This window comes from Bdellovibrio sp. CKG001 (genome assembly GCF_055397465.1).
The window spans coordinates 56943-170016 of sequence record NZ_AP029173.1 but is presented as its reverse complement, the minus strand read 5'-3'; the positions used below and the strand labels follow the sequence as shown (position 1 = coordinate 170016).

Annotated in this window: 113 protein-coding genes, 4 tRNA genes and 1 other RNA gene (1 of these 118 running past the window's edge); 54 read left to right on the top strand and 64 right to left on the bottom strand. The window is 48.4% G+C overall.

The window, feature by feature from the left end; genetic code table 11:
• A protein-coding gene (locus tag ACZ50P_RS00875; protein WP_464132791.1) for a PAS domain-containing protein crosses the window boundary here: on the top strand, positions 1 to 1098 show its 3' portion. Its footprint begins 255 nt before the window's first position; 1098 of the gene's 1353 nt are visible here — the last part of the coding sequence; the start codon falls outside the window, past its left edge; its stop codon occupies positions 1096 to 1098.
• 38 nt (positions 1099 to 1136) lie between these two features.
• On the opposite strand, the gene ACZ50P_RS00870 is transcribed toward ACZ50P_RS00875, so the two are convergent.
• The 7 genes from ACZ50P_RS00870 to ACZ50P_RS00840 form a co-directional block, all read right to left on the bottom strand.
• Positions 1137 to 2459, bottom strand: a complete 1323-nt coding sequence (locus tag ACZ50P_RS00870) for an aminopeptidase P family protein (RefSeq protein WP_464132789.1) — start codon at positions 2457 to 2459, stop codon at positions 1137 to 1139.
• A gap of 10 nt (positions 2460 to 2469) precedes the next feature.
• The gene (locus ACZ50P_RS00865; protein WP_464132787.1) at positions 2470 to 3489 is read right to left on the bottom strand and encodes a patatin-like phospholipase family protein; all 1020 of its coding nucleotides are present in this window, start codon (positions 3487 to 3489) and stop codon (positions 2470 to 2472) included.
• The gene (locus tag ACZ50P_RS00860) at positions 3458 to 4234 is read right to left on the bottom strand and encodes a TlyA family RNA methyltransferase (protein ID WP_464132786.1); all 777 of its coding nucleotides are present in this window, start codon (positions 4232 to 4234) and stop codon (positions 3458 to 3460) included. The genes ACZ50P_RS00865 and ACZ50P_RS00860 overlap by 32 nt, the downstream gene beginning before the upstream one ends.
• 4 nt (positions 4235 to 4238) lie before the next feature.
• A complete protein-coding gene (locus tag ACZ50P_RS00855; protein ID WP_464119491.1) occupies positions 4239 to 5108 on the bottom strand; it encodes a polyprenyl synthetase family protein in 870 nt (289 codons plus the stop codon).
• A gap of 2 nt (positions 5109 to 5110) precedes the next feature.
• A complete protein-coding gene (locus tag ACZ50P_RS00850) occupies positions 5111 to 5335 on the bottom strand; it encodes an exodeoxyribonuclease VII small subunit (RefSeq protein WP_464119489.1) in 225 nt (74 codons plus the stop codon).
• On the bottom strand, positions 5336 to 6742 hold the full coding sequence (gene xseA / locus ACZ50P_RS00845) for an exodeoxyribonuclease VII large subunit (protein WP_464119488.1): 1407 nt from the start codon (positions 6740 to 6742) through the stop codon (positions 5336 to 5338). It abuts the gene before it with no gap.
• A 74-nt stretch (positions 6743 to 6816) separates the two neighbouring features.
• The gene (locus ACZ50P_RS00840; protein ID WP_464132783.1) at positions 6817 to 7023 is read right to left on the bottom strand and encodes a hypothetical protein; all 207 of its coding nucleotides are present in this window, start codon (positions 7021 to 7023) and stop codon (positions 6817 to 6819) included.
• 92 nt (positions 7024 to 7115) lie between these two features.
• On the opposite strand from ACZ50P_RS00840, the gene ssrS reads away from it, so the two are divergent.
• From ssrS to ACZ50P_RS00825, 3 genes are all read left to right on the top strand, one after another.
• A non-coding RNA gene (ssrS, locus tag ACZ50P_RS00835) (6S RNA) lies at positions 7116 to 7295 on the top strand.
• Between the two features lie 118 nt (positions 7296 to 7413).
• Positions 7414 to 9375, top strand: a complete 1962-nt coding sequence (locus ACZ50P_RS00830; RefSeq protein ID WP_464132782.1) for a hypothetical protein — start codon at positions 7414 to 7416, stop codon at positions 9373 to 9375.
• Positions 9357 to 9917, top strand: a complete 561-nt coding sequence (locus ACZ50P_RS00825; RefSeq protein ID WP_464132779.1) for a hypothetical protein — start codon at positions 9357 to 9359, stop codon at positions 9915 to 9917. The genes ACZ50P_RS00830 and ACZ50P_RS00825 overlap by 19 nt, the downstream gene beginning before the upstream one ends.
• A gap of 27 nt (positions 9918 to 9944) precedes the next feature.
• Here ACZ50P_RS00825 and ACZ50P_RS00820 read toward each other — a convergent pair whose 3' ends face one another.
• The 6 genes from ACZ50P_RS00820 to ACZ50P_RS00795 form a co-directional block, all read right to left on the bottom strand.
• Entirely contained in the window at positions 9945 to 10505 is a 561-nt protein-coding gene (locus ACZ50P_RS00820) for a NifU family protein (RefSeq protein ID WP_464119482.1), read from the bottom strand.
• Positions 10502 to 11731: an aminotransferase class V-fold PLP-dependent enzyme gene (locus ACZ50P_RS00815; protein WP_464132777.1), complete on the bottom strand. Its 1230-nt coding sequence runs from the start codon at positions 11729 to 11731 to the stop codon at positions 10502 to 10504. Before ACZ50P_RS00815 ends, ACZ50P_RS00820 begins: the two co-directional genes overlap by 4 nt.
• Before the next feature lie 5 nt (positions 11732 to 11736).
• On the bottom strand, positions 11737 to 12993 hold the full coding sequence (gene sufD / locus ACZ50P_RS00810; protein WP_464132776.1) for a Fe-S cluster assembly protein SufD: 1257 nt from the start codon (positions 12991 to 12993) through the stop codon (positions 11737 to 11739).
• A gap of 21 nt (positions 12994 to 13014) precedes the next feature.
• Entirely contained in the window at positions 13015 to 13767 is a 753-nt protein-coding gene (gene sufC / locus ACZ50P_RS00805) for a Fe-S cluster assembly ATPase SufC (RefSeq protein ID WP_464132773.1), read from the bottom strand.
• 71 nt (positions 13768 to 13838) lie between these two features.
• Positions 13839 to 15296, bottom strand: a complete 1458-nt coding sequence (sufB, locus tag ACZ50P_RS00800; RefSeq protein WP_464132772.1) for a Fe-S cluster assembly protein SufB — start codon at positions 15294 to 15296, stop codon at positions 13839 to 13841.
• Complete coding sequence (locus ACZ50P_RS00795) at positions 15289 to 15744, bottom strand: RrF2 family transcriptional regulator (protein ID WP_464119472.1); 456 nt, start codon at positions 15742 to 15744, stop codon at positions 15289 to 15291. Before ACZ50P_RS00795 ends, sufB begins: the two co-directional genes overlap by 8 nt.
• 173 nt (positions 15745 to 15917) lie before the next feature.
• On the opposite strand from ACZ50P_RS00795, the gene ACZ50P_RS00790 reads away from it, so the two are divergent.
• The 7 genes from ACZ50P_RS00790 to ACZ50P_RS00760 all read left to right on the top strand — a co-directional run bounded on the left by ACZ50P_RS00790 (position 15918) and on the right by ACZ50P_RS00760 (position 23225).
• Positions 15918 to 16784, top strand: coding sequence for a hypothetical protein (locus ACZ50P_RS00790; protein WP_464132769.1), 867 nt, complete (start codon positions 15918 to 15920; stop codon positions 16782 to 16784).
• Between the two features lie 72 nt (positions 16785 to 16856).
• On the top strand, positions 16857 to 17597 hold the full coding sequence (gene tolQ, locus ACZ50P_RS00785) for a protein TolQ (protein WP_464132766.1): 741 nt from the start codon (positions 16857 to 16859) through the stop codon (positions 17595 to 17597).
• Positions 17598 to 17600: 3 nt separating this feature from the next.
• Complete coding sequence (locus ACZ50P_RS00780; RefSeq protein WP_464119467.1) at positions 17601 to 18017, top strand: ExbD/TolR family protein; 417 nt, start codon at positions 17601 to 17603, stop codon at positions 18015 to 18017.
• Positions 18014 to 18865, top strand: a complete 852-nt coding sequence (tolA, locus tag ACZ50P_RS00775) for a cell envelope integrity protein TolA (RefSeq protein WP_464132763.1) — start codon at positions 18014 to 18016, stop codon at positions 18863 to 18865. Before ACZ50P_RS00780 ends, tolA begins: the two co-directional genes overlap by 4 nt.
• A 13-nt stretch (positions 18866 to 18878) precedes the next feature.
• A complete protein-coding gene (locus tag ACZ50P_RS00770) occupies positions 18879 to 20261 on the top strand; it encodes a translocation protein TolB (RefSeq protein WP_464119463.1) in 1383 nt (460 codons plus the stop codon).
• Positions 20254 to 22554 carry a [protein-PII] uridylyltransferase family protein gene (locus tag ACZ50P_RS00765; RefSeq protein WP_464132760.1) on the top strand — a complete coding sequence of 767 codons (2301 nt, stop codon included), beginning with the start codon at positions 20254 to 20256 and terminating at the stop codon, positions 22552 to 22554. The genes ACZ50P_RS00770 and ACZ50P_RS00765 overlap by 8 nt, the downstream gene beginning before the upstream one ends.
• Positions 22555 to 22589: 35 nt before the next feature.
• Positions 22590 to 23225, top strand: coding sequence for a peptidylprolyl isomerase (locus ACZ50P_RS00760; protein ID WP_464119460.1), 636 nt, complete (start codon positions 22590 to 22592; stop codon positions 23223 to 23225).
• A gap of 92 nt (positions 23226 to 23317) precedes the next feature.
• Here the strand turns inward: ACZ50P_RS00760 and ACZ50P_RS00755 are convergent, their stop codons facing one another.
• Positions 23318 to 23779, bottom strand: a complete 462-nt coding sequence (locus ACZ50P_RS00755) for a DUF4430 domain-containing protein (protein WP_464119458.1) — start codon at positions 23777 to 23779, stop codon at positions 23318 to 23320.
• Between the two features lie 83 nt (positions 23780 to 23862).
• Positions 23863 to 24213 carry a thioredoxin gene (gene trxA, locus ACZ50P_RS00750; protein WP_464119456.1) on the bottom strand — a complete coding sequence of 117 codons (351 nt, stop codon included), beginning with the start codon at positions 24211 to 24213 and terminating at the stop codon, positions 23863 to 23865.
• A 106-nt stretch (positions 24214 to 24319) separates the two neighbouring features.
• Between trxA and ACZ50P_RS00745 the strand changes: the two genes are divergently transcribed.
• The 4 genes from ACZ50P_RS00745 (at position 24320) to ACZ50P_RS00730 (ending at position 30287) form a co-directional block, all read left to right on the top strand.
• On the top strand, positions 24320 to 24799 hold the full coding sequence (locus ACZ50P_RS00745) for a DUF3015 family protein (RefSeq protein WP_464119454.1): 480 nt from the start codon (positions 24320 to 24322) through the stop codon (positions 24797 to 24799).
• Positions 24784 to 26586, top strand: coding sequence for an Lnb N-terminal periplasmic domain-containing protein (locus ACZ50P_RS00740; RefSeq protein ID WP_464132757.1), 1803 nt, complete (start codon positions 24784 to 24786; stop codon positions 26584 to 26586). The genes ACZ50P_RS00745 and ACZ50P_RS00740 overlap by 16 nt, the downstream gene beginning before the upstream one ends.
• 125 nt (positions 26587 to 26711) lie before the next feature.
• Entirely contained in the window at positions 26712 to 29468 is a 2757-nt protein-coding gene (locus ACZ50P_RS00735) for a hypothetical protein (RefSeq protein ID WP_464132755.1), read from the top strand.
• 120 nt (positions 29469 to 29588) lie between these two features.
• Positions 29589 to 30287: a hypothetical protein gene (locus ACZ50P_RS00730; RefSeq protein ID WP_464132753.1), complete on the top strand. Its 699-nt coding sequence runs from the start codon at positions 29589 to 29591 to the stop codon at positions 30285 to 30287.
• A gap of 68 nt (positions 30288 to 30355) precedes the next feature.
• On the opposite strand, the gene ACZ50P_RS00725 is transcribed toward ACZ50P_RS00730, so the two are convergent.
• Together ACZ50P_RS00725 and ACZ50P_RS00720 are read right to left on the bottom strand one after the other, a co-directional pair.
• Entirely contained in the window at positions 30356 to 31108 is a 753-nt protein-coding gene (locus ACZ50P_RS00725) for an OmpA family protein (RefSeq protein ID WP_464132751.1), read from the bottom strand.
• A 10-nt stretch (positions 31109 to 31118) separates the two neighbouring features.
• Positions 31119 to 31907, bottom strand: coding sequence for a flagellar motor protein (locus tag ACZ50P_RS00720; protein WP_464119444.1), 789 nt, complete (start codon positions 31905 to 31907; stop codon positions 31119 to 31121).
• A gap of 59 nt (positions 31908 to 31966) precedes the next feature.
• Between ACZ50P_RS00720 and ACZ50P_RS00715 the strand changes: the two genes are divergently transcribed.
• The 4 genes from ACZ50P_RS00715 to ACZ50P_RS00700 are packed head-to-tail and all read left to right on the top strand — an operon-like array spanning position 31967 to position 34782.
• Positions 31967 to 32548, top strand: a complete 582-nt coding sequence (locus ACZ50P_RS00715; protein ID WP_464132749.1) for a phosphatase PAP2 family protein — start codon at positions 31967 to 31969, stop codon at positions 32546 to 32548.
• A complete protein-coding gene (locus tag ACZ50P_RS00710; RefSeq protein WP_464119440.1) occupies positions 32545 to 33537 on the top strand; it encodes an SDR family oxidoreductase in 993 nt (330 codons plus the stop codon). Before ACZ50P_RS00715 ends, ACZ50P_RS00710 begins: the two co-directional genes overlap by 4 nt.
• 7 nt (positions 33538 to 33544) lie before the next feature.
• Positions 33545 to 34378 carry a monofunctional biosynthetic peptidoglycan transglycosylase gene (gene mtgA, locus ACZ50P_RS00705; protein ID WP_464119438.1) on the top strand — a complete coding sequence of 278 codons (834 nt, stop codon included), beginning with the start codon at positions 33545 to 33547 and terminating at the stop codon, positions 34376 to 34378.
• On the top strand, positions 34375 to 34782 hold the full coding sequence (locus tag ACZ50P_RS00700; protein ID WP_464132747.1) for a 2-thiouracil desulfurase family protein: 408 nt from the start codon (positions 34375 to 34377) through the stop codon (positions 34780 to 34782). The genes mtgA and ACZ50P_RS00700 overlap by 4 nt, the downstream gene beginning before the upstream one ends.
• Before the next feature lie 2 nt (positions 34783 to 34784).
• On the opposite strand, the gene ACZ50P_RS00695 is transcribed toward ACZ50P_RS00700, so the two are convergent.
• The 6 genes from ACZ50P_RS00695 to lysC all read right to left on the bottom strand — a co-directional run bounded on the left by ACZ50P_RS00695 (position 34785) and on the right by lysC (position 41614).
• Entirely contained in the window at positions 34785 to 35573 is a 789-nt protein-coding gene (locus tag ACZ50P_RS00695) for an ABC transporter permease (protein ID WP_464119434.1), read from the bottom strand.
• A complete protein-coding gene (locus ACZ50P_RS00690) occupies positions 35573 to 36499 on the bottom strand; it encodes an ABC transporter ATP-binding protein (protein WP_262554895.1) in 927 nt (308 codons plus the stop codon). The genes ACZ50P_RS00695 and ACZ50P_RS00690 overlap by 1 nt, the downstream gene beginning before the upstream one ends.
• Positions 36499 to 38313 carry a translational GTPase TypA gene (gene typA / locus ACZ50P_RS00685; RefSeq protein WP_464119432.1) on the bottom strand — a complete coding sequence of 605 codons (1815 nt, stop codon included), beginning with the start codon at positions 38311 to 38313 and terminating at the stop codon, positions 36499 to 36501. The genes ACZ50P_RS00690 and typA overlap by 1 nt, the downstream gene beginning before the upstream one ends.
• An 87-nt stretch (positions 38314 to 38400) precedes the next feature.
• A complete protein-coding gene (gene dusB / locus ACZ50P_RS00680) occupies positions 38401 to 39414 on the bottom strand; it encodes a tRNA dihydrouridine synthase DusB (protein WP_464132745.1) in 1014 nt (337 codons plus the stop codon).
• 169 nt (positions 39415 to 39583) lie between these two features.
• The gene (locus ACZ50P_RS00675) at positions 39584 to 40180 is read right to left on the bottom strand and encodes a nitroreductase family protein (protein WP_464132743.1); all 597 of its coding nucleotides are present in this window, start codon (positions 40178 to 40180) and stop codon (positions 39584 to 39586) included.
• Between the two features lie 51 nt (positions 40181 to 40231).
• A complete protein-coding gene (gene lysC / locus ACZ50P_RS00670; protein WP_464132741.1) occupies positions 40232 to 41614 on the bottom strand; it encodes a lysine-sensitive aspartokinase 3 in 1383 nt (460 codons plus the stop codon).
• Positions 41615 to 41698: 84 nt separating this feature from the next.
• Between lysC and ACZ50P_RS00665 the strand changes: the two genes are divergently transcribed.
• Positions 41699 to 42196, top strand: coding sequence for a hypothetical protein (locus ACZ50P_RS00665; protein WP_464132739.1), 498 nt, complete (start codon positions 41699 to 41701; stop codon positions 42194 to 42196).
• On the opposite strand, the gene mltG is transcribed toward ACZ50P_RS00665, so the two are convergent.
• Genes mltG through ACZ50P_RS00640 form a run of 5 tightly spaced genes read right to left on the bottom strand, consistent with a single transcriptional unit; the run spans position 42193 to position 48544 of the window.
• Complete coding sequence (gene mltG, locus ACZ50P_RS00660) at positions 42193 to 43275, bottom strand: endolytic transglycosylase MltG (RefSeq protein WP_464132738.1); 1083 nt, start codon at positions 43273 to 43275, stop codon at positions 42193 to 42195. The two genes, ACZ50P_RS00665 and mltG, sit on opposite strands and share 4 nt — an antisense overlap.
• Complete coding sequence (locus ACZ50P_RS00655; protein WP_464119420.1) at positions 43275 to 44792, bottom strand: succinylglutamate-semialdehyde dehydrogenase; 1518 nt, start codon at positions 44790 to 44792, stop codon at positions 43275 to 43277. Before ACZ50P_RS00655 ends, mltG begins: the two co-directional genes overlap by 1 nt.
• 3 nt (positions 44793 to 44795) lie before the next feature.
• Complete coding sequence (locus ACZ50P_RS00650) at positions 44796 to 45824, bottom strand: arginine N-succinyltransferase (RefSeq protein WP_464119418.1); 1029 nt, start codon at positions 45822 to 45824, stop codon at positions 44796 to 44798.
• On the bottom strand, positions 45821 to 47167 hold the full coding sequence (locus ACZ50P_RS00645) for a M20 family metallopeptidase (protein ID WP_464119416.1): 1347 nt from the start codon (positions 47165 to 47167) through the stop codon (positions 45821 to 45823). The genes ACZ50P_RS00650 and ACZ50P_RS00645 overlap by 4 nt, the downstream gene beginning before the upstream one ends.
• The gene (locus ACZ50P_RS00640) at positions 47168 to 48544 is read right to left on the bottom strand and encodes an aminotransferase class III-fold pyridoxal phosphate-dependent enzyme (RefSeq protein ID WP_464132735.1); all 1377 of its coding nucleotides are present in this window, start codon (positions 48542 to 48544) and stop codon (positions 47168 to 47170) included.
• 149 nt (positions 48545 to 48693) lie between these two features.
• On the opposite strand from ACZ50P_RS00640, the gene ACZ50P_RS00635 reads away from it, so the two are divergent.
• The 16 genes from ACZ50P_RS00635 to ACZ50P_RS00560 all read left to right on the top strand — a co-directional run bounded on the left by ACZ50P_RS00635 (position 48694) and on the right by ACZ50P_RS00560 (position 61828).
• Complete coding sequence (locus ACZ50P_RS00635) at positions 48694 to 49464, top strand: hypothetical protein (RefSeq protein WP_464135240.1); 771 nt, start codon at positions 48694 to 48696, stop codon at positions 49462 to 49464.
• Between the two features lie 34 nt (positions 49465 to 49498).
• Positions 49499 to 50236 carry an outer membrane protein assembly factor BamD gene (locus ACZ50P_RS00630; protein WP_464119410.1) on the top strand — a complete coding sequence of 246 codons (738 nt, stop codon included), beginning with the start codon at positions 49499 to 49501 and terminating at the stop codon, positions 50234 to 50236.
• Complete coding sequence (locus tag ACZ50P_RS00625) at positions 50236 to 50958, top strand: tetratricopeptide repeat protein (protein WP_262554921.1); 723 nt, start codon at positions 50236 to 50238, stop codon at positions 50956 to 50958. The genes ACZ50P_RS00630 and ACZ50P_RS00625 overlap by 1 nt, the downstream gene beginning before the upstream one ends.
• A gap of 9 nt (positions 50959 to 50967) precedes the next feature.
• Positions 50968 to 51486: a hypoxanthine phosphoribosyltransferase gene (hpt, locus tag ACZ50P_RS00620; RefSeq protein ID WP_464119408.1), complete on the top strand. Its 519-nt coding sequence runs from the start codon at positions 50968 to 50970 to the stop codon at positions 51484 to 51486.
• Between the two features lie 461 nt (positions 51487 to 51947).
• The gene (locus ACZ50P_RS00615) at positions 51948 to 52136 is read left to right on the top strand and encodes a Flp1 family type IVb pilin (protein ID WP_464119406.1); all 189 of its coding nucleotides are present in this window, start codon (positions 51948 to 51950) and stop codon (positions 52134 to 52136) included.
• A 46-nt stretch (positions 52137 to 52182) separates the two neighbouring features.
• A complete protein-coding gene (locus ACZ50P_RS00610; RefSeq protein WP_262554936.1) occupies positions 52183 to 52371 on the top strand; it encodes a hypothetical protein in 189 nt (62 codons plus the stop codon).
• Positions 52368 to 52622, top strand: a complete 255-nt coding sequence (locus tag ACZ50P_RS00605; protein ID WP_464119403.1) for a hypothetical protein — start codon at positions 52368 to 52370, stop codon at positions 52620 to 52622. Before ACZ50P_RS00610 ends, ACZ50P_RS00605 begins: the two co-directional genes overlap by 4 nt.
• Positions 52623 to 52640: 18 nt before the next feature.
• Positions 52641 to 53279, top strand: a complete 639-nt coding sequence (locus ACZ50P_RS00600) for a hypothetical protein (RefSeq protein WP_464119401.1) — start codon at positions 52641 to 52643, stop codon at positions 53277 to 53279.
• Positions 53273 to 53776 carry a hypothetical protein gene (locus ACZ50P_RS00595; protein ID WP_464119399.1) on the top strand — a complete coding sequence of 168 codons (504 nt, stop codon included), beginning with the start codon at positions 53273 to 53275 and terminating at the stop codon, positions 53774 to 53776. The genes ACZ50P_RS00600 and ACZ50P_RS00595 overlap by 7 nt, the downstream gene beginning before the upstream one ends.
• A 15-nt stretch (positions 53777 to 53791) precedes the next feature.
• Complete coding sequence (gene cpaB, locus ACZ50P_RS00590; protein WP_464119397.1) at positions 53792 to 54700, top strand: Flp pilus assembly protein CpaB; 909 nt, start codon at positions 53792 to 53794, stop codon at positions 54698 to 54700.
• A gap of 32 nt (positions 54701 to 54732) precedes the next feature.
• The gene (locus ACZ50P_RS00585; protein ID WP_464119395.1) at positions 54733 to 56265 is read left to right on the top strand and encodes a BON domain-containing protein; all 1533 of its coding nucleotides are present in this window, start codon (positions 54733 to 54735) and stop codon (positions 56263 to 56265) included.
• Positions 56266 to 56318: 53 nt separating this feature from the next.
• A complete protein-coding gene (locus tag ACZ50P_RS00580; protein ID WP_464132734.1) occupies positions 56319 to 58541 on the top strand; it encodes an ATPase, T2SS/T4P/T4SS family in 2223 nt (740 codons plus the stop codon).
• A 3-nt stretch (positions 58542 to 58544) separates the two neighbouring features.
• On the top strand, positions 58545 to 59420 hold the full coding sequence (locus ACZ50P_RS00575; RefSeq protein ID WP_464132732.1) for a type II secretion system F family protein: 876 nt from the start codon (positions 58545 to 58547) through the stop codon (positions 59418 to 59420).
• 30 nt (positions 59421 to 59450) lie between these two features.
• Positions 59451 to 61103: a DUF6531 domain-containing protein gene (locus ACZ50P_RS00570; protein WP_464132730.1), complete on the top strand. Its 1653-nt coding sequence runs from the start codon at positions 59451 to 59453 to the stop codon at positions 61101 to 61103.
• A gap of 15 nt (positions 61104 to 61118) precedes the next feature.
• On the top strand, positions 61119 to 61445 hold the full coding sequence (locus tag ACZ50P_RS00565; RefSeq protein ID WP_464132729.1) for a hit locus: 327 nt from the start codon (positions 61119 to 61121) through the stop codon (positions 61443 to 61445).
• 191 nt (positions 61446 to 61636) lie between these two features.
• On the top strand, positions 61637 to 61828 hold the full coding sequence (locus ACZ50P_RS00560; protein ID WP_464132727.1) for a hypothetical protein: 192 nt from the start codon (positions 61637 to 61639) through the stop codon (positions 61826 to 61828).
• An 81-nt stretch (positions 61829 to 61909) separates the two neighbouring features.
• On the opposite strand, the gene ACZ50P_RS00555 is transcribed toward ACZ50P_RS00560, so the two are convergent.
• From ACZ50P_RS00555 to ACZ50P_RS00545, 3 genes are read right to left on the bottom strand one after another with little or no spacing between them, the layout of a single operon-like run.
• The gene (locus ACZ50P_RS00555) at positions 61910 to 62170 is read right to left on the bottom strand and encodes a hypothetical protein (RefSeq protein ID WP_464132724.1); all 261 of its coding nucleotides are present in this window, start codon (positions 62168 to 62170) and stop codon (positions 61910 to 61912) included.
• Positions 62157 to 62549 carry a response regulator gene (locus ACZ50P_RS00550; protein WP_464132722.1) on the bottom strand — a complete coding sequence of 131 codons (393 nt, stop codon included), beginning with the start codon at positions 62547 to 62549 and terminating at the stop codon, positions 62157 to 62159. Before ACZ50P_RS00550 ends, ACZ50P_RS00555 begins: the two co-directional genes overlap by 14 nt.
• Before the next feature lie 42 nt (positions 62550 to 62591).
• Complete coding sequence (locus tag ACZ50P_RS00545) at positions 62592 to 63746, bottom strand: hypothetical protein (RefSeq protein WP_464132721.1); 1155 nt, start codon at positions 63744 to 63746, stop codon at positions 62592 to 62594.
• A gap of 77 nt (positions 63747 to 63823) precedes the next feature.
• Between ACZ50P_RS00545 and ACZ50P_RS00540 the strand changes: the two genes are divergently transcribed.
• Positions 63824 to 65422 (top strand): hypothetical protein, encoded by a 1599-nt coding sequence (locus ACZ50P_RS00540; RefSeq protein WP_464132718.1) that lies wholly within the window; start codon positions 63824 to 63826, stop codon positions 65420 to 65422.
• A 166-nt stretch (positions 65423 to 65588) separates the two neighbouring features.
• Here ACZ50P_RS00540 and groL read toward each other — a convergent pair whose 3' ends face one another.
• From groL to ACZ50P_RS00500, 8 genes are all read right to left on the bottom strand, one after another.
• Positions 65589 to 67229, bottom strand: a complete 1641-nt coding sequence (gene groL, locus ACZ50P_RS00535; RefSeq protein ID WP_464119386.1) for a chaperonin GroEL — start codon at positions 67227 to 67229, stop codon at positions 65589 to 65591.
• Between the two features lie 61 nt (positions 67230 to 67290).
• Entirely contained in the window at positions 67291 to 67578 is a 288-nt protein-coding gene (gene groES, locus ACZ50P_RS00530) for a co-chaperone GroES (RefSeq protein ID WP_316963679.1), read from the bottom strand.
• Positions 67579 to 67737: 159 nt separating this feature from the next.
• Entirely contained in the window at positions 67738 to 68247 is a 510-nt protein-coding gene (locus tag ACZ50P_RS00525) for a hypothetical protein (protein WP_464119384.1), read from the bottom strand.
• Between the two features lie 190 nt (positions 68248 to 68437).
• Positions 68438 to 69547 (bottom strand): hypothetical protein, encoded by a 1110-nt coding sequence (locus ACZ50P_RS00520; RefSeq protein ID WP_464132716.1) that lies wholly within the window; start codon positions 69545 to 69547, stop codon positions 68438 to 68440.
• Positions 69548 to 69738: 191 nt separating this feature from the next.
• Positions 69739 to 69814, bottom strand: a tRNA-Asn gene (locus ACZ50P_RS00515).
• 57 nt (positions 69815 to 69871) lie between these two features.
• On the bottom strand, positions 69872 to 70327 hold the full coding sequence (locus tag ACZ50P_RS00510; RefSeq protein WP_464119293.1) for a hypothetical protein: 456 nt from the start codon (positions 70325 to 70327) through the stop codon (positions 69872 to 69874).
• A gap of 51 nt (positions 70328 to 70378) precedes the next feature.
• A complete protein-coding gene (locus tag ACZ50P_RS00505) occupies positions 70379 to 70894 on the bottom strand; it encodes a helix-turn-helix transcriptional regulator (RefSeq protein WP_464119292.1) in 516 nt (171 codons plus the stop codon).
• A gap of 24 nt (positions 70895 to 70918) precedes the next feature.
• Positions 70919 to 71626: a cytochrome b/b6 domain-containing protein gene (locus ACZ50P_RS00500; RefSeq protein WP_464132715.1), complete on the bottom strand. Its 708-nt coding sequence runs from the start codon at positions 71624 to 71626 to the stop codon at positions 70919 to 70921.
• Positions 71627 to 71821: 195 nt separating this feature from the next.
• Between ACZ50P_RS00500 and ACZ50P_RS00495 the strand changes: the two genes are divergently transcribed.
• The gene (locus ACZ50P_RS00495) at positions 71822 to 72079 is read left to right on the top strand and encodes a PepSY domain-containing protein (RefSeq protein WP_464119290.1); all 258 of its coding nucleotides are present in this window, start codon (positions 71822 to 71824) and stop codon (positions 72077 to 72079) included.
• Positions 72080 to 72166: 87 nt separating this feature from the next.
• Here ACZ50P_RS00495 and ACZ50P_RS00490 read toward each other — a convergent pair.
• Positions 72167 to 72243: transfer RNA gene (locus tag ACZ50P_RS00490), tRNA-Arg, on the bottom strand.
• 143 nt (positions 72244 to 72386) lie between these two features.
• Between ACZ50P_RS00490 and ACZ50P_RS00485 the strand changes: the two genes are divergently transcribed.
• A tRNA-Ser gene (locus ACZ50P_RS00485) sits at positions 72387 to 72479 on the top strand.
• A 37-nt stretch (positions 72480 to 72516) separates the two neighbouring features.
• Here the strand turns inward: ACZ50P_RS00485 and ACZ50P_RS00480 are convergent.
• The 7 genes from ACZ50P_RS00480 to ACZ50P_RS00450 all read right to left on the bottom strand — a co-directional run bounded on the left by ACZ50P_RS00480 (position 72517) and on the right by ACZ50P_RS00450 (position 80100).
• On the bottom strand, positions 72517 to 73506 hold the full coding sequence (locus ACZ50P_RS00480) for a hypothetical protein (RefSeq protein WP_464119279.1): 990 nt from the start codon (positions 73504 to 73506) through the stop codon (positions 72517 to 72519).
• A 50-nt stretch (positions 73507 to 73556) separates the two neighbouring features.
• On the bottom strand, positions 73557 to 74069 hold the full coding sequence (gene queF / locus ACZ50P_RS00475) for a preQ(1) synthase (RefSeq protein WP_464119278.1): 513 nt from the start codon (positions 74067 to 74069) through the stop codon (positions 73557 to 73559).
• Positions 74070 to 74110: 41 nt separating this feature from the next.
• Positions 74111 to 74599 carry a hypothetical protein gene (locus ACZ50P_RS00470; protein WP_464119276.1) on the bottom strand — a complete coding sequence of 163 codons (489 nt, stop codon included), beginning with the start codon at positions 74597 to 74599 and terminating at the stop codon, positions 74111 to 74113.
• On the bottom strand, positions 74596 to 75927 hold the full coding sequence (locus tag ACZ50P_RS00465) for a hypothetical protein (RefSeq protein ID WP_464132713.1): 1332 nt from the start codon (positions 75925 to 75927) through the stop codon (positions 74596 to 74598). The genes ACZ50P_RS00470 and ACZ50P_RS00465 overlap by 4 nt, the downstream gene beginning before the upstream one ends.
• Positions 75917 to 77782 (bottom strand): hypothetical protein, encoded by a 1866-nt coding sequence (locus ACZ50P_RS00460; RefSeq protein ID WP_464132711.1) that lies wholly within the window; start codon positions 77780 to 77782, stop codon positions 75917 to 75919. Before ACZ50P_RS00460 ends, ACZ50P_RS00465 begins: the two co-directional genes overlap by 11 nt.
• A gap of 231 nt (positions 77783 to 78013) precedes the next feature.
• Complete coding sequence (locus tag ACZ50P_RS00455) at positions 78014 to 78481, bottom strand: nucleoside deaminase (RefSeq protein ID WP_464132708.1); 468 nt, start codon at positions 78479 to 78481, stop codon at positions 78014 to 78016.
• Positions 78482 to 78645: 164 nt separating this feature from the next.
• Entirely contained in the window at positions 78646 to 80100 is a 1455-nt protein-coding gene (locus ACZ50P_RS00450) for a DUF6531 domain-containing protein (protein WP_464132706.1), read from the bottom strand.
• Between the two features lie 110 nt (positions 80101 to 80210).
• On the opposite strand from ACZ50P_RS00450, the gene ACZ50P_RS00445 reads away from it, so the two are divergent.
• Genes ACZ50P_RS00445 through ACZ50P_RS00435 form a run of 3 tightly spaced genes read left to right on the top strand, consistent with a single transcriptional unit; the run spans position 80211 to position 81942 of the window.
• On the top strand, positions 80211 to 80459 hold the full coding sequence (locus ACZ50P_RS00445) for a hypothetical protein (protein ID WP_464119266.1): 249 nt from the start codon (positions 80211 to 80213) through the stop codon (positions 80457 to 80459).
• A complete protein-coding gene (locus ACZ50P_RS00440) occupies positions 80459 to 81205 on the top strand; it encodes a hypothetical protein (protein WP_464132704.1) in 747 nt (248 codons plus the stop codon). The genes ACZ50P_RS00445 and ACZ50P_RS00440 overlap by 1 nt, the downstream gene beginning before the upstream one ends.
• A complete protein-coding gene (locus ACZ50P_RS00435; protein WP_464132701.1) occupies positions 81202 to 81942 on the top strand; it encodes a hypothetical protein in 741 nt (246 codons plus the stop codon). The genes ACZ50P_RS00440 and ACZ50P_RS00435 overlap by 4 nt, the downstream gene beginning before the upstream one ends.
• A gap of 45 nt (positions 81943 to 81987) precedes the next feature.
• Here ACZ50P_RS00435 and ACZ50P_RS00430 read toward each other — a convergent pair whose 3' ends face one another.
• Positions 81988 to 82815 carry a S1 family peptidase gene (locus ACZ50P_RS00430; protein ID WP_464132700.1) on the bottom strand — a complete coding sequence of 276 codons (828 nt, stop codon included), beginning with the start codon at positions 82813 to 82815 and terminating at the stop codon, positions 81988 to 81990.
• Positions 82816 to 82830: 15 nt separating this feature from the next.
• Entirely contained in the window at positions 82831 to 83652 is an 822-nt protein-coding gene (locus tag ACZ50P_RS00425) for a S1 family peptidase (protein WP_464132698.1), read from the bottom strand.
• Positions 83653 to 83832: 180 nt separating this feature from the next.
• Between ACZ50P_RS00425 and ACZ50P_RS00420 the strand changes: the two genes are divergently transcribed.
• Positions 83833 to 85368, top strand: a complete 1536-nt coding sequence (locus ACZ50P_RS00420) for a hypothetical protein (RefSeq protein ID WP_464132696.1) — start codon at positions 83833 to 83835, stop codon at positions 85366 to 85368.
• A 5-nt stretch (positions 85369 to 85373) separates the two neighbouring features.
• Here the strand turns inward: ACZ50P_RS00420 and ACZ50P_RS00415 are convergent, their stop codons facing one another.
• From ACZ50P_RS00415 to ACZ50P_RS00405, 3 genes are read right to left on the bottom strand one after another with little or no spacing between them, the layout of a single operon-like run.
• Positions 85374 to 85685: a hypothetical protein gene (locus tag ACZ50P_RS00415; protein WP_464132694.1), complete on the bottom strand. Its 312-nt coding sequence runs from the start codon at positions 85683 to 85685 to the stop codon at positions 85374 to 85376.
• Position 85686: 1 nt separating this feature from the next.
• Positions 85687 to 86283: a hypothetical protein gene (locus tag ACZ50P_RS00410; RefSeq protein WP_464132693.1), complete on the bottom strand. Its 597-nt coding sequence runs from the start codon at positions 86281 to 86283 to the stop codon at positions 85687 to 85689.
• Positions 86284 to 86292: 9 nt separating this feature from the next.
• Complete coding sequence (locus ACZ50P_RS00405; RefSeq protein ID WP_464119253.1) at positions 86293 to 86679, bottom strand: helix-turn-helix domain-containing protein; 387 nt, start codon at positions 86677 to 86679, stop codon at positions 86293 to 86295.
• 375 nt (positions 86680 to 87054) lie between these two features.
• Here ACZ50P_RS00405 and ACZ50P_RS00400 point away from each other — a divergent pair, with 375 nt between their 5' ends.
• From ACZ50P_RS00400 to ACZ50P_RS00375, 6 genes are all read left to right on the top strand, one after another.
• Positions 87055 to 90225, top strand: a complete 3171-nt coding sequence (locus tag ACZ50P_RS00400; RefSeq protein WP_464132690.1) for a hypothetical protein — start codon at positions 87055 to 87057, stop codon at positions 90223 to 90225.
• 13 nt (positions 90226 to 90238) lie between these two features.
• Complete coding sequence (locus ACZ50P_RS00395) at positions 90239 to 90718, top strand: hypothetical protein (RefSeq protein ID WP_464132687.1); 480 nt, start codon at positions 90239 to 90241, stop codon at positions 90716 to 90718.
• A 67-nt stretch (positions 90719 to 90785) separates the two neighbouring features.
• Complete coding sequence (locus ACZ50P_RS00390) at positions 90786 to 91580, top strand: hypothetical protein (RefSeq protein WP_464132686.1); 795 nt, start codon at positions 90786 to 90788, stop codon at positions 91578 to 91580.
• 9 nt (positions 91581 to 91589) lie between these two features.
• Positions 91590 to 91919, top strand: a complete 330-nt coding sequence (locus ACZ50P_RS00385; RefSeq protein ID WP_464132684.1) for a hypothetical protein — start codon at positions 91590 to 91592, stop codon at positions 91917 to 91919.
• Positions 91920 to 92050: 131 nt separating this feature from the next.
• A complete protein-coding gene (locus ACZ50P_RS00380) occupies positions 92051 to 93472 on the top strand; it encodes a hypothetical protein (protein ID WP_464132682.1) in 1422 nt (473 codons plus the stop codon).
• Positions 93473 to 93480: 8 nt separating this feature from the next.
• The gene (locus ACZ50P_RS00375; protein WP_464132680.1) at positions 93481 to 93933 is read left to right on the top strand and encodes a hypothetical protein; all 453 of its coding nucleotides are present in this window, start codon (positions 93481 to 93483) and stop codon (positions 93931 to 93933) included.
• Positions 93934 to 94029: 96 nt separating this feature from the next.
• Here the strand turns inward: ACZ50P_RS00375 and ACZ50P_RS00370 are convergent, their stop codons facing one another.
• Together ACZ50P_RS00370 and ACZ50P_RS00365 are read right to left on the bottom strand one after the other, a co-directional pair.
• The gene (locus ACZ50P_RS00370) at positions 94030 to 95133 is read right to left on the bottom strand and encodes a C1 family peptidase (protein ID WP_464135238.1); all 1104 of its coding nucleotides are present in this window, start codon (positions 95131 to 95133) and stop codon (positions 94030 to 94032) included.
• A gap of 17 nt (positions 95134 to 95150) precedes the next feature.
• Positions 95151 to 95528 (bottom strand): DUF333 domain-containing protein, encoded by a 378-nt coding sequence (locus tag ACZ50P_RS00365; protein WP_464132678.1) that lies wholly within the window; start codon positions 95526 to 95528, stop codon positions 95151 to 95153.
• A gap of 128 nt (positions 95529 to 95656) precedes the next feature.
• Here ACZ50P_RS00365 and ACZ50P_RS00360 point away from each other — a divergent pair, with 128 nt between their 5' ends.
• Entirely contained in the window at positions 95657 to 97741 is a 2085-nt protein-coding gene (locus tag ACZ50P_RS00360) for a DUF5585 domain-containing protein (protein ID WP_464132676.1), read from the top strand.
• Positions 97725 to 99674, top strand: coding sequence for an adenylate cyclase (locus tag ACZ50P_RS00355; protein WP_464132675.1), 1950 nt, complete (start codon positions 97725 to 97727; stop codon positions 99672 to 99674). Before ACZ50P_RS00360 ends, ACZ50P_RS00355 begins: the two co-directional genes overlap by 17 nt.
• Here the strand turns inward: ACZ50P_RS00355 and ACZ50P_RS00350 are convergent.
• The 5 genes from ACZ50P_RS00350 to ACZ50P_RS00330 form a co-directional block, all read right to left on the bottom strand.
• Positions 99671 to 100306 carry a DedA family protein gene (locus ACZ50P_RS00350; RefSeq protein ID WP_464135235.1) on the bottom strand — a complete coding sequence of 212 codons (636 nt, stop codon included), beginning with the start codon at positions 100304 to 100306 and terminating at the stop codon, positions 99671 to 99673. The genes ACZ50P_RS00355 and ACZ50P_RS00350 overlap by 4 nt on opposite strands.
• A 70-nt stretch (positions 100307 to 100376) precedes the next feature.
• Positions 100377 to 100466 (bottom strand) — tRNA-Ser (locus ACZ50P_RS00345).
• Positions 100467 to 100561: 95 nt separating this feature from the next.
• Positions 100562 to 101857, bottom strand: coding sequence for a serine--tRNA ligase (gene serS, locus ACZ50P_RS00340; protein ID WP_464132672.1), 1296 nt, complete (start codon positions 101855 to 101857; stop codon positions 100562 to 100564).
• Between the two features lie 183 nt (positions 101858 to 102040).
• Positions 102041 to 102349 carry a hypothetical protein gene (locus ACZ50P_RS00335; protein ID WP_347359458.1) on the bottom strand — a complete coding sequence of 103 codons (309 nt, stop codon included), beginning with the start codon at positions 102347 to 102349 and terminating at the stop codon, positions 102041 to 102043.
• A gap of 26 nt (positions 102350 to 102375) precedes the next feature.
• A complete protein-coding gene (locus ACZ50P_RS00330) occupies positions 102376 to 105261 on the bottom strand; it encodes a tetratricopeptide repeat protein (protein ID WP_464132671.1) in 2886 nt (961 codons plus the stop codon).
• A gap of 260 nt (positions 105262 to 105521) precedes the next feature.
• Here ACZ50P_RS00330 and ACZ50P_RS00325 point away from each other — a divergent pair, with 260 nt between their 5' ends.
• The gene (locus ACZ50P_RS00325; protein WP_464119232.1) at positions 105522 to 105920 is read left to right on the top strand and encodes a hypothetical protein; all 399 of its coding nucleotides are present in this window, start codon (positions 105522 to 105524) and stop codon (positions 105918 to 105920) included.
• A gap of 208 nt (positions 105921 to 106128) precedes the next feature.
• On the opposite strand, the gene murA is transcribed toward ACZ50P_RS00325, so the two are convergent.
• The 4 genes from murA to ACZ50P_RS00305 all read right to left on the bottom strand — a co-directional run bounded on the left by murA (position 106129) and on the right by ACZ50P_RS00305 (position 109693).
• Entirely contained in the window at positions 106129 to 107382 is a 1254-nt protein-coding gene (gene murA / locus ACZ50P_RS00320) for a UDP-N-acetylglucosamine 1-carboxyvinyltransferase (protein WP_464119230.1), read from the bottom strand.
• Positions 107375 to 108256, bottom strand: coding sequence for a peptide chain release factor N(5)-glutamine methyltransferase (gene prmC / locus ACZ50P_RS00315; RefSeq protein WP_464132669.1), 882 nt, complete (start codon positions 108254 to 108256; stop codon positions 107375 to 107377). Before prmC ends, murA begins: the two co-directional genes overlap by 8 nt.
• 3 nt (positions 108257 to 108259) lie before the next feature.
• A complete protein-coding gene (prfA, locus tag ACZ50P_RS00310; protein ID WP_464132667.1) occupies positions 108260 to 109333 on the bottom strand; it encodes a peptide chain release factor 1 in 1074 nt (357 codons plus the stop codon).
• 114 nt (positions 109334 to 109447) lie between these two features.
• Positions 109448 to 109693 carry a type B 50S ribosomal protein L31 gene (locus ACZ50P_RS00305; RefSeq protein WP_063205867.1) on the bottom strand — a complete coding sequence of 82 codons (246 nt, stop codon included), beginning with the start codon at positions 109691 to 109693 and terminating at the stop codon, positions 109448 to 109450.
• 332 nt (positions 109694 to 110025) lie between these two features.
• On the opposite strand from ACZ50P_RS00305, the gene ACZ50P_RS00300 reads away from it, so the two are divergent.
• A complete protein-coding gene (locus ACZ50P_RS00300; RefSeq protein WP_464132665.1) occupies positions 110026 to 110454 on the top strand; it encodes a hypothetical protein in 429 nt (142 codons plus the stop codon).
• A gap of 74 nt (positions 110455 to 110528) precedes the next feature.
• Here ACZ50P_RS00300 and rho read toward each other — a convergent pair whose 3' ends face one another.
• On the bottom strand, positions 110529 to 112280 hold the full coding sequence (rho, locus tag ACZ50P_RS00295; protein ID WP_464132663.1) for a transcription termination factor Rho: 1752 nt from the start codon (positions 112278 to 112280) through the stop codon (positions 110529 to 110531).
• A 368-nt stretch (positions 112281 to 112648) separates the two neighbouring features.
• Here rho and ACZ50P_RS00290 point away from each other — a divergent pair, with 368 nt between their 5' ends.
• Positions 112649 to 113017 carry a PilZ domain-containing protein gene (locus ACZ50P_RS00290; RefSeq protein ID WP_464132661.1) on the top strand — a complete coding sequence of 123 codons (369 nt, stop codon included), beginning with the start codon at positions 112649 to 112651 and terminating at the stop codon, positions 113015 to 113017.
• Positions 113018 to 113074: the final 57 nt, after the last annotated feature.

Sequence of the window (113074 nt, the reverse complement as noted above, 5' to 3'; positions counted from 1 at the left end):
TTTTACTGGGTCTTTGCCATGGCCTTCCCAATGCCTGATGGCTATTTATCCATTCGCTTAAAACCCAGCACAGCCCTGATGTGCGAAATTCAGACCGTGTACGCCGATCTTCTGCACAAAGAGGAAGCCGGCGTCTCGCTTGAGCAGGCGACTGAATATCTTTTAAAGGCTTTACTGGAGAAGGGATTCTCATCCTACGAAGACTTTATGAATAAAGCCCTGCTGGCTGAGATGAAATCTCGTGATGGCCTGCTGACGCTGTCTCAGGAAAATCTCGCACCGGCAATCAACACCGACAGCGGACTTCTGGAAGGACTTCTGAGAGCATCACGAGCCTGCACAGAAACTGCTCGCAAAGCCTTCAATCTGGCCGATCAACTCAGCGAACGGACCGGCGCTCTTAAAACAAAATCCCGGGCTATCGATGAACTCTGCCGCGAGGTTCAGATGGTCACCACGAACCTCACCATCTCCGCAGCCAAATTGGGGGAAGTGGGAAAACCCCTGGGCGTGGTTTCCAACAACCTGGAAAAGCTGGCTGAAGACATCCTCAGCAACACCCTGGATTTTGAAAAAACTTTCACTTCGTTTCATCAATCAGCTGCAGAAATGTATTTGGCGATTGGCGTCTCTCGCTTTCAGATAGAAATGATGAACCATCTGCTGGAAGAAACCTTGTATCGTGAGGACGCCCAGGCTTCTATCAGCGAGGAACAAGAGCAGATGCTGATTCAAAACTGCGATCTCTTAAAGCAGTTGATTTCCTCAAACTTTGCGACTGTGCTGAACACCGCCAAAGAGCTCACCAAAGAAAACAAGTCGCTGATCCGATCAGTGTCCATGCTTTCCAAAGTGACTGCCGGGATGGATGTCATCTGCGTGGTCGGAAAAATTGAAATGTCCAGAGTGAAAGAGCTCTCTTCGTCGCTGGAAGCTCTTCTGGGGGACATGGAAGAGCTGACAGAAAGCTTTAAAAAAATTCTGCGCTCTATTGAGGGGGAAAGTAAATGGGGACTGGGTATGTCCAATGAGCTGCGTGAACAGCTGACTTTCATTTCTCAGAACTTACGCCAGGTGGATCGCGCCATCACCGCCTAAAAAAAAAGCCCTCGATCAAGAGGGCTTTTTTTACCGAACTATGCTTTGCCAACAACTTTTTCGATGTCCGCAATTTCTTTTGGCACGGAAGAAGTCATATTCTCAGAGCCTGTGGAGGTGACCCGCAAATTGTCCTCGATACGAATACCAATACCGCGGTACTTCTGAGGAGCTGATGTGTCGTCAGCTGGGATATAAATACCCGGTTCAATGGTGAAGCACATGTTGGCTTCAATCGGACGAGGCTCGCCCTTCTTGAAGTAAAGGCCGGCATCATGCACATCCATGCCCAACCAGTGACCGATGCCATGCGGGTAGTATTTTTTCTGCGCCAAGGCCTGAATAAGATCATCCTTGCGACCGGATAGAAGCCCCAGATCCAGCATCAGATCCGTCAGCAACGACGTCCCCATATCATGCAGGTCCTTAAACACAATTCCCGGCTTCACGAAATCGCAGATCTGCTTCTGAACTTTCAAAACACCTTCATACACCCGAGCCTGCTCATCCGTGAACTTTCCGTTCACAGGATACGTGCGCGTGATATCGCCCGTGTAGTAATTAAACTCGGCCCCGGCGTCGATCAAAAGAAGATCCCCATCCTGGCAGACCTGATCGTTAAAATTATAATGAAGAGTCGTCGCTGCATTGCCCGAAGCGACGATGTAATTATACCCTTCGCGCGCTGAACCGCGCATGTAGAAATTGTGCGCCAGAACCCCTTGGATCTGACGTTCGGTCACCCCCGGACGAGTAAAGCGCATCGCCGCCAAATGAGCTTGCGCAGAGATCTCGCACGCCTCACGCAGCTGAGTCAGTTCATATTCGGATTTTACCAAACGCATTTCACCCAACAGCGTATCGGCATCGAGAATCGTCAAAAGACCATTCCCCATGCGACCCTGCAAAGCCTTCACGCTTTCCAGAACATCCTGCATCTTGTGATCCATCTCAGGATTCTTGTACTGGCGATAGTAAACACGATCGACTTCTTTTAATAGTTGTGGAGCGACTTTGCTGAACTCATCAATTGGATAGGCCTTATCAACCTTGAACTCGCGCTCACAGCCCTCGGGTCCATAGCGGAAACCATCCCAAGTTTCTCTTTCGACATCACGGCGACGCACGAACATCACCGTTTCAGGCTTAAGCCCCGGACGGTAAACCAGAACAGACTCCGGCTCTTCCCAACCCGTCAGATAGAAAAGATTTGAGTCCTGTCGATAAGGGAAATGACAGTCATGGTTACGAATATATTCCGGGTGAGAAGTCACCACCAAAGCAGCCCCTGGGATCTGCTCGCCGGCTTTTTTTCTTCTTTCGGCAAAGATGTTCATGTCATACGTGGGTTTTCTGCTCATAAAAATTCTCCTAAAGACCCCATTTACGCGTCAGGCTCTTCAACTGTTTGGCTGCGGCATCCGCACCTTTGTTCATGATTTCCCGACGCTTTTCAAAATCCATAATACCATAACCGGACGTATCCAGTGAAATGACCGTATCAACTCCCGGCAAAGGCTTATTATACAGTCCCGCCACTTCACTCCATAATACGTTGTCTGTAGCCTGAGCATCCAGGGTGAACGGCTTAGATCCGCCCGGTGCCTGCAGAACATTGACGAAGACAATGTAATTCGCCCCCTTCTGGCGCAGATAATTGGCCAAAGAAGTGATGTCGCGGATGCCGGAAACGCTGTTCTGATACGGCTTAAAGAACGGCGGATACGCCATGCACAGATACATCAACTGGTCGATGCTTCCGCGGTTCATCAGGTAAACCTGATTCTTCTTCAGATTGTAAGACGGACATGCGAACGGTACTTTAAAGTCCTCGATTTTGGCGCGATTAAATGCGACCCCGACAAAGTCCTTCAACACTGTCACGTCGTTGTTTTTGTTCACCCCACCCAGCAAGGACTTCTTTAACACCTCTTCGTCCTTGAGTTTGAACATCTGCCACTCAACTTCGTTGGCAAGTTCCTTATTTGCATACAGGGCTGCCATCGGTGAGCCAAACTCGACACCGCCAATGGCGTAAACTGGAACTTTGGCTCTTTGCAACTCATGCAAGAACCCAATATGAGCGTAGGTCTTTGCGCCTCCCGCCCCCAGGATCACACCGATCTTGGGCATTGTGGGAATCACAGGAGCCGGAGGTGGCGGCGGAGTGATCTCTGTCACCTCTTCTTCATCTGTTTCCATCGGTGGGGGTGTTCCGATATTTTCACGTTCCTGAGGACGCTGCTGCTGAGGAGACACAGGACGGGTTTGTGGCATGGAGGGTGGCGTTCCCTTACGAACGTCCTCGCGAGTTCTGATGCTCTGACAACTTGCCAGGAAGAGAAACAGCACCAGCCAGCTAGATTTTTTTTGCGTAAATAAAGAACTCATTATTTCCGTCCTTTCCCTGAATCGGAGATGGGAAGTAGTCGAGAACCTTAAATCCATTTTCAGAACAAAGAGCTTTTATTCTGGTCTCGACCTCTGCATACAAAGAAACATCTTTGACTATACCCCCCTTTGAAAGGCCGTCAACGCCGACCTCAAATTGGGGCTTTACCAGACTTAAAAGACAGCCTTCAGTCTTAAGAAAGCCTGCCAGTTCCGGTACGATCAATGCGATTGAAATGAAAGAAACATCCATCACCACCAGATCAAATTTTTCTGGCGGCGTGGCCTTCAGGACTTGTTCGTCCCGGGAAAGATTTCGGGCGTTGATTCCTTCGATCACCTGCAAACGGGAATCCTTCAGAAGTTGTGGATGAACCTGCCCATGCCCTACATCCACACCCAGCACCTTTTCTGCCCCCTGCTGCAAAAGGCAGTCAGTGAAACCACCTGTGGAGATTCCCACATCCAGAACTTTGAGGCCCTTCGGAGATTTCCCCACATGAGCCAACGCACCTTCCAACTTAAGCCCCCCCCGGGAGACAAAGCGATTGGCCGGTCCGGACTCCACCGTGATCAGACCCACCTGCGCCGCAGTGACTGCATAACTGGATTTTTTGAGAATCTTTTTTTGCGAATTTTCAGAAAGATAAACTTGTCCCGCCTCGATCAGTTCCTGTGCATGAGTGCGCGACTGCGCCAGACCCCTTTCAACAAGATAAAGATCCAAGCGCACTTTTTCTGACATAGAACTACACCTGACGATTTTGATTGAAGCTGATAAGGAATTCCAACATGGGCGCATCCGCAGAGACCTTGCGAAGCTCTGCCAGTGTCGATGCACTAAGATCCTTCAGATAAGTCTTGGTTCCCTCCAGGCCCAAAATGCCCGTGAAACTACGCAAGTCCTGTCCCTTTTCGCCGTGATCCAGCACATCGTCAGCCACTTGGAAGGCCAATCCCAAACCTTCTCCGAACTTTTTCAAGCTTTCGATATCAGTTGGCTTGGCTCCGGCAATCACAGCGGCCCCCTCGACTGCGACACGGATCAAAGCCCCTGTCTTCAGACGATGCAGATGGGTTAGCTCTTCCAATGACATCTGTTTGTCACCGGCGCGTAGATCAATGGCCTGGCCACCCACCATACCACGGATGCCTGCCGCAGATGAAAGCAGTCGGCCCAGTTGAGCCACCAAGAAACTATTATCAGCGTAGCCTTCAGCAATCAGCATAAAGGCCTCGGTCAAAAGAGCATCCCCGGCAAGCAAGGCAAAGTCCTCACCATAGACCTTATGATTCGTTGGCTTGCCTCGGCGCATGTCGTCGTTATCCATGCATGGAAGGTCATCATGAATCAGAGAATAAGTATGAACCAGTTCCACCGCTGCGGCGAAGGGAAGAATTTTTTCTTTGTTGGCACCAAAAAGCTCTCCCACCAGCAATGACAAGACCGGACGGAAGCGCTTGCCACCATTGGTGGCAGAATAAAGCATGGATTTGCGCAATTCAGCGATGGCCGCTCCCTCGGGAAGCTCCATCTCAGACAGATACTTTTCCACAAACTGATTTACAGTTTCAGTGCGTGCCGCTATTTCCTGTTCAATCTGAATTGCCAAATCCAAGATTAGTTCTCCTCAGCAGTGAAATCAGATGTCACCGGCTGACCGTCTGCGCCCACCGACATCAAAAGTTTCACTTTGGATTCAGCCTCGTTCAGACGCTGATGACATTCCCGTGAAAGCTTCACACCTTCTTCAAAAAGCTTCAGTGATTCTTCCAGGGCCAAGTCGCCCTTTTCCATTTTCTGAACGATCTCTTCCAGACGTCCCAGCTTTTTCTCGAAATCCATTTATTCCCCTTTCACGCTGTCAACAACAGCGGTCAGTGAGCCCTGAGCCAGACGGATATCCAAAAGATCACCCTTTTTAACCTGGTCAGACGATTTAATAACAACACTATCCTTGGTCACGATGGAATAGCCCCGCTCAACCACCTTCAGCGGACTGAGACTGTCGAGCATCCCCATCACTTTACCCATACGGGCCTTTTTTCGCTCAATAGAGAACAACAACGCCTTTTCTGTGCGTGCCTTCAGATATTCCAGATCCTTTTTCTTTTCCTGGATCAGGTCCTGCGGACTTCCCAGCTTTTCATTGAGCAGCTCCACCTTGTGGCGACGCTCTGCCAGGCGCCGGTTCATCGCAAACTCCAGACGATTCAAAAGATCGTCGTTGCGCAATTCCAAATCCTGAAGGCGGCGCTGAGGATCTACCAATCGCTTTGAAAGACCCGTCATCTTTTCACGCAGATACTTCATCTTTTTTTCAAAAGAAAGTTTCAGCATGCGTTCCAAAGAAACCACTTTGTTGGCAAGCTCCCCGGAACTTTTTGCCACAAGCTCTGCTGCCGCCGACGGGGTCGGTGCACGCAGATCCGCGACAAAGTCAGCAATCGTAAAATCAATTTCGTGACCCACGGCCGAGATCACCGGAACCGGGCTGGCAGCAATCAGACGCGCCAGCTTTTCGTCATTGAAGCACCACATGTCTTCGATCGAACCGCCTCCGCGTCCAACAATGACCACATCCACACCCGGAAGGGCGGTGGCCTTCTTAAAGGCTTCACAAATCTGTGGAGCAGCGGCTTCCCCCTGAACAATCGTCGGCACGACTGTGACCTGAATTGATTTAGCCCGACGGGAAAGTACATTCAGGATGTCCCGAATGGCCGCCCCGGTCGGAGATGTCACAATCGCAATATGCCTTGGGAAGGTTGGAATCGGTCTTTTTTTAGATGTATCAAATAGCCCTTCCGCTTTTAATTTCATCTTCAGTTGCTCGAAGGCTTTCTGCAAAGCCCCAGCACCCACAGGCTCCATCATCTCGCACATGAGTTGATAGTTTCCACGTGGCTCATACACCGTGATACGGCCGCGCACGATCACTTCCATACCGTCGGTCGGCTTGAACTTCAGACGCGCATTGTGACCGCGGAACATCACCGCCGTAATCTGAGATTTAGAATCTTTTAAGCTGAAATAAAAGTGCCCCGACGTGTGCGCTTTGAAGTTGGAGATTTCACCCTTCACCCACACGGTCCCGATCTGACCCTCGAGAAGCTGTTTGACATAGATATTGAGCTGCTCAACAGAAAGCACGGAAGGTTCATTGCTTTTCGTCAATAGATCCGCAGCCCCCAGATTAGCCTGGGCGGAAATATCTGCTTTACGAAGAGCCTGATTAGGAGTGTCCGACATGGGAGCAGAGGCTAATGCCCTCCCCTGCCAGTGTCAATACTTCGGGAGTCAATACATTGAGAGTCAATTGCGCACTAAAGGGAGGAGTACCAGACGTTCTGCACAGACCACAGTCCGCCGACAAAAAAGCAGATCCACGCCAGGGATTTGTGCTTCGTGATATTGGCGTAGGCCTGCCCCAGGCGCTCCTGTCCGATCCTAGCCAGGACGGGGTTCTCCAACACAACAACCATCAGGAGTCCATAGAAAAAAACCACAAACGGAAAAATAAAATCTAACATTTCTGGCGTCATAAGCAATTTATCGGAGCTTTGCCAGAAAGTAAGAGTCCGGTTTGATTGACGGCTTTAAAAGACCTGATAGAATAGTCTTCAGAAGGGTTCGACGGCGTAAAGCTCTATCGAAAATAAACCTTACAAGCATATTTTTGGGAACTGTCCCTGACAATGGTGAGCAAGCTCAGCTCGTACTGAGAAGCCTAAAGTTGTTATCATGGTTACCCACCTTAGCTAAAACAGGTTTACTTTTTCAGAGTGGCCTTCGAGCCTTTTTTTATTTGTCTCATTTCAAGACAGTCCTGCAAAAAACTTCTGCAATTTTGTCATAATTTACTCTAAGAAATCATCGGCTTCATCGTTCAGGCTCCCGCCCGTAAGTCCGATAAGTTTCTTATGAAATTAAGCCGGACTCTGGCCGCTCTTCTGTGCGGTTGTTCTCTACTTCTATCTGGTTGTGGCAATGGCAATGGCTTTGAGGGCCGTGACGACTCTTCGTCGTCAGAACCCGCCTCCAACGAACCCCCTTATTATGGCAAACCCACTGAAATCGACAATGCTGCGGCAATCACAGTCACGGCACCTGCGATCTTCCGCTATCGGGGTTTGAGTTTTAGCCCCGGGGCCAGCACCAATGGCTTAACCGGTGTTGTAAACGAAGGAATGCCCATCGCCTTTGCAGAGTTTCATATCTATGATGAAGCCGGCACACGCATCCAGCAGGGCGAAACCACAACCGACGGTCTGGCCGTTTTCAAGATTCCAAAAACAGAAGGCACCTACACTTTAAAAGTGTTTTCCCGCGCTCAGAACGCCTATCTGAATGTCAGCATTCTGAATGACATCTACGCCAACAGCCCGCACTTTGCCGCGCGCACCTTCACTGTCACGGCCTCTGACATCACCAACGGGACCAAGGATCTGACCTCTACTCCCGTCATTGCCGAAGCCGATGAAAACTTGTATCCAGGCATTGAAGGCGGCGCCTTCAATATCATGTATAATATCCTGCTTGCGAACGAATACATCCGCCGCAACATCAATAAAAACGTTCTTGAAAGTGGCGTTCCTTCTACAGACCCCAATAAATGGTGGGTGGCTGAAAAAGTGACCGTCTACTGGAAAGCCGGATTTAATCCGTATTCCTATTTCGGCTCCAACTCACCCCTGTCGTTCTATTCACCTGGAGATCGAAAGCTCTTTATCTTAGGGGGCGTCAGCGGTGACGTGAAATCCTCTGACACGGATCATTTCGATGACTCGGTGATTTTGCACGAATACGGTCACTTCCTGGAAGACGTCTATGGGAACTCAGCGTCTCCGGGCGGCTCGCACAACGGAAACTTTGTCATTGATGCGCGCTTGGCATGGAGTGAAGGCTGGGCCAACTACCTGCAGGCAGCTGTTCTGACGGGTGCCGATGCTGCCAGCCTTGGAGTCGACGAAAGCCGCGTCCCCGATCAGGTTCGCTATCACTATTACGTCGATACCTATGGTTACAAGGGCAACGCCAAATCCGGCGTCAGCATTTCGTTCAACCTTTGGGAAAATGGCGCGACGGCTTCTATGGACAGCACAGCCACCGACCTTGAAGGCACAGGAACATTCCGTGAGGTGTCCGTCTCAAGAACTCTTTATAAAACCACACGCAAGAACGATGCAATTTATTCGGGCATCAAAACCGGTGCGGGTATCGCTTTTGCTGATATCTGGAAAACGTTCTCGGGTGAAGACACCCTTGGCCACAGGAAAAACAACAACCCGGTGGCCACAAGCCTTGTGAATACAGCTTTGTATCCAATCCCCAATTTCGGTCTGTTTAACAACCTGCTTTCCCGCAACATCGCCGCTAATGCCAAATGGGATACCATTTTGGATGAGGAAAAACAGAGCAAGACCACCAAAGACTATGCGTACTACCTCAGTGCGACCGGAGGCTCCTGCCCAACAACGTTCACTGTCGGCACACCCGAGACCAGTTTGGGTGGCTTGGCAAGATCTCACCAGCAGGTCAATAATGACTTCTACCTCTTCTATTATGACGGCAGCGGTGGAAGCATCTCTATGAACTTCTCAAGCAGCAAGCTGAATTTGGATCTGATCCTTTACAAAAAAGACTACGTCTATTTCGAAGACACTCATTGGTACGCCGGCTATTCATCTTCGTATATCGCGCGACAAAGCCGTTCTGCAAGTGCCACGACAGAAACCGTCAGCTTAAGCGGGTTATCCGCTGGCTATTACATCATCAATGTGAAAATCAACGCCTATAGCAAGGTCAATTCAGACCTGAATGCCCCTGCCACTTACACCCTGACAAGAAATGGAGTCACCCCACTATGCGGAAGCGAAAGATAGTCTTCACCGCGGCCTTTATGACCTTGGCTTTGGGAGCCTCCCTGTTTTCATTTTCTGGAAACTCTGAAGAGCGCAGTCCCGCGGCAGCAAGCAAAACAAGCTGGAGACCTCTGCCCGTCGGAAAGCATCTGGCCGCATTCCACGTGGAGCTAAAAACCGAGAACGAGATACCGGAAGATGCAGACGATGAAGTCTCTTTGGTCGCACGCATATTAGTCAATCAGGACCTGCAAAGTGATTTCACTTACTCCTGGAGTCTTCCCGAAGGAGTGTCTGTGGTTGAGGGGGAAGTGTCGGATTCTTTGGCCAACGTCAAAGCCGGACAAGTCGTGGAGCTGAAGTTGACTGTTGTGGGTTTCTCGAAAGAAAAACAGAAAATGATCTCTTTGGGAGTTAAGGCCCGTGCCGGCAATGAAGTCTTGGGAAATTCCGCCTTGATCGTCAGCCGCTCGGAAGACACCCTGGAAGCGGAAGCCCCGGAACTTCGACGTTCTGCCGAAGCTCAACTGGGAAGTGAAGTTTTCAAACGTCGGAGAAAATAAAAAAGGACCCGTCAGGGTCCTTTTTCTTTACAGCGGAATCACTTCGATTTCCGGATTGAACTGATCTCTCAGAATACCCTCGATAGCCATCAAGGTTCCGGACGTGGCACTTGGGCAAGTCCCACAGGCGCCCTGATAGAAGACATAAAGTTTATTGTCTTCGTATTTCACCACATCCAAGTCCCCACCATCACCCTGCAAGCCCGGACGGACCGTGTGATCCAGAATCTCTTCGATCTGCTGAACCTCTGGTGACAGACTTGCACGACGCAATTTCTTTTCATCCATCTGTGTCTGGTTCGGATTATGCGCCGGCATGCGAGTTTGAATCACGGAGCAGACATTTCGTTGAATCTCTTCAGGGTCTGCATCAAAGTTGTGAGTGATCGTGATCACATTCTGGAAGAAGTGAACCTGACGAACACCTTCAACTTGAAACAACGCGGATGCCAGTAGGCTTTGATCAGCCTCTTTTGCGTCAGCATAGGTCGCCTTGCCCTCTGTCAGGACTGGACGATCCAATACAAACTTCCACGCGTTGGGATTTGGGGTCGCTTGAATACGGATGAGTACATCTTGGGTGCTCATAACAACATCTCCCGGGCCTTTGCCACGGCTTTAACTAAAGCATCAATATCTTCATGATTATTATAAACTGAGAACGAAGCGCGAACTGTTCCTGGGACTCCCAATCGAGCCATCAGAGGCTGGGTGCAATGGTGACCCGCGCGAACAGCAACACCTTCCTGATCCAGAATCTGAGCCACATCCGAATGATGAGCCCCCTTCAGATTGAAGGAAAGGATCGCCCCTTTGTTGGAAGATGTTCCAAAGACCTTCACATCAGGAATCGCCAGCAGTTTTTCAGTCGCTGACTTTAGGATTTCCATTTCATAGGCATGGATCTTATCCAGACCGATCTTTTCAACAAAATCCAAAGCGGCATGCAAACCCACAGCCCCTTCCACATGCGGTGTTCCTGCTTCAAAGCGAGTGGGAACATCATTGAACGTGGTCTTTTCAATGGTGACTTTGGAAATCATGCTGCCGCCACCTTGATACGGAGGCATCTGATCCAGAATCGCTTTCTTGCCATAGACAGCACCGAAGCCGAAGGGACCAAAAAGCTTGTGCGCAGAAAAAACGAAGAAGTCACAGTCCATATCCTGCACATTCACCGGAAGCTGGGACACAATCTGGGCGCCATCCACCAGAACCTTGGCTCCGGCCTCATGCGCCAGACGAGTCAAAAGCTTCACATCGGTGTTTGTTCCCAACACATTAGAGGAAGCGGTGAAAGCCACAAGTTTTGTTTTGGCGGAAAGCTTGCTCTTGAAATCCTCAAGATTCAGCTCTCCGTTGTCGTGAATGTCCGCCGCCACGACCTTGGCGCCTACTTTTTCTGCAACCATCTGCCAAGGCACGATGTTCCCGTGATGCTCCATCACGGTGATCAAAATCTCATCCCCGGCCTTCAGGTTCGAAAGCCCCCAGGAGTTCGCCACTAGGTTCACGCCCTCTGTGGTTCCACGGACGAAGATGATCTCTTCAGACTGGGAAGCCCCCAGGAAATCCGCCACTTTCTGGCGAGCGGCCTCAAAATGCCCCGTCGCCACATCACCGAGGTAATGCGCTCCACGGTGCACGTTGGAGGTTTCATAAGAATAAAAATGCGAAATACGATCAATCACGGACTGGGGCTTTAATGTTGTCGCCCCGCTGTCCAGATAAATCAGTTTCTTGCCATGAACCAATTGGGTCAAAGCCGGAAACTGACTGCGAACACTTGCAAATAACTCTTCTAAATTGCCCATAACACTTACCGAGTCAGGCTGAGGTGACTGAACGCCTCATCCAAATGGCGAGACAACCAAATCTGGATGTTCTCGTCGGAAATTTTATAAATCACTTCAGAAAGGAAGCCGTAACTTAACATTGGAATCGCTTTGTCTTTCGGAATCGCGCGGGACTGCAGATAGAAAAGCTCCTCGCGGTTCAACTGCCCCACGGTCGATCCGTGCGCCGCCTTCACATCGTCAGCATAGATCTCCAAACAAGGCTTGCTGTCGGCTTCGGCTTTGGTGCTTAAAAGCAGGTTATTGTTCAACTGGGCGGAGTTGGCTTTCTGTGCACCTTTTTCGATCAGCACCTTGCCACAGAAGACCGCCTTGGATTCACCATCCAAAATGCCCTTGTACAATTGATTGGTGTTGCACTCGCCCACGTGGTGATCGATCAAAGACGTGTTATCCACATGCTGAGATCCATGAACTGCGTATACGCCCAGGATTTCAGAGTTGGAACCCGGACCCTTCAGCACAACATCCAAAGAATGACGGGACAAAGCAGCCCCTGTTGCCAAAGCCAGACTTTCCAAATTCGCATTCTTTTCAACCAAGATGCGTGTGCGACCGATGTTGAAGGCCTTTTCACTTTCAGCCTGCACGCGCACATAAATAACTTTTGCACTGTCGGCGATATGCAGATCAAAGACGGAATTCACAAAATAGACGGCATCCTGAAGACCATAATGGCTTTCAAGAATTTTCACCGAGGATCTTGCACCGACCTCCAGACGAATGCGGGGATGAACCATCAGGTTGCTGCCGCCCTCATTGGAAGTGAAGAAAACAAAATTCACAGGTTTTTCCACAGACGTTTCCTTTGCAATAGAAACGTCCAAAGCCTTCGTCAGGTAAGCACCGTTCAGAGCATCAAAGGCGTCGTCAAACTGCTCAGGGTACTGATGAGCCTCGCTCAACGCTATTCCGGCTGGAAGTTCTGCCGACAAGGTCTTATTCAAAACACCGTTGAAGAACACCACGTTGGTAAAATCAGAATTCAGGCGCGCCTTAATCTGCAGCAGAGTTTCATGGCTGGGCTCAAAAGAGCTCGTCGCCGAAGCGAAGGCGCCTTCACCGATCGCCTTCACACTGGTGTAGTGCCAGTCTTCATCTTTGCGGGTCGGTAGGCCCTTGTTCAGAGCGTAGTCATAACCCGCCTGACGGAAGGTGGCCAAAGCCCCTTGCGCCGGATGTGCCTGACTAAATCTGTCGTAAGTAGATAGCAAGTTCATAGTTTTTATTCCTACCGCCGACTAGTTGATCAACCAGTCGTAGCCTTTTTCTTCCAGTTTCAGAGCCAAAGAGCTGTCACCTGTTTCGATGATTTTGCCGTTCACAAGAACGTGAACGAAGTCCGGCTTGATATAATCCAAAAGTCTTTGATAGTGAGTCACCAGCACAATCGCGTTGTCCTTGCGGCGAAGCTTGTTCACGCCATCTGAAACCACACGAAGGGCGTCGATATCCAGACCGGAATCTGTTTCATCCAACAATGCCAAACGCGGAGACAATACCGCCATCTGCAGGATCTCATTTTTCTTTTTCTCACCACCAGAGAAGCCTGTGTTCACCGGACGATCCAGATACTCAGGCTTCATGCTGACAAGTTTCATTTTCTGGTAAAGGAATTCACGGAACTCCCCTTCCGGCATAGGCTCAGAACCCTGATGGGCCAACACAGAGTTGAAAGCCGTGTGCAGGAACGTGAAGTTGGAAACGCCCGGAACTTCGATCGGATACTGGAAGGCCAGGAAGATGCCTTCTTTGGCTCTTTCATCCGGTTCCAAATCCAGCAAGTTGGCCATTTGGAAGTTCACTTCATATTTCACTTCGCCTGCGGTCACTTCATACGCAGGGTGTCCCGCCAACACTTTGGAAAGTGTGGATTTACCAGAACCATTCGGCCCCATGATCGCGTGAACTTCACCTGCTTTCACAGTCAGGTTCAGACCCTTCAGGATTTCTTTTTCTTCAACTCGTGCGTGGAGGTTTTTAATTTCTAACATTTTTCTTTACCTTTATTGCTACTTCAGTTTCGCCGCCCCCAGGGCGACTGCACTCTGTGCGCTTCGCGCACTTAGCCGACAGAATTTTCCAGTTTCATTTCAATCAATTTCACTGCTTCGACAGAGAACTCCAAAGGAAGCTCTTTGAAGACTTCCTTACAGAAGCCGTTCACCAGCATTGAAATGGTCTTTTCCATATCCAGACCGCGGGACTGAAGATAGAAGATCTGATCTTCGCTGATTCGGGAAGTCGTCGCTTCGTGCTCAATCGTCGCTGTTTTGTTTTTTACTTCAATATACGGATAGGTGTGCGCACTGCTTTGATCACCCACCAGCATGGAGTCACACTGGGAATAGTTGCGCGCATTTTCCGCTGACGGAAGAATCTTCACCTGCCCACGATAGGCGTTGGAGGATTTATCCGTGGAAATACCCTTGGAAATGATCGTGCTCTTGGTGTTCTTACCAATATGGATCATCTTCGTTCCGGTATCCGCCTGCATCATATCGTGAGTCAAAGCCACAGAGTAGAAAGCCCCCTCAGAGCCTTCGCCCTGCAAGATGCAGCTTGGATACTTCCAAGTGATCGCAGAACCGGACTCCACCTGAGTCCATGAAATCTTGGAGTACTTACCCAACGCTTTCCCGCGTTTGGTTACAAAGTTATAGATACCACCACGGCCTTCTTTGTCGCCCGTGTACCAGTTCTGCACTGTGGAGTACTTGATTTCGGCATTGTCCAAAGCCACCAGCTCCACCACGGCCGCATGAAGCTGGTTTTCATCACGCTGAGGCGCCGTACAGCCCTCAAGGTAGTTCACATAGCCGCCTTCATCACAAACCAGCAGCGTTCTTTCAAACTGACCCGTGTCTTTGGCGTTGATACGGAAGTAAGTGGAAAGATCAATCGGGCAACGAACCCCTTTCGGGATGTAGCAGAAAGAGCCATCCGTGAAGACCGCCGCATTCAAAGCGGCATAGTAGTTGTCCGTGTGAGGAACCACTGAGCCCAGATATTTTTTCACCAGCTCCGGATGCTTTTGAATCGCCTCAGAGATAGAGCAGAAGATCACACCAGCTTTATCCAAAACCTCGGTGTGAGTGGTCCCCACAGAGACAGAGTCAAAAACCACATCCACGGCAATGCCCGAGATGCGCTTTTGTTCTGTCAAAGGGATGCCCAGCTTTTCAAAAGTCTTGATCAGTTCCGGATCCAGATCATCCAAAGATTTTGGTTTTTCCGATTCATCTTTGGCTTTCTTTGGCGCGGAATAGTAACGAATCGCCTGAAAATCAACTGGCGGATAAGACACGTGCGCCCAGGTTGGTTCGACCATTGTCAGCCAGTGGCGATAAGCCTTCAGGCGGTATTCCAGCATCCACTCGGGTTCATTCTTTTTGGAAGAGATCAAACGGATGATGTCTTCGTTCAAACCCAGGGCGACCTGATCTGTTTCAATGTCGGTTGTGAAACCGTATTTGTATTCGTAACTTTCCAAAGGGTTGTTGGAATTTTTGTTGTTATCCATGAGCCACCACCTCTGTGGATTTTTTTGCTGGCATAGCCACTCTTCCTACCAATAGTTCTTTCAGGCTCAGGCTCTTGTAGAATTCCGTAAGTCTGTGATTTAAATCTGTGATCGGGGATACAATGTTGCAGGTTCCTTGAATCTCACAAGGAGCTTCCTTGTGCAGGCACTTCACCAAGGCCGTCGGACCTTCAATGACTTCCACTAGGTCATGGATGGAAACTTTCGCCAGATCCTTGGTGATCTGATAGCCGCCATTGGCTCCGTATTCGGCGCGCAAAATTCCGCCCTTCTGGGCCATTTGCTGCATCACACGAGCTGTCGCATCAAACGGGGTATGAAATGCGTCAGACACTTCCTTGGCCGTTGTGAGCTCGCCGGGCATTTTTTGGCTCATATACTTTAAAGCCATCAAAGCGTATTCAAGCTTGCGGTTGATTTTATTCATAAAAAGCTTCCTTCTGCGGACACTGTATGGCCTTCTATCTAATAGAAAGCCAATTGAAAAACAAGGCGAAATACGCCTAATTTTAGCGTATTTAAGATCATGACAGGATTCTTTCCTTCGGTTTTGAAAAAATGTGCTGATTTCAAAGTCTTAGGGTGCTATACGAAGGTCCTATGAGAATCCTTTTCATTACCGTCTGCAGCTTTCTAGTCCTTGGTGTTCTTCTTCTGATGGCCCGTATTTGGGGCGATGCTCAGAACTATCCCGTCTATGAACACGCCTTCTTTTCTGGCCCCGCTCCCATTGTGATCGTTAAAGCCGACACCTTGGATAAGGTTCAAGAGGCAATTAAGCTGAAACCCGACGTGGCGATCTGGGCTGACGTTCGTCTTTCCCGCGACAAAGTGCCTTTCATTTTGCCCCCTTCCCGGGATGCTGAATTCCTGAAAATGAAAGAGGCGGAACAAAAAGCCAACCCCACCACGCCCATCATGATCGGCAGCAAGTTGTCAGAGTACCCGTGGGAGCAGATCAACGAATTTTACAAAACAACACCGGCGCTGAAAGAGTACTATGAGCAGTTCCCACAAACACGTTTTGTGTTGAACGTTGTGGATAACGTGCACGACGTGCATTCCGCCGTGGTGGAGGCGATCGACGGTCTGTCTGCGAAATCACGCACCATGATTCAAAGCGATGCCCTGGTCGTCATGACCTCTGTAAAAGAGTTAAAACCAGAGTGGGTGTACGGAACCAGCACACCGGATATTATGAGAATGCTCACTTTTGATTCTCTATATATATTGTCATCCACGCAGTTTAAAGGAGACGTTTTCGTTGCCCCGTTCACGCTGATGAAAAGACCGGCCTTCAACGACGACATCCTCACAGAAATGCGCCGTCGCAACAAAAGAATCTTCCTAGGTCCCATCGAAACTACCGAACAATTTGCTGAGGCGAGTCGCCACAAGGCAGATGGCCTGATCACAGAGAATCTTCCAGAATTGCTCCAGCTTCTCAACCAAGGTCCTGTTCAATAGGTTGATCCCAATTGCATTTGGGCATATCTTTTTAGCTGACTGTTTGAAAAGCTGTCAGCCGGAGGTCTAGATATGTCCGCATTTAATTTCATCAACGTGGCGCAAGCCGCACCCTCTGTTTCGGTGAACACCAGCTCCATCGATGCAATCGCACAAGCCAGCCCTGTCGTTCAACTGACTTTGTTGATGTTGATCGTGATGTCCATCTTCTGTTGGGCCATTGGTTATTCCAAGTTCGTCACTTTCAAAAACATGAAGCAGTCCGACGAGCTTTTCATGAGCAAGTTCTGGAAAGTGAATTCATTGGACACTCTTTTTGAAGACATCGATCAATATAAAGATTCTTCTATCGCTCGCGTGTTTAAAGCCGCTTATCTGGAGATGAAAAAGATCTCTGAATCCCCCCTGCTTTCTAAAACCGAAGGGGATAAGCCGATTCTGTCGGGCATCGACAACCTTGAGCGCGTGTTGAACAAAGCCACAGAAAGTGAAGTCTCCAAACTGGAATCCCGTCTGACAGTTCTGGCGACCACGGGCTCCACCGGTCCTTTTATCGGACTGTTTGGAACTGTTTGGGGAATCATGGGTTCCTTCCACAAGATCGGTCAGACCGGAACTGCCAGCTTGGCCGTTGTGGCTCCGGGGATTTCTGAAGCCCTGATTGCGACTGCAATTGGTTTGGCAACAGCGATTCCGGCGGTCGTTCTTTACAACAACTTTATCTCTAAAATTCGCAAGCAGGAAATTGCCCTGAACAACTTCAGCGCCGACTTCCTGAACATTGTGAAGCGTAACTTCTTTCAAGGAAACTAGATCATGGGAATGAGTGGCGGCGGCGGAAAAAGCCGGGCGACATTAAGTGAAATCAATATCACGCCCCTTGTGGACGTGATGCTGGTTTTGCTGATCATGTTCATGGTAACGACTCCTTTGATGCAACAAGGGATTGAGGTGGATCTGCCGAAGACCTCCTCTTCCGGTGTTGAAGTGAATGAAGAGCCTTTTGTTTTGGTGATCAATTCCGACCAGAAAATGACCATCGCCAAACAAAAGATCGCCATGAACGAACTTCGTCCGAAACTAAAAGCGATCTTCGAACATAAAAAGAATAAACAGGTGTACATCCAGGCAGACCGCAAAGTGGATTATGGCTTCGTCGCGGAAGCCATGGCCGAAGTGCGTGCCGCCGGGATCTTTAACATTGGCTTGATCACACAACCAAAAGACCAGTGAACTACTTAGAAGAACACGAACAGCAGAAAAACGACGAACAAGTGACCCGCGGCATAGGGATCTCCTTTGCCCTGCATGCGCTTGTTATTTCCATCTTCACTCTGAAGACCGTGTTCTTTACGCCCGAGACCATTGATTTCACCCAGGCTGTGCGTGTGGATATGGTGGGCCTTCCTGATAAGACACCTCCGAAGGATTTGGCAGCTCCCGCCAAGGAAAATCCCAAGCCGGCTCTTCCTGATAAAGAACCTGCCAAGGAAAAACCCGCAGAAAAGCCACCTGAAAAAGTGGCCGAAAAGAAACCTGAAACCAAACCAGAGCCCGTGAAACTTCCTCCGGCCAAAGCCAAAGAAGAAGGTATCAATCTGGAAAAGGTGAAGGCCAAACAGCAAAATGCCCTGGAAAAACTCAAAGCCATGGCTGCCCTTGAAAAGATCAAGGAAGACGTGGCAGAGGAAAAGAAGAAGGTCGCCGCCAATGCCGGAACTGGAAAAGCCGACACCGGCAGTGCGCCGATCAAAGGCAATGTCGTGTCACCTGGCAGCTCGCTGACGGGAATCGCGAAACTTCAGAATGACAGCTATATTTCTGATTTGGATCGTCACATCAAACAGAACTGGACAATTCCAGAGTGGCTGGCCAAGAAGGACTACAAAGCCCAGGTGCGTCTGTTTATTGATTCGCGTGGTAATATTTTGGGCAGAAAAATTGTTAAATCCAGTGGCAATCCCAGCTACGATGAAGAAGTGTTAGCAACCATTGATCGTTCGGCGCCTTTCCCGGCTCCACCGGAAAAGTTGATCGCCGTATTCTCTGTGGATGGAATCCTGATTGGATTCCCGGAATAACTAGGAGGACATCATGATGAAGCAGATTTTGGCCTTGATTCTGGTTTTAGGCCTGTCACCCCTTATCTCTCATGCGCAATCCAACGGCATCTATATTAAACTGGGCGAAGCGCGCACAAAAAAAAGTCTCATGGCTTTTCCGCCACTGCAATACTCCGGATCCCCATCGACGGCTTCCCGCAATCAAGGCGTGGGCATTGAGATCTTCAACACGATCACCAATGACTTGAGTGTTTCCTCTTACTTCCAGTTCATCAATCAAAGTGCGTTTCTTGAGGATACGGCCAAGACGGGATTGATGCCGGCTCCGGGTCTGCCAAATGGATTTAAATTTCAAAGCTGGTCTTCCATCGGTGCCGATTTCCTAATTCGCGCAGGCTATTCCGTTGTCGGCAACGAAGTGACTTTAGAAACCTACACGTACCATGTCCCTCGCGCTGCTCTGGTTTTGGGGAAAAAATATAAAGGCCCTGTTTCCAGCGCCCGTCGTATTGCTCATACGTTCTCTAACGATGTTCTAAAAGCCCTGACCGGCGAAGAAGGGCCATTCCTGTCCCGCGTGGTTGTTTCCAGCGACCGTGCTGGCGGTCAGAGCAAAGAAATCTTTGTGATGGACTGGGATGGCGCCAATGCCGAACAGGTTTCCCGTCACCGCAGTATTTCGATTTCTCCAGCCTGGTCACCGGATGGTAAGAAGATTGCTTACACCTCTTACGTAAAACGTGTTGGCGCTAAATTCAGAAACGCCGACATGCTGTTGCTGGATCTGACGACAGGTAAAAGATCTTTGATCTCCTACCGTCAGGGCATCAACTCCGGGGCGTCCTTCTCTCCGGATGGTCGCAATATCTATCTGACAATTTCCCAAGGCACAAATCCTGACATCTATAAAATGACTCTGGATGGAACCTTGGTTGGCAAGATCACCAACGGTCCTTCCGGCGCTTTGAATGTGGAGCCGAATGTTTCCAACTCCGGCCAGTTGGCGTTTTCTTCTGACCGTGCGGGACGTCCCATGATTTACACGGCCAATGCCGACGGTTCGGGTCTGAAACGTATCACCTTTGCAGGCGTGTTTAACTCTTCCCCGTCATGGTCTCCGGATGGAAAGAAGATCGCCTTTGCCGGTCAAAGCGATAACAACTTCGATATCTTCGTTATGAATGCCGACGGCACCGGGATGATTCGCCTGACTTCCGCAAAAAAGGCCAACGGCAAGATGGCCAGCAACGAAGACCCTTCGTTCTCTCCAGATGGCCGTTTTGTGATGTACACTTCCAACCGCACCGGCAAGAATCAGATTTATATCTCCACTGTGGACGGTACGGAAGAACGCCGCGTGACCAACGACAATTACAACTACTTCAAACCGAAGTGGTCACGTAACATTGACTAACACATCCCTTGAAGATCAGCTAAGACAGGAGCGTAACGAGATCTGGTCTCGGTGCGCTCTGGCTGCCAAAGAGGACTCCCTTCCACCCGATCAAATCTGCCATCAGTGGAGCGGAGCCTCAGATCTTCTTCTGCGCCAAGCCTTTTCGACGTGTTTTCAAGATCAAAAAGTTGCTTTGTTCGCCCTGGGGAAACTGGGATCTTCCGAACTGAATTTAAGTTCGGACGTGGATCTTTTGATTGTCAGCCAGGATGACTCCGTCAACGCCCTGCCCGGCCTTCGCCGCTTTCAAAAAATTCTTTCAGAAAGAACGGCGCTGGGTTTTGTTTTTCGACTGGATTTTGATCTTCGCCCCGGTGGCAAACAAGGCCCCCTGATTCCAACTCTGGATCAATTCAAGGACTACTACGGAAACTATGGCGAAACCTGGGAACGACTGGCCTTTGTCCGCCTGCGGGCTCTGGCCGGCGATGAATCCTTGCAGCAGGATGTGCTCAATTTCGCTCATAAATTCTCCTTCCGCAAACATCTGGATTTCACCCTATTGGAAGATCTGAAGACTTTACGTTCAAAAATTCAGGGTCACTACTGGGGCCGATCGCAGCACGATGTTATCGACCTGAAGTTGGGTGTCGGGGGTATTCGCGATGTGGAACTTTTCACCCACGCCCTGCAGGTCATCCACGGCGGTCGGGACACCAGTTTGCAGGTCCGCGGGACAACTGAGGCTCTGTTGCTGCTGGAGATGAAAGAGCTTTTGCCAAAGGAAGAGTCTCAGTTCTTGCGCAGTCATTATTGGAATTTGCGCCGTCTGGAAAACTATGTTCAGGCCCAGAACGATGAACAGACTCATTTGCTCAGAACCGACGACAGCCATCCCCAGTTTATCCAAACGGCTTTAGCAACCTTGCGCTTTGATATGCTTCGCTGTGATTCCATCGTGAAGAGCCTTCTGGGTGAGGCCCCGCGCGAAAGCTCTCTGGAAGACGAGTTGAAGGGGGCAGGCCTTCCCGATGAGGATCTGAAAGAACTTTGGACTGAGATTTTGGATCAGGAGGTTTTGTCCCGAAACAAGGGTCGTGATGAACTGTCCCGCAAAGCCTTCCTTGCCGCCTTCTTTGAAACTTTGAAAGAGCAAAAGGGAGACTTGCGCCGTGGTCTTTTACTTTTAAAAGACTTCATCCGGGGCACTCGCGCCAAAGCCAGCTTCTTCAGTCTGCTGCTGCGGGAAAAAAATCTGCTGCAGGAGCTGGCGTGGCTGTTTGGACACTCTCCGTATCTTTCACGAATTTTGTGCAACCGGCCCGAGTTGCTGGACAGTTTTGTCTATCGCTCACAGAACACTCCCTCGGATGATCTGGGTTCTTTGCTGGAGGAACTGGCGGAAAAGAAGCTTCTGTCGGAAGTCATCAATGGTAGTGAATACCTGCGTGAAAAGAATCTGGCGCAACTGACTCAGAACCTGACCTCCACGGCGGATTCCATTGTCAACACACTGCTGACCGCTTTGAAGAAAGACTTTCCTTCGGATCTTCGTGTTCTGGCTTTGGGCAAATGGGGTGGCCGCGAACTGGGTTTTCGCAGCGATCTGGATTTTATTTTCGTTCTCAACCATCAGCCTGGGGAGGCGGACTTCAAGCTGGCCAAGCGATTCATCACCCGTCTGACAGAAAGTCATCGCGGTGGGAATATCTACTCCATTGATATGCGTCTGCGCCCCTCAGGCAAAGCAGGCCCCTTGATCATTCACGAAGATGATCTGCGCACTTACCTGCAATCCGAAGCCGCCGCCTGGGAAAGACAGGCTTACTTGAAAGCGCGTTGGGTTGATGACAACTCCCCGATGACAAAGGACTTTGTTCAGCGCGGCCTTTCCTCTGACGAACTTCTTGAGCTTGATCGCATTCGACAGCAGTTGATCTCAACCGGATCAGACCTCAGCTTGAAATACAGTGAAGGAGGATTGGTTGATCTGGAACTGGCGGCCCAGACTTTCCTTCTGCAAAAGAAACAAACTCCTGCGGCCACAGCGACCGAGCACTTCTTGTTAGCGATGGGCCCTCGGGGCAGCCTTCTGAGTAGAAATTATGACCGGATGCGGCAGATTGAACAGATGCTTCAGCTGGTTGCGTCAGAGTCACTTTCTGAACTGAAGCTAAATCATGAGTCCTTTCATGCGCTTGCCTTGGCGCTTCATACGAGTCCGTCCGAACTTTTCAAAGAGGCCCAAAGCCTTCTTTCGCAGAATATCGCCATTTTGAAGGAACTTGACCCTCGCAGGCTGCCTCACTAATAGTGAAGGAGTTGGACAAAAGTCAGGAGACAATAATGTCGAAGAATATCGATGTTAAAAAGGTATTTTGGATCTACCTTTTTGCATTCTTGCTGGCAGCTTTTAGCTTCCGTGCAGATGCCAAGACCGATTCCAAGGCAAAGACTACGAAGAAGGGAAAAGACATGATCGCAGTATTTGAAACAAATAAAGGAACTTTCAAAGTTAAACTATTTAACGACAAAGCTCCTAAGACCGTTGAAAACTTCGTAGGTTTGGCTGAAGGCACTAAAGAGTGGACTGATCCTAAAACTGGCGAAAAAGTAAAAAAACCTTTCTATAATGGTCTTACTTTCCACCGTGTGATCAAAGATTTCATGATTCAAGGTGGTTGCCCACTTGGAACTGGTACTGGTGGCCCAGGCTACCGCTTTGAAGATGAGTTCCCGGCTGGCGCTCCAAAGCACGACAAACCAGGCATCCTTTCCATGGCGAACGCGGGTCCTAACACAAATGGTTCCCAGTTCTTCGTAACAACTGTTCCAACTCCTTGGTTGGATGGCCGTCACACTGTATTCGGTGAAGTTGTTGAAGGTATGGACGTTGTAAAATCCATCGAAAACTCCAAAACAGGAGCTATGGATCGTCCGGCTGAACCGATTGTTATCAAAACTGTGACAATCCAGAAGTAATCTGAATTAAATAAGTTAAAACTAAAAAGCCCGGTGGAAACACCGGGCTTTTTTTTATGTTAACTGTTGAGTTTCAAAGATAGCTTAAAGTTCTAAGGTTTCTTCCCGCAGAATTGTTCCGCCTGGATCCAGTAAGCCGGGGAGCAATAGTCCTCCCACTGGTTGTTCTTATTTGTGGAATACGCATAGAACCAAGTCAGCTTGTCACTCTGATTCTTGAAATGAACTTGATGAGGCATTTCCATCGGTTGTTTACCGTTAACAAGATAACACCAGCCGTAAACACGCATCTCTGTATCAGAAACGACCTCGATGCTGTCTAATCCGATGGGGCTATTCAGGATCGAATTCAAACCTTCTTCAGAACCCACATAGGGGATCTTATTGGCATTAAAGATTTCAAGACTGACAGCGCCCACGGACTTCTGCAGATCCGCTTCGTAGACCCCTTCATAGACCGGCTTATTGTCACAAGCCCCGAAGATCCTCCAGGAAACCGCCTGGGCATTGAAAGAAAAAAGCAGCGCTAAAGAAAGAACTATGTATTTCATCATGGCCCTCCTCTACCGCATTCTGATTGCGGATGCACTACCAAAAAACGGGTTGCCCCCTATAAAGGGTCACCCCGCCGAATCTATTAGGAGTTTTCCTTGCGGACTTCTTCCATATCGATTTCTTTGGCTTTGACAATAATCTGCTCAAAGATCTCTTCAGGAAGGGCACCCGGCTGACTGAAGATGATGTCACTTTCCTTGATCACCATCAGCGTTGGGATAGATTTAATCTGAAACTTATCAGCCAGCTCCACTTCGGCTTCTGTGTCGATCTTGCCAAAAATCACATCCGGATGCTTGGCTGCAACAGATTCAAAGATCGGCGCAAATCGACGGCAAGGCCCACACCATGCCGCCCAGAAATCCAGAACGATCATATTATTATTTTCAACAATTTCCTGAATATTGGATTTAGTAACTTCGATAGTCGCCATACAATTCCCCTTAACGACGTAGGTCCATGATTGTGTGCACTCAGGTAAAAGCTTTGATGTTCTTCTATAAATAGGCAACGATTTAATAAAAACAACGGGAGGCTTCATGAAAAAAATTATCGTTTCTCTTCTTGTGCTCGCTGGTTCCCAAGCTTTCGCAGCAGGTGATGCCGGTTGCGGTCTTGGCAGCATGATCATTCAGAAAAACTCCAAAGGTCTGCAGCTTCTGGCAATGACCACGAACTCATTCCTATTCACTCAGCCCCTGGGCATCACTTCCGGAACTTCCGGATGCTCTTCCCGCGGCTTGGTTATGGCCGACAAAGAAGTGCAATACTTCGTGGAAGTGAATCAAGAAGAACTTTCCCGTGAGATGGCACAAGGTCACGGCGAAAAACTGGCGACTTTGGCACAAATGAAGGGTTGCCAGAATGAGGCTTCCCAAAAAGCATTCAGCACTTTCGCTCAGTCCTCTTATTCCCGCATCCTTCCGACGGCAAACACCTCGGCAGCTGATATGGTTCAGAACCTGAATAGCGAACTTTCCGGCCAGAAGGAACTTGTTCAGCTGTGCCATGGTTCCTAATTGTCCTTTTGCTTGCGGCCCCACTGACAACGTGGGGCTTTTCTGCCGAGCGCACTGAATCCTATATCCAACAAGCCCGGTCACTCCAAATCTGGGAGGATCCTCAATGGCTTCGCCTGGGACACTATCGCAAATCCTGGGGACGTTATCAGTCTGCCATTGAGGGCGACTTTTTCCTTTCATCCCGGGGCTCGCAAGATCCCAAGGACGAACTGCTGCAAACTCTGAAAGTTCTTTTCAGCCCTTCAAGCTCTGCCAAACATCCACAGTGCCGATATCGGGCTCGCACTCTTTGGTTGAAAAGCAGATTGGATATTGCCAGCGACGACATTCTTGCCTGCCATGAACAATCTGAGTGGAAAAAGATTCTGAATGCCGAAGAGCTGTATATTGTCTTTGCCTCCAGCGATCTCACCAGTGCCGGCTCCAGCTTCGGGCATACCTTTTTACGGGCTCACAATCCCAAAAACACCAAAGAGCGTGAGTTATTGGACTATGGAATCAACTATGCCGCCCTGACCGGCCAAGACAATGGCGCTTTGTTCGCTCTCAAGGGTCTTTTTGGATTTTATCCGGGTGCTTACTCCATGCTGCCGTACTATCAAAAAATCCGGGAATACACGAATCTGGAAGGCCGCAGTCTTTGGGAATATAAGCTCAAGCTCACCCCCGCCCAGGTCGACTTTTTGATCGATCATCTTCTGGAACTGGAAGGAAGCTATTCGCCCTATTATTTTTTGACCGACAACTGCTCTCAGCAGATTCTGGAGCTTATTGAGGTCGCTGTGCCCGAGCGGGATCTCACATCTTCGTTTCGGGATGCCACCATTCCTCTGGACACCCTGAAAGTGCTGCGTGATCAGTGGCTCTTGGAGGGCGAACGCGCCCGACCTTCATTGCAGGCCTACTGGCAGGCCCACTACAGAAATCTGAATGCCGCTGAAAAGCAAGTTGTTCGTGATCTCGTACACGCGGGACACAGCAGGGAGCTGCAAAAGCTGCCCTCGGCACCACAAGCCTCGGCTCTGGAAGCAACGCTCAGCTATTTGGCGGTTAAAGAATACCGTGATCAAAAGGAATACAAGGATCTTAAGTATCAGCTCTCGGTGCAACGGGCAAAACTTGGCAACGTCACCGAACCCGTGGTGCTGGGAACCCCGAAGTCCCCTTTGCTAAGTCCTGATTCGCAAGCCTACTATCTTTCCGTGGGCAGCCTGGATGAAAAAAATTTTGTATCTTTTAAATATCGTCGGGCCTTTCATGACCTTCTGTCTGACGACAGCGGGTTATCGCCGTTTTCACATTTGGAAGTCCTGGGTGTCGAGTTTCGCTATGAAACTGCAGCAGAACGATTGGATCTGGAGCAGTTAACCTTGCTTAAAATATTTAACTCACCCCCCGTCACTGAGTTTGAATCCCCTTGGACCTGGCGCTTGGATCTGGGAACCCAACCCAAGCTGGATCCTTATCTGCGCTGGGCTGTGGGATATTCACTGGATCTTCCACTGAAAAACTTCTCGCGCGCCAGCCTGCTTCTGGTGAATGACAACTTCCATCTTAGCAGTATCCCCCATCCGCTTGTGGGTTTTGAAGCTCTGTTCATGAGCAAGTGGAACAGCGGACTTCGCTCCGTGATTTCCGCGCGAATTTTACAGAACACCCGCACTGGCGAGGGACTCGGTGTGGGCTCGGCCGGAGTGTCTTGGGGCGGTCGCAGTCTTGAGTATCGTTTTGAGACAGAGCTTTACAACCGGGTTCCTCTGCTCAAGGCCTCTGTCATCTTTTAGACAGAGCGGTGCCCAGATACGACCTCGTCGCGCTTTGATACAAGCAGCATGCCATTTAATTGATATAGAAGGGTCCAAAGCTTGCTTCCTAGGATCTTGAGGCCTTTTCACCTCAAGGAGACGCTATGAAGTGGTTTTCTAAAATCCTGACCGCAATTGCTACGATCAATATGGTGCTGGCACCTGTGGCCCACGCCGTTGACTGGTCAGAAAAAGAAAAAGCACAACTGTCACAGTATCGCGACTTCCTTGAGCCCATGGGTTACACGCTTCACGTGGACAAAGAATCCAAAAAAGCCCAGGTCTATGACAAAAACACCAAAAAACTGGCGATGGAAATTCCTTTTGGCGAGGAAACTCATCTGCGTAAATTCTCTCCGAAATCCATGAATAAGATGATGATGGATGAAATGGTCCGCATCAAAAATGCCTCTAAAGCTTCCTTGTCCCACACGGTCAGGAATCTTCCGACTGAGTCTGCGATGTTCTTTATGGCTATGGGTGCTGTGGTGGCCGGTCAACTGATCACAAACTACTCGCAAAATCCCGTGGCCATGCAGCAGCACATTCAGCATCAGCTGTCTCCAATGGGTGTGTTTGGCTTCTTTGTCTTCATGTATTCCCAAGGTCTGACTTCGAACTTGCTGTCCATGTACATCAAAAATCCAAAGTTCCATCATATGATTCCGTACCTGGGGATGACCGTCGGTGCGTTCCTTCAGACCTATCTGTCGTCTGTGATTGCTGATCCCAATGTCAAAGCCTGCGCCAAATCCATGATGGGTGGAAAAATCAGTGATGCCGAAAAAGCCAATATTGACGCTGATCCATGCGGCAAGGCTTACGAGTATCTGGTGGTAAAAAAGAAGATCTGGGAATACGCGCCGGGCATCGCCTCCATGCTGATTTCCTCGGGCGTCGCGGCCTTGGGTCAGGCTCTTCTGACAAAAGTTGTTCTGCGTGTGACGGGTGTGGATATCGCGCTTTGGCTGGCTCCAGGCTCTATGCAGGTGAAGGGTCTTCGCCTACTTCTGGTAAAGGGCCTGCAAATTTCAGCTTTCGTTGCCTTGGACATGTGGTTCAACCGTCATGTCACCTTCGCTTGGAAGAATATCTTTGACGGTGCTGACTTCCACGACATGAACAAAGACATGGTCACTCAAGTTAACACCTTGAAAGCCGCCAAATGGAACAGCTCCAGTGAAGATTTGACCAAAGGCATGAAGCACTTCCATCAAAAGATGATGGACTGGCGCATGATCAATATGTCTGAAGTTTACGAAGCACACCACAACTGGTCCGAAGCTTTGAAACAGATGACGAGCATGTTTAACAGCAGCTATTCCTTCTATAGTTCTTTTGTTAATGAGATCCGCAACGCTCGATTCAACCAGTCAGCAGTCAAACCCCTGCTGATGGATACACCCCTGAACGGAGTGACTCCGCTTGATATGGCTGAAGGCCGTGAGGATTTATACCTGACGCATCCTAAGTTTGTGGAAGGCATGCAGATGGACACTGTGGCCGAAGCTGCGATCAAGGCGGAAGCTCTGGTCAAAGCCGACAAACTTAAATACTTCCCAGCACGGCAGAAGAAAACCGTGAACGATATCATCGCGGGTCTGGCCTCTGGCGATCGCGACACCATCGGCAAAGCCCTGAAGACCCTCAATGATGAAATGCGCGTGGCTGCGATGAGCACTGCCAGTCCCTATGGATACTATCACCTGCTGGCCGAAATCCGCAGCCTGATGGGTGCGCCGGAACCGATTCTTGAAAAAGGACGTGGCTTTGGCTTGGCCTTTGAGCGCTCCAGTGAAGGTGAAAGCCTGAAAGGTACAAACTACTATCGACGTGTGGGGATCTTCGCCACTCCGAAAATCACCGACTTCCTGGTCATGCAGATGGTCTGCGGGCCGGATGCTGAAATGGGAGAAAAAGTCATTAAAACCCCTCGTATCGCCGGTGCGCACACGGGCTTCCCTTCTGTCTTCCTGCCTCCACGCTTGGCCGATACTAACGACGAATTCGACGAGTGCTTCGGTATCACCCAAGGCACGACGGCGGCTCGTATCTATGGTCACCCAGTTCGCGCAGACAGCGGGAAGCAGTACAAAGGCTTCGTCGAGTATTTGGTGCAGGAAGCTCGTCCCAATGTTGTGGGAACACCTTCTGAAACCAACTTCCCTCAGTGGTGGAACAAAACAACAGAATCACAAATGCAAGCCGCATTTAATGAGTTTGCAAAAAGCTATGATGAAATCGTGATCAAGATGGTGCGCAAGATCTTCAACTTAAAACGCAGCAGCTTCAACCGTGGTCCGATCTCTAACGGAATTATGAATGCCGTTTTCCAGGAAGAAAGAACCTATCTGGCGTTGCTGCAGGAACTGCTGCAACCATCGGCAAAGTTCAGTCTTGATTTTGAGTCTCTGATCACGACAACCCCCACTCACCCGGCGCTGCGTGCAGTGGAAACCCAGTTCATCGTGCTGAACAACCTGTTGAAGAAGATCGAGATCAAAAAAGTCGACGGCCGCGAAGTGGTTCAATCGCCTCTTGAGAACTATCAGCTGGAAGAACAAGTGGCTAATATCCAAACGGCGCTGGCCTCTGTGGCAACATTGTTGGGAGTTGGTGATGCCGAAGGTGGAGCCGCAGTTCAACTGAACAAACAACAGCGCGACGTTGCTGTTCAGGCCTTGGAGCATCTTCAGTCTTTGGCTTCTGAAGTGATGATGTACGGATCCATGGCCAATGCCGTGAGCTGGGATAAAATCCGCAACATCAAGCGTCTCAATATGGAACAGCAGAAGTTTAATAACGAGGTTCAGGCCAAGATCTCTCAATTGAGAGGCATGGCTTTGCCGGCGGCACCCTAACTGGTACGGCCTTTGAATTATAGGTAGTTGAAACAATTAAATTAAATAGGTTGCGTCCGAGGGCAGAGAGAACCCAAAAACGGAGCCGCCTGTATAGTGTGTAAACACAGGAGAGAGAGCATGAAAAAGGCATTTATCATCGGAATGGCAGTCTTGGTTACAAGCATGTCTGTTTCTTTCGCCCACGCGGCACCTGCGGCAAAAGCCCCACGTGAGGTGTTGGTGGAATACGCAAAACAGGTGAAAGAGGCGGCTTTCGGAAAATCCCGAACCTCCAAGGGTTTGGATGCACAAAAGCTTAAGTCTGCTCAAGACAGCATCATCAATGAACTGAATCTTTCCGCAGGTAAAAACACAAGCCTGGCGATCGCTCTCAAAGCTGATCCGGCGAAATCCGCTCAGCGCCTGGACAATCTGGCAACAATCGTGGCTGCAAAAAAGATGGCTGCTGAAATTAGCAAAAGAGACTCCGCTGAAGGTCAGTCTATCGACGCGGCTGCAACAGCTTCTGCGACCTTCATGTCAAACTCTCACTTGACGGGGGCTCGCAGATCCGCAAAAGAGCTTTCCACTGCGGAACTGACTGAAACCACAGCCGCATTAACCCGCATGGAAACTTTGACGGACTCTATCCTGACTCGCTTCTCGAAGGCAGAAAGAGACTCTTACACTCAGATCCTGAAACGTCATGACGAGATTGTTGAATCCGCTCAAAAAGGCACTTCTGAAGAAGCTTTCGTTCAGGCTATCATGGAAGTTAAGGGCGTGGATAAGGCCAAGGCTCTTGAGTTGGTTCGCAAACTTAAAGAGTGCGTGTAGTTTAGAAAAAGAATTACTTTCTCCGAAAAGCCAAGGTCGTGCCCTTGGCTTTTTTTATTTTATGGGCATCAGATATCCAGTTTGGAGCTGTCGGTAACAATAAATATTTCGATACGACGATTCATGGCGCGGTGTTCATCCGTATCGTTGGGGACCACAGGTTTTTGATCTCCGTAAGATAATGCCACAAAGCGCTTGGGGTCCATCTTGTGATACTTCACAAGATAGCGAACCACGGCAGAAGCCCTTCCCCCAGCCAGTTCCCAGTTAGATGGAAAGCTGTTGTCCGCTATTGGAATATCATCTGTATGACCTTCCACAATGATGCGCTTTTGATTGGTCTTCAGAACTTCTGCCACCTTGTCCAGAGATTCCAAAGATGACATTTTCAATTTTGCAGATCCTTCAGGAAAGAACGTGGAAGCCGCCAAGGCGATCCGCACCCCCACCGCATCGTGATAGACGTCCTGGATGGCTTTCTTTTTCTGCTCTTTATCCATGGACTTTTCCAGAGATCTTTCCACATAGTCCTCTGTCTCGCGAGGTCCCCCTTTTTTGGGGAAATTCCCGACAGGCATTTCCAGTTCGGCCATCAAAGCACCGATGCTGTCAGACGAATCACCATCTGATCCACCCCGACCCACCAAATGCAGATTCAGCTTGATGGAGTCTTCAAACTCTTTTTGCTTTTCTTCGTTCGAAGTTGAAGTGGCATACATCACGACAAAGAAAGCAAATAGCAGCGTGATAAAATCAGCATAAGAGACCAGCCATCTCTCGTGATTTTCATGCTCCTGATGTTTTTTATGCTTCTTTGCCATGCGCACAGGCCTACTTCTGATTGCTTTCAAGATAGGCGTACAGCTTTTGTTCCAAAACGACAGGATTCATCCCGCTTCCAACCAGCAGGCCGCCTTCCAGAACCATCATTTTTTCACGGGTCAACGCCTGCACCCGACGCTTTAGTTTGTTTCCCAAAGGAAGGAACAAAAGATTGGCCGAACTCACCCCATACACAGTGGCCACAAACGCCACCGCAATCCCCGCACCGAGCTTGCTGGTGTCTGTCAGGTTCCCCATCACGTGAATCAACCCCAGAACCGCCCCAATGATCCCGATTGTCGGAGCAAAACCGCCCGCATCGATCCAGATCTTGGCACCGCCCAGAAGTTCTTCTTCCTCAGTTTCAATTTGGGTTTCAAAGATATCGCGAATTGTCTGGGCATCAACCCCATCGACGACATTTCTAAGAATTCCCTTCAGCAAGGGATCTTGAATCGTGTTCAGACGGGATTCCAAAGCTAGCAAAGACTCTTTTTTAACGAATCGTGCACAGTCGACAATTTCATTCAATCGTGTTTTGATCTGACTGTCTTCTTCACGGAAAGCTGTTTTGGCCAGCTGTAAGCCTGTCTTCAGATCCTTCTCAGAGCTTGAAACCATCACAGCTCCAACAGTTCCCGCCAAGACGATAATAAATGCTGTCAGCTGCATCAGCGAACTGACGTGCCCGCCCTCCAGAAGGTTTCCAAGCAAAATCCCACCAAAACCAACCAGAAGACCTAACCATGTTGCTTTGTCCATAGACAGAAGTGTGCCACAGGGGATCACATCTGACACTTGGACCTCACGAAGACCTAGACTTTCTGCGGGCGAAAAATTAGGGTACATTCACTCTGATGCTCGACTATATTGTTTCTCTCGATAAGAGCCTTTTTGTATTGGTGAATTCACACTGGACGGCCGCTTGGGCGGATCAGTTCTTCCCGTTCATCACAGACCTTCACAAGACAGATTTCTTTAAATTTGTTCTGGTCCCCCTGATCCTGGCGATCTTTATGTGGCGGCGCGGTTGGAAGAGGGGTTTGATTATCTTCTTCTTTGCCGTCCTTTCAGTTTCCGCCTCGGATGGCTTTGGCAACTGGGCCTTTAAAAAAACGGTGCAGCGTCCCCGACCGGCAAACACACAGAATCTGGAAGTTCAGGTTCGTGCGCCCTTTGGTGGCTATAGCTTTGTTTCAAATCACGCGACCAATATGTATAGCTTTGCCAGTTTTACCTCGGCCATTTTCCCTCCGGCCACCATCCCTCTGTACACCCTGGCCACCGTGGTCGCCTACAGCCGCGTTTATAATGGAGTTCACTTCCCGGCCGATGTGGTCTGCGGCGGCCTGCTGGGAATGATCTTTGGGCTGTTGTTTGCCCGCCTTTGCAAATTCACCCTCGCACGCATCAACTCTGAAGGAACAGCCACGACATGAAAAAAGTATTAGTCACCGGAGCCAACGGATTTCTTGGAAGCTGGGTCACCCGCGCCCTGGTCGCCGAAGGTCATGATGTCTATGCCCTGGTTCGCGCCAAAAGTGATCTCTCTGAGCTGGAAGGTGTTAACTGCAAGTACATTCATGGAGATGTAACGGATGTTCATTCTCTGCTGGAAGCCGTCAAAGGCATGGACACCGTTTTTCATCTGGCGGGCGTCATCGCCTACAAAAAGTCCCAGCGTGCCCAGATGGAAAAGGTCAACGTGGAAGGCACCGCCAACGTGATTGCCGTTTGCCGCGAGCACCATGTGCGTCGTTTGGTTTACCTTTCTTCGGTGGTCGCTATCGGAGCCGGATACACTCCAGATCAGATTCTTAATGAGGAGTCCCCTTACAATATTGCCGAGTTGGATCTGGGGTACTTCCAGACCAAACATCAGGCCGAGATTTTGGTGCGTGAAGCGTGCAAAAAGAATGAAATTGATGCCGTTATTCTGAATCCCTCCACGATCTATGGTCGCGGCGACGCCAAAAAAGGCAGTCGGAAGATGCAGATCAAGGTTGCCCAGGGTCGTTTGAAATTCTACACCTCCGGCGGCGTCAATGTGGTCGCGGCTGAAGACGTTGTGGCTGGCATTTTAAGCGCTTGGAAAAAGGGGCGCACCGGCGAACGTTATATCCTGGCGGGTGAAAATATTCTCATCAAAGACCTTTTCGCTATGATCGCCCAGGAGGCTGGAGTAAAACCGCCCCAACATCAGCTTCCCAGCCCACTGCTTCATACAGTCGGCGCCATTGGCGATTTCATGGAGAAGATGGGCCTGAAGGGTCCGCTCAGCCGTGAAAATGCCTACACAGCCACGATGTATCACTGGTTTGATTCTGGCAAAGCTCAACGTGAGCTGGATTTCAAACCCAGACCGGCACGGGAAGCCATTCACAATTCAGTTCAGTGGATGAAAGATCACGGATTGGTTCGTAAATAAAGGGCGCATGAAACAGGTTTTCTTTTTCTTTCTAGGAGTTTTTTGCCTGATGGCTTTGGCCTTTGCAGCCCTGTGGACCTGGCTGCCAAGCCAAAGTGAAATCAAGGGTTGCCTGGTCACACGCATGTACCAAGTGGAACTGTGCCCGGGCTCAAAAAATTACGTACCGCTGAAACACATTGCCCCTATTCTGCAAAAGACCATCATCCTGACTGAGGATTCAAACTTTTATAATCACAAGGGCTTTGACTGGGATGCGATAGAAAAGAACGCCAAAGAAGGCTGGGAAACCGGGGTCTTCAAACGCGGTGGCTCGACCATCACTCAGCAGCTTGCCAAGAACATGTTCCTAACCAAGGATCGTACCTTTATCCGCAAAGGTCTTGAAGCCATCATCACCGATCGTATCGAACACACACTGACTAAAAAAGAGATTCTGGAAAGATACCTGAACGTTGTCGAGTTCGGGAAGGACATCTACGGAGTCAAAGCCGCAGCGAAGTACTATTTCAAAAAATCCCCGGCGGAGCTGACTGTTGTGGAGTCAGCCTTCCTGGCTATGGTGCTGCCAAATCCGGTGAAATATTCCATGTCTTATTACCGCAAGGAGCTGACACCCTTTGCGCGCAAAAGACTCAGCCGCATCGTCGAGGATCTGTACCGCTATCACCGTATTTCTGAAGAGGAATACAATGTGGCCATCGCGCAAGTGGCGTATTTCTTCCAACCGGAACCGCCACCAGAAGAAATCTTTGCTGAAGGCGAAGAAGTTCCCACCCTGCAGGAGTTGGAGAACATGGAGTCCCAGGAACAAATGGACCTGGGTGAGGAGAGCGAATGAAGATTGTTTCTGCCTGCCTTTCCGGCGTTCATTGTCGCTATGACTGCAAAGCACAAACACGTTCGTCTATTGAAGAAATGGTCCAAAACGGCGAAGCCATTCCGGTCTGCCCCGAACAGCTTGGCGGACTTCCGACACCCCGTCCTCCGGCAGAACGTATCGGCGACAGGGTTTTAACCAACCAGGGCGCAGATGTGACCGCGGAATATCAGCGAGGCGCACAGGAAGCCTTGCGCATCGCCAAACTTACAGGTGCCACTGAAGCTTTGCTTAAATCAAAATCCCCCATGTGTGGATGCGGAAAGATCTATGATGGCACCTTTAGCGGAAATCAGAAGGACGGCGACGGTGTCTTTGCCGAGCTTCTAAAGAATCATGGAATCAAAGTCACCACGATTGATTAAGACTATTTCAAAAGTTTTTTGCGAATTCTAAAGAACGAAATGTTCATGCAGATCCAGGTTGCAAGCAACAGCACCAGAATATGCACACCGATCCAAAGTACCGGGCCTTGATGCAAGATCCCGCGCACTGCCGCCACGGCATGAGTCAGCGGGAACAGATAAGCGACATAGCGAAGACCCATCGGCAATTGTTCCAATGGGAAGTAAGTCCCGCTCAAAAGACTCATCGGCACGATCAAACCGGACGTGGAATATATGAACGAATCATAGTTTCGCGCAAAGGATGTGAAAATCATCCCGATACAGGAAAACAGTGCGCTCAGCAGGAACAACACCGGCAACGCCAGTAGAATGCGATAGGACTCTACCAGTCCAAAGAACATCGCCACAATCGTGACACCGATCACTCCAAAGAAACCTTTGCTGGCAGCCCATAAGAGCTCGCCACCAACGATTTCCTCCGGCCCCACACGAGTCAGCATGATCGTCGCATAAGTTTTCTGATGGGTCAGCTTTGTGTAGTTTCCGTACGTTCCCTCAAAGAACGCCACCATCATCGCCGTCGAAGACAGTAAGGCCGGGAAGAAGAACTCAATATAGGACATTCCCCCCATATTATTTACGAAAGCCCCAAGCCCGAAACCAATTGCGCCCAGATAGATCACCGGCTCCAGCACAATCCAGAACAGGGACACCAACCACGTTTTTTTAAAATAAAGGAAATTGCGGGACCAGACTTTCAAAGCCCCGTCGTTCATCTTCGGGATAGAGAAGTAATCTTTAAACTTCATTACTCATCCCTCAACTGATGACCCGCTAACTTCAGGAACACATCGTTCAGGGTCGGTTTACGAATATAGATCTTGTCACTGGCTATAAGGTCCACCACACGGCGGCCCTCTTGATTCTCTTTTACCAGAACCGAAACAGTGTCTTTAATAACTTGATAAGAGAAGCCCTCGGCCCGCAAACGGCCCAGATAATAGTTCAAATCCACCGGATTGGTGTCGAACTCAACAACCTCTTTGCCAATCAACTCACGAATCAGTTCGCGAGGTTTTCCCACAGTCAAAATACGGCCGTCATCAATGATCGCCACGCGATCACACATCTGTTCGGCTTCTTCCATATAGTGAGTGGTCAAAACCAACGTGCTTTTTTCAGACTTTAAATGTTTGAAGAAGTCCCAGATCCAGATTCGCGCCTGCGGATCCAAACCTGTGGTTGGCTCATCCAGGAAAACCACTTCCGGGGAATTAATAAGACCGCGGGCAATGGCCAGACGGCGCTTCATACCTCCGCTCAATGTTTCCACAGAGCGGTCCTGATATTCTTCCAGTTTCATCAGACGCAGCAACGCCTGCGCGCGCAGATCCGCCTCGGCAGAGGGTATATTGTGGAAGCTGGCGTAGACACGAAGATTTTCAAGAACTGTGAAGTCAGGATCAAGGCCGTCCTCTTGCGGGACGACCCCTATGCGAGATTTGATCTCGCGGTAATTTTTCTTAACGTTCAGGCCGAGAACATAAAGTTCCCCGCTTGTAACCAGGGCTGAGCAATACATCATCTTCATCGTAGTTGATTTGCCAGCCCCGTTAGGACCCAGAAGTCCGAAACATTCGCCCTTGTAAATTTCAAGATTGATTCCATCCACGGCGACCTTGTCGTCGTATTTTTTCGTCAGATCTTTAATTTCAATGGCGACGTTCGTACTCATTATTCCTTCGCTGCTCTTGCACGTTTGTGTGGATCAAGTTCACGCAAACGAAGACGGATGTGCTTCGGCGTAACTTCGATCAACTCAGAGTCCTTGATCCATTCCATCGCTTTTTCCAAAGTGAATTTTTTCACCGGAACCAGGCGTATAGCTTCATCAGAACCCGAAGCACGTACGTTTGACAATTTCTTTTCGCGTGTGATGTTTACTTCTAGATCATTTTCCTTGGCGTGTTCGCCAACAATCATGCCTTCGTACACTTCATCACCGTGTTCAACCATCATGATGCCGCGCTCTTGCAAGTTCCAGATTGCGTACGCAGTTGCCATACCTTTACGGTCAGAGATCATCGCACCATTCAAGCGGTGTTCAATCTCACCACGGTAGTCATCCCATCCGTCGAACTGAGTGTTCAACAAACCAGTACCACGAGTGTCGGTCAGGAAGTCTGAACGGTAACCGATCAAACCGCGAGAAGGGATACGGAACTCAAGACGAGTACGTCCGGAACCTTTCTGAACCATGTTGGTCATCACACCTTTACGGCGGCCCAACTTCTCAGTCACAGCGCCCACGTAAGCATCTTCGATATCGATAACCGCAATCTCCATCGGCTCCAATTTTTTACCGTTTTCTTCTTTGAAGACAACAGTCGGCTTGGAAACCAGAAGTTCGAAGTTTTCACGGCGCATTTGCTCAATCAATACACCCAATTGCAATTCACCACGGCCGATGACTTTGAAAGCATCTGTGGAATCTGTTTTTTCAACACGGATCGCAACGTTGTACAAAAGTTCTCTTTCCAAACGCTCCAGGATCTTACGGGAAGTCACGTTCTTACCGTCCATACCAGCGAAAGGACCGTTATTTACAGAGAACACCATGCCTACAGTTGGCTCTTCAACACGGATACGCTCCAAAGGACGCGGATCGGTTGCGGAAGTGATGGTATCACCAATGGTGAAGTCTTCCATACCTGCAATAACAGCCATGTCACCCGCACCAATTTCCTGGGCCGGAACCTGAGAGTTCACTTTGTACTGGAACAAGGCAGAGACTTTTACTTTCTTCTGACCATTGGCCTGAACGCAAAGAACCTCGTCACCCACTTTGATAGATCCTGCGCGAACACGACCGATCGCCAAACGACCTACGTAGTCACTGTAAGAGATATTGGAAACCATTACTTGCAATGGATGATTTTCTTCGATTTTCGGAGGTGGAACCAGATTTACGATAGCATCGTAAAGAACTTCCAAAGAACCTGTATTTACATTTGGATCCAGGGTCGCCATACCTTCACGGGCAATAGCGTAGATGGTGTGGAAATCACACTGTTCTTCAGTTGCATCAAGATCAATGAACAGGTCGAACAATTCGTTGTGAACTTCCTGGATACGAGCATCGGCACGGTCGATCTTGTTGATACAAACGATAACCTTTTTGCCACCCTCAAGAGCCTTTTTCAATACGAAGCGGGTTTGTGGCAACGGGCCTTCAGAAGCATCACAAAGAAGGATACAACCATCAACCATGTTCAAGATACGCTCAACTTCACCACCGAAGTCACTGTGCCCCGGAGTATCAACGATATTAACCTTGATATCTTTGTACATGAAAGACGCGTTCTTCGCCGCGATCGTGATACCACGCTCTCTTTCAAGATCCATGGAGTCCATCAAACGGTCTTCAACTTGCTCGTTGTCACGGAAAGTACCGGCTTTTTTGATCAACTGATCTACCAGGGTTGTCTTTCCGTGGTCGACGTGTGCGATGATAGCGATATTTCTAATTTTCTTTGGATCTTGAATCATATTTACCCTTCGTTATTGAAACTCTTAAAAACAAAACATTTAAACTTAAACTAAAATCAAATACGGCTTCGTCAACTTTACGTTAAGTTAGCCGTGACCACCCATCAGGAATTCTTCTTCGCTGGTGTCTTCTTGCTCTACATTACCGATCCCAGCGAAAAACTCATTCGCTAGTGCCATGATTTCGTCATTGCTTTTGGATTGGAAAAGATTCTTTCGAAACTGAGCGGCTCCAGAATAACCTGTTGAGAACCAAGCTGCAAACTTTCTGAGCTGGATCCCAGTAATGTGCTCATCACAATGCGCCACAATCTCTTTCTGAAGACCTTGGAAAAGACTCACATAATCTCTCTTCACGTCTTTAACCGCCTCACCTCGCCACAAGGACAGGGCGTCCATAAAGATAAACGGATTTTTGAGGCAGCCTCGCCCAATCATGACACCGTCACAGCCGGACTGTTGCAGCCTTAGGTTGGCCTGGCGAGGAGTGAGGATGTCTCCGTTTCCAAGAATGGGAATCTTGGTATTGGCCTTCACTTCTGCGATAAAGTCCCAATCCGCAAGTCCAGTATAGGCCTGGGCCCGAGTGCGTCCATGGATCGCCACCCAGGAAACGCCTTCGTTATAAGCGATGTTGCAGATCTCGGTGGCATTGCGGGAGTTGGCATCCCAACCCGTGCGAATCTTGATGGTCAGTGGAATTTTGATGGTCGCCTTTACGGTCGACACCATCTTTTGAACCGCAGCCGGGTCTTTCAAGATTGCAGAACCCGCGCCCTTCTTGACGACTTTGGGAACCGGACAGCCAAAGTTCAAATCCACAAAGTCACAACCATCGGCTTCGGCCACTTGGGCCGCTCGAGCTACGATTTCAGGCTCTTCACCGAACAACTGAATCCCGATCGGACGCTGGGATTCATCAAAGCTCATCAACTTCATCGTGCGTTCAGATTTGTACTCGATGCCGCTGGCACTGACCAACTCAGTGACAACAACACTGGCATCTAGTTTTTTGATAAAGGTGCGGAAAGCGTGATCCGTGATCCCGGCCATAGGGGCCAGAACAAAGGGATTTGTCTTTAAGGCTTCAACTGGATTCATAAGTCCGAGCGGTATATCAAATCCGCCCGGCAATAGATAGAGAATAATTAAAAGAAATCGCTAACTTATATGTTTTCCTTACCCTTTTACAAAGCCCCCTCCCAGGGAATGTGAGAGGGCTCCTGATATGAAACCATAAGTATCTGATATCACTAGAAATGGTTCGAACTCACAACCAGGTCACCCTTCCGTCAGTTTGGCGAGGCGCTTTGGGTGGTTGGTGGTCCGGGTAACCACAAACCATGGCGCAAAGAAGTTCCAGCTCCCCCTTTTGGTATTCTGGCAACTGATCCACACCCAGGAATTTATCCACATCCTCTTTGATTTCCAGTGGGGCTCCCATCGTGCAAGAGCCCAAACCTTCCACCAGACAGGCCAAATTCATGTTTTCCACAGCCATATACACAGAGCCAATGCTGGTATGATAGCGCTCTTCAGAATCATTGTGGGAATACGCAAAAATAATCACCGGCGCATCCCCCAAAGTGTAAAAAAATCTTTCTGTAAATTGATAAAGCGACGGCTTCAATCGCTGCTGCAAAATATCCTTAATCCCCAGCCAGGATTTCTGCGAGTACTGCAAATACTCATCGCGTTTTTTGCCGGTCACAACAAAGAAACGCCAGTTCTGACGATTCTTGCCGGAGGGGGCTTGCATTCCCGCAGCCAAAATTCTTTCGATCACCTCTTTGGGAACCGCATCGGGCTTGTACTTACGAATCGAGGTTCGTGATTCCAACAACTTGTAAAATTCATTCTTTTCCATTCGCAAGTCCTCTCATGCCGCAGTGTTTATACAAAAGGTACCAGGTACCTTCTAAGCCATTTCCTCGCTGCCTGCCTCGATAAAACAAGAATGCAGGCGACGAATCGCCTCGGGACCCTGCTCATCAGAAACCAGGAAGCAGAAGTTGTGCTTGCTGGCGCCCAGACAGATCATGCGCACGTTGATGTCTGAAATGGCCTTGAAGATCTTTTCTCCCAAGCCGGCGGTGTGGTTGATATTGTTTCCGATCAAAGAAATCAGGGCCAGATTTTCTTCCACTTGAACATCGGCAATCTGGGAAAGATCCGCGATCAGTTTTTTATTCAGCAACGTGGAATCGTCCAGCGTCACACTGACGGAAATTTCCGACGTCGTGATCGCATCAATACTGACTTTGTGGTCATTGAAGATTTTAAAGATCTGAAACAGGAATCCATGGGCGTAAAGCATTTCCGGAGTGGACAGCGTCACGAGCACCTGCTTTTTTCTCAGTGCCATCGCACGAATCAGCGGATGATCCTCGACATCCTTGCGCACCCAGGTGCCACGCGCTTCTGCATCGAAGCTGGAGCCAACAAAGACCGGAATATTTTTACGAATGGCCGGAAGCAACGTCGCCGGATGCAGAATTTTTGCACCAAAAGTCGCAAGCTCCGAAGCCTCTTTAAAGGAAATCTCTCTGATAGGTTGGGCTTTGGGACACAAGCGCGGGTCCGTGGTCGCAATCCCCGCCACATCTGTCCAGATTTCCAGAACGTCCGCAGACACACCTTCAGCCAGAATCGCAGCCGAATAGTCACTGCCTCCGCGCCCCAGCGTTGTGGTATTGCCCTCTTCTGTCATGCCGATATAACCCTGAGTGCAGACCACCCGTTGACCTTCACGCAGGAAAGATAGGTGCTTTTGTGCCAAGGCCGCCACTTCCGCGGTCAAAGGTTTTGCCTTGCCGAAAGAATCATCGGTGCGAAGAACTTTGCGCACATCCAAAAGCTCTGCGGTCTTTTCAGAATTATGTTTTTTCAAGACCTGCGACATGGCCTGGGTAAAGAGCAAAGAGGACATGCGCTCCCCCAAACTCACCAACGTATCCAGAGCTTTGACCGAGCAGTCCTTCAACAAATGAATCCCTTTGGCCAAAGAACTCATTTCTTCAAACAAAGTCTCCAGCAGCTTCACCGAGTCTGCCGGCAAATACAGATCCCCGGCAATTTTAAGATGCCGCTCCTGAATCTTGGTAAGAATTTTTTCAGCATCCGGCCAGCTCTGTGTTTCAGCGGTTTTTCCCAGGGCGATCAGATCATTGGTTGTTCCGGAAGTTGCCGATACCACCACCAGACTTGATCCTTGGCGATAGCTGACCTCGGCACTGCGAAGCATACAGTCGGCATCTCCCATGGAAGTGCCACCAAACTTGGAAACTACGAGCTTTGCCACATTCACTCCTTGGCCCTTAGGCCAGGGAATATCCTAATGCGGTTAGGGTTTTTCATTCAACGACTTTTATGGCAGACTTTTTTTATGACTTCGATGGCCTCTGATTCTGCATTTAAGAAAAAAGAAATCCTGCTTATGGCGGGCCTTGCCCTGATTGCCATGGCCCTGACTGTGGTGGCTGTCGTTCCCTCTTTGCGCAGTAAAGTGAAGGACGCTTTCATCAGCACCAATCGCAAGATTGTGGCTAAAGTCGACGGGGCCTTGGGTAAAAATGGACCTAAAGTAGTTATTCTAAAAATTCAAAGTGGCAGTGCTCTTTCCCTGGAAGTCTATCAATCCGAAGAACAGGGCGGGCTGACCTTATTAAGCAAGCTTCCACTTTATGAAACCCGGGACGGCTTCGTGCTGGTTCAGGGAAATGCGACCAATCTGGCTTTGGTGGATGTCGATAAGGATGGAACTTTAGAGATCGTGGCACCAACCTATGATGAACAGATGGTGCCTCGTTTGAATATCTTCCGCTTTAATTCAGACACCCGCTCCTTCGATCGAGTATCTGCTCCAGCGAACTTTGAACCTTAGTTTTTGCCGGGAGTTGGTGGGCGTTTCTGCAGGTCGCGCCAGGATTTTCCTTCACGCGCTTTACGATCCAACTGGAACTTCTGAACCGCTCTTTGGTGGCCTTTGTAATCTTCAGAGAACACGTGTGTTCCATCGTTCTGACTGACAAAGAACAGATACTGACTTTCCTGCGGTTTCACCGCCGCCAGCAGTGCCTCACGGCCCGGATTGGCAATCGGCCCTGGTGGCAGACCCGGAATCACATAGGTGTTGTAACGAGTTGGGGTCAGCAGATCTTCTCGCGTAATATTGATGACAATCTTACCCAGCTTTTCTGCTTTTCCGTATATTACAGTTGGGTCTGTTTGCAGGCGCATTTTTTTAGCCATACGGTTGTGAAAGACCGAAGAAATCAAAGGGCGTTCTTCCGGTGCGCCGGTCTCCTTTTCAATGATACTGGCTAAAGTCACAACCTGATGGCGGGTTAGGAACTTCACTTCCGCCTGAGGAAGAACTTCGTTGTACACATACAAGAATCTTTTTACCATATTGCTGATCAAAGCCTTGGTGTCTGTGTACTTGGTCAGCATATAGGTTTCCGGGAACAGATAACCTTCCAGACTGTCCACCGTTTCGCCCAGCAAAGACTGAATCAATTGCGGATCGCGAGTCAAACGCATGAAATCCGCTGCCGTGCCGAAGCCCTGCTTTTCATAAAGGTCCGCGATTTCATAGGTGCTCAACCCCTCGCTGACTGTAAAGCTGCGGGCGATGCTTTTTCCAGAGGTGATGGTTTCCAGCACCTCGGAAGGGATCATGTTCGTGCGAAGCAAATATTCACCGACTTTGATTTTGGAGCGTTCCCCTTTAAAGCGGGCATACAGATTGAAGAAGGTTGCGTTCTTCACAAGACCTTTTTCTTCAAGCTCTTTGGCAATGGTGGCAAATCCTTTACCGGGTGTGACTTCGTATACCACATCCATCGCGGTGTCGCTGGGACGGGAATGCGAGAACTCATACGCCAGGAAAGCCACACCACCGCCCATTGAGGCCAGCAGAATCACCACCGCCAGAACCAAAACCAAAATCGTCTTTTTCATTACTTCATATCCAAGTTCATGCCCGGCAAGATTTTTGTCGGATCAAATGGAGTTGCATCCTCAAGACTTGCCACAGGCACCGTGCAATACTGAATTGCAAAATGCGCTGACGGACGGTCATTGCCGGATTTACCCATTCCACCAAACGGCAAGCGAGAGCTTGAGCCATTGGTTGTGCGATTCCAGTTCAGAAGGCCGACGCGTGCTTTATGCAAAGCCTGATCGTAAAGCTCTTTGTTTTTAGAGAAGAGCGCCATCACCAGTCCGTAACCCGAGGAATTCACAATGTTCATGGTCTCATCAAAGTTGTCACTTTGATAGATCGCCACATTCGGGCCAAAGATTTCACTTTTTTGATAAACACTGTTTGGATCAAATTTGTTCACCAAGTGAATGGATGGAGTCACATAGTAACCCTTGTGCTTCAGATCCAGCGCCTTACCGCGCATCAGGCTTTCACAGTTCTCGCGATTGGCGATTTCCTGGAAGCGGATGTATTTTTCCACCGCAGCCGCATTGATCAATGGACCCATGAACGTGTTTTCCGTCCAGTGACCGATCGTTAGTTTCTTGGCTGCCTGATAGAATCTTTCCGTGAACTCATCGGCAATCTTCGGATGCAAGATTATACGACTGGTACAGGAACAGCGCTGACCGGCGGTCATATAAGAGCCCACAAGGCTTTCGTAAATCGCCTTGTCCATGTCTGCATCATCCCAAACGACCGTGGCATTCTTACCGCCCATCTCCAGCGCCAGGATTTTCCAGTAATGATTCAAGGTCTCTTGCTTGATCTTCAGTCCCACTTCGTAAGAACCCGTGAACAGAACACCGTCCACATGTTCACTTGCCACCAAACGGCCGCCCGCTGCGCCATCACCCTGTACAAGGTTGAATACACCTGGCGGGAACTGAGCTTTTTCAAACATTTCGGCCATGAACTGACCCACGGCGGGCGTCTGCTCAGAAGGTTTAAACACAACCGTGTTCCCCGCGATCAAAGCCGGAATGATATGCCCGTTGGGCAGATGCGCCGGGAAGTTGAAAGGACCTATGACCGCCATGACTCCACGAGAACGATAGCGGATCACCCCTTCCACCTGCGGAAGAGCATTGGCAATACGTTCTTCAGCAACAAGCTTCAAAGAATGATTCAAGGTAATGTCGATCTTGGCACCCAGGGCTTTGGCTTCAGTCAAGGCCTCCCAGGTCGGTTTCCCTGTGTCACGGGAAATGATCTGCGCCATTTGTTCGGCGTGAGTGTCATACATTTCTTTCAAACGAAGCAGATAGCCACGACGCTCATCCATCGTCAGCATGGACCAAGGCATGTAGGCCTTCTTCGCGGCAACACAGGCCTCATCAATGTGATCGTGCTTAAACGGCACCGTCATGACCGTGTCGTTCAGATCGGCAGGGCTGATGTCTTTGAACTCGCCGTCCCCTTTGGTTACCGGAACAAAACGTCCATTGATAAAGTCACCTTTGTAATTGATTGGAAAGATGGTGGTGCTCATTTTCTATTTTCCTCTATTGTAATTAAACGGAGACATATAAACTTCTTCACCCAGCTCCACGCCCAGGAGTTGGCGCACTTTCGGAGCCAGAGCCACTTCATGACCGCGAACATCTGCGGAAGCCAAAGAAGCACGGAACTCTTCACTGGTTGTGGCAACCAAGCCCTGCTCTTTGTAAGCGGCATCTTTAAATTCTGTGACCGTCAGACGTCGGCCTTGTGTGATAGGCAGAATCTGGGACACATTTGCGCCATAATGAGGACCGCCGTCGAAAGGGTCCACTTCGTCCAGATAACTAAAACCAATGCTTTCCAAAAGATGCTGGGCCGGTTTTGTGGCTTCACCGACACGCCCCAGAACCAAACGGGCCTTAGCATCCAGAAGGCACAAATAGATGTCATCCTGCGGGAACAGACTTTCAATAAACTCTTTGTGCGACTGGCTTAGAAGATCCGCTTCTTGATAAGGAAGACCGGTGAATCGGCGGCCCAGAGCCTCCCAGAATTCACTGCGCCCTTCATCCGTCAGCGGCGGCGTCAGTTCACACAGAACTCGATCCTCGAACCGTTCCGGATAAAGTCCCATGTACAGGAAACGCGCCAGACTGATTTGTTTACCCAGCTTTTCGGGACGACGGCGATAGGTTTTATCAACAAGAAGTCCTCCGATTTCTGTTGGACCGTCAAAATCCAGCTGAAAGCGCAAAACTTGATGAATAAAGCCCACTCCCAAATCCTGAGAGAAGTGATCGCGTTTAAAGATCTTAAAATAGCTGTGAGGAACTTCTTCGTTTCCGTGCTTTGCCAGCACCAAAGAACTTCCCACTACCAGTTTTTCTTCCACGTCTTCAAGAACAAACAGATACTCGGACTGTGTTTTGGTCAACTTGCCGGCGAAAGACTGCTCACTGCGATCAATCTTTTCGCCAATCACTTTTTTATCACCCGGCAGGTTCAAAAGATTAAACTGCTTTGCCAGATCCACCAGTTGACTCAAATCATCGTGTCGCACCGGTCGCACTATAAAACTCATAGACAAAACCTTTCGATGACTCGTTTATAAAATTCAATGGCCTTGTGCAGATCCTCAATCGCCACATGCTCTTGCGGAGTGTGCACATTGCCCTCCCGTCGCCCCGGACCGAAGCAAATGCATTCAATACCCACGCGGGTAAAGATGCTGGCTTCGTTGGTTGAAGCTTGAGTGATGGGTTTGTCATCCAAACCCATATCCCGCAGCTCATCCAGGCACCCCTTCGCCAAAATGGAAGTCACTTCGGTGCGGAAGGGTTTTTTGTAATCATTCACTCGGAACGTCGCCCCGTTGGCTTCGCACACTTCACGCAGACGATTCATCCAGCCCTCGTAGATTTCGTGCGTGATCACCGGAGGAATACGGCACGAACCGGAAATCTGGATGTCTGTTTCATTGGTGCGAATCAACCCGATGTTCAACGTCGGTGTACTGGGATAAAAATCCTCATCCCTGTATTTCAGGAACTCCTGTTCCAGAGCTTTTACCGCCCGATAGATATTGGCAATCTTTCGGGAAATTGGCTCTGAAATCGGCGTCACCATGTCAATCTCCAAGAACGCGTGACTGGGAACGGTGTTAAAATTAATGCCGCCGTCCATTTCCATGACATTGACCGAATCCGGCAACATCATCAGATATTCAAACATTTTGGCAATCGCACTTTCACCCAAATGTGGCATCGAAGAATGCGCCGCCTTGCCGCGGAACATCTTTGATTGCGTCGAGGTGCTCTCGCGCAGGTTGTGCTCCTCACGATAGCGCATCTCCTCGTCCGAGAAAGGCACATGGATTTCCACACTTGCAAAACCCTTGGCGGCATTGATCACGCGCAGATCACTGGGCTCCCCAATCAGAGCCATTTTTGCAGAGATCTTGTTTTTGCGAATCAGCTTCAGCGCCCCCTGCATCCCGGATTCTTCCCCGAAAGTTCCCACCAGGACAGGCGGCAGGCGCCACGCGCGATTCTTTCCAAAAGAAGCCAGCGCCTCCAGTTTGCACAGGAAGTCCAGCTTCACATCCGCTGCACCCAAGCCATAGATTTTTCCATCTATGATATGAGCATCAAAAGGATTGGCTCCAGTTTCCGTCCACAAAGCAAACGGCCCCGGGTCCACCGTATCCAGATGTGTCTGCAACAAAAATTCGCCGCTGGGTCTTTCCGCCGAAGGCCGGGCAATCACATTGGCCTGCTCCAGCTCCCCCACGACTTCTTCCTGTTCCTCCACGTGCAATCCGCGCTGACGGCAGAAAGCCGCCACCCACTTGGATAATTCACGATTGCCGTGAGTGGGTGTGCTATCAATTGCAATCAGCTGGCGGCAGGCTTCAATGAAGTCCAACTAGACTCCTTCAAGCAAAGTTTTTTCGATCGCTTTAAGTGCGATGTCGATGTCAGCATCTTCAATGATAGCTGGAACCAGGAAGCGCGCGCGAACCGGGTCTTTACCACATGGGAAGGCAATCACCCCGTTGTGGAAAAGTTTGTTCAAAAACGCATTCACACTTTCTTTTTTTCCGTCATGCGGAGTGAAGGCAATCATCAGACCCATACCGCCGGCATCCTGAGCGATGCCTTTGCAGGATGTTTCATTCAGGCGATTGATGCCATCGATAAAACGTCTGTGAATTTGGTTGATGCGACCCTGAGGCCCCAGGAAGCCTTCGCCCAGCATATCCAGCATTTCCATACCCGCGCTTAAAGACGGAGTGGAGCCCGAGAACGTCCCGGCGATCAAACCTGGTTTTGGATTGTAGTCTTCAGTGTAAAGAGTCGCACCCACTTGCGCGGTCTTTGCGATCGTGCAGATGTCGATGTACTGACCGATATCCAAAGTTTCAAATGCAAAGTATTCACCCGTGCGTGTGAAGGTCTGAACTTCATCAGCCCAGATCGCGATATTTTTGGACTTACAGAAATCCAGAAGTGGGATGAAGAATTCACGAGGAGCCGCCTGATAACCGCCCTCACCCAACATTGGTTCAAAACCGAAGACAGAGATATTGCCTTCATGTTTTGCCACGTGTTCTTTCATCACGTTTAATGCTTTTTCGCCGGATTTTGGATCACGTTTGTCATAGAACGGCACGCGCAGAACTTCGTGATATTCAGGCAAACCCTGCTTGTAGGCCGGGTTGTCAGTCACTTCAGCCATCATTGTGGAACGACCTGCAAACGCATCCTTAAAGCCCATCACAAAACGCGCTGGAGAATTTTTTTGACGGGAAAGCTTCAGAGCGTTTTCGTTGGCCATCGTCCCGCAAGTGGCGATCCAAGCGTACTTCAAGCGACTTTTCTTGCTGGCCAGCTTTACGATCTTTTCTGTGAACAAGCGGTATTCATTGTTAGGCTGCAAGTTTCCTTGAGTCAGAATGTCAGCCAAAGAACCACGAAGAGCAGCAGCGATCACGCGTGGGTGAGAATGTCCCATCAAGTGAATGCCGATACCATTGATCAAATCCAATTTGATGCTGCCATCTTCAAGCTCAACATAAGGGCCACGACCGGCACCAGTCCCCATGTATGGATAATGCAAGGGACGTCCGCGGAACTGACCAGCCAGATCGACTTTTTGTTTTCCAGAATCCTTAAATTCATCCAGAGGAGCGCGAATGCCAGTGATCTGGGCGTTCAGCTTTCCAACTTCGCCAACAAGATCCTGAATCATGGATTTGATTTTATCGGATTGCTGTATCTGATGACCTACAAGAGAACTCATAATACCTTTCGCGGGTCCAAGATGACCGGACCCATTGTTTTTTTGAAATGCCCGTCTAGTTTACTCCCGGGTCAGGACTAAGACAAGCCACGCCCTAGACATGAAGAGACTTTTATCTGTAAACTTTGAAAGCTATGTCGAACTTAAAAATGCTCTCTGTGTTCTTTCTTTTTCTGATTTTGCCCTCTCTGGGCGCGGCGCAATCTGAAAGCTCTGCAGACCTTTTTCAACAGGGGACTCAGTTTTACGTAGCCAAAGACTACACAAAGGCACAGGAAAGTTTCACAAAAGCTCTGGAAAAAGACCCACACAATGCGACAATTCTGACGAATCTGGCTTTGACGGAGTTCCACCTGGATCACAAGCCTTTGTCCGTCGGCCTTTTGCGCAAAGCCTTGCACACGGAACCAGAACTTCCCACGGCTGTGGCTGGACTAAAGTTTGTTCTGTCACAAATGCAGATTCGCGAAGTGCCTCGCCAAATCGAAACCTATGAGACGTTGCGTGTGAATCTGCTGCAACCCGTCCCGTTAACGGCCTATCTTGTTCTTTCCACTCTGCTTTTCTTTGCTGCGGGCTGGCTTCTATTGTCCTATGCCGGCCGCCGTCGCCGCGCCCTGCTAGAGGAAAAAGCTCTGCCCGGATTCCCGACAATCGCGGCCCTTCTGACCTTGGGTTTTGTGATATTTACAGGGCTTCTGGCTTTGAAAATTTATGACTCTTCCATTCTTCGTGGCACCATCATCGAAGAGAAAGTCGCATTACAAACCGCCCCAGGTGAAAATCAGGTCGCTATCCTGGATTTATTCGGCGGCATGGAAGTTATTGCGCACACCACCCAGGGGGACTGGGTGCAAGTCACTTATCCGGGATCACTTACCGGCTGGATTAAAAAATCCTCACTGCTTTTGACGCGTTGACAGCTGGACCTTGGTCAAAATATGATTTACCTCTATGTTGAAAACGCTCCGAGTCATAGTCATTCTCGCGGCTGTGGGAACTCTTGTTTCCTGTGCCTCCACTGAAAAGAACTCCAATACGCCGGAGGGGGCTTTCGCCATTGCGGAAGAGTACGACAAGTCTGAGCGTTTTGAAGAGGCCATCCGTCGCTACACCGAAGTAAAAAACAAGTTCCCATACAGCAACTTCGCGACAAAAGCAGAACTGGCGATCGCGGATGTTTACTACAAACAAGAATCCTACGCTGAAGCGCAAGTGTCCTATCAGATGTTTAAAGAGCTCCACCCGACAGTTCCCAATGCTGATTATGTGCAGTTCCGCATCGGCATGAGCTACTTCAATCAGCTGCCTTCCACGATTGATCGTGATTTATCTTTGGCCAATGACACGATCCTTAATCTGTCTGATTTGATTAAGAAATATCCAAACTCTGAGTACGTCACGGAAGCCAAAGAAAAGCGCACGGCTGCAATCAAAATGCTGGCTGAAAAAGAAGAGTACATCGCGGACTTCTACTTCAAACGCAAAATCTTCGACAGTGCCCTGGGCCGCTATGAAGGTCTTTACAACAACTTCCGCGGACTGGGTTTTGATGCCAAAGCCCTTTCTCGTGCCAGCATTGCCGCCCACAGAATCGGCGATACGGCGAAAGCCAAAAAGTATGAAGAGATTCTGGCTCGTGACTTCCCAGGAACTCGCGAACTGAAAGCCGCTGAAAAGGAGCTTGAGTAATGAACGCTCTTCATGACGACATGCTATCTGAAGCCCGTGGATATTTTATCAACGGCAACTACAAGATGGCCGAGCCGATTCTGAATCAAATGCTTCTGCAAAACACCCGCAACCCGGAAGTTTATCAGATGCTGGCAACGATCTTTTACGACAAAGGCCAGTTCAGCAAGGCGATCAAAACGTTCCGTCGCGCTCTGGAAATTGACCCAACTTACACCGATGCCAGCGTGGGTCTGTCCATTATTTTGAACGATCTGGGCAAATACGATGAGGGCAAACAGGTTTTCCTGGATGCTCAATCCCAGCTGGAAAAGAAATCCGGCAAGCAGGATCCGTTTGTGGACGAAAAAATCGCCTCCAAACACGAAGAATTGGCGGATCTTTACTATCAGTACAAACGCTACAACGAAGCTCTTGAACAGCTTTTGAAAGCGCAGAAGCTTTCCAGCAGAAAAGCTGAAATCACCATGCGTATTGCCGAAGTTCACGTTCAGTTGGGCCAGGCGGATCGCGCGGTGAAGGATCTCAAGGCCCTGATCCGTGAATACCCACACCTTATTCCAGCTCGCCTAAAGCTTGGGGCGATCTACTACAATTCAAACAATATTGCTGAAGCGACCGAACAGTGGGAGAATATCCTCATTCGGGATCCACAACACCCCGAGGCTTTGCGCTATTTGAAAATGGCTCAAGCTGCTGGCATCACTTCCATCGATTTGTAGAGGCACAACATGGCACAACTTAAAGATCAAATGGTCCCTTTCCTGACAAGCGAAGAAATCTCTGAACTTGTTTCCAACCTGGCTTCCCAAATCGAAGCTGATTACGAAGGAAAGGATGTTGTGTTTATCTGCCCACTGCGCGGCTCGATTCACTTCACTGCGGATCTGATGCGTAAAGTGGATCTGCCTCAGCAGGTGGATTTCGTGCATGTTCAGGCAGTTGAACGTGGTGGCGCGATTAAAATCGTTAAAGACATCTCTGTAAATATCGCTGGCAAACATGTGATCGTGGTTGAAGAAATCATCGACACCGGTCGCACACTGAGCTTCCTGCGAAGCCGTCTGTTTGCTTCCGCTCCGGCATCCTTGAAAATCGTGACCCTGCTGGATAAGCCTGCTCGCCGTGAACTGCCAATCAAAGCTGACTATATCGGTAAAACAATTGAAGACCGCTATGTCGTTGGTTACGGCATGGATTCAGAAGAACTTGGCAGAAATTACCCTGATATTTACGCTCTGAAGAACTAAGATTCGACCTGCATGGGAATCCTCATGCAGGGTCCTTTGACCCTCTCGACAACCAGGTCCTGACTAGGACACTACGACGTTGACGACGAAAAGAATAACTACACAAAAAGCATAGAGAAAAACAAGGTGCTTAGGCATGCTGAGAAGTCTCCTAAGGCCCAATCTATTCAGTCTTAGGACCTTCGTCAATACAGGACCCCAACAAAGGTTCAGATTTCTGACCTAGGTCGTGCGGCGGCCAAGCCTCGCGAAAGCCCCACGCACAAAGAAAACCCGGACCTTCGACCAAGTGTCGTTCAATTTCAAGCTTCCGATTCCGTCTAAGTTTTCGACAGGAGTGGGGCTTAAGTCTTTCAGAGAGCAGAATCTCATTCTGAGGCAAAGACAAAATAAGCTTCTGTAATCTGTCCTCTAAAGAGAATCCCAAAATTATCCGATATTCTGACTAAGGAGGAATATCCATGAAAAAGTTTAAGAACTTTTCTAAGAAGCTATTGAAAAATGAGGCCGGCCAAGGTGCGACGGAATACATCCTTTTGTTGGTGGTTGTTGTAGCCCTTGTTGTGCTCTTTAAAGACAAAATTAAGACCACAATGGACGGCAAACTTGGAGAACTCTCCGAAAAGATTTCCGGCTTCCAAGGGGAATAAGTTCGCCTGAACTCTCTGCTTTTTAGCTGGGAAAAAGGGGGACCCAATGACTATTGAATACGTGCTTTTAATATTTGCCACCTTCTTCTTTATCCTGAAGGGGTTCATGACTGTTCCGGCAAAGGCCTTTAAAGAATCAGGGCCTCGGTTGGGAGCACGCGTGGAACAACAGCTCATGACAGGAGCGGGATTTAAGCCTCAGGGTGGCAATCACATTGGTTGGGTGGGTGAATGATGAAAAAGACTCTTGGTAACAACAAGGGCCAATTTCTTATCGAATCCGTCCTGCTGATGACTTTCATGGTGGGAGCGCTGGTGTGGGCCACTGGTCAACTGCGAGAGAATAAGTATCTTGCAAAGATGATCTCCGGCCCATGGCAGAAGGTTTCCGGCATGATCGAGGCTGGCGTATGGGATACGCCAGACAAGGCTAAAAGCAAACATCCCAACCAATTGAATCGTTCTTTGACTGTCGAGCCAGAGTAAAGATTCAAAGAGGAAAGAATGGGCGAAACCAAGCGCTTTGCAAAAACCTTACGAAATGAACGCGGGATGATTTCCGCTGAATTCATTTTCGCCATCGTGATTTCGGTGGGGCTTTGCATTGTCTTTTTCGCACTGAACTTCACTCTATCCATGGCTGAAGTGGCGCAGTATATCGCCTTTTCCGCCTCACGAGCCCATGCTGCGGCTCACGTCGATCAAACCAAACAGGAACAAATGGGCAAAGAAAAATACCTGGCCCTGATCAACAATCCCGTCCTGAAGCCTCTTTTCAATAAGGCTGACGGTGGTTGGTTCCAACTCTCTCCACAACTTGAAATTCGCGGCGGTGGCGCCGGGGATAACTTTGCCGATGAATACAAGGGCGAAGAAGGCCGCGTGCCGCAAGTGGGAGTCCGCTTTGATTTCAAACCAAAACTGCTAAGTCTGAAGATCGCTTTCCTGGGATCCACCAGCGAGGACGATTCGGGCTTTTCCGCCAAAATCACCGGGTTCCTGATCCGCGAACCCACCCGGCAGGAATGCTGGGAAGGTCAGATTAAAAAGCGCTATTCCGCTCTTCTGGATCTGGATCCAAGATATAAGGAACTTGGCGGCAATACGGGTGATTACATCCCGATGGAGGATAACGGATGCTGAAGAAGCAAAAGCGTAAATCCTCTTTAAAGAATGAAGAAGGGATGGCTGTTCTGGAACTCATCCCTATTATCATTGTTATCGTGCTGCTGGTGAACTTCTCGCTGGGGTTCTTCGGGGCCATTCATACGGGAATTTTGAATTCCATCGCATCCCGAAACTATGCTTTTGAAACTTTCCGCAACCGATCGAATCTGAATTATCTCAGCGCGATCAGTTCGGACCCAAACACACTGAAGTACACCTATAACAAAATAGGCATGCGTGTTCACGGGACCTTGTCGGAAAACGCCAAAGGACAGGACTGGATTGCCAGCGCCCGTCTGATTGACTTCTTCACGTTCCAAAAACGAGCGGCCGAAGTCACTGGCAACACCAAGGCTGAGCACGAAAAGGTTCGCAATCTTCCGGGAGGAAGAAACGAGGGTGTCGCAGTGAACCCTATTTGGGTGAAAACAACTTACGGAATCTGCCTTAACGCCGGATGCACGGGCACATAAGAGAAGTGGGACTTTATGGGATCAAACGAAACTAGAAATTTATGGCTTTCGATCGCAGCAGGGGTTTTCGCCACCTTCCTTCTCTATAGTTACTCTCAAGAGAAGAAAGCCGAATACGACAAGCGCTTTGGTTCCACCAAACGTGTGGTTGTGGCGAAGGAAGATATCGCCGAAATGCAAACCGTCTATGACACCATGGTCGAAACCAAAGAGCTTCCGGCCGACTTCATTCAGCCCGATGCTATCACCGTGCCTGATGAAATTATCGGAAACGTGGCCGCAGTGCCTATTCGTAAAGGTCAGATGATCGTCAAGAACAACCTTCTAACCCCGGGACCGGACACAGGGATTTCTCTGCAAGTTGCGCCAAGCAAACGTGCCGTGACTATTCCGGTGGATGAAGTCCGCGGTGTGGCTAAGCTGATTCGCCCAGGTGATCGTATTGACATCTATGCGGCCGTTGATTCCGGTAAAGGGGTCAATCAGCGCCGTGAAGTATTCACAATGATGAATGACGTCGTTGTTCTGGCAACAGGTGTCAGTGTTGTGAATAACATTCCACGCATGTTTGAGCTGGATTCCACCGGGAAGAACCTGACTCAGATCGCACTGACTGGGGACACCAAGTACACCACCATCACGGTCGAAGCAACACCCAAGGAAGCCCAGGATCTGTTCTATATTCTTTCGACTGCACCAGGGAATCTGTTCATGGCCTTGAGAAATCCAAGCGACAGAACAATTCCGCCTCGTATGCCAAGCTCCACTTCGGACAGCGTACTGGGCAAACCGGTTGTATCCATGGATGCGCCAGCCGCGCCTGCCATTGTGATGCCACCACGACCCATGCCACCAGTTCAACAACAGCGAGTTGCGCCTCCACCAGCACAAAGACCACGCGCCAACGGATTTCAAACTTTGTAATGGGTCTGATTTAGGGGAAGTAAGGGGGATTTATGAGACGTAAAAATCTGATTGCAGGAGGACTGCTAAGTTTATTCCTGCTCAGTGGAACCATCGCCTGGGCCCAGGAAGAACTGGAAGCCGCGCCCACTTCATCCACTTCGGGTGAAGAGGGAATCTATCGTTCTCGTAAGTTCATCAATCTGACCCTGGGTATCGAGCAGGATGAGAAGCTTCCCCCGCTTCCTGACAGTATCGAATTCAAGGGTGACTTCCGTCGAATTGTGACCGCCTCTTACGCCAAAGACCTCAATATCATGCGCTTCACGCCAAAAAGTGAAGGCTTTGCCACTTTGACCATTCACGACAAACGCAATGGCAAGATCGTGGCCGAGTTCCGCATCGACGTCAAAAAAAGCAAGCTCGACAAAGTGGTCCGCGAAATGCGCGCCCTGCTGGGTGATATCGAAGGTATCAATATCAAAATCGTCAACAACCGCGTGGTGGTCGATGGTCAGATTCTTTTGCCAAAAGATCTGGCGCGTATCTATAACGTCGTCCAGCAGTTCGGGGATCAGGCCTCTTCCTTGGTGACCCTGAGTCCTCTGGCACAAAAGAAAATTGCGGAATTCATTGCCCGCGACATCAACAATCCTGAAATTGAGGTCCGCGCAGTGAATGAAAAAATCATTCTGCAGGGCTGGGCCAATTCGGATGAAGAATCCAAACGCGCCGAAATCATCGCCAAAACCTATCTGCCTGACATCGTGATCGAAGCTGCAGAAGAAAAAGGTGTGATCAAAAAACGTAAGCCCGCCAACGATGGTGTGATCAATCTGATCCAGATCAAAGCGGCCCCTGCGGCAGCCCCTGCCAAGATGATCCAGCTGGTGGTTCACTACGTGGAGCTGAACAAAGACTATTCCAAGGCCTTCAAGTTCCAGTTCACTCCGGAATTGGGGGATAACTCCACGATGACATTCCAGACCGGCGGAGATTCTCCGGGTGGTGTGATCAGCTCCATCACTGGAACGGTTTCCAATCTTTTGCCTAAACTGAACTGGGCCAAACAACACGGTCATGCCCGCGTCCTGGAAAGCACCAGTCTGATTGTGGAAGACGGCAAAAAAGGTGAAATCAAACAAGTCACCAATCAGCCGTATCCAGTGATTGGCAAAGACGGCACTCAAGGAACGGCCTTTGCCGAAGTTGGTATTGTGACTTCGATCACACCACGACTGCTGGGCGAAAAATCCGGAAGTGTTGCGATGGAGATGGCCTTCAAAGTGTCCAGCCTTTTGGGGAACACACCCAGCGGTGCTCCCATCACCAGCGCCAACGAAATGACGTCCTCGGTGACGGTGCGTGACCGCCAAAGTGCTGCCGTGGGGGGATTGATTCGTAACTCGACCTCGACCGGGTACAATCGTCCAGCGGGGCAAAAGAATCCGATCATCAGTTTGTATGCATCCAAAGATTTCGTGAAACAACAAAGCCAGTTCGTGGTCTTTGTCACACCGATAGTGAAAACTTCTGCGAGTGCTGGTGCCGAGCAAATTAAGAAGAAGTTCCGTTTACGCGATTAAGGTCTCGTAAACGGACCTCCCGTTTCAGCCGATAGGAAAGCTGGAGGTCTGTTTTGGCTATCAATCCTAATTGTAATCTCATCGCAGTGGTGGGCGGCAAAGGCGGCGTCGGTAAATCCGTATTCGCAGCCAATTTCGCCTGCACCATCATGAACGAACTCCGCAGTCAGGTTCTTTTGATTGATGCTGATGCCAAGAGCGTCGGCGATCAAAACGTTATCATGGGTCTGAAACCACAAAAGACCCTGAAAGAACTGGCTAACTTCCAAGGCTCTTTAAATTCTCAGCCGATGAACACTCTTGTGACCATGCACCAGTCCGGCCTGGCTTATCTGGGCGCGGTTCGCGGACCGGAAGAAAGTTTGAACATCTCTCCGGATCTTCTGGGAAAACTATTGGATTTCTTTGGCCGGGCCTTTAAGTATGTCGTCGTGGACGTGGGAACAGATCTGGGTCCCGCACAGATGGCAGTTTTGCAGGAAGCCACCGCCATTATGATCGTCACAACTCCCGAAGTTCTGGTGGTGACTCAAACTCAACGCCTGGTGAACGAGCTTTTGTCAGCGACTTTCCCTAAAGACATGTTCCAGCTGGTGATCAACAAAGCGTCTCCGACGGGTCTGTCACCACAAACGATTTCCAATCAGTTGCAGCTTCCCTTCCTGGGAATCATTCCACAGGATGAGGCCACATCCATGATGTCGCTGCAAAAGTACACCCCATTTGTGATCTCTGCCCCGAAAGCGCCGATCACAGCGGCGTATTATGACGTTGCCCGAAAACTGACTGGCGGTGTTTTACAACGACTTAAAACAACAGCGCGTCCGAAACCAACACCTCCGCCCGCGGCGTCGGCCGATGGGGGTTCCGCCCTTGCCGTTCAAGGGATGGACGCCAGAACTCTTCTGAAGATTCGTATCCACAATGAACTGATTCGTACTGTGGATCTGAAGAAGCTTTTGGTCGACACCAAACAAGATGAAAACAAAGAAAAAGAAGTCCGCGAAAAAACCAAACGCGAAATCACCCTGATCGTGGACCGTGAAGCTCCGGATCTTGCTCGTGAAGAGCGTTCCAAGATCATCAAAGAGGTCCTGGAAGAAGCCCTGGGCCTGGGTCCCCTGGAAGATCTGCTGGCCGACGGCGACGTCACCGAGATCATGGTGAATGGATTTAAAAAAATCTTCGTCGAAAAAAGCGGTAAAGTGCAGCTAAGCCCTGTGACCTTTACCTCCAACGATCACTTGCGCCGTATCATCGAGCGTATTGTGACGCCGCTGGGTCGTCAGATCAATGACTCAACCCCTTACGTCGATGCCCGCTTGAAAGACGGTTCGCGTGTGAACGCCGTGATTGAGCCTTTGGCGATCGACGGCCCTGCGCTGACCATTCGTAAGTTTAAAAAGGGCGGTATCACCGCTGACAAGTATATTTCCTATGGAAGTATCACCAAGAACATGATCGACTTCCTGCGCATCTGCGTGGAAAACGGTCTGAATGTCGTGATCTCTGGTGGTACCGGTTCAGGTAAAACCTCTTTGTTGAATATGTTGTCTTCGTACATTCCGTCCAACGAACGTGTGATCACGGTCGAGGACGCGGCCGAGTTGCAACTGCAACAGGAGCACGTTGTGCGTCTGGAAACCCGTCCGGCTTCCATGGAAGGCTCCAACGCTGTTCACATCCGGGATCTTATCAAGAATGCCCTGCGTATGCGTCCGGACCGCATCATCGTCGGTGAGTGCCGTGACGGTGCCGCTTTGGATATGTTGCAGGCCATGAATACCGGTCACGATGGTTCCATGACCACGACTCACGCCAACTCTCCTCGCGAGTGTATTGCGCGTCTGGAAACACTTTGTATGATGTCCGGAATGGATCTACCGGTCCGTGCGATTCGTGAACAGATTGCCGGCGCGGTGAATCTGATTGTGCAGATCTCCCGTCTGTCGGATGGTAGTCGTAAGATCCTTAGCATCACCGAAGTTGCCGGCATGCAGGGTGACGTAGTCACTCTGGCAGAAATCTTCCGCTTTAAAGAAACCGGCTATGACAAAAACAGAAAGATTCAGGGCGTGTTCCAGGCAACTGGTACCATTCCAAGTTTCATTCAAAAGTTGAGTGATAAAGGTGTTGTGATTCCTCGCGAGATCTTCGCCAACGATCCGAATGCGGGCAACCCTGCAGCGGCGGCACCTGCGCAAAACAAACCACCCATCCCGGCAGCCATGGCACCAAAGATGCCCGGCATCGCTCCGGTGAAGAAGTCAGGATAGAGTATGAGCTTCCTGTTTAACGAATGGATCATGATTCCTCTGTTTGGCCTTTGCGTCTTCGTCATTGTCATCGCCTGGGCGGACAAGGCGATTTCGTGGCTGCACCAACGCAGTCTGGGTAAACGCGACGAAGTCATGCGTCTGCTTCGTATAATGGGAATGGAAGTCGATGAAAAGAAAGTCACGATTCTGATTCTGATGATGAGCTTCGGTTTAGGAGCTTTGGCCTTTTTGATTTTCTGGCCCAATGTTCTTATTGGTTTCATCTTCGGCGCTTCTATCACTGTGGCCGGTTGGCAGCTTCCACTGTTGCTGGTTCGCTTGATTTATGAAAAACGCTGCGCCAAATTCGTCGACCAGATGGTCGACGGACTGACCATCATGGCCAACGGTATCAAGGCCGGATCCAACCCGCAGGAATCCATGAAGCGTGTGGTAGAGATCATGGGAAATCCCATGAGTCAGGAATTCGCACAGGTACTGTATCAGATGCAAGTTGGTGACAGCTTCGAAAGTGCACTGAACGATCTGGGCAACCGCATTCCACGTCCCGATGTCCAGATGTTTGTGACCTCCATCAACATCCTGAAAGAAACCGGCGGTAATCTGGCAGAAACTTTCCAGACCATCGTACTGGTCGTGCGCGAAAGACAAAAGGTAGAGAAAAAAATTCAGGCTCTGACCGCTCAGGGTCTTATGCAGGGAATTATCGTCACCCTGATTCCGTTTATCTTGATGGTTGTATTCACCGTTATCGATCCCACCTTCATCAAACCAATGTTTAGCACAACCTTAGGTCTAGTGTTGCTCGTGGCAATGCTGGGTCTGCAAATTATCGGTGGCGTGCTCATTAAAAAGCTTGTTACCATTAAAGTGTAGTTTGTCAGCTTCAAGGAAGAGGTATCGATAATGAAGAAAGTATTCTTGGCGTTCGCCTTTCTTTTTTCAGCACAGGCGTTCGCGCTTGTTGACATGAAAAATGCCAACTACTCCAACACCTGGATTGATATGGACGTTCCAGGCAGCGGGTATGATCTGAAGATTGTTCGCACTTACAACAGCCGTTCTCTTTTCAATGGTATGTTCGGCTTTGGCTGGTGCTCAGACTTCGAAACCGCGATGGAAGTCACCGCTGAAGGTAACATCAAAGTCAAAGAATGTGGTGGCGGTTTGGAAGTTACCTTCTCGCCTCGCGAAATCACACGCAAAGAGGTTGAAGGCACCATCAATCAGATCATCAACAAGATGAAGGCCGAAAAGAAGGTGGGCCTGACTGAAGCGGCCATCACAAACCTGAAGGCTCAGCTTTTGGAAGACGACAGCCTTCGTTCGGATTATGCCAACCACTACAAAATCACAGTTCCGGTAAAAGAAGGAACGAAGTTCTACGCCAACGGTCGTGAGGTTGAGCACTTCATCTTTAATAAGACCTACTATACTCGCAATCTTCCCGATGGCAGCGCTCAGCGCTTCAATCCTCAAGGGAAGCTGACTCACATTTATGATAAGAACAACAACTTCCTGAAGTTTGATTACGACAAGGACTCTATTGCCACCATTCAAGATAACAATGGCCGTCGTTTGAGCTTCAAATACTATCAAAACAAGAAAGTTAAATCGATCACGGGCCCCAATGGCTTGATGGCTGAATACAAGTTTGCAAATCTGGATGATCTAGCGTCCGTTAAGAACGCCTGGTTGAAGACTTACAACTACGAGTACGACGAACTACACAATCTGACCAGAGCCACTTGGCCTGATAAGTCCTTCATTGCTATCAAGTATGACAAGAAGAATGACTGGGTGATCGCCTTCGCTGACCGCGACAAGTGCGTTGAGTCCTATAGCTATGAATTTTCTCAAAATGATCCAAAAAATCACTACTGGTCCACAGTGAAAAAGACCTGTGGCAAAGAGGTGGTTGCGGATAATAAATACGAATTCTGGCACCAACAGCGCCCTGATGGCCAATACTTCCTTCAGCGTGTGATGACCACGGTGAGCGGTAACGTGACTGATATCACTTATCACGAGGTCTTCGGCAAACCCGTTTCCATTCGTCGTAATGCGGATCGTATCTCTTATGAATACTATCCAGATGGCCTGGTGAAGGTTAAAGCGGCGCCGAACGTGAAAATGGCGTTTGAGTACGATCCTAAGTTCAAAAAGGTCAGCTCTGTGACCAGCACGTATTTTAATGAGAAAGGTGCCAAGGCTGCGGTTAAAGCGACTCAGTTCAAATACGATGGCAAAGGGAATCTAGCTTACGCACAAAACAGTGACGGGCAGAAAATTAACATGACCTACGATGCCCGTGGCCGTATTGCAACCATTACAGATCAGGCCAAAAAAGTCGTTAAAATCGAGTACGAGGAACGTTACGGAAAACCTTCTGTAGTTACCCGTCCCGGTTTGGGAACTATTGTGGTAAGCTATAAACAGAACGGTGAAATCAACAAAGTTGACAGTAAAGAGGGGCCTTCAGTGGCAATGCAAGTTGCAAGTACTTTTAACAACCTCTTGGACATCATTGCCCCCGCAACAGCGGAACTGTATCTCTAAGGAGAAGGTGATTATATGAAAAGACTTTTGGTTCTTTCCATTATGCTGGCCCTGGGCTCCTCCTTTGTAGGTGCAACTTCCTTTGCCCAGGAAGACGACTCCAAACGCGCTGTAAACCCAGGAGACGACCCGAATGAGGCTCGTTCTTCTGAGCCCACAGAAAGCAGTGTGTCTGCCACAGGTATCTGTCGTGAGTGTATCGCCCGCCGCTTTGGCTCTGGCGCTGGTTACGGCAGTCGTCCGATGGACAACACAAACAGCAGAATCAGTCCGTTCTCCGAAGGCAAAGGTGGCGCTTCCGGCGGTAACGGCTCTGAATCCGGAGTCAAAGGGACCCGCTAATTCTGTCTAGATTCTTAACACTCGCCTTACACAAAAGGGCTTTGGTCATCCAAAGCCCTTTATTTTTTCCCTGAAACCTGCCTCTTTGTCTCATCCTGATACAAAAAACCTGGCACACGCGATGCAATAGCCTTCATTGAGCTGTTAATTAAGTATTTATGGCGAGAGCTATAAGTTTAAAGGAGTATCTTATGAAGAAAATCGTGAAAGCTACAATCGCAGTTTCTTTGATGGTCTTTGCATCCGCTGCAATGGCAAATCCAAAGTGCTCTCACAGAGTTGCTTCTGCTTCGAACGACCTTTTCAAAAACACCAATCCAGTTCGTGTGGCAAAAGCAGATACGAAATCTGGTAAAGAAACAACAGTTCGCGGTACTCGCTAAGACTGTTGAGTTGAATATGCCCCCTAGGGAGAGTGACTACCCCCCCTTACGGTCGCTCTCCCTTCCCCTTTTTTCAGAGGACTAGCGAATCGCTTTTTCGTGAGCGCCTTCCTGGAAACCATCGACTGTGCTGGCCACGCCATCACTCAAACCACGGCCCAAATTACGCAAGGCCATTGCGCCCCCCGCAGCAGCACTCTGAATGTATTGAGAAACAGTTGAGCGTTGCAACCAGCGGAAAGCGTGAGACTCAACCGATGCGCCCCCAACCTTTACCTGCATAAGCACAATCATCAGTGACGTGAAAGCCAGGCATTTAGTTACAAACTTAAGTTCTTCCATGAGTGGATTCTCCCAGATGCGGTAATACTTTTGAAATCTCTTTTAAAATTTGGTCTTTGTTAAAGGGCTTTGTCAGATAAGAGTCAAAGCCAGCTTCATAAGCCTTCTGCACAAGCTCTTCCTGATCAATCGTCGAACAACCAATGATTTTGATCGAGGGATGCAGTTCTTTCAGAATCTTCGCCGTCTCGATGCCATTGCGAAGTGGCATCACCATATCCAGAAAAACCAGATCGGGCAGGGTTGATTGCACCAACTCAACAGCTTCATCCCCGTTGGCAGCCTCGCCCACGCAAACGCCTCCGTCGGAAACAACGATATTTTTTATGAGTTCTCTTAGAAAGGCGGCATCATCGACAACGGCGAAACGTATCTTCATGATGCCAGTATAAGATCTTGGACCGAATTTGATGAGCGGATTCTAGTGACCCCAACGATAGCCCAGAGAGAGCATATAAAAGGCATTCGTGACACTGACATTGTTCGGAGTCAAACCTGTACTTGGGTCGGGGATGCCTGCTGTGCCGTCAAAGACATTTCGTTCAACACTGGCACCCAGATTCCAGATCATCTGACTTTCTCGGGTGAACTTCCATTCTCCGCCGACATCCAAACCAATGCGCACACTTTCTTCCGAGGCTCCGGACTGAATCGCCACACCCGTTTCAGATTCAGAATGCTGCAGACGCGGGAAGAAGGATCCCCCCACTGTCCAGGCATAGTCCGCTGAAGTGGGAATGCGCCCCTTCAAACCCAGGCCCAAACCCTGCGTTTTCAACCGGGCACGTGACGTATTGTCACTTGGAACCGTCATTTTGCTGTCACTTAAAAGAACAGAAAACTCGAGCGAATTCGCCTTGCGAGAAACGCCAAAGAACTTGCGGAAGTTCACACCCACATCGACCATTTCAAACCTGGCAGGGATGCGTGACTGATCTGCTGTGACCGAATCCACGTCCGCTGCAAAAGAGAACAAGATACGACCGCTGACGCCAATCAAAGGCGTGAACCAAACGTTGGCGCGAATATTCAGAGCATTAAAGAAACTTTGATAGTCGCGGAATCCATAGTTGGACTGGGAGTCGTTGTAAGCCACCACCGGCATCACTTCCAGCTCCAGCCGATTTTTACGAATATCATCCGGATGAATCTGTTCGCGATAGAAGTCATAGATTCTTCCGGCTTTATTAGAGAACAAACTTTCCGCCTGTTCCCCGATACCAGGCTCCTGGACTTCAGACGAGTCCTCAGTATCCACGACTTTTTCCACAGCAGGCTTGGCCGACACCGCCGGAGCCGTCGTCGTCACCACTTGATTCTCTTCTGCTTTCTTCCGGGCCTCTGCTTCTTTCCGAGCCTTCTCTTCGGCTTCCAGCTCACTGGTCTTCAACGTGCGCACGGCAACACCGTCAGAGTCCGTGACCACCGGTGCTGTTTCGGAAGCGGGATTTCGTTTGTTGGATTTTCGCACTTCATAGCGTCCTGAAGAAAAGCCTTCCAGACCCACTTGGGCCGAGGACTCAAAGGTCAAAGAAAAGAGCGCAGCAAAAATCAAAAAAGAAATTGAAGACTTCATAAGAAATCTTTCGGCTCTCGGTCCGAATTACTTGACCTCAAATTGACCTGTTTTCAGAGGCAGGGCAGAATAAAAACATGAAATCATTCTTGCTGAGTTCTTTCTTTGTCGCGTCCTGTTTCATTTCAATCTGCTCGACAGCACAGGCCCAGACCAATGCCCAGAATGTCTATATCAGCGCCGCAGACCAAGATCTTGCAATCAAATCCATCGTGCTTGTTCCGACCACTGACAACGTGGGCGGCATTTATGCCAGGCCCGCAGAAGAAGAACTGCGCAGTCTTTTGAATGACGACAAACAATGGTCGTTGTCCAACTTTCCCAAAGATCTAAAAATTAAGTCCGAAACATTGGATGAAAACCCCACGGATGTGCAGAAGATTCTGCAAAGCACTCAAAGTGAAGCGGCCCTGACCTCGAAGATCATTCGCGGTCCCCGCGGGATTTCCATCACACTGACACTGTTTGTGGGACGCGAGGGCCTGCCTTTGCTGCAAGAGTCTTTGAGCGACTATAAAGGCTTTGAAACCGCCGAGATTCGCAATGAGGTGCGCCGCCTTTTTGAAAGCCTAAAATACCGCATGCCTTTCCGTGCAACAATCCTGAGCCGTCGCGGCCAGCAGGTGACTTTGAATCTGGGAAGCAATTATGGACTGAAACCCGACAGTCGCGTGTCAGTTGTTCAGATCATCAAAGTCAACCGGCACCCCAAACTGAACTTCATGATCAGCACGGAGAAGGAAGTTCTGGGCCGCGTGAAATTATTTAAGGTGGAACCGTACTTGAGTTTCGGTTACATCGAAATGGAAAAGGATCCGGGAGTGATCTCTGTTGGATCCAAAGTCATGCCCGATGAGTTTGTGAAATACTCTACGCCCGTCACAACACCCTCCGGGAAAATTCTTCAGGATATCAGCACACGTCCTGATAAAGACGTCGCCTTCGGGGAAGACCCTCAGGAATGGCTGCCAACAATGCCACCTCAGTTTGGAAAAATTGAACTGATGGCAGGACTTGGCAATTACACCCAGAACACAAGCCTGGTGACCGCCGGATCAGTCAGTGGCAGTAACAACTTGACCCCCAATATTCTGGTGCGGGGTGAGTTGTGGCTGAATCCCGAGTGGTATGTCGGTGTTCAACTGCGACAATCTGTGTTTTCGATCGACAACAACCTGACAGGCTCATCCCCGGGATCTTTGAATATGTCTGTCGGGCAGTATGGAGTTGCCGCCGGATACAACTTCCTTCTGACCAGTGACTTCTTTGGTCCCAAGCTGCAGGTAGGTGCCGGATATAACACAACAAAGTTCTCAGTCGACAACAGCACTCCGACTGCCTTTACAACAATGGACTACAGTGGCTTTCTGATCAGTCTTGCTGGCCAGTTCCCACTTTCTGAAGAACTTCCGGTGGATATCGGGGGAAGGTTTGATTTTTATATGAATCCCAATGTCAGTGAAAGCAAAGACAGCGGGTCCTCTTCTGACAGCAAGATTAATTCGTTCAGCTTCTTCGTGGACTATCGAATGAAGACAAGATTTAAAATCCGCGGTGAGTTGATGCTGGAAAATTATAGCACCGATTTCTCTGGGGCGGGTCAGCGGGTTGATCCGGCAACCAGTACCAGTCATAAGATGACCACCTTGTTCGGTGGGGTTCAGTATCTGTTCTAGTAGATATCTTTAGAAAGTGAAACTCTCTGCGACAAGTCCGGAGGGTATCTCGTGAGCTTTAATAAAAAAGCCTGGGCTATAAGCCCAGGCTTTTTGTTTTTTTCGTGGAACCCGCCTTCGCTGATGGCTTCGGCGGGTGTAATCGCTTAGCCGGGGGCTAAGCTGATTACATCATACCGCCCATGCCACCCATGCCGCCATGGTCAGGCATTGCAGGAGCTGCGGATTCTTTCTTAGGCGCTTCAGCGATCATAGTCTCTGTAGTCAGCATCAAAGAAGAAACGGAAGCCGCGTTAGTCAAAGCACAACGAACAACTTTAACTGGATCGATAACACCGTCTTTGATCAGGTCAGTGTATTCGTCAGAGTATGCGTTGAAGCCCCAAGTAACGGACTTGTTCTGAAGGATACGATCCAAAACGATCGCGCCATCCAAACCAGCGTTCGCCGCGATTTGACGGATAGGCTCTTCACAAGCACGTTTGATGATAGTCGCGCCGAATTGTTCTTCTTCAGCGAACTTGGATTTGTCGATTTTTGTAGAAGCGCGAAGCAAAGCAGTACCACCACCAGCTACGATACCTTCTTCAACCGCTGCGCGAGTCGCGTTCAAAGCGTCTTCTACGCGGTGTTTTTTCTCTTTCATTTCAACTTCAGAAGGAGCACCAACGTGGATAACAGCTACGCCGCCAGCCAATTTAGCCAAACGCTCTTTCAGTTTTTCTTTGTCGTAGTCAGAAGAAGTCTCTTCGATTTGAGCTTTGATCTGAGCAACACGGCCATTGATGTCGTTCTTTTTACCAGCGCCATCGATGATTGTTGTGTTGTCTTTATCTACAACGATGCGTTTTGCGATACCCAGGTCAGCAACAGTTGCCGCCTCAAGTTTCAAACCAACATCTTCAGAGATCACTTTCGCGCCAGTCAGGATCGCGATGTCTTCAAGCATAGCTTTACGACGGTCACCGAAGCCTGGAGCTTTAACAGCAGCGATATGAAGAGTGCCGCGCAATTTATTAACAACCAAAGTTGCCAATGCTTCGCCTTCAACGTCTTCAGCGATGATCAACAACTGACGACCTTGCTTAGCAACGCCTTCAAGAATACCGATCATGTCTTTCATGGAAGAGATTTTTTTGTCGTAAACAAGAACGTAAGCGTTCTCAAGAACTGCTTCCATTCTTTCTGCGTTAGTTACGAAGTATGGAGACAGGTAACCACGGTCGAATTGCATACCTTCAACTACAGTCACTTCCGTTTTTGCAGTTTTGGATTCTTCGATAGTGATAACGCCTTCACGGCCTACTTTATCCATAGCATCTGCCAACATCTGACCGATTTCTTTGTCATTGTTTGCAGAAATAGCACCAACTTGAGCTACTTCGTTGGAACCTTTTACTGGTTTGGACATGGATTTCAATTCGTCGATAACGATTGCTACTGCTTTATCGATACCACGCTTGATGGACATTGGGTTGTGACCAGCGGAAACAAGTTTCGCGCCTTCACGGTAGATCGCTTGAGCCAAAACTGTTGCAGTTGTTGTACCGTCACCAGCTTCATCGTTGGTTTTGGAAGCAACTTCCTTAACCATCTGAGCGCCCATGTTTTCGAATTTGTTTTCAAGTTCGATTTCTTTCGCAACAGTCACACCGTCTTTAGTGATCAGTGGAGAGCCGAAAGATTTATCGATAACAACGTTGCGACCTTTAGGTCCCAAAGTTACTTTTACTGCGTTCGCCAAAGTGTTCACACCTTTAAGGATGTGTGTACGAGCGTCTTCTGAGAATGTAATTACCTTACTCATGATTTTCTCCGTTCAAATCTGATTCACTCCAGCGTTGCTGGAGCAGACATTAAAAATAAAATTAGTTGAATACGCCCAGGATGTCTTCTTCGCGCATCATCAGGTATTCAGCGCCATCCAGCTTCAATTCTGTTCCAGCGTATTTGCCGAAAAGAACTTTATCGCCAACTTTAACTTCCAAAGGCAAAACTTTGCCATCTTCAGTCACGCGACCTTTACCTGTAGCGATGATTTCACCTTTTTGTGGTTTTTCTTTTGCAGTGTCAGGAATGAAAAGACCGCCAGCGGTTTTTTCTTCTTCCGCCATTCTGCGAACTAGAATTCTGTCATGAAGTGGACGAACGCCAATTTCGTTCTTAGCCATACTATGCCTCCGTTTTAAGTAAATCTAACGAAAGCTAATATGAATCGCCTCTGAAAAGAGTCAAGGTCGGGTGCTGCAAAAACTTGCTCACATCTCTATGACGCACCCCTTAAAGATTATAATTTTATAAGAATTTCCGCAGACTTATTTAATACCGTCTTTTGACAAGTTATTCGCGCTCACAGGCAGATCTGCCGACTGCGCCCCAAAAACAGAGTTCGCATAGGCCGTCATCAGCTCCGCCACCTCTTCCGGGGACAGCTTGCCAGCCACTTCATTAAAGGCCGTCTTTTTATCCTGAATCTTGGTAAGGTAACCCACGAAGTAGTCCGTCACGGACAGGTCTTTGGCAACTTCCAGATCATAGATTTCTTCACGAAGTTCCCTTTCCAACTTTTCCACGGACATATCCTGAGTCGAAACTGCCTCCAGCCCCGCTTTATGGGCCATGTTAGGATCGGTCCCGTTTGCCAAACTGCGACCCACGGATTTTTTAAGATCGATCTGCGCCTTCAAAGTCATGACCTTGCTTTGCGCGGCCTGAACTCGTTCCGTTTTCCATTCACGATAGCTCTTAACCTCGGCGCCCGCTTTCATGGTGAAAGCCGTAAAGCCCCAAAAGGCGATCAGTGGGAGATATTTAATAAGGCGCATGGGTCCTCCAGCAGACGTCCGATAATTCCAAAGTCCCCTTATTACAAAGGGTGTGCCCGCTGGAAGATGGCTCATTTGCAATATAAGCGATTTGAACCCCGAATTATGGCCCAATTGGGTCACTTTGAGACAAATAAGGCTTTACAGGAAATTGATACAAAAAGACCCCGAAAAAAGGCTCCCCATGGATTTACAGCGCCTTGGAAAACTTAAGAAGGTCTCTTTGCAAGGTCTGCGCTTTTTTATCAACAGACTTAGAGAAGTTCGGATTCGCCATTCTGAAAACCACAACTGCCATGATAAAGCCGGACTTGTCTTTATAACTCTGAGCCAGCTCACGCTTGGCCTTCAGCAGCTCCTCATCTTTCTGCAGGGTCGCGATCAGCTCGTTGGCTTTTGTTTCTTTCAGAAGGTCTTTGGCCGACTTCACACCCTGATCACGCAGCTTCAACTCCTCAAAGAAGGACTTCAGATACTTTGTTTCCTGCTCAGTGACAGCTTTCCCCACCGCTACAGCCGGGCCCTTCGCGCCTTTTATGTAATCCACCACCGCGGCTACGGGTTTAGCACCCTCGCCCCAGTCAAAACTTCCATAACCTTCCGGATACAAAAGCTGGATCAGACCAAAGAATCCGACCAGGGGTTTTTCCTGGGCGCTTTCTTCAAGTTCTTCCCTGTTGAATTCAAACTTTCCCGATTTTAGTTCTGGCAACAGCAAGGCGCTGGTCAGAGCCATTTCAAATCGGAAGCCTTTTTCCAAAAAGGCCGAGGCACTCCATCCCTGGATCTGACGCTTAAGTTCGGCAAGTTTTGTGCGATCATCGTCGCTCATGTTTTCCTTGGAAAGTTTTGCCATTTCCGCCAGCGTTTCCTTGAGCATCTGCATACCGATCTGACCTGCGATCACCGGCATTTCACAATTGCCAAAGTTCCACCAAAGATTCGCCAGCTTCAGAATTTGTTCCCAGGATTTTGCAGCCACGGCATCATGATTTAGCTTTTTCGCTGTCTCTAACAGGCCCGTCATTGGCAGCAATCCCGAGGGGGCTGTCGCATGGAACGCTGAGCAGGTGACAAAGTCCCCTTCATTCGCCAGCGCCAGCAACGCTTGCGCGGGATTTTCAGTGGACAGGGCCTTTTCCATGCGCAGATAAAGATCCTTGTCATGAGTGGCAGGAATTTCAAATTTTGCAGCTCTGGTCAGATGAGAATTAATACCTGCCACAGAGTCCTGAAAAGACGGGGTCGAAGCAATAACTTGGACGGGAAGAATCAAGGCACTGAAAATCCAAAACCTCATGACAACTCCTTTTCAGAGTTCCATGCTATCGACTTCCGTTTTGTTGCTCAAAGTGCAATTTGCAGGAGGTCCAGCTGACTTGGGTGGCAAAATCGGGGACACAGTGGATGATCAGATTCTGTCAGAGGCAAAAATAAAAAAACCAAGCCTTGAGGACTTGGTTTTCTTAATCACATTTATTTGAAAATAAATGGCTCAGAAGGAGGGACTCGAACCCCCGACCCAGCGGTTAACAGCCGCTTGCTCTACCGACTGAGCTACTTCTGAACTCGGTGAAGGGCTAAATTAGCGGCTTTGGCCCATTCTTGTCAAACAGAAATAATCTTAAGGGGCTGCAAGCCTATCTAAAGCCTTGGAAAGCATTGGCGAACTAAAAGGCATCCCTTTAACGCGGAAAACCGGCTTTCCAGCCACCCCCTCCAGGATCACGATCTCGGATTCGGCGATCCCGTGGGCCGCCAAAACCTTTTGATAAGAGCTTTCCTCGATCCCTTCGCTGGAAAAAGCCCCCATCATGATTTCGCACACCGCGCTGACGTCAGCGGGAACCTCTAAAGTTCGGAGCAGAGTGCCCTCGTTTGTGAATACATCCACTTTGGTGGTCTTTTCCGGACACCAGTTATAAGGGCGATAGTCGCTACCAATCAAAAGGCCCAAGGCGCTTTGCGGATCCGAAAGTTTATCGGCCACATCCCCGGTGTTAAGGGCTCGGATCGCATATAGAACCCCCGCCAAAGCAATCAGCATCATTGATATTTTTAGAAAAAATGAGATCTTCATCGCTTAAATTTAACTCGGCGAGTTGAAACTAGCTAGCTATAACATGGGAGGCTATTGCACGGATTGTGGCTGAAGCAGGTCTTCCAGAAAGAAGGCCGCCAGTTCCGACCGTCCTGCCAGGCCTGACTTGGAATAGATCGCAATCGACTGAACGCGCGCCGTTTTTTCGGTGGTATGGCGGATCTCGGCGATCTCTTTGAGCGAAAGCCCTTTTAGTAACAACAAAGCCACTTCTTTTTCGGCCTGAGACAGATTCCACTTGGAAAGCTGCAGATCAATGGATTTAGAAAGACCTTCGATATATTTCTGAGCTTCTGTTTTCCAGTCCTGGGCTTCTTGTTTAAGTTTGGCATTTTCACTTAATGAGTCCGACAGTTTGTGCTGCAGATTGAACGAGTCCTTCAGGACATAAAAAATCCCAAACAGGGCCGCCAACCCGGCCCCGCCTTCAACCAGAACATGCCAAACCGCCACACCTTCCTGGGAATCTGTGACTAAATCAATGGCGACCATCAGGGCCACTGTGGCAAGCACAACAATAAGGACTGCACGCTCTTTGTGGTTCATGATTGCATCCTATAAGGAAACTTCTCAGTCGTCATCACCGTCGTACTGTGTTTCAGCCTCACCCATCTGCAGCGTTTGACCAAACAAAGATAGAGCCCGCTTCTGAGAGTCGAAGTTTTTAGCCAGATACAATCCGCCAGAGACCACCAGAGCCAGCAATAACACCGCAGCGAATCCACGCGAGGATGGAATGGCTTCGCCAGATTCATCCAGCTCTTTTTTCCCGTCGATCATGCTCAGCGCAATTCCATCTTGATGACGGAGCGAGTGCAAAACCACACCGGCCACATGCAGTGCCGCCACCACGATGAAGGTGTTGGCCATAAACTCATGAATGTCCTCGAAGGTTTCCTTGCTGCCAGTGCTCATAAGATAACCGGTGATGGCCAACCCCAGCGCCAAAACAAACATGGTCACGGCCGCCCAGCTGGAAGCCGGGTTGTGTCCCGACCAACGTTTTTTGGATCCTGATAAAATACCCCAGAAATAATCTTTCAGATCAAGAGGGTTCAGGCTAAAGCCCGTGAATTTAGCGTGTTTTGATCCGACAACACCCCAAAGCAGCCTCCACACCACCAGGCCCCCCAATAGCAGGCCCGCCAGCATGTGATAACTAAAGGTCACAGCCTCATCATCGACAGTCTTAGCTATGATAAATGACATCAAAAATAAGCCAGAAAACAACCAGTGGAAAAGTCGCGTGGGCAGATCATAGATTAAAGCTGATCTCATTTTGAACCTCCTAAAGGAAATAGTGCCTTTGACACCTCTAAACTCGTCTCTTTTGCAGGCTACGTCCATTGGGCAAAAGGTCTATTGTGCCTTTAATCAAGCACTTAGGCCTTTCAGACCATTCCCAATTTTCAAATAATAGCGATACTGAGTCCAAGTGATTGGGAATAATCCCAGCTCAAAAGGAGAAAAAACATGAAACATCTTATTCTAACCCTGCTACTCGTGAGCGCTGCTTCCTCTGCCTATGCCAAGAAAGAGTGCACGACGGAACCTAAAGAAAAATGGATGACCGAAGAGGCCTTTAAGAAAAAGGTCGAGGCCGAGGGCTACAAGATTTCAAAATTCAAACAACCCGGCACATGCTATGAAATCTATGGCACCAATAAAGACGGCAAAAAGGTAGAGATCTACTTCAACCCCGTGGATGGATCGATTGTGAAATCAAAATAGCCGAAAAACGAACGGTCTTAGCGAAGCTGGGTAGAATTTGCGCTACGCATTAAATAATCATGTCAGGGGAATTGAAAAGAGAAAAAATGGTGCACTCGAGAGGATTCGAACCTCTGACCACATGATTCGTAGTCATGTACTCTATCCAGCTGAGCTACGAGTGCACTGTGAAAGAGAAGTATAGATAGACTGCGGCCAGGGAAAAATCAAGCATTCTTGATAAAATTACAAAAATGGTCCGGCCAAGTCCTTGATTAAAGCACCCGGCTATGGCACTTTGAATCCTCAGTCGAAATAAACCGACCGCGGAAAGGTGGGTGAGTGGCTGAAACCAAGCGTTTGCTAAACGCTCGTACACTCAAAAGGTGTACCGCGGGTTCAAATCCCGCCCTTTCCGCCATTTTATTCCCATAAAATTTGTTTCTTAGGCGCTTGTACTATCTATCAAGCTTCGAAAATAGGGTCTTCAGCAACGCTGTCGTTAGTTGATCCTTGCTGTGCTGTTCGAACGGGATATTTACGACCGTTTCGCCGTGGTCTACGCCCTCAAGGCGAATGAAGTCGGCGGAACCAATTTTAGAGCTTTCAAACGGAACCATGCCATCGCTGGAGTCATAGGGCCCCTTGAAAGACGTGCGGATCACACATTGACCCAGAACAACTTTAAAGCAGCCAGTCGCGATGATATTGACGGCCGGAGTGAACAAACTGCTGTGGCCGTTCACGACGCCCCCGACGGTGATTGTCGGAACTCGTTGAGTCAACTCCTGAATAATCATTCGGTTTTCAGTCATAAACTGTCTGCGAACGGCAGTGCTCAAATAATGTATGGTGTCTGGAGAGGTGTTGAAGTACGGAATGATCGGTCGCAGCCATTTATGTAAATGCAATGGCCCTTCAAAGTAAACATCAGCCACTGGGGAACCTTGAAATGGACTTTGTAAAAAAATGATTCCCGCGATCACACTCTGATGGCCGGGAAAACTCACTAGCTCTTCTAGCAAGGCCAGCCCACCCAAGGAATGGGTAACAAACAAAGCCCTTCTTTGCGCCGACCGCGATACGGTAAGAGCATGACGAATGTTGGCTCTGATCTCTGCAACAGACTGTGAAGAACTGGAAAGACGTTGAACCTTCAAGCCGTAATGGTTCTGAAGTAGTTTTTGCTGAGCTTCAAAATATTCCCCCGTCAAACGAGAAAACGTGATCGAGGATCGTTCATCACCATCCAGGAAGGACTCAGACAAGATACCCGGCACTAGATAGATATCATAAGCCCTAAGGCCTTCTTGCTCCTGCGCACTTAACGATGGCTGGCTATTTAAAACAGTGTAAAAGGTGGAGGTAAGGTCGGCAGCAAAGGCACCAAGGCTCAGAGTGAGCCCGACAGCCGCAAAAAGAATGTGTATAATATACCGCTGAACCATATTGCTCACCTTGCAAGTCATGCCAAGGGTGAAACTTTCCAAATTCAGCCTTAGTACAGCTTGGAAAGCTCCATGGAGTATTTGCCCGGGGCGTATTCACTCATGCGCTTTTTATACAAGTCCTGGAAGAACTTATCCTTTGCTGCGTAGTTCGCGTAAGGATAAATCGCGATGCCTCCGCGCGGTGTGAATTCACCTATAACTTCGATGTACTTCGGTTTCATCAACTTCACCAGATCATCACAGATCGTCTGCACGCAATCTTCATGGAAGTCCCCGTGGTTGCGGAAACTGAAAAGGTACAGCTTTAAAGATTTGGATTCGACCATCTTCTTGTCAGCGATGTAATTCACAAAAATCTTGGCGAAATCCGGCTGACGGGTTTTGGGGCACAACGAGGTGAACTCGGTGCACACAAAAGTCGTCCAGGCAATCTTGCCGGGATTTTTATTGTCGAAGGCTTCTAACACCTCCGGCGCATAGGTTTCTGGATACTTGGTTTGATTTTCACCCAAAGCAAAGTCGGCCAGTTCTTTTGAGTCTCTTCCAGTTTTCTTTTTCATAATGCAGCCTTTTTAGAGGAAGTTCCCCGGTTTAGCAAATCCTACTTTTTTGACTTCCCTGACTTCTTCGAGCTTGGCGTTCGAGTGCCATCACAGGATAGTTCTTTTGTGAGTATCATTCCCGAATCCAGATCCGGATGCAGAGGATCTGGCACGCGTTCTTTGATATCCTCGCGAAGGAAGCGCGCTGAATATGGCGACTCAGGGCCTAAAAGTTTTTTAACTTCCTCATCAGAAAGAAGCGACTGCACCACGCCACGAGTGTCCTTCACCGGGGCCATCATCTTCGCCTTTAAGAGCACAGCTTTGTTTTCATAAACCTGGGCCGCCGCCTCAAGATCGACCGGCAAAGACAGGGTGATTTCGCTCATCGAGCCTTCGTACAACTTCAACACAAATTTACCATCGGATTTTTTGACGACTCCGGTAATATCGTACTCACCGCATTTGAAGCTCTCTTGCGCAAAGGATTTCACAGAAAAGCCCAGCATCACAGATATTAACAAAGTTTTCCACATTCTAGATTTCATAATTTAAAGTCCCTGCATGGATTCGGTGCTTTGGATTCTTTTGAATAATGAGCGTAAAGAGCCTCGTAAATCTTTCTTTCCGCGTGGCCGACCTTTTCCGCCTTCCAGTAAAGATCATCAGCCTGCTTTGCGTAGGAGGCCGCAGCTGCCTTCCATTTTTTGAAGTCCTCTCGTTTTACAAACTTCTCATAGGCCCGAAGTTCCGCCTTGATGGCCGGAGACGGGTTGGAGGCCGCTTGTTTTTTTACTTCCTCGTAGCCGAAATCAAATTGAGTCATTGTTCCACAGTAATTCATCTTCGGCACCAGCTCGAAGCACACCTCTTGGTCGTATTTACTCTGGGCACGATGAGCTGCCAACGCCTGATTGCGGGCCGATTCATAGGTCTTAATTGCCTGCTGAAGCTGAGCCTTGGCTTGATCCACATCCGGCAGTCCCGCCAAGGCACGAATACCTGACAGTCGTCCATATGATTCCTTAATGTCTTTGAGCTCTCGTGCAAGTTTCACATACGATGCATTTGTCAGATTGCAGGCTTCCGCCTTCTTGCCTTTTTCAGCCCAGGTATCCAAGGAACTTCTTTCTCTCATGGAGTCAGAAAGAAAGGCTGTGGCCTGGTAGGTTTTTCTGCCTGCCTCTGTGGAAATCTGCGGTGTCCCTGGAGACAAACCCGCCGGCGAAGATCTGGCCCCCAGAAAGGCATACTCTAAATTTCCCCCGGCCCTCAAATTGCCCGCAATCGAAGATCCCGTCGTATTATAGCCCACATTGGAAGATGCAGCCGAGATCACACATGTTTTATCTGTGCCCAACTTTAAGGTGGCCCCGGAATGGCAGCTAAAATCCATGATCGCAAGTTTGACGCCTTTTTTTTCTGCCAGATCACGAAGAGCTTTCAGACGATCCATGTTGAAAGTGCCATTTTTTGATGACACCGCATGAGTTTCAAAAGGAGGAGCCGCCTCCAGCCCATGGGTCGCCACACTGATCATCAGCTGATCACCCTTTTTCAGTTCGCCTTTTTGAATCTTCTGCTTAAACAATTCGATTTGTTTGTTCAGATTGTCGGTCGTTGCAGGGATATTTTTTCCGCCGCCGGCTTGTTTGGCCAAAGCTTCCGTTGTCTTGTGGCCACCGTTAAACACCACGGTGGGCTTCCACCCGGCGCTTTTGGAAAACGTGCCCAAGTTCTTAAGTGTCTCATCAAAGATTGTGGTTGCGCCCTCGGGTTCTCCGCCCCCGCCTAAAACCAGAATCTCTTTCTTTGCCCAAGCCGCATCTGCCAGGAACACCATTAAGGCAGCGGTATAGATCCATTTACTCAACATTACTCGCACCCACGTATTTTGCTAACCAATAGGCATAAAGATAGTCCACTCCGGATTCCTCTTCACCCTTGACATGTGAAATCTGATAACCAAAAGCCGTGTCCTTCCAGACAAAGTTGCTGGCAAAGGCCTGCAGCTCAAAGATCGGATAGTTGTAAAGCCCTTGATAGAAATAATCGATCGGGGGTTCTGGCTTCTTCAAAGCCTTCCAGAACAACCTTGGAATCGGTGACATGCACCAATCAGGTCGCAGGGAATGGTCGATGCTGACATTCAAGTTAGGGCGGGGATAGGGGATCTCTCGCAAACCCCAACTTGCCTGCTTTAAGGATTCGGCAAATTTCGCATCACTGCTGTCTGAACGGAAGTTTCCTCCGCGCGTTCCATGCTTGTAAGCAAAGCCGTAAGCCACCAGTGTTTGCAGGTGTCTTTGTGCGGGCGCGTAAGTCACCCATGCATCCATCAGGCGCTCGCGCAATTGATCGCGAATTTTTGTCTGCCCCAACAGATCGGCAATCGTAATATCGGTGATATCCCCCACCAGCCCTAAGTTAATCCCACTCCAGTCGGCAGATCCATGCCAATAGAAAGTGGTGTCGAAGCTAAATCCACTGAGTTTCGTTTTAGTTTTGCCATAATATCCGATGTACTGTTCTTTGAAGGCGGGATCATTGGTCAGCCATGCCGCCAACCCCAAAGCCGCCGCTTTGTTCTGTGGTTTATCCCAGACGACCTGCAGGTCAATCAGCTTGCGAGAATAAGATTTTAAATCTCGCCACAGCTCCACTTCAGATTTGGGCAGCACCAGTCCTGCCCAAAGGAATCCATGTGTGATTCCTTTGACCATGTCGTTGTTGCCACCTTCTTGCCACATCAGATGCTGGAACTTGCCTTTGCCCTGGTGCCACCTGGAATCGGGAAGTCCTTTGGCCGGATTATAGATCGCAAGCGTTCTGGCAAACTGCTGCGGATCTCCGGTTATTTCCATCAGTGTCATCAAGCCGCGTAGGGTGCGTTTGATGTTATCCAACGCCTCAACTTCTTTGGTTAGCTGATAGCGCATTGCCTGAGACCCCAGATACATTCCCGTCCACAGCGCAGCATCCCCGTGAAGATTGAAAGCAACCAAGCGCCCCTGCTCATCAATCTGGGAGGGAGTTACAATCCCGGCTTCATTGATATGAAAGTCCCGTGCATTTCGATCATAGCTGCGGGCCTTTTCTTCTAAAGTCGGTGCATAGGCGTTTCGTTTCACAACGGCTTCAGTGATGCTGATGTCGTCCACGATCTTATTGGCAACGCGAATTATATCCTTGTTGCGACGATAGAATTCAAAATCCGTTGGATCAAAGACGATATAAGGATTTTCATCCTTGTACTCTTTTCTGTTCTTGTAAGACTTCACCAAAGGGTCTTTTTCATAGCCAATGTCTTTCTTAAAGACATTGATTACTCCACGCACAACCAGGGGAATCTTAGGGCCCTTGGCGCCGATCAGTTGCCTTTGATTCACCCAGAGAGGTTTGGATTCAAGCTCCCTTTTTGTCGTAATCCACTCGGTATAGCTTGAAACTTTCTTATCCGCATAGGACGTCGCCAGCCCATTGGGGGTGACGGTGTAACGGGACACCACATTAATAGTATTGCTGAAGTCCGAAGGATCCCGCTTCAGGTCGCCCAAACGAGTGATGAAGTCGGCTTGCTTCAGATCATAAGAGATCGTCAGACTTTCGCCTGTGGCAACGGCTTTTCCAGTCCAGACTTCCTGAACTTTCAAGCCATCGAAGAAATAGTTGATATAGGTGACCATTCGGACAACGTCGTAGGTCCCGTCGTGAGACTTACGCAGTTCCAACTCTCCATTGTACGGACCCCGCGTAGACGAGGTGCCTTGTAAAAACCAAATACCCTCCATCCCCCCATTAGCTTGTAATGAGGCGATATCTCTAGGGATTTGTTTTTCCTTATGCTGACAAGATACGGCGGAAAAAACGCTCAAAAACAGAAAAAGGAATGAAAGTGCTTTCATTCCTTTATTCTCTCTAAGAAGACTTCCGGGCAGGAGTCCTGAACTATTTCTTGGGCTTTAGTAGGGGATTTTGTCGGACTTGCTGTCCCACTCTTTAAAGACCTCAAGGGCTTCCGCATGAGCACATTGGATCATGGGAACTTTACGGTCTTTAATATCTTTAGGGATTTCCTGATAAAGGAAGTCATCGTCAAAATTGATCTCGGCTGCGTCTTTACGTGTATTTCCATAGTAAATCTTAGAAATACGCGCCCAGTAAATTGCTGATAAGCACATCGGGCAAGGTTCGCAGCTAGTATAAATCTCAGCACCCGCCAGTTCAAAGCTATTGCTTTTCGCACAGGCATCGCGAATCGCAGATACTTCTGCATGGGCTGTGGGATCGTTAGAGGAAGTGACCTTATTCCAGCCTTCGCCAATAATCTTTCCATCCTTAACAATAACTGCCCCAAAAGGGCCGCCCGCACCCGCGTGCATATTGTTCCTGGAAAGTTCGATGGCTCTTAACATAAATTCTTTGTTCATAGGTCGACGAATTTATGGGGCCGCATGAACTTAGTCAAGTTGAGGTTGGGGGCTTCAGGTCAATATAATCCTCATACGAGGGTGCGACCGAGCCCCCGAAAATCAAAGGGGGGCTCATGAAAATTGCGTTCCAAAGGTGAATCCGACAACTCAGATACCTTTATTTAGTATGAGGGAATCGTCAGTCTTTGCATTCTATGGAAGTCGATATAAGTCTCAACCGCTGCAATCTCTTGAGCCGTGGCTGGGACCTCATAAATACTCACCGGCAACGTCTTGCCACCAAACTTAACGCCCGTTACTTCGTTGTCTGAGCCGTACACCAATTCCACCGCAACTCCGGGGCGTTGTACTTGCGTCAGAACATCGTCTTCTGACCACTTAAATTCAATTTTTGTTTTGTCAGGTTTTACCGCAAAGATAAGTCGATCATTTCCGTCATAGCCAAAAGAATAAGCTTCCAGCGATGCTACTTTGCCCAGAACCACCAATTCAATCTCTGCCTTCACCACCAAGTCCCGTGTATCCCCAGTCTTGTAGCTATAACGTCTGACCTCAAAAGGGTTCACTACAGAAATAATATGACCTTTGGAGTTTCTTTTGATTGTTGTGGCGATTTGATTTTCTCCGCGATGTTCCACAACCTTGACCACATTGTCGCCCTCATAGACGTATTCTCGCTTCACGCCGCTTTCATCATAGTCTGCGGCAACGATGCGGCTGTTATCCAATGCATAGGTGTAAGCATAGGCGCGCTCAATCTTGACCCCATCATGACAGTCCTTCTTCACAGTCACGGCATAACGAGGCGGCTTTCGAGAGTTGTCCAATTTATAAGAATAAAATTCTTTGCAGATCTCCGTTCCGCTGACAGATTGAACCCAATCACTATTATTATAAGATATCGTGACAGACTTTTCTCCTGGCCATTTTGCGCCAATCATATTGTGTTTTTTGTCGTACTCATATGTATAAGTGTTACCCCAGGCGTTCTTCGCTTCGACAAGATTATCGGCGACATAAGAGTACTGCCCAATGGTCACCGGATTGATATCTTTGCCTTTGGCGTTGAGCTGGAATTGGATAAGGGAAATATTTCCCTGGGAATTTGAAAGTATGCTGACCAAGCGCCCACCGCTGTCAGTAATCTCGGAAGGGACACCTTTACTATTATACTTTACCTGAATGAAGAGCTTTCCCTTGCGGATTTCGACAAGAGCTCCTTCAGAATTAAAGGTCTCTATAGTTCCATCGGGCAAAGTTCGTTTGTAGACTGAGTCCACCTTTTTAACTATTCCATCAGACGCCAGGGCCCCTTTAAACTGTGAACCTTCGGCTTTAAATACGGCCACACGTCCATCACCACAGTAGTTTATCTCAAGAAGATCTTCGCTTCTCTTCAGGTTTGTTTCTAAGCCTGTGCACCAGCCATAACCAAACCACCCACGATGATTGGAGCGGCTATGATAAGTCCTGACAAGACTTAGCCTAAGATCCATCCCACGCCCTTCGAAGTCAGTCCATGAATGCACGAAAGAACCGGTGGACGTATCGACAACTGCGGACGCTGAACAGGTTACAATAAGAACAAAAACAAAAGCGAAAAATCTAAACATCATCAATCCTTTGATGTTTAGATTATCACCTCAGTAAATTGGTCCTGCCAAAAGTTTTTTTTAGACACCGACCGAGGTATGAATATATTCTAGTTTACATAAGGTGGTTAAAAATGTGTCGACTTCTGCTTGCTCTTTTAATTCTGACTCCATCGACTTTATTGGCTGATCCTAATCTGCAATCTTATAAAAATGCCGGAGAATGTTCCCCATTGGAAAAAGCAAATAATTGCTTCTACTGCCCAGAGCAAAAGAAGTTTATTGCATTGGGGACAAGCTCAGAAGACGCAACACCCAAAGACAGTGACTACGAGTTCGTAGATCCCTCAGCACCTACATCCGAAGTGGATGGCACCAGATAATGAAAAAAGTTGTCCTGCTATTGGCTCTTACTTTGACGGTACAAAGTGTGCCTATGGAAGCCATTGCAATGGCGAAGGCTCTAAGTTTCTTTTCCACACTTGGCTCAAACATAAAGGGACTTTTCGGAAAAGCCCTGGGCACCTCGAGCTCGTGTACTGACTGTGCCGCTCAATATCGCGGACCGAAGCCGCCCGAAGGATCGGGCCTTCCCGTATGGGCCGAGCACCCAGATGGTGAAAAATGGACTCAGTACACCATGGAGGCCATCGAAAAAGAAGGACTGGCAAATCTAAACCCAAAAGATGCTGCTTATTACTGCCCGAATTGGAAAAGTCTAACGTTGGCCGAACGCAAGAACTTTTGGCTGAACATGGTTTCAAAAATGGCCGAAATAGAGAGTGTTTTAAATCCGTCGATGGTTCACCACGACAAAGGTGCGGCGGCAGGCCAGGAAAGCAACGGCCTATTGGCGATGTCGACCACTCAATGTAGCTACTTGAAATCCAGAGCAGACACACTGGACCCCCAAAAGAATCTTCGGTGTGGGGTGTACACAATGAAGTATTGGTTGGTACACACCAATGCCATCGGTGGGCATGACGGAATCAAAGGGCTTGGAGGTAACTGGCAGATATTTGTACCTAACCCCATCTATGATCGCGATTGGACCTTCGCCAGTCAGAAAGCCTTGAAAAAGCACCTGCGTGCCCTGCCATATTGTAAAAAACCGGGAGATGCAGATTGAAGTCAGTTCCAAGACATGTCCTGCTTATTCTGTTCATCGGAGTTGCATCGAATTTGTTCACTCCTGAAAGCTCCTCTGCGATGTCAAAGGCCTTGAATCTTTTCTCAATGGCAGGTTCTAAGATAGGGTCCTTTTTTTCCGGCCGCTTTGGTTCTGGCAGCTCTTGCACAAACTGCGAATCAAGCTATGACGGACCTAAGCCACCTTTGGGTACGGCCTTGCCGGTTTGGCACTATCATGACAAAGGCCAAACATGGTCCACCTACACACTTGAAGCCATTGATCGAGAGGGCCTGGCCAACTACAATCCGAAAGATGCCACGAGCTATTGCCCCAACTGGAATAATTTAACTCTCAGTCAACGACGCGCCTTCTGGCTTCAGTTCGCATCGAAACTGTCAGAAATTGAAAGTGGCTTTAGATCCACGGCTACATATATGGAACATTTTGGGGTTAGCAGCAATGGACTCTTCAGCATGTCTAAAGGTGATTCTTGTGGCTTATTAAAAACCACAGCAGACACCTTTAACGACAAGAAAAACATTGATTGCGCGATCAAGACGATGCGAATGTATTTGGACTCTTCACCCTATATTGGAACAGGTAGTAATCGTGGATTGGGTCGATATTGGCAGCCACTAATTGACAACCCCAAAAGGTTGGTCGCGCAGACGAGGGCGAATAAAAGGGCGATTCTGAACTATACGCGCTCGTTGCCTTACTGTCGAGCGCAGTAGATCTTCGCAGGAGCCCCCGTTGCAGAACCGCTCCAGCAGCACAAGCTAGTTTCCTAAGAAGGGGCCAATGAAGTCTTTCACTTTAACATAGTCAAGATTGGTAATTACCGCACGCTGGGTGCATAAAGGCAATCGGTTGTCGATAAACATCTCTCCTACTGACGTTCCTATCAAATACGGTTTGCCATCTCTGAGAACGAAGACAGGTCCTCCGGAATCACCTCCACAGACATTCTCTTCAGCCGTCCCACGAACCTCTAAGCTGTTGTGCAGGATGCCTGCCAATGGAAGAAAAACTGATTTGAGATATGTTGGTTTTGTTCGAGGATTAATAGAACTAAGACCATATCCCAAAATAAGAAGTCTTTCGCCTAGCTCCAGTGATTGAAAGTCTTTAAATATTTTGGCTGGTACGAAGGGAGCAGGAGCATCCTTGGCAATTGTAACCACTGCAATATCATGGGGTGCTCCCCTGCGAAAAGCAACCTCTGCTGAATAGTCAGGATGGATCTTTACCTCGGACGTCGCCCATACGGTAATATTAGATGGAACAGAAATATCAGCTCCAAATGCGACAACAGTCTTTAGCTTATCGTAATCAACTCCATCATTACCATCAACGCAATGTGCAGCAGTTAGAATAGCCCTCTTGGATATAAGGACGCCAGAGCACCGAGACTCATGAACAATCTTGCCGTTCTTATAAAGTCCTATTACAACATAAACCGTAGAACGTGCTGCCAAAGAAGCTGCGTCCTCTCTGATCCCACCTATAATACTTCCATTAGTGTCTTCAAAACTAATGCTCTCGTGAGGAGCTTCATTACAGCCCACGGATAAAATCAAAGTCAAAAATACTATAATTCTTTTCATAGAAAAGTCCTAAGCTCACTGTTGAATATATGGCGCAATGAAGTCTTTCACATAGTCAAGATGGGTAATTACAATTCGTTGAGTACATCGGGGCAACCTGTCGTCTTTAATCATTTCGCCCACTAGAGTTCCCACAAGATAGTAATTACCATTTTTATTAGCGAAGATCGGTCCACCCGAATCACCTCCGCAGGTATTTTCTTCCGAAGTTCCACGAAGCTCCAAGCTGTTGTGTGATATGCCCGCAAGAGGAAGCGAAACTGATTTTAAGTTCTTTGCTAGTTCCCAAGGCTCTACGGATGAAAGACCGTATCCTAGGACGAGCAGATTTTCACCAAGCTCAAGCAATCGATAATCGGTAAGTATCTGTGCCGGTACGAAGGGGAAGGGGGCATCCTTGGCAATTGTAACCACTGCAATATCACGGGGTGCTCTCCTGCCAAAAGCAACTTCTGCTGAATAGTCAGGATGGATCTTTACCCCGGACGTCGCCCACACAGTAATATTGGACGGGACAGAAATGTCAGCACCAAACGCCACATAGATCTGCATTTTTTCGTAGTCTACCTCAGTGGCACCATCAACACAGTGTGCTGCAGTTAGAATAGCTCTTCTGGAAACCAGAACCCCAGAACATCTGGCTTCTTGAACAGGCCTACCGTTTTTATAGTACGCCAAGCCTACATAAACCGTTGATCGAGCCGGGATAGACATCGGATCTATTCTAGTTCCACCTATAATACTTCCGTTAGTGTCTTCAAAACTAATGCCCTCTTGACGAGCTTCATTACAGCCCAGAAATAAAATCAGACTCAAGGATATTACAATTTTTTTCATCACAAATTCTCCGAATCCGCTCTATATACACAAAACTTAGTACTGTTTAAAGTGACAACTGATTTAAACGATTTTCAGTGAACTATTTATAGACATGAATCAATTGAAAACAGAACCTTGTAAAAACGAAATGTTTATAAACCTCTTAGGCAGAACAGGTGTCATGCCGATAGGTAGAGCATGAAGTATGAACGAACACTTCTTCTATCGGCGCTCCTTTCCAATGCCGTTTTTATTTTTTCAAATGTTGCCTTTGGTAGTCAGCAATGCGTGAAAGAGTGTGATCAGAGGGTCTTGCAGTATGATGATATACAGCGAAGACAAGATGAGTTTAGGTTGTGCTATCGACTCTGTTCTATGGAAGAGAGAAATCCGTCTCAAAATTACGACAGCGGGAAGGAAATAGAAGAACCCGCTCCTGAGCCAACAGCACCACCGGACGATGGGCATGGATTCCTAGACGCAGATGTCCCCCTTTCTGACGACGAAAAATCCAAAGCCACCGGCGAAAAGGATGACGATAAAGATGAAGACTCAGGCGCCAACGCCCCAGCCGAAAGCGCAGATACTCAATGCTTGGAAAACTTCGACGCCGAGGTTAATGCATGCGAGCAGGCAACATTAAAAGCCGCTAGTTCGTGTGACGAAAACAACTCCGCCATGAGCAACGTTGCAAACATGGCCGCCCAATTGACATTATATGCTGGTCAGAAAAGTGCCATGGGGATTCGGGAGAGTTGCACTAAAATGGCCAACCTGGCAAAGGCAGCTAATGCAGCTCTTATGTCTTATCGTCTTTTGTGTGGGAATGCGATCACCACTTGTTCAACAGCCTGCTCAGCACAGCTCACCCCCAAGTGCAACAACGGAGCGGAATCTGCACGCCTAGCCGGTGAAGCCCGAACCGCCATGGCCGGAAACCTGTCTTCCTGCCAGGGATTTTCCTCAAAAATGGGTCAGGCATCTGCAGCCGCACAAAACTATTCCGAAATGCACGCGAACTCACAGTCCTGCGCCCTCCTTACCAACGGGGCGGCAGCGACTGCAGAAATCTGCTCAACCTACCCGGACTATCCCGGATGCGCAAACCTGCCTAAAATGGACTGCAACAATCCAGAGATGGTAGAACAAACCGTCTGCATATGCAGCAAAACACCGACGAATCCCATTTGCAAAAGGCAGGCAGACAACCAAGTTGATCTACCCTCTAACATAAATTCAACCGCAAGGCTAAAACCGCAGGTACAGGCAACGCCGCTAAGAGACGAAAAGAAGCCGCACATTATCACTGCATGGCCGACCTCTTCAGGAGGAGAGGAGCCCGTTGATGGGCAGCAAGGGCAGGGTGCAAACCTCTCTTCGCCACATCTGCAGCCCGGCTTGATTAAACGACTGAAGGCGAAGAACTCCAAGGAGCCTGCGGTTCTAAGTGGGTTCTACGGTGGCGGCGCTGCGTCCGCCGATAAACGGTACGAAAAGCTTCAGATGGAAGAAAACTCAAAGACGGTCGAAAAGCAGAATGTCCCCACAGTTGCTGCGCGCAATCCTGACTTGGCACGATTTCTTCCTGGGGGACAACACTATCAAAATAGATTCAGAGGTATTGCCGGTTCAACCGAGTCCATAGGCATAGACGGTATCACCGGCCCCAATAGTAATATCTGGAAAAAGATTCAGAATAGATACAGGTCTTTGCAGGACTCGTTACATCCTTAAAAGCTCTAATCCTTCTCTGGGAAAACCGGTTGCCAAGATTTACTTTCCGCTGACTTTTGCAGGGCCTCAATATACTTGTTATCGATTTCCTCAAGTTTGACCTCATAAATCTCGGCCTTCGGAATATTCCTGTCTTTGAAATAGAACTCAACTTTTCCTTTATTGAAGTTGCGGAACTTAACCGCGTCCACAGACTTCATACTTTCCAAGCTATTCATTGTCGGGCGAGTGCCGCCTGTTGAGCCTGAGCCAGTGCCTCCCGCCCAAGTCACAGAAACAAAAATCATGGTCATAAGAAATAAAAATGCCGCTTTCATACTATTCACCTTTCTTTCCATTCTTTGAAGGCACAGGACGAGTCACTTCTGTCATCGAGAAATTAAAGCCCACAAGCATATCTTTCTCGGTATTAGTTAATGCCGCCTCTTTGTTGGCCTGGGTGATTAAAATCTGAAGGCCCGTAGCAAATTTATGATAAATTTCCTCTGTCCATAGATAGGTACCAGTAGCTTGGGTGTTAATGACTTCGGGATTATTTCGTATCAATTGGCCTAGCTCTGTTGAAAACAGATACTGGGCTGAAAGACTGTCCAGGTGTGAAAGATAGTCATCAAAGTCGATATCAACAGAAATATATCGACCATCTGAGCCTTTTAGCAACATTCCAAATTCGTGAAGATTCTGAAGGGCGAAATCCACGTCTTCGCTTTCGGCCCAGCTCAGACGACTGAGAACCCACTCAGTTCGAGGTTCAAATCCGTTCAGCTCAACCAGACCCAAAATCGAACGCATAAGAAGTGACTCTGCCACCTCACGAACATGCTCTTCCTTAAAGGTCACTGACCCCAATCCCTTCAACGTGGTTCTTGGTGACCCCAGAACCGTATTTGCAAGGGCATAATTTTTTACGTACATGATTGCTCCTTATTTATTAAGCGTTTCTTCCATTTTTTTTCGAATTTTTGAAACCTCGTAAGACTTAGTCCCTTTGGATAAAGCCAACAGATGTTCGATTGCATTTCTTCTTTTATTCTTCGGCAGCAGCTCCAGAAGTCGGTCAACGTCCGTACTTTCTGAATCTTCCTGAAGACCCGACGCCTTGTTGATCTCTTTATGCAGAACAGCCGCAAGATCAATTTTCAAACAAGCCAGAATCGCCGTGAAGGTGGTTAGCTTGATGTCCGTTTTTTCGCTTAGAAAGCGGCTTAGTGTGGCCTCGGTGATATCGGACTGATGAGCAATATCTTTCTGCAGTCTTCCTGCAAAGTGGATGGCCCTGTTAAGCTGTGTCGCAATTGAACTTTGCTTCATTTGAGTCCTTTGTTCTGTCAGCAAATTAGACAGGGCCAACATTTTTCGCCTTGCTATGCCTTTATAATCTAAACAAACAGGTTTTGATGTTTTCCGAAGTCTTCTGCAATAGCTAGAGCAAGTGTCATACCGCCTCTTCTATGCTCAGAAACAGATACTATTAACGAACTTCGGACACCCTGTTTACTGATTGGACCAAATTATACTGGCGTATAATCTTTTGTAGCTCGCTTTATTTGATTGAGGTTCGGTACACGCTTGAAGGAGTCTCTTGATATAAAAATGAATACGAAATATTACAAAAACAACATGCTGTTCTAAAGCGAGAACCTTTGCCTTAGAAAAGGTCCATTACATTTTTCGTCGGAGGATGAAATGGACAAGAAGATGCGCGTAATTTCGTTTGTGGTTATAGCAGCCGTAGCCACCGCCTGCAGTAGATCGAACAACTCTGGTGCTTTAACTCTGAAATCAGCGTCTGCCCTAACAGAGTCTGAGGCCAAACCATCCGATCTTACGCTGGATCAATATAATTCAATTACCATTACAAAAGAGCCTTCGAAGGTGGAGTTGAATGGCGTACTGCAAGATGGCACCGCTAATAATATAGCTATCGTTGGAACTGAGGTCGTTCTGGATGCGGATGAACAACCGTTTAAGATCTACAAATCCACCATGACTTCTGACCCAAAGTACGTCAATTCAGTTTATACATTAAAAGTTGATGCAAAAAGAATCATAGTAAGAAATAAGCTCCACTTGCCCCATACAAGTATCACATTAAATGCTGAACAAATTGTCTTTGAAGATAACGGCGCTATCAGCACTACACCAGAAGATTTAGGTCCCGTTCTAGAGCCACTCAATAAACGAACCAAGGGTATTGATGGCAACGAAGGTTATAAGGGCAGTCGTATCCAAATCGTCGCAAACGAGATTATCACTCACGGCGATAAGAGCATGAAAAGACTTATTGCGGAAGGTGGCAAGGGACAAGATGCCGGTGGTGGCCGCTCTGGCACTGATGGCGTCAGCATTCCAGCTTTTGAATCCATAATTGAAACGGGAATATCTTATGGCGTCGTTTATCGCGAGGCTCTGCATGAATCACCCACTTGTAACCCGGAAATTGTTAGAACCAAAGAAGAAGTCCTGCGACGCGCTGGAGGAAAGAACTGCGTTGGGGGACAGAGAACGCCTGCCCGAGGCGCACAGCAATGGCCTTCTGACGGGGGCGATGCGGTACCCGGTGGTCATCCAGGAGCTGGAGGTCAGGGAGGTACTGTGATCGTTGTGGCAAATATGATTAACGGTGAACGTGTGACTGGTTCAGCTTTAGACACAATTGCCAGCGTTGCGCCAGGGAAGTCTGGCAAGGCGGCAGGCGTGTATAAAGGTGGAAAAGCCGGATCACCTCAATACGCCGCGATGTGGGCAGTACAGGACAACTTCACAGTCAATCCCAGATATGTACTCATCAAAAACAAGGCCACACAGAACGGGAAAGATGCCGTCTCTCCAACGTCTCCCCTTAAAGCGGCAAGCTTCGGAACTGCGACGGCCGAGTCCCTTCCTCGCTTAACACACTCCGAGGAATTCTATAAATCTCGTCTTAAACTAATTCGCGACAGATATATCGCAAAAAACTTCACCTTTGTAAAAAAAGTTCTCGAAGAGGACCTTTCAAGCATGCGCGGTCTTTCAAAAGAGTACTCCAGTCACTATCTTGAAGTTGGGGCCCGATATGCGCTTCTGCTGAATCGAATCAACCTGCAACAGGACTACTTTGGCCGTTCCTACAAAGAGGCGCCATTGTACACCTTGGACTTCGGACTAACACAACTTGATTCAGAGATTGATATGGCACTAACAAACTACTATCTGACGGCGAAGATTCTTGATTTGCTGGACAAAAAGCAACTTAGCCGCAATCACCTGGCGGTATTAGTCCAACAGCAAAACAAGATTATCAACGCAGAGTCCGACAAGCAAAACATCAGAATTTCCTCTATCAACGAGCTCGAAGGCATGCGAATCAGCCTCAAGAATAACGAGGCCGCTTATGATCGTTTGTTGTTAAGTCTGAATAAACAAATTGAAGAACAAGCAAAGAATAATGTCGCCAGAAAACATCAATGGGACTCCTTAAGGCAGAACATTAAAGTATTGGCGTCTCTATCCAAAGTGATCCCGGCAGGGCAGCCGACCTTGGCCGCCGCTGGAACGGTGATGGACTATCTTGCCGATGTTCCGACTTCCGGCAGCGTTGCGGACTACATCGCCTACGGAGCAAAAGCCAAAGCCGACTGGGAGAAGGCATTTTCCAAAGAGAATTTGACTAAATCTCGCTCCAGTTTCGATGCTCTGCTGAATAAAATGAAGATTTCAAATCTTGAAGACAAAAGCTTTCAGGAAAAAATCGATTATCTTAACAAGCTTAAAGAAGAAGTGACTCCTGTCTTTGAAAAGATGACTGAAATTAGCAAAGGCTTCACTGGAGCTGTCGTCCCTGAGGACGAGCTGCAACAAGAGATTGAGAGAATCAAGAATTCCGACCAGTTCTTTAAAGCTTCTGCTGCAGATCTAGAGAGAATTGTTAAACAAAGAGCTGAGGTGTACCACAAACTGCAAGAGACTTTGCAAGATATCGCCAACTCCTCAGCCTTGATCGAGCAATCCATCGCTTTGTCTCTGGTTGCTCAGGATAAATATCTGGCATTAGCGAACTTGGGGGATTCGACACTGCGGAACCTTGTTCAGTCAATTCAAGATACGTCGACAGAAAGACTTCTCTATGTCTACAACGAGGTGATCAAAGCTTATGAATATACAACGTTAGAGCCTCTTCCACAGTCATCACATTTTGAACTTTTGAAAGAAAAAACTATAGAATTGGCTTCTGCATCTGAGTCACTAGAAGAATCCGTTCGTCTTATGAAGAGTTTTTATATGTCTTTCATACATAAAATAGTTTTATCCCTGGACAACAAGTTCCACAGCGCCTCACCGACGATGCTTGTGCGCAAAGATGCGGTTTATGTCGAGTTAAATGAAAAGCAGATTCTAGATCTCAACACTTTTGGATCAACGAAAATTCATTTAAACAAAGAGTTTTTTGGTGGTCACCAGAAGAACCTACGGATCGCAGATATTGAACTTGAACAAACTCGCTTTGACGAAAGCCTTTCGGGTACAGGAAGTGTTCAGAAGACATTCCTAGAGGTCTCTCACGGAGGGGCGGGCACCTTAGAAGGGGCTGACGGGTCAATTCATAACTTTACATATCGTACTACAAACCGTTTGCATACCTGGGGTTCGTCTTATCAGTTTATAGGGAGCGATATGATTAGTTCGCGTCTTATTCGCGACGAGTCAGTAAAAGGAATTTTGGGCTTACTCTTGCGCGACAGAACAAACGTTCTGCTGTATTCCCCAATCTTTTCTCAACCAGCTGCTCTAGCGACTTTCGATCTTGTTAAACGAGATCAGGGCGGCTCGTTTCCTTTGAAGTCTTTAAGAATTAAACTGGTTTATACATTCTTCTAAGAAGGACATGGTTATGAAGTACTTGGTATTATTTATCTCTTTAGCAGTTGCCTTTCTGGCGCAACCAGCACTTGCAAACGACGAGGGCATCTTGTTTGAAGGCTGTGTTTCTTCAGGGCAGCAGAACTACTATTATGGCCTTAGCAGATCGGCCATTTCGTGCAAGGATCTCAAAAGTCTCAAGGATGGTCTGCAGATCGTGAACATGGCGATTCTGCCCGCAACGGTCGCACTACGCACACCTGGTGTTCGCGAATCCTTGTCTTTAGAATTGGCAGCATTGGGTCTTTCATTTGCCAACCCCGCAGTATTAACCATCACCGTGGTCGGCGCAGTCGGCGTTGCTTCACTTTATTTTGTTGTTAAACGAAAGGCTGACGACTGTGCTAAAGAAGATCGTGAACTGCTTAAACGACAACTATTGGATGAGATAGAGCGACGGCACGGACTTTACAGTTCGGCGAACGTAGATCTTCGAGTGATTGCGAACTAAACATAGTGGTATATAACTTGCACCTTGTTTAGCGCCTAAAGTAATAGCGATTTTAAGGATCCATGACATGAAATATTCAGAAAATAAATCCGACAAGCCTGTAATTTTGTTAACGCTTGCGGCAATGCTTACTGCATTTGTACTATCAGGATGCAATTCAGATAGTGTCGAAAAGTACGAAGAAGCCAAACCAATATATACAACGCCCTCCTATAAAGTGTGTACATCTCGCGAACTTACTCAATTGCCTGCAGAAAATGAAGAACTGTATAAAGTCTATGAAGATTGGACTTACGGAGATGGCATATACTTTTATGTCTATGGACCGGTCAATGGGTTCGGGCCTGCAAAAGTAGTCTCAGAAACACTGCCCAAAGCAGCAATACTCATGAATCGCCACATGACGGCTTTTGACAACTGTAACGAAATCTTCAGCTGTGCTGTGGAAAGAGAAGCTGATATGCCCCCGAATAGAAAAAAGGTAGAACAGGCTTGTCTGTACTCGTCTCGTGCAGTCAGCGCCTATATCTCTGATGTTCACACCATTCTTCATAATAATATGAAACAAAGTCCCTATGATATCGAACGAGGAAGGCCCACCCCTGCTGAAACATGCAAGCTTGTCGGTCAAAAAGATAAATATGGCGGCATTCAGGTAGCTGGCACCAGTTCGTATATTGAAGTCGTTCTCACCAAAGGAATCGAATCACTTGATACAATGACAGATCAAAGCAATGCGGAAAGCTTTAAAAGCGAACTAAAAACACTTTGTGGTCACTACCGACAAATTGACTACTGTGGATTAAATAAAAAAGAAGTTTATGAAGCCTGCGAGAAAGCCTTTGGCACAAACCAACAATAGGAGAAACTGATGAAACTACCCAATATTACCAATATGTCACGTGCCGCACTTTTGCTTTGCACTGCTGTTTTGCTTTCAAACTGCACAAGTCTTCAGTCTCACTCTGGGGGAGCCGTCACTACAAGCGGTCAAAGAGTACAAGCGGAATCCACCAAGGTGGCAATTCTGAATCTAGCTTCTATGAATGAAGCGGCTCTGCAAGATATCCGAGTTTATAAAAAGCTTCATGCACAATGCCCTGATGGAAAAATCACTGACGTCGAAACTACAATGTGGAAAAGAGACTGGATCCTGTTCCAAACTTACAACATTGATGCAACGGCCACCTGTGCAAAGTAAGTTTTAGATTTCTCCGGCGTCAACGGGTGTCTAAGGACTGCACACCTGTTACGCCAAGTTTGCCCTTTTAGACCCTAAATGTGAATAAATTTACAAAGGAAGTGTCACAGATCTTGAAGTAAGACCTGGGTATGAAACGAGCCCTTCCTTTTTCAATACTCATGCTTTCGGGGACTTTTGCGCTGGGCGCAGATATCTCTTTCCAGGATCTGTTTTATTTAAGGTCAAAGCCTTCTTTTTCCGCCTCTGACACCAAAAGCGTTGTTGGGACTATCGGAACCGGGGATCGGGCTGAGTTACTTGAATCCGCGCGCACCCCGGGAGGCCATCTTGGAATCAAAATTCGTATCAAAACGGGACGTCATGCAGGCAAGGAGTCCTGGGTCTACTATGACTTAAAAAGACCGAACATCACTATCACAGAGAACGGCCGCAAACTAAGCCCGGCAGAGATAGCTAAGTTCACAGCAGCCAATGCATCACCAGCTACTCCCCCGGCGGCTAAAAAGAGCGAGTCAGAAGCAAGATACGCCAATGACTGCCCCAGCTGTCGTGCGCCTGAGCAGCCTTCTCCGGTAACTGAAATCCAAAAGCCCCTGGCGGCCCAATACTCCCCGGCGTTTTTAGGGGCTTTAAAAACGATGGCTGTGATGTATCAATCCTGCGACGCGATCTCGAAGCCTGCCTATACATATCAGACAAGTATCGATGGATATCTTTCCTACCGTTCTGCTCGGGGAAATATGAGACATTCCTACAAGATTAGAACCATCCCCAATGCAAATCAGACCAAACTGGTCCGAAGCCATTACTATATTGATCAGAATGGCCCCGATAACAGTCAGTGCCGCGATATGCGCAAGGCTCCACCAATATACACTTATGGAGGCTGGCCATCTATCAGCGGTAGCAATATCAATATCTTGCAAACTCACTCCACAAGAGGCGCTCCGTTCACGGGCCTTGATTGTTCATCGTTCGTGTCGACTGCCCTGTCCGCGGCCGGCCTTTCTTTGACTCCTTATGCGAAAACAGCTTCAAACACTGCTACTTCCACTGAGTACGCTTCATTTACGTCAAGAAACTCTTGCTTTAGTGCCCCGACTTTTACTAAAGACGAGACGTTAAAATCCGGCGATGTTCTAGCTTGGTCAGGACACGTCTTTATGATCGACCGGGTCGGCGAAGATCCTTTTGGACTAAATCGTCTGATGGGCATTGGCTATCGTTTTAAATCGACACGCGACTGCGATAATCTGCCAAGTGACTTTGCAAAGTATCTTAACTTTGACATCATCCAGAGCGCTGGACTTGGAAGTCTTGCCATTTCCAGAGTTCAAGCAAAGCAATATATTTCCATGTCAGGACTGGCGGGAAAAATACGTCCCCTTGCGATTGCAGCTTGCAAAACAAAGGTGACTGGCGGTGTTCTGCCTTTGTCTTTTATGAGGACATCAAATCTGATTCGCCACAAAGGTAACACCAAGCCCGGATGCACCATGAGCAAAAAAGCTAATTTAGTCGGCGAACAATGTGTCGCCAGATGCACTTAGGAGAAATCATGAGAGCGATATTACTTTCATTCATTTTACTATTCACTGTACAATCGCAGGGCCTCACTGAAGCAGACTGTGCCAACATGAAGCCATCCACAATAGCCAAGCAGTTTGTCACCGCAATCAGACTAGGCGCTATGGGAGGCTTTGGCAGCAATGCATGCATTGAAAAAGCACAGAGTCTTAATATTCAGCTTGTGTCTGAAACCTATGAAGGCTCCAGCCAAATCACCCTTTCAGGAAGGGATAAGGTGCGAATCGTGAATATCGTCAACGAAGACGACGAGAAGTTTACGGTTATCTATGAGCTCACCAAAGGGGACAAGAAAATCCCAGGCGAATTCAGTTTCTTTAAAAACAACAGGTTTATCGACCCAGATTCTGTGCACACATTTAAATGTGCCGTCATCGCTGAAGAACCCTCTGTGCGATTTATCGACGAACGATGTCTGGACTGACTCGCCTAAGGGTGCAGAGAATCCTGAACGGCTTTATACCTGTTTTGAATCTTTCTCCAGATGCTGCTGTGAGGGTAGTTAAGTTTAAGTTGGAGCCTATTTCTCAAGCCATGTAAGAGTCTGAGTTCCGTAGAAGCTGCGATCTAGAAGTTCTTTTGCGTCAACCCATCCGTCATCATTTTCATTCTGCCAGGACTGACCCCATGAGTTTTGAACCTGAACTGCGTCGTAGCATTCTTTTGTGGTCTTGCCAGCATTGACCTTACAAACTCGTCTATATCCCTTGATCACGACCTCATGACCAAAACCAGTAATCGTACCAGATGCATTTGTCGCTTCATTACACGCTTTTATGCTCTTTACGGTAAGAGGTTCTTGGGTGCAAAAGCCAAACGCCATGGGCCTTTTGTTTGCAAGGTTCTTTTTGATCATTGCGAGCATTTTGTTGTAATCTGATTTTTCACCTGATTTGGGGTAAATGCTTACGCCCCAACCACCAAGTAGAGAAAGTCCCTTCTTAAACTCCCAGCACTCTTCCGGCACAAGAAGTCTATCTAGGAACTTTCCATAGGTATCTTGTGCAAATGCCTGGAGAATTTCTTGGTTTGAAGTTTTAAGATTAAACTTGTCTTTGAGTTCCTGCGATTTTGCTGTCGCGTATTCCAATCCGCAAGCAGCACATTCTTTGGACTTCTTCTTATAGGTCTCATAGCTATCTTGAAATCGTTTCCACATAGCCAATTCAATTTTTTGCGCTTCGTTGGGGTTCTTCACTTTAGCCACAAGTTGATCAAAAGGTGCACACGATTCTCTTGCATTGTGCAGAATATCGAGTGAGTTTTGTAATGCCAATGCGGCACTTCCTCCTTCGCGCAGCTCTTCATAATTGAATTTGTCCCTTGCGTCTATGCCATCAGGCAAATTGACGCTGAATCTTGACATATCTAGTGCGGATACTCGGCTTTCATCAGGCAATGCTCCACAGTCAGCGATTTCATTTTCAACACAGCTTGCTTGATCGTAAAGTACCGATGCCGCAAAAGCATAACAAATCCCAAAGGAATCCTGGCTGCGCACTCTGGGCATGTTTGTGATCTGAGACTGTGTTCCAGGCTCAACTGCATACTGAAACTTAAATGGATTTAAGCCGTCTGCTGCAAAAACACTCTGAGAAATAAGTAAAATGATTAAAAGAAGCATCTTCACAAGAAAACCCTCTACTTTTTAAAATGCTTATAATACAAAGACCAGGAATCAATCATAGAACCATCAGAGAAGACGCAATAATCATACTCGTTCTTCTTTGCATCCAGGACAATCAGGTTGTTCGCATTATAGTCATGGCAGTATCGAGCTGCCGGATTACCGACAACACCAACTCCGGGTGTGGGGGTTAGTGCCTTCTTATTCAGGACGGCATCCCAAGCCTGGCATTTCATTTTTCCAGATTTGAGACAGCTTTTCGAAATAGTGACACCGTCTTTTTCGATTACTTGGAGCGGTTTATAAGTTTTTTTAATGCTGTCATAGTATCTAAGCCCCAGATCCGCGGCAGAAACCATTTCAACACCCAACATGAGCAAGCATAAAAACAAAAGTATTCTCATAATAATATGTTGTTCCAGTCAGTCAAAGTTAGGAAGAGGCCCCAACAAAACTAGCCTGAAGCCCAGCTATTTTCTTAACCATAAACCATTATTAGATTTTTGCCGAATAAACTGAAGTGAAGATCCTAATCACCCTTCTCTATCTGATTCCAAACTTGTGGGCGCAAGCACCACAACGTACACTATTGGATCCACACAAGATTATTTATAATCCTGAAAATGATAAAATCGGTCGTTTTGTTATCTCTTATAAAGAGTACGAAGACATACGTATGGATAGTAATTTGGATGGCCAGATTGACTATTGGTATCTGCGCAAGGGTCCATTGGAAGTTAAAGTTAAATTCAATGCTCACCGGCCGGCTATTTTTGAGATAAAACATGTCGACGATAAGATCGTGAGTCTTGCTTCTTACAGATGGGACAACTCAAAGTTTATATTAGGAGAAGCATCACAGCGTCCGCTCATATTAATGAATCTTTCCACTACGGATGCAAAATGCCAGATTGAAGAGATTAAAAGTAAATTAGCTTCTTTTAGTCAAAAAATCGAAGCTGCTTCCCTAAAGCAACTTATTGCAGAGAAGTTGATCGCCAAAGACTGTGGTAGTAGGTTCAATCCACGTGAGCTCATTCGTCTACAAAACTCCCTCGTTATCCCATTGGCAAAATCTATTAGGTCTGACATGATAAAGGGCAATACAATTGCGGAATGCCTTCACAAACCCAAATTCAAAGAAGCCTACGACAAGAAATTCAAATCTGGCATTCCTGCTGATCTAATCGCAGCCCGCTTTCAGCTTCAGGCCATGCAACTTGCTCATCAAGCAGATGACCACGCTCCGCTGATTACTTGTGAGCCAGCTGAGGGCCAAAAAAGTCCTTTGGCAACTTCAGAGAAACGAAAGATTCATCTGAATGCTCAGATCTATAAAGAAAAAAATTCCGTGCCCAGCACTGAAGATCTAGAGCACGAACTGTTGCATCGCTCGGGCCTGGAGTCCGAAGAGCAGGTGGAAGCTGTTGTCTCTGTATGTAAGCAGATTTCAGAAAATAATTTCGATATGGGCTTCAAGTCCGTAAGGGGAAATACAGACGATGCTGCAAGCCAGGCTACCAAAGATCAAAGCGGTAAAGCGTCAGCCGACACTAAAGCTGCCTTAGAAACCAGAGCCCCGGCTTCTGATTCAGGTGGGAAATCCGGTGTCGAGGTAGCGAAGCCATCTTCTCCGCCAGCGGCAAATAGTCCGTCTTCGAGTTCCACTCCAGCCGCTAATGGGAATCAGATTGCGGCCTCTCAGGCTTCTGCAAACATTCCCAAGGAAATGACCTTGGCTCAGTCTGGAATCCCAGATTCACCAACATTGTCGAAATCGATTACAAGTCCGTCTCCAGCAACAGAAGCTGGGTCTCAGCAAGCGTTGGTTCAATCAGCTTCAGAAAGTAGCGGCGTTCTGCGCATGGCAAATAACTTAGTTGGTGCGATGAACACACGAGCGGGAGCCACCGACAAAATGGCCTCTGCAGAATCCAACATCACAAATTCGGAGGTTTCCGCCAAAAGCTCGGGCACTGCAAAAAGCTCCGATAGCAATAAAGCAAAGTCCAATCCGTTCGCCGCTCTGTCTCGAGACAAAGTGAGTTCCAACGAAAGAATTGTCGAACAGATCACCCTTGACGGCAACCAGGCCCCCGGCTCCTCTCCGGCGCCTTCATCCTCTCGCGCAGTTAGTGCCAATAGATCTGGCCAGGCAGCAGCAGGGCAAAGCAACACACCGTTTGAGCAAAGTGAGGTGGCAAGAGGTGCCTCTGCATCAGGAGCCAGATCTTCAGGCGACACCGGGGCCAGCTTTAACTCCACAGCACCGGCTATGGGCGGAGGGTTGGGAGGCTCTCCCTCGAGATCTCCCGCGGCCGTAAAGCCTTCCATTGCGGCAAAGACACGATCCGCAAATAGGAATCCAAACGACTTAGCACCCTCGCAGCAAGCCTCTTCCACTGTTACCCGGGAAGAGGTTGTCACGTACATTTCAAACAGCAGCTATCAGGCGACAAAAGAGAAGTTGCAAAAGCCGGACTTTAGAAAACAACTGGAAACTCAAAAAATCACAGTGCTTGACCTCTACGGTAATACCGTAGGTGCGCCCAAAGGCGAAGTCATCTTCCTTGACCAAGGAGATAAATTTGTTCGCCAAAAATAATGGTCGCAGATCTGTCGTCATTTCAATCGTCGCAGTGTTCTGGCTGGGATATGTCATTGCCAGCTCCACTCAGTTCTTTTTTGACGTAAAAAGCGCCACTGAAAATGAAATTCTAAAACGACAACAGCAGATGCAATTTGTTCAGGAAAGCTTTATCCCAGCAGTGCTTTCCGAGAACCGCAGTCTTCTTAAGGACCGCCTGGAAGCAGCCCGGAAGATTCACATGCTGGATTTCTATATTTTACAAAAAGATCGCGAAGTCTTGGAATGGTACAACAACTTCAACAATCTTGCTGGGATCAATGCGGACTATCAGGTTTTCAATCAGGTCTTGCAAAATGATCAACTGGCTTTCCGGACTGTCAAGTTGATGGACTATCGCTTTACCGTGGGCGTCCTACAAGACAAGAAGAACATCATGTTGCAAACAGCTCTAAACATGAAAGGTCAAATTATTCAGGATATTCTTATCGTGACCCTTCTGGCTGGCCTTATTGTCTATATCTTCCTCAAAGATATTTTAAGTCTAACCAAAATCCTTTCCACACGCGATCGCTCGAAGCTTGCTTCAGTAAAGTCCCTCTCCAAAGAAGGCCAGACACTTCTTAAGGCCACACAAAGCTATGAAAGCACAAAACAGTATCTCGAGCATGAAAACCGATACTATTCCGACTCCCTGACACCTGCGATCTTGCACGAAATGAAGTCCGGCCAGAAGGCCCCTTATGCATTCCAAAGCACGATGATCCGCGTAGATCTGAACGGCTATACGCAGATTTTTTTGGAAAAGAAAGACGAATACGTCACTGACATCATGAATGCTTACTTCATTCAGGCGCGCGAACTGATTGAACGCTATAACGGTTTGATCTATCAGTACGTCGGCGATGAAATCGTCTTTCACATCAAAGAAGGCCCCCAGAACTCCCAGGCCATGGCCCTGGCCTGCCTGCGCAGTGTCTTTAAAACCGCTCAAGATATTGAGGACTCTTTGCCTGCGGGCGCCGATCACTGCTTTAAGGTCAAAGGCAGTTTTGTCTTGGGCAAAATTCGCTTCGTAAATCAAGACTCAGGCTTTGCCCTCAGTGGATTGCCTTTGATCGAATCTGCACGACTTCTCAGTCAGGTGGACGACAAAGCTTCCAGCTCTGCCACCTTCTATGCAGAGGCCTCCGAGTCTCTGAAGGAACTTTGTACGATTTCTGACACCAAAGAAACTCTGCTCAAGGGTTTTTCGAAGCCGTCGACTTTGTATCGCGCCAAAGAGTTCACCAGCATCGAGAAGGCTCTTGCTGCCGATATCACCTTGCTGACCTACTTCCGCAGCGATGAAGATCTTTGTTATGCTTATAAGTTCCTGACCCAAGAACTTGGGGCAGGGAAGGACAGCACCTTCTTCACAGCCTTCAATATTCTAAAGACATTTAAACTAAAAATGAGCACAGAGGCGCAGGCTGATGGCTTTACGCGGTTCCTTTCTGACATTTTGAAACTCAACCAAGAACAAAAAGCCAACGACAAGGTTCTTTCGGCCGTGATTTCTTTAGCTTCGAACTTTGTTCCTGCTTACCTGGTGAAAGAAAATCTGCTGGAACAACTGGGTGTCTGCCTTGAACACAAAGATCCCCGCGTGCAGGCCAATGCGATTATCGTGTTAGGGGATCTAGCAAAAGATATCGCCTTCCTGCGCCGTTTTGTTTATTCCAAAAACAATCGTGTTTCAGCGGATGCCCTGTTAGTCAGTGGTAAAAGAGATCTAGATAAAGAACTGACCGAAAAGCTGAAAGAGTATCTGGATTCCAAGAATCCACTCTTCCAAGCCAGTGGTCGCTTTGTGGTTAAATCATTGGGCGAGCACTATAAGAGCTCAGATCCCATTTTCTATGAAACCAATCCGCATCTGAAAGAGCTTCTGACGAAGCTGAGTGCTTAGGCTTTTTTCTTTTTAAGCTTGCTGGAAATCCACGGCCAAATCATCGGGATCAAAGACACCCCGATCACGCCGAAGATCACAATGTGGAAGTTCTGCTTCACCACCGGAAGATTCCCGAAGAAGTGACCTGCCAGAACAAAGCTCCAAACCCACGCAAAAGCACCCGCAACGTTATAAATAACGAACTTGCGATACTGCATTTCACCGATACCCGCCACGAACGGTGCAAAAGTACGAACGATCGGAGCAAAACGGGCCGCCACAATCGTGAAAGCTCCCCAACGCTCATAGAACGCGTGAGTTTGATCCAGATATTCTTTTTTAAAGAAGCGCGAGTTGGATTCAAAGACCTTCGGCCCCAGATACTTTCCGATGTGATAGTTGACCGTATCCCCCAAGATGCCCGCAATGGTCAGGCTGATCAGAATCACCCACAGATTCAAACCACCTTCCACAACAGTGAATGCACCCAGTGCAAACAGCAGGGAATCCCCCGGAAGGAACGGAGTCACGACAAGGCCCGTTTCAGCAAAGATAATCAGGAACAAAATCACATACAGCCACGGTCCGAAGAACACGATCCATTCGGCAATATGTTTATCAAGATGAAGGATGATATCGACAAGTTCCATCATAGGGACCCCCGGAAGGAAAAGAGGAATGCTCCAGAAACACAAAAACCGCCTTGTGGGCGGTTTATGATGGCGGAGAGTGAGGGATTCGAACCCTCGAGCCCCGCGAAGGGCTGCCAGTTTTCAAGACTGGTGTATTCAACCGCTCTACCAACTCTCCGTCGACCGTTTTATGGGTTTTGACGAGAGTATTCAAGCAGTTGTTTCCATGACGCAGCACAAGGTCGGGGCCTCATGCTGCTTGGAAGGAAAGACCTACTTTCTGATTTCGGTACGGCCGCCCATATAAGGCTGCAAGGCCTTTGGAATGCCCACGGAACCGTCTTCGCGCTGGTAGTTTTCTAGGATCGCCACCAAAGTTCTTCCCACCGCCAGGGCAGAGCCGTTCAGCGTGTGAACGAACTGAGGTTTGCCACCGGCACTGCGGAAGCGGATGTTCGCGCGACGAGCCTGGAAGTCCTCGAAGTTAGAGCAAGAGCTGATCTCACGATACGCATTCTGGCCCGGCAACCAAACTTCCAGATCATAAGTTTTCGCGGATCCAAAGCCCATGTCCCCGGTGCACAGAAGTACACGGCGGAACGGCAGCTCCAAATCAATTAAGATCTGCTCTGCGTGGGATGTCAAAGCCTCATGAACTTCGTGGGATTTGTCCGGATGAGCAAACACCATCAATTCAACCTTGTCGAATTGGTGCTGACGAATCAGACCTTTGGTGTCGCGACCTGCAGACCCCGCTTCAGAACGGAAGCACGGTGAATAAGCACAGAAGCTTTGAGGCAGATCTTTTTCATCCAGGATTTCGTTATTGTAGTAATTCGTCACCGGTACTTCCGCCGTTGGAATCAGATACAGGTCAGAACCTTCCAGATGGAAAACGTCCTCTTTGAATTTCGGGAAGTTCCCAGTGCCCAGCAAGCTGTTGCTGTTCACCATGAACGGAGGAATCATTTCGGTGTAACCATGTTTCATGGAGTGCTTATCCATCATGAACTGGATCAACGCGCGCTCCATTTGCGCCGCCGCCCCTTTCAGGAAGGCAAAACGAGTGCCCGTGGTTTTACCGGCACGCTCAAAATCAATGATGTTCAGCGCTTCACCCAGTTCCCAGTGTTCTTTGGCTTTGAAAGAGAACTTGGTCGGAGTGCCAACAACTTTGATCTCTTTATTGTCTTTTTCAGAAGAACCCACCGGCACAGAAGAATGCGGCTTGTTCGGAATCACCAATGCCAGGTTTGTCACCTGTTGATCGGCTTCTGCAGCCTTGGATTCAAGGTCTTTCACCTGAGTTTTCAACACATCCACTTCTGCCAAAATTGCAGAAGCATCGCCACCTTCGCGTTTGATCTTGCCGATCTCACCGCTGAGTTTGTTTTGGTTGGCCTTGGCCGTCTCGGCGAGAGTGATAAGCTCTTTGCGCTTTTTATTGAGCTCCATGATCTGCTCAAGCACTTCTGTGGAAGCCCCACGATTTACAAGCCCTTGCTTGTACTCATCATAGTAAGAGGTCCCGTTCTCAGCTTTCTTTTCCAGAAGTTTAATATCAATCATCTCAATTTCCTTTTCCAAAAACAGATCTCAAAAATCAAATCGCTCTGCCACTTTAAAGGTTGGTCAAAAGTGTTCGAGCGCAAGGCGGAGGGCTTTCCCGCAGCGGAGGCGTGCTCTATGCACGTCGGAGCGAGGACAATGCCCGACAACGCAGTCGATCGGGCACTTTTCACCAGCCGGCCATTAAGGGGCAACAAGTATATACATTCTTAGCAACATCACGACAAGGACGCAGATCAGGTCAAAAATTAAAATCTGACCGATGCTCCAGTTCGCCAGAATCTTCATCAGCGCAGCAACAACCACAACCATTACGAACAACAAGGCGAATGTGCCATAGCCCATCAGCTCTTGTCCGATCAGCGCCAAGGTCAAACCCAGAACAAGCCCGGTCACCAAGCGCAGTAAAATATGAAACAGTGAGATTGTGGATGACTTAACACCCTCTTGAGCGCTGCTTGCCAGCCCCCGCATTTTGTCGCCGATTCCCATGGCTTAGATTCCTCCGTTATCCGTCCTTAGTTGCCAAGTCTCATCATTTTCGCTTCTATTTCAGCACGATCTAATGCGTTTGGCGAGAGTCCCAAATATTTATTATAAGCTTGCGCCGCAGAGCGAGTATCGCCCTTCATCTCATAGATGGCACCCTGTTCACGATAGATTTCGGCATAACCACTTTCCCGGGCGGAGGCCAGGGCAAGCATGTCCTCTGCCACATCCAGGGAGCCGGACTGACGATAACACTGGGCTGACTTGACATAGATGTCCGCCCCTTGAGGACGAAGCTTCATGGCCGTGGAATACTCGGCCGCACACTCCGCATACTGACGACGTGCTGTAAATACTTCGGCCGCCAGAATGTAAGAATCTGCCACATTGGGATTTAATTTCTTTTCAGCCTTCGCCGCCTCCAAGGCCGTGGCAAAATCCCCCGATGAAAAAGCCGCCTTACCAATATAGTAGTGCGTTCGCGGATAGTTTGGATTCAACCTTTGAACACGTTTGAATTGCTGGATGGCTTCCTCGAAACGACTGGTTTCCAGATACAATTTCCCGGCCTGGAACAAAGCTTCCCCATCGGTAGGGTCCAAAACCGCCGCACTTAAGAAGGCCTTCAAAGCCCGGTCATTTAAGCCCAGGGCCTTTTCACTTTCACCCAACCCCAGCCACGCTTTTTTGCTGCGAGGATCGGCTTCGGTGGCGCGCTCATAAATCTCTTTCGCCTGGCTGTAACGGTCTTCTGACTTGTAAACTTCTGCTAGAGCGATTCGATAGTCCATAGTGTAGGAGAATCGTTTGATCAGCTCGTTCAGATAGGTGATTCCCGAATCCACCCCATTGGTCTGCGCCAGCATCTTGGCATAGGTGATTTGTGCTTCAGGGTTGGTGGCATCAATTTCCACTGCCTTGGTCGCATAACGAATGGCATCTTTGGCGGCGTTTTCCTTGCGCTCAATTTCTTTTTTATTAATAGGAACTATCGACCGTGCCAGCAATCCGTTGGCTTTGGATAAAAGAATGAAAGTCTCAATATCCCCATCATAGGCTTTCGCTGCACGCAGGGCATAGTTGATGGTCCCCACCATATTGTTTTTACGGAACTCCAGCTGCGCTAATCCCCTCAGAACTTCATAGTTGTTCGGCGCAATCCGCATGGCATTGGTCAGAATCTGCAAAGCCCCGACAAAGTCAAAACGTTGGGACATGTAATCGGCCTGCAAGACATAGGCTGATACCAACTTTGGTTCCGCCTTGATGGATTTGTTCAGCCACTCGATGGCCTCAAAACTTTGATTCAGTTGCCACAGGGCTTTGGCTGCCTTCATTGCGGCGGTTCCGTTTTTCGGGTCCGCTTCAAATGCCGCTTTGAATTCAGCCTGCGCCGCCAGGAAGTCCCCTTGGCGCACGTACTGATCCCCCAAATACAGCAGTTCATTGTTTCGGCCTTTTTCACCTTTGATCTTGTCACTACCACCCAGACGAATCACCAATTGGCGAAGTTCGCCGTTATTGGGATTTAACGCAAAGGCCTTCTGGGCAATATCCAGGGCTTTCTTTTTCTCTCCGCGCAGAACGAAGATTTCTGCCAAGGCACCATAACCTTCGGCTTCGATCAACGACGGAATGCGACCTTTCGATTCCAATGCCGCGTTCAGAAGAGCGTAGGCCGTATCGGATTTTTTAAAGCCTTTATACTCCACCAAACCAGCAGCCACTTTGGCTTCCTTGTGTTTGGGGTTTTTTGCCAGCACATTGCGAAGGATGGTCGCCGATGACGTAAAGTCACCTTGTTGATAAAGGACTTCCGCCAGTGCCACCTGGGGATCCAGCCATTTTTCCCAAAGCTGAGTGGCCTTTTCAAAATAGGGGACGGCATTCATATAGTCTTTTTCACCCGCCAGAAGCTCAGCTTTAAAGCTGTACAGAACCGGCAACAGCGAGAACGGCTCTGAACTTTCCAAAGTGGCTTCAATGGCTCCTTTGGCTTCCTTGTAACGTCCCGCCGTCATCAGCTTCACAGCTTCACAGACTTGTCCGAACGGACTGATCACATTCAAGGCCCGCGTGGCCTGAGTCACCGACGCTATCGTACGGACATCCTGTGCGTCCTGAACCGCAAAAGGCCACAGCTCATAATACACCACGCACAACAAAGCACGCACCTCGATGTTCATCGGCGCACCTTCGATAATGCTCACCAGTTTATTCTGAGCCGATACGTAAGATTCAAACGTGTCCTGCTCCATTGCAAAAAGGGCTTCGTTCAATTTTTCTTTCACAGCCTGATCCGACAAAGCCGAACCTGCTTTTCCAGGAGCTAACAGGTGAATCTTCGAACCATCCGCCGGCCCCGTATCCCACAACAACCACACGCCCAGCACAATAACCACAGCCAGAATCAGAGCGGGGATCTTGAGAGATTTTTGCAGCTCTCCTTTTTCCATGTTCTTCACATTGGAAAGCTCAATAACGGATTCTTTGTCCCCACCTGAGGGCACAGAGGCAATCTTTGCTGCCGGAGGAACGTAAGCCGGGGTGTCCAACACATCAATTTGCTGCAAAAGCGGCTTTGGATTCGGTGAGGGATTGATACTGTGTTCTGTGCTGGTTTCTGTTTTCGGTTTTGCAGGCTTCGGAGCCTGAATGATGACCGTTTCCGCTTCCATCTTCTGGGCTTTTTTGGGATCGACATCAACGATGCCTTCCAATGCCTCCAGAAGTTTGTCATAGAAGGCTGGTTCCTTGGAAATTAACGTCCACTGACCATCAGGCAAGCGCGAGATCATCTCCTGACCGGAAAACACACCCTCACCAATCATGCGAAGAATGGCTTCCGTCGAGTAAGGTCCCTTGACCTGACCCTTCCTAGTTTTAACAACCCAAGTTACCTGTATGCGTGACATAGACACTTGATTATATTGTGGTTTTTAACAAAGAACTATGTCCCCGAAAGGACCGTCTAAAGGTCTGTGCTTTAGTCAAGGAACTGGTTCCAGAATAGAACCTAAAACCCATAATGGAATTACCCCTGGTTCCGAATTGAGATTGGCGACCTCTTTAATCGGATCTCAAATCGAATTTAAGGCACTTTGGCGACTGTCTCATATTGGCACAGCCTTTGCTGTATAAGACATCGTTAGATCGTGATTTGGGGAGTTTAATAGTGATCCGAAACGCATTGATAGCAGTTTACATCTTGGTAGTTCTCGCGATTTCCGCAGTGGCTCGCGCGGGTGTACTTCCAAACAATGCATTAGGTGAAGAGGCCGGTGTTTCCGACCTTCAAAATTATAACTTCAAAACTCACACTGGCGAAGTTGTGGCTTTGGCTGACGGCACCCTTGTTTTGGCAATGGCTGATCAGCAGACTTTCTTCGTATTGAAGTCACAGTTCGACCTAACACCTTATATTGGTTCTAAAGTTATGATGAGCGGTATTGAACTTGAGCATCAACTTGCTCCCAACTTCGAACTTGAAACTGTGGACCCCCTCCCTGGTTTCGGTTTTGGGAACAAAACGGTCGTCTTCTTTGTGTTTGGTATCAGCGAAGCTACTTTGTAGTTTCATGTCATTAAGTCTCAGCCCCATCCCCTCCGCGGGCTGAGACTGTTCTTTTTTCTCTTAAAAAGGCCTACGGATCCCCCTCCTTGTAGGCCTTTTTCTTTTTTAAAATACCACTAGAAAACTTCGGATCTCCTTGATTGATTCAAGGAGCTTAGAGTTACTGTCGCTGAAAAAACAAAAGCCCTGATTTCTCAGGGCTTCTTTATTATTCAATTCTTTTGATCTTCGCACCCAGGGAAGACAGTTTGTCTTCCAGCTTTTCGTATCCGCGATCCAGGTGATAGATGCGGCTGACAACAGTCTCTCCCGAAGCCACAAGGCCTGCAAGAACCAACGAGGCACTGGCACGCAAGTCGGTGGCCATCACGGGTGCTCCCGTCAATTGACCCGGTCTGCCACGCACAACAGCTACGCGGGTTTTCGGAGTGATATCTGCGCCCAAACGAGAAAGCTCTGTCACGTGCATGAAGCGATTTTCAAAGACCGTTTCAGTGATCACACTGGTTCCGTGAGCCACAGTCATCAAAGCCATGAACTGCGCCTGAAGATCTGTCGGGAACAGCGGGTGAGGAGCTGTCGTCACATCCACAGCTTCCCATTTTTCACATGGGAATACTGTCATGGAATCAGCCGTTGTTTCGATTTTGAAACCTGCTTCACGCATTTTCAAAATCAAAGCTTCCAAATGAGCCGGCACACACTTGGTCACAGTCACTTGACCTTTCGTGATCGCGCCTGCAATCAACAGGGTTCCTGCTTCAATACGATCAGGCATGATGGCGTGTTTTGCGGGCTTTAGTTGCTCAACACCTTCGATGCGAATCACGCTGGTTCCATGGCCTGTGATCTTTGCGCCCATTTTGTTCAGGTACTCAGCAAGATCCACGATCTCTGGCTCTTTCGCAGCATTTTCAAGAATGGTCACGCCCTTTGCCAAAGTCGCCGCCATCATCACGTTTTCGGTTCCGCCGACAGTCACTGTTTCAAACAGGAATGTCGAACCTTGAAGCTTCGGAGATCCTGCATGAACGTAACCTTCTTTTTGCGTGATAGTGGCACCCAACGCTTTGAAACCATCCAAGTGCAAATCAATGGGACGACTTCCGATGGCACATCCACCCGGCTGGGAAACAACCGCCTCACCGTATTTGGCCAACATGGGGCCCATACACAGGAAACTTGCGCGCATTTTGCGAACTAGATCATAAGATGCTTCAAAGGAAGAGGGTTTGTTCACGGTTACGTGAAATTCGTCGCCCACCCATTTTGTCTCACAACCCAGGCTGTTCAGTAACTCAGAAGTGGATTCGATATCCTTTAGCTTCGGCATGTTTGTGAAAACGTGTGTGCCTTCTGCCAGAAGAGTTGAAAATAGAATTGGAAGAGCAGCGTTCTTCGCACCACTCGTCGCGACAGTACCTTTTAGTGGGCCATTGCCCGTAACGACCATTTTATCCATGTGTTTCTCCGCGGATGACTCTATCATGCCCAGAAAGATCTTTGATGACACTGATTTCGTTAAATATTTTTAAGCTTTCAAAGGACTGCTTCATCGCCGCCCCCTGGCTCATTCCCATTTCCATCAGCATCAATCCGGGTTTCTTCAGGTAGGGGGCAAAAGCTGCCGACCATGCCTTTAATAGTGCCAAACCATCTTCTTCCGCATAAAGCGCGGAATTGGGTTCATATTTCTTTACGTTTTCTTCAACTTGGGGGTCATTGGGAGCAATGTAAGGCGGGTTGGAAACCAAAACGTCAATCTGGTCTTTGCCAGTGAAGTCCCTGTAAGCCGACATAATTCTATCCACATTGCTGGCATCACAGTTCAGGAACTGAACCCGGTCTGCCACACCCAGGGCTTCAGCGTTTCTTTGTGCTGTTTCCACGGCTCCGGCAGAAAGATCCACGGCGACAAGTTTTGCCAGCGGATATTCCTTTAAAAGACTCAACCCAATGCAACCCGAGCCACAGCCAAGGTCGACAAAACCCCAGGGTTGATCTTTATCTTGCGCCCACGCCAGAACATCTTCCACAATATGCTCTGTTTCCGGGCGCGGAATCAGGACGTTTGAATTCACTTCAAAACGGTGGCCGAAGAAATCACGATAGCCCAAAATATAAGCCACAGGCTCTCCGGCCGCACGACGGCGAACCAATTCACGCAAGACGGCCAGCTCTTCTTCTTTCATGGGCTGATCAAAACGCAGATACAATTGAATGCGTTCCAGCTTCAGCCCGTGGGCCAAAAGCAGTTCCGCATCCAAACGTGGAGTATCGATTTTTTTATCTTTGAAGAAAGCTGTGGTTTTATCGAGTATTTCTTTTAGTTTCATTCATTAAGCAGAGACTTGTTTTTTAAGTGCCTCTGCCTGGAAGTTAGCAATGAGTGGATCAATCAGCAACTCAAATGAACCGCTCATCACCTGATCCAACTGGTGGATCGTCAAACCAATACGATGATCCGTGATGCGAGTCTGCGGGAAATTGTAAGTGCGAATGCGCTCTGAACGATCCCCGGTCCCGATTTGCTCCAAACGAACGTCGGATGCTTCTTTGCGGGCTTTTTCGTCTTCGATCTGCTGCAATTTTGCGTAAAGGATCTGGAAAGCACGCTCACGGTTGGTGGATTGTGACTTTCCTTCCTGACATTTTACGTCGATCCCGGTCGGCAAGTGCACGACGCGAACTGCGGATTCCGTTCTATTTACCGACTGACCGCCGGAGCCTTGGGAACGCATGGTTTCAATGCGAACATCAGACATCGGGATCTTGATTTCAGAAACTTCCACCTCTGGAATCACCGCTACAGTGACAGTGGAGGTGTGGATACGGCCCGCAGCTTCGGTCTTTGGAACACGCTGCACGCGATGAACACCGGATTCATACTTCATTTTACTGAAAACAGAATCCCCGGTGATGCTGGCGATAATCTCTTTCGCTCCTCCGGCGTTACCTTCAGAGAAAGAAATCATTTCCACCTTCCAGCCCTGGGAAGCGGCATAGTGAACATAGCCACGGAAAAGTTCATCAGCAAAAAGGGCTGCTTCGTCCCCGCCGGCACCCGCACGAATCTCAAGAATCGTATTCTTGTCATCGTTTGGATCTTTCGGGATCAATGCCACCTTCAACTGGTGCTCAAGCTCTGGAAGCTCGGCTTCCAGCTCTTTCACTTCCTCGCGGATCAGCTCGCGCATTTCTGAGTCTTGTTCTGCCGTCAGAAGTTCTTTGCTGGCTTTCAGATTTTCAGTCTTCTTTTTATAGTCGCGATAAACCAGAACAATCTTTTCCAGATTGCCCAGTTCCTTCATCAAAGCCCGATACTGCGTCTGATTAGAGGCAATATCCGGTCTTTGAAGAGCCATATTGACTTCTTCGTAACGAGATTCAACTGCGTCTAACTTCGAGAACATGAAGAGCTCCTGCTCATGCTGAGATGGAAAATGACTGTGGCTGAAAACGAAAATGCGGCTCGAACTTTGAACCGCATTTCATACAAGAACGTCCCCCGAACGGAGGTCTGAAATTTACTTCTTGCCGTAACGTTTTTTGAAACGATCGATACGACCTTCAGTATCCATCACACGTTGCTTACCAGTGAAGAACGGGTGAGATGCAGAAGAGATCTCAACTTTGATTAGTGGATATTCTTTACCGTCTTCCCATTTAACAGTTTCGTTAGAGTGAAGAGTAGATGTTCCCAAGAAACTGAAGTCGCAAGAGATATCTTTAAATACAACAGTATTTACTTTTGGGTGTAGGTTTTGTTTCATGACCTGATTCCTTCTAAATAATTTAACCTATGGGTCTTAAGCTGTAAGGATGTAACATACTGACCACCCTGTGTCGAGCATAAATCGCTGATTTTATTGGCATCTTCAGAGGCCCACAGGGGGTCTGGTAGTTTTAATAAAACTTAGATATTTCAATCACTTAATTAACCTATTTCCCGAGTTTAATAGGATTATAGTGTTTTTCGAGACAGGGCAAATCAGGACCTTGGAACCACGAGGGTCGCCCTTGTATTTTACCTCAAAGCCCCGGGGATCGTTGAGCTCCACCTCCGAAGCCACCTACTCTTGATGGACCTACAAGGAGGTATTCCATGAAGTTTTTGGTCCCGTTCGCGGCCGTCTTGACCCTGTCTCATGTGGCTTCAGCAGAAAGTATCTACTGCACCTTCACTGAACCTTTTATTTCTGTGTCCTATAATTCTGATACAAATAAAGTCAAAGTCGAGTCCCCGGATCAGGGAACCCTGGAGGTCCCAGGCAAAGTGACTTTTGATAAAGGTGGCATCATCACAATCACCAGCGAAGGCATCAGCCACCGACTTGTGATAGACACCACCAAAGAAGGCTCTGATGGCATGTCTGATTTCGTCTATCCTTTTGAAGGCGTGATTGATGACAGCCTCTATGGCGGCTGCGAAACAGACGCTTTAAAAAAGACCGAACCCACTCCGGAACCTCAGCCTCAACCGGAACCGCAACCCGAACCAGAGCCAGAACCAGAACCCCAACCTAATCCTTAAAAACAAAAAGGGAGTCTTGCGACTCCCTTTTTTCTTCAATTTTCCAATCTCTAATTTCCAGGGCTAAGCAATGCTTAGCCTGGTCCGGACATGGCTTTCAAGAAGTCCGTATTGGTTTTTGTGCCTTCCACTTTGTCGATCAGGAATTCCATCGCATCGACAACGTTCATAGGTGCCAATACTTTTCTCAGGATCCACAGACGATTCAGATCAGCTTTATCAACCAACAAATCTTCCTTACGAGTGCCGGACTTATTGATGTCCATGCAAGGGAAGATACGTTTTTCCATCAGCTTGCGATCCAAGTGGATCTCGGCGTTACCAGTACCTTTAAACTCCTCGAAGATAACCTCGTCCATACGGGAACCCGTATCGATCAAAGCTGTCGCGATAATAGTCAAAGATCCGCCTTCTTCGATGTTACGAGCCGCACCGAAGAAACGTTTTGGTTTATGAAGGGCGTTGGAATCCACACCACCAGACAGGATTTTACCGGATGGAGGAACAACGGTGTTGTATGCACGCGCCAGACGAGTGATGGAATCCAGCAGGATCACCACGTCGTGTTTGTGCTCAACCAGACGTTTTGCTTTTTCAATAACCATCTCTGCAACCTGAACGTGACGAGTTGGTGGCTCATCGAACGTGGACGATACAACTTCACCTTTTACAGTACGTTGCATGTCAGTCACCTCTTCCGGACGCTCATCGATCAGAAGAACGATCAATTTTACTTCCGGATGATTGTGCGTGATCGCATTGGCAATTTGTTGCATCAAAACAGTTTTACCTGTTCTTGGTGGCGCCACGATCAAAGCACGCTGACCTTTACCCAGCGGAGCCATCAGATCCACAACACGCGTTGTGTATTCGCCAGGGCTGTGTTCCAGCTTCAGGCGCTCGTTTGGATAAAGCGGCGTTAAGTTGTCGAAAAGGATTTTGTCCTTGCCGTTTTCAGTGGTCTCGAAGTTCAAAGAGTCCACTTTCAATAGTGCAAAGTAACGTTCGCCATCTTTTGGTGGGCGGACAGTTCCTGTGACCGTGTCACCGGTTCTTAGACCGAAGCGACGGATCTGGGATGGAGAAACGTAGATATCATCCGGACCCGGAAGATAGTTGTAGTCCGGTGAACGAAGGAAGCCGTAACCGTCGGGAAGGATTTCCAGAACGCCAGAACCATAAATGTCCTGACCCAGTTTCGCGGCACGTTTCAGAATTTCGAAGATCATATCCTGACGGCGAAGACCGGCAGCGTTTTCGATTTTCAGTTTATTTGCAAGCTCTGTCAGCTGCGTGATGTTTTTTGATTTCAAGTCCTTGGAGGACAACCAGCTCTTTTCCTCATCGGTCAAAGAGATGTCGGCCAAATCCACATCCTGCGTTTGTGCCGGTTGTGTGGAGTGAGCGTCGTCAGCCATTGGTTGGCCTTCGTCGCGATTGCGATCGCCTCTGAAGTCGCGGCGTTGATTGGCGTTACGGTCATGACGATGACCCCCGCGATCACCCCTGTCCCCACGGTCGTTGCGGTCGTTGCGATCACCACGATCATTACGATCACGGTTGTCACGATTGTGTGGGCGGAATTCACGGCGTTGATTGTTTTGCTGGGGTCTGTCTTGGCGCGCTTCTGGAGCGGCAGCTTGTTGAGCAGCTGCAGGAGGTGGTGTGGTGGCAGAAGTGGCTGGGGCGGCTGGTGCCGCTTCAACTGCAGGGGCTGGAGATGCCTCTGCAGGAGTCGGAATCGAGGTGTCTTCAGACGCACTCTTTGTTGTACGAGTACGTTTTTTTACCACCTCAACGCCTTGTTGATCTTTAGGTTCAGACAAACAAATTCTCCTTGTAGGATTTTAATCAGAAAAAAGAGCGATAATTAAATGGGAGCAGATCCGATTGGATTTGTGCTTACGTTATGAACACACTGTCCTAGAGGCGCCCCCTGCTTGTCAACCGGAAAACCTGTTCCAAACTGAAACGAAGGCCTCAGAAAACAGAAATATGTTCATGATGTCTTAAGCTTAGACGATTTTTCAGTTTTATAAAAATGAAGCTATTTCAGGTGTTTAAATATGAGCCTGAGACGTCCAGTTTTCAAAAAATTAACCTAATTTTTTAAAAATGGGGTTCTTGGGCTATTAATTTTTGGTTTGTAATACCGAAAGGATAGTATCCAAGATTTAAGCACAAGGAGTCTAACGTGGAGGACACTTATAAAGTTCCGGCACCAAGAACCCCTCTTAACCTAGAGGTCTCTTTCAAGCGCAATTACGCGCGCGAGGAAACTAAAGGCACGCTTAAGAATATCAGCATCACTGGAGCCTTTTTGGAGTTTGAGGGCGGAGAAGTTCGCGCCAACGAAAAATTAAACCTGGTCATCGTCGTGGCCGGTCGTGAAAGAAAAATCGCGGCCCATGTCATCTGGACGAACTCCGTGGGAGTCGGCGTAAAGTTTATGCCGGTCAATAACCGCGATGTTCAGATTGTGGACGACCTGATCTATTTCGTGGAGAACTCACGCAACGACCGTCGTTCCGTGATGGATACCATCTTCAAAAAAGTCGGCTGATCACAAAGTCACAGATACAAAAACAAAAAGAGCGAGTTCATACTCGCTCTTTTTTAT

Excerpts from the sequence above, each read along its gene's own strand:
- ACZ50P_RS00635 (WP_464135240.1), top strand. The coding sequence starts at position 48,694 with ATGCTCTCTGTGTTCTTTCTTTTTCTGATTTTGCCCTCTCTGGGCGCG.
- ACZ50P_RS00480 (WP_464119279.1), bottom strand. The coding sequence starts at position 73,506 with ATGGTTCAGCGGTATATTATACACATTCTTTTTGCGGCTGTCGGGCTC.
- mtgA (WP_464119438.1), top strand. The coding sequence starts at position 33,545 with ATGAAACAGGTTTTCTTTTTCTTTCTAGGAGTTTTTTGCCTGATGGCT.
- ACZ50P_RS00505 (WP_464119292.1), bottom strand. The coding sequence starts at position 70,894 with ATGAACCACAAAGAGCGTGCAGTCCTTATTGTTGTGCTTGCCACAGTG.
- ACZ50P_RS00335 (WP_347359458.1), bottom strand. The coding sequence starts at position 102,349 with ATGGGAATCGGCGACAAAATGCGGGGGCTGGCAAGCAGCGCTCAAGAG.
- ACZ50P_RS00375 (WP_464132680.1), top strand. The coding sequence starts at position 93,481 with ATGAGAGCGATATTACTTTCATTCATTTTACTATTCACTGTACAATCG.
- ACZ50P_RS00585 (WP_464119395.1), top strand. The coding sequence starts at position 54,733 with ATGAGACGTAAAAATCTGATTGCAGGAGGACTGCTAAGTTTATTCCTG.
- ACZ50P_RS00520 (WP_464132716.1), bottom strand. The coding sequence starts at position 69,547 with ATGAGGTTTTGGATTTTCAGTGCCTTGATTCTTCCCGTCCAAGTTATT.
- ACZ50P_RS00795 (WP_464119472.1), bottom strand. The coding sequence starts at position 15,744 with ATGAATAAAATCAACCGCAAGCTTGAATACGCTTTGATGGCTTTAAAG.
- groL (WP_464119386.1), bottom strand. The coding sequence starts at position 67,229 with ATGAGTAAGGTAATTACATTCTCAGAAGACGCTCGTACACACATCCTT.
- ACZ50P_RS00780 (WP_464119467.1), top strand. The coding sequence starts at position 17,601 with ATGGGAATGAGTGGCGGCGGCGGAAAAAGCCGGGCGACATTAAGTGAA.
- ACZ50P_RS00600 (WP_464119401.1), top strand. The coding sequence starts at position 52,641 with ATGGGCGAAACCAAGCGCTTTGCAAAAACCTTACGAAATGAACGCGGG.
- ACZ50P_RS00830 (WP_464132782.1), top strand. The coding sequence starts at position 7,414 with ATGAAATTAAGCCGGACTCTGGCCGCTCTTCTGTGCGGTTGTTCTCTA.
- ACZ50P_RS00465 (WP_464132713.1), bottom strand. The coding sequence starts at position 75,927 with ATGTTGAGTAAATGGATCTATACCGCTGCCTTAATGGTGTTCCTGGCA.
- serS (WP_464132672.1), bottom strand. The coding sequence starts at position 101,857 with ATGATTGATATTAAACTTCTGGAAAAGAAAGCTGAGAACGGGACCTCT.
- ACZ50P_RS00300 (WP_464132665.1), top strand. The coding sequence starts at position 110,026 with ATGAAGTTTTTGGTCCCGTTCGCGGCCGTCTTGACCCTGTCTCATGTG.
- ACZ50P_RS00655 (WP_464119420.1), bottom strand. The coding sequence starts at position 44,792 with ATGAGCACCACCATCTTTCCAATCAATTACAAAGGTGACTTTATCAAT.
- ACZ50P_RS00370 (WP_464135238.1), bottom strand. The coding sequence starts at position 95,133 with ATGCTTCTTTTAATCATTTTACTTATTTCTCAGAGTGTTTTTGCAGCA.
- ACZ50P_RS00730 (WP_464132753.1), top strand. The coding sequence starts at position 29,589 with ATGAAAAAGGCATTTATCATCGGAATGGCAGTCTTGGTTACAAGCATG.
- ACZ50P_RS00675 (WP_464132743.1), bottom strand. The coding sequence starts at position 40,180 with ATGGAAAAGAATGAATTTTACAAGTTGTTGGAATCACGAACCTCGATT.
- sufC (WP_464132773.1), bottom strand. The coding sequence starts at position 13,767 with ATGTTAGAAATTAAAAACCTCCACGCACGAGTTGAAGAAAAAGAAATC.
- ACZ50P_RS00760 (WP_464119460.1), top strand. The coding sequence starts at position 22,590 with ATGTCGAAGAATATCGATGTTAAAAAGGTATTTTGGATCTACCTTTTT.
- queF (WP_464119278.1), bottom strand. The coding sequence starts at position 74,069 with ATGAAAAAGAAAACTGGAAGAGACTCAAAAGAACTGGCCGACTTTGCT.
- cpaB (WP_464119397.1), top strand. The coding sequence starts at position 53,792 with ATGGGATCAAACGAAACTAGAAATTTATGGCTTTCGATCGCAGCAGGG.
- ACZ50P_RS00495 (WP_464119290.1), top strand. The coding sequence starts at position 71,822 with ATGAAACATCTTATTCTAACCCTGCTACTCGTGAGCGCTGCTTCCTCT.
- ACZ50P_RS00610 (WP_262554936.1), top strand. The coding sequence starts at position 52,183 with ATGACTATTGAATACGTGCTTTTAATATTTGCCACCTTCTTCTTTATC.
- ACZ50P_RS00860 (WP_464132786.1), bottom strand. The coding sequence starts at position 4,234 with ATGTCAGAAAAAGTGCGCTTGGATCTTTATCTTGTTGAAAGGGGTCTG.
- ACZ50P_RS00385 (WP_464132684.1), top strand. The coding sequence starts at position 91,590 with ATGAAACTACCCAATATTACCAATATGTCACGTGCCGCACTTTTGCTT.
- ACZ50P_RS00815 (WP_464132777.1), bottom strand. The coding sequence starts at position 11,731 with ATGGGCAATTTAGAAGAGTTATTTGCAAGTGTTCGCAGTCAGTTTCCG.
- ACZ50P_RS00410 (WP_464132693.1), bottom strand. The coding sequence starts at position 86,283 with ATGTACGTAAAAAATTATGCCCTTGCAAATACGGTTCTGGGGTCACCA.
- prmC (WP_464132669.1), bottom strand. The coding sequence starts at position 108,256 with ATGAAACTAAAAGAAATACTCGATAAAACCACAGCTTTCTTCAAAGAT.
- ACZ50P_RS00455 (WP_464132708.1), bottom strand. The coding sequence starts at position 78,481 with ATGAACAAAGAATTTATGTTAAGAGCCATCGAACTTTCCAGGAACAAT.
- ACZ50P_RS00850 (WP_464119489.1), bottom strand. The coding sequence starts at position 5,335 with ATGGATTTCGAGAAAAAGCTGGGACGTCTGGAAGAGATCGTTCAGAAA.
- ACZ50P_RS00825 (WP_464132779.1), top strand. The coding sequence starts at position 9,357 with ATGCGGAAGCGAAAGATAGTCTTCACCGCGGCCTTTATGACCTTGGCT.
- ACZ50P_RS00865 (WP_464132787.1), bottom strand. The coding sequence starts at position 3,489 with ATGAGTTCTTTATTTACGCAAAAAAAATCTAGCTGGCTGGTGCTGTTT.
- xseA (WP_464119488.1), bottom strand. The coding sequence starts at position 6,742 with ATGTCGGACACTCCTAATCAGGCTCTTCGTAAAGCAGATATTTCCGCC.
- mltG (WP_464132738.1), bottom strand. The coding sequence starts at position 43,275 with ATGAAAAAGACGATTTTGGTTTTGGTTCTGGCGGTGGTGATTCTGCTG.
- ACZ50P_RS00745 (WP_464119454.1), top strand. The coding sequence starts at position 24,320 with ATGAAAAAAATTATCGTTTCTCTTCTTGTGCTCGCTGGTTCCCAAGCT.
- ACZ50P_RS00725 (WP_464132751.1), bottom strand. The coding sequence starts at position 31,108 with ATGGCAAAGAAGCATAAAAAACATCAGGAGCATGAAAATCACGAGAGA.
- ACZ50P_RS00820 (WP_464119482.1), bottom strand. The coding sequence starts at position 10,505 with ATGAGCACCCAAGATGTACTCATCCGTATTCAAGCGACCCCAAATCCC.
- ACZ50P_RS00570 (WP_464132730.1), top strand. The coding sequence starts at position 59,451 with ATGAAGAAAGTATTCTTGGCGTTCGCCTTTCTTTTTTCAGCACAGGCG.
- ACZ50P_RS00555 (WP_464132724.1), bottom strand. The coding sequence starts at position 62,170 with ATGGAAGAACTTAAGTTTGTAACTAAATGCCTGGCTTTCACGTCACTG.
- ACZ50P_RS00770 (WP_464119463.1), top strand. The coding sequence starts at position 18,879 with ATGATGAAGCAGATTTTGGCCTTGATTCTGGTTTTAGGCCTGTCACCC.
- ACZ50P_RS00395 (WP_464132687.1), top strand. The coding sequence starts at position 90,239 with ATGAAGTACTTGGTATTATTTATCTCTTTAGCAGTTGCCTTTCTGGCG.
- ACZ50P_RS00470 (WP_464119276.1), bottom strand. The coding sequence starts at position 74,599 with ATGAAATCTAGAATGTGGAAAACTTTGTTAATATCTGTGATGCTGGGC.
- trxA (WP_464119456.1), bottom strand. The coding sequence starts at position 24,213 with ATGGCGACTATCGAAGTTACTAAATCCAATATTCAGGAAATTGTTGAA.
- ACZ50P_RS00400 (WP_464132690.1), top strand. The coding sequence starts at position 87,055 with ATGGACAAGAAGATGCGCGTAATTTCGTTTGTGGTTATAGCAGCCGTA.
- ACZ50P_RS00450 (WP_464132706.1), bottom strand. The coding sequence starts at position 80,100 with ATGATGTTTAGATTTTTCGCTTTTGTTTTTGTTCTTATTGTAACCTGT.
- ACZ50P_RS00690 (WP_262554895.1), bottom strand. The coding sequence starts at position 36,499 with ATGAGTACGAACGTCGCCATTGAAATTAAAGATCTGACGAAAAAATAC.
- murA (WP_464119230.1), bottom strand. The coding sequence starts at position 107,382 with ATGGATAAAATGGTCGTTACGGGCAATGGCCCACTAAAAGGTACTGTC.
- ACZ50P_RS00390 (WP_464132686.1), top strand. The coding sequence starts at position 90,786 with ATGAAATATTCAGAAAATAAATCCGACAAGCCTGTAATTTTGTTAACG.
- ACZ50P_RS00380 (WP_464132682.1), top strand. The coding sequence starts at position 92,051 with ATGAAACGAGCCCTTCCTTTTTCAATACTCATGCTTTCGGGGACTTTT.
- ACZ50P_RS00650 (WP_464119418.1), bottom strand. The coding sequence starts at position 45,824 with ATGAGTTTTATAGTGCGACCGGTGCGACACGATGATTTGAGTCAACTG.
- ACZ50P_RS00350 (WP_464135235.1), bottom strand. The coding sequence starts at position 100,306 with ATGGAACTTGTCGATATCATCCTTCATCTTGATAAACATATTGCCGAA.
- dusB (WP_464132745.1), bottom strand. The coding sequence starts at position 39,414 with ATGAATCCAGTTGAAGCCTTAAAGACAAATCCCTTTGTTCTGGCCCCT.
- ACZ50P_RS00595 (WP_464119399.1), top strand. The coding sequence starts at position 53,273 with ATGCTGAAGAAGCAAAAGCGTAAATCCTCTTTAAAGAATGAAGAAGGG.
- ACZ50P_RS00425 (WP_464132698.1), bottom strand. The coding sequence starts at position 83,652 with ATGAAAAAAATTGTAATATCCTTGAGTCTGATTTTATTTCTGGGCTGT.
- sufD (WP_464132776.1), bottom strand. The coding sequence starts at position 12,993 with ATGAACTTGCTATCTACTTACGACAGATTTAGTCAGGCACATCCGGCG.
- ACZ50P_RS00500 (WP_464132715.1), bottom strand. The coding sequence starts at position 71,626 with ATGAGATCAGCTTTAATCTATGATCTGCCCACGCGACTTTTCCACTGG.
- ACZ50P_RS00840 (WP_464132783.1), bottom strand. The coding sequence starts at position 7,023 with ATGTTAGATTTTATTTTTCCGTTTGTGGTTTTTTTCTATGGACTCCTG.
- ACZ50P_RS00560 (WP_464132727.1), top strand. The coding sequence starts at position 61,637 with ATGAAGAAAATCGTGAAAGCTACAATCGCAGTTTCTTTGATGGTCTTT.
- typA (WP_464119432.1), bottom strand. The coding sequence starts at position 38,313 with ATGATTCAAGATCCAAAGAAAATTAGAAATATCGCTATCATCGCACAC.
- ACZ50P_RS00575 (WP_464132732.1), top strand. The coding sequence starts at position 58,545 with ATGAGCTTCCTGTTTAACGAATGGATCATGATTCCTCTGTTTGGCCTT.
- ACZ50P_RS00640 (WP_464132735.1), bottom strand. The coding sequence starts at position 48,544 with ATGAGTTCTCTTGTAGGTCATCAGATACAGCAATCCGATAAAATCAAA.
- ACZ50P_RS00710 (WP_464119440.1), top strand. The coding sequence starts at position 32,545 with ATGAAAAAAGTATTAGTCACCGGAGCCAACGGATTTCTTGGAAGCTGG.
- ACZ50P_RS00665 (WP_464132739.1), top strand. The coding sequence starts at position 41,699 with ATGACTTCGATGGCCTCTGATTCTGCATTTAAGAAAAAAGAAATCCTG.
- ACZ50P_RS00405 (WP_464119253.1), bottom strand. The coding sequence starts at position 86,679 with ATGAAGCAAAGTTCAATTGCGACACAGCTTAACAGGGCCATCCACTTT.
- ACZ50P_RS00545 (WP_464132721.1), bottom strand. The coding sequence starts at position 63,746 with ATGAAGTCTTCAATTTCTTTTTTGATTTTTGCTGCGCTCTTTTCTTTG.
- ACZ50P_RS00550 (WP_464132722.1), bottom strand. The coding sequence starts at position 62,549 with ATGAAGATACGTTTCGCCGTTGTCGATGATGCCGCCTTTCTAAGAGAA.
- ACZ50P_RS00525 (WP_464119384.1), bottom strand. The coding sequence starts at position 68,247 with ATGCGCCTTATTAAATATCTCCCACTGATCGCCTTTTGGGGCTTTACG.
- ACZ50P_RS00430 (WP_464132700.1), bottom strand. The coding sequence starts at position 82,815 with ATGAAAAGAATTATAGTATTTTTGACTTTGATTTTATCCGTGGGCTGT.
- ACZ50P_RS00625 (WP_262554921.1), top strand. The coding sequence starts at position 50,236 with ATGAACGCTCTTCATGACGACATGCTATCTGAAGCCCGTGGATATTTT.
- tolQ (WP_464132766.1), top strand. The coding sequence starts at position 16,857 with ATGTCCGCATTTAATTTCATCAACGTGGCGCAAGCCGCACCCTCTGTT.
- ACZ50P_RS00440 (WP_464132704.1), top strand. The coding sequence starts at position 80,459 with ATGAAAAAAGTTGTCCTGCTATTGGCTCTTACTTTGACGGTACAAAGT.
- ACZ50P_RS00415 (WP_464132694.1), bottom strand. The coding sequence starts at position 85,685 with ATGAAAGCGGCATTTTTATTTCTTATGACCATGATTTTTGTTTCTGTG.
- ACZ50P_RS00305 (WP_063205867.1), bottom strand. The coding sequence starts at position 109,693 with ATGAAACAAAACCTACACCCAAAAGTAAATACTGTTGTATTTAAAGAT.
- ACZ50P_RS00330 (WP_464132671.1), bottom strand. The coding sequence starts at position 105,261 with ATGTCACGCATACAGGTAACTTGGGTTGTTAAAACTAGGAAGGGTCAG.
- sufB (WP_464132772.1), bottom strand. The coding sequence starts at position 15,296 with ATGGATAACAACAAAAATTCCAACAACCCTTTGGAAAGTTACGAATAC.
- ACZ50P_RS00700 (WP_464132747.1), top strand. The coding sequence starts at position 34,375 with ATGAAGATTGTTTCTGCCTGCCTTTCCGGCGTTCATTGTCGCTATGAC.
- prfA (WP_464132667.1), bottom strand. The coding sequence starts at position 109,333 with ATGTTCTCGAAGTTAGACGCAGTTGAATCTCGTTACGAAGAAGTCAAT.
- ACZ50P_RS00445 (WP_464119266.1), top strand. The coding sequence starts at position 80,211 with ATGTGTCGACTTCTGCTTGCTCTTTTAATTCTGACTCCATCGACTTTA.
- ACZ50P_RS00735 (WP_464132755.1), top strand. The coding sequence starts at position 26,712 with ATGAAGTGGTTTTCTAAAATCCTGACCGCAATTGCTACGATCAATATG.
- ACZ50P_RS00615 (WP_464119406.1), top strand. The coding sequence starts at position 51,948 with ATGAAAAAGTTTAAGAACTTTTCTAAGAAGCTATTGAAAAATGAGGCC.
- ACZ50P_RS00605 (WP_464119403.1), top strand. The coding sequence starts at position 52,368 with ATGATGAAAAAGACTCTTGGTAACAACAAGGGCCAATTTCTTATCGAA.
- ACZ50P_RS00695 (WP_464119434.1), bottom strand. The coding sequence starts at position 35,573 with ATGAAGTTTAAAGATTACTTCTCTATCCCGAAGATGAACGACGGGGCT.
- ACZ50P_RS00420 (WP_464132696.1), top strand. The coding sequence starts at position 83,833 with ATGAAGTATGAACGAACACTTCTTCTATCGGCGCTCCTTTCCAATGCC.
- ACZ50P_RS00755 (WP_464119458.1), bottom strand. The coding sequence starts at position 23,779 with ATGATGAAATACATAGTTCTTTCTTTAGCGCTGCTTTTTTCTTTCAAT.
- ACZ50P_RS00565 (WP_464132729.1), top strand. The coding sequence starts at position 61,119 with ATGAAAAGACTTTTGGTTCTTTCCATTATGCTGGCCCTGGGCTCCTCC.
- ACZ50P_RS00630 (WP_464119410.1), top strand. The coding sequence starts at position 49,499 with ATGTTGAAAACGCTCCGAGTCATAGTCATTCTCGCGGCTGTGGGAACT.
- ACZ50P_RS00715 (WP_464132749.1), top strand. The coding sequence starts at position 31,967 with ATGCTCGACTATATTGTTTCTCTCGATAAGAGCCTTTTTGTATTGGTG.
- ACZ50P_RS00510 (WP_464119293.1), bottom strand. The coding sequence starts at position 70,327 with ATGAAGATCTCATTTTTTCTAAAAATATCAATGATGCTGATTGCTTTG.
- hpt (WP_464119408.1), top strand. The coding sequence starts at position 50,968 with ATGGCACAACTTAAAGATCAAATGGTCCCTTTCCTGACAAGCGAAGAA.
- ACZ50P_RS00870 (WP_464132789.1), bottom strand. The coding sequence starts at position 2,459 with ATGAGCAGAAAACCCACGTATGACATGAACATCTTTGCCGAAAGAAGA.
- ACZ50P_RS00540 (WP_464132718.1), top strand. The coding sequence starts at position 63,824 with ATGAAATCATTCTTGCTGAGTTCTTTCTTTGTCGCGTCCTGTTTCATT.
- ACZ50P_RS00790 (WP_464132769.1), top strand. The coding sequence starts at position 15,918 with ATGAGAATCCTTTTCATTACCGTCTGCAGCTTTCTAGTCCTTGGTGTT.